A 112782-nucleotide genomic window follows, 5' to 3' on the forward strand; every position below is an offset into this window, starting at 1 on the left:
CCCGCACCGCACCTACGCCGCCGTCGGAACCCGCGACGACGGCCGTATCCGCGTCGCCTCCACGTTCACGCACGACGCGGTCGAGGTCTCCCTCGATGAGCTCCAGACGCTGTTCCCGACCCCGACCGGCAGCGAGCTGGCCGTCGAGGAGTGGGCCGCCTACCCGCTCGGCGTCGCCTGGGCGCTGCAGCTCGCCGGCGCGACGGGCACCGGTGTCGACATCGCGATCGCCTCCGATGTTCCCGTCGGGGCCGGGCTCAGCTCCTCCGCCGCGATCGAGGGCGCCACGGCATCCGCCCTGAACGATCTGTGGAACGCGGGCCTCGATCGCACCGCACTCGCCCGCATCGGACGCCGCTCCGAGAACGAGGCCGTCGGCGCCCCCACCGGCATCATGGATCAGATGGCGTCGATGCTCGGCGAGGCCGACTCGGCGATCTTCCTCGACTGCCGCTCGCTCGACGCGAACCTGGTCTCGGTCGGAGTCGCCGAGGCGGGCCTGGCGATCCTCGTCATGGACACGCGTGTGAAGCACGCCCACTCCACCGGCGGGTACGGCGAGCGCCGTGCGGCCTGTGAGCGGGGCGCGGCGATCATGGGCGTTCCCTCGCTGCGCGATGTGTCGGTCGACGACCTCGCCCGCGCCGAAGGCCTCATGGACGACGTCACCTTCCGCCGTGTGCGCCACGTCGTCACCGAGAATCAGCGGGTCCTCGACACCGTGCAGACTCTGCGCGAGAACGGCGCCCGGTCGATCGGCGATCTGCTCGTCGCATCCCATGCCTCGATGCGCGACGACTTCGAGATCTCGGTCCCCGAGCTCGACACCGCGGTCGAGACCGCGCTCGCGAACGGCGCCATCGGCGCACGCATGACCGGCGGCGGATTCGGCGGCGCGGCGATCGCCCTGATCGAGCAGTCCGCGGTGCAGGATGTGACGGATGCGGTCACCGCCGCCTTCGCGGAGAAGGGCTTCGCCGCCCCGAACATCTTCACGGTCACCCCCGCCGACGGCGCACGCCGCGACAGCTGACAGAATCGATCGAAACGAACTGAGGAGACCCATGTCCTGGATCGTCACCGGCGGAGCCGGCTACATCGGAGCCCATGTCGTGCGCGCACTCGCGGACGCGGGGCTGTCCCCCGTCGTTCTCGATGACCTCTCGAGCGGCGTCGGCTCGTTCGTTCCGGAGGGCGTGCCCTTCGTCTCGGGCAGCATCCTCGATCGCGAGCTGGTCGAGAAGGCGCTGCGCGAGCACGACGTCGAGGGCGTGATCCACGTCGCGGGCTTCAAGTACGCCGGAGTCTCGGTGAACCGTCCGCTGCACACCTACGCGCAGAACGTCGAGGGCACCCGGGTGATCCTCGAGGCGATGCAGGCCGTCGGCGTCTCGAACATCGTGTTCTCCTCGTCGGCGGCGGTCTTCGGCACCCCCGATGTGCCGTTGGTCGTCGAGGACACCGCCAAGAAGCCGGCGAGCCCCTACGGCGAGTCGAAGCTCATCGGCGAGTGGATGCTGCGCGATCAGGCCATCGCCACGGCCGACTCCGACGCGCCGCTGCGCCACACGTCGCTGCGCTACTTCAACGTGGTCGGCTCCGCCGACCCGTCGGTTTACGACGTCAGCCCGCACAATCTGTTCCCGATCGTCTTCGAGAAGCTGATCGCGGGCGAGACCCCGGCGATCTTCGGCGACGACTACGACACCGAGGACGGCACCAACGTGCGCGACTACGTGCACGTCGGCGACATCGCCGCAGCGCACGTCGAGGCGGCGAAGCGCCTGGCATCGGGCCAGTCGATCGAGGCCGCCTACAACCTCGGTTCGGGCGATGGTCTGAGCGTGAAGCAGATCATGGACGCCATGGTGCGCGTCACCGGCATCGACTTCACCCCCGAGATCGGCCCGCGCCGCGCCGGCGACCCCGACCGCATCGTCGCCACCGGTGAACTCGCCGCCCGCGACCTCGACTGGAAGATGCGCTACAGCGTCGACGAGATGGTGCGCACCGGCTGGGAGGCCCGCCGCAACGCGTCCTGACCCCGGCGGCGCTCTCCCTGCTCCCGTCGCACTTCCTGTCGGAGTGTCGCGCTGCGCGACGACAGAAAGTGCGACGGGAACGCCGACGGGGCGAGCCGGAGTCAGGCGCGTAGGCGCTCGATGATCTCCGACACGAGCATCGCGGGAGTACGGTCGACGGTCACGGCGACGCCGAGCTCGTCGTCGCCGAGCGGCTCGAGCGTGTCGAGCTGCGAGTCCAGCAACGACGACGGCATGAAGTGATCCGTGCGGGCAGTGGCGCGCTCGAGAAGCAGCTCGCGCGGGCCTCCGAGGTGCACGAAGACGACCCCGGGCGCAGCAGCGCGGATACGGTCACGGTAGACGCGTTTCAGCGCGCTGCACGCCATCACCAGCCCCGATGCCCCCGCCTGGGCGTACTCGGCGCCGACGGCATCCAGCCAGGGCCAGCGGTCGTCATCCGTAAGAGGTGTTCCCGCGGCCATCTTGGTGCGGTTCGATTCCAGATGCAGCGAGTCGGCGTCGACGAACGGCACGGCCAGCGTCTCGGCGAGGGCGATGCCGACGGTGGACTTGCCCGCCGCCGACACCCCCATGACGCAGATCTGCGGGACGTGGGCGCTCACCAGTCGTGCACCGTTCCGTCAGCGAGCCGGTTGTAGGGCAGGTACGCCTGCTCGTACGGGTACTTGCCCGCCTCATCGACGTCGAGCTCGACGCCGATGCCCGGCTTCTCGCCCGGGTGGAGGAGTCCGTTCCGCCAGGTGAAGGACTGCTGGAAGACCTGGTCGCTCTTCGCCCCGTGCTGCATGTACTCCTGGATGCCGAAGTTGTGGATCGCCAGGCCCAGGTGCATCTGCGCGGCCATGCCGACCGGCGAGATGTCGGTCGGGCCGTGGAAGCCGGACTTGATCTGGTAGATCGCCGCGTAGTCCATCGTCTTCTTCAGCGGGGTGATGCCGCCCATGTGGGTGACCGCGCCGCGCACGTAGTCGATGAGCTGATCGCGCACGAGGTCCTTGAAGTCCCAGACGGTGTTGAAGATCTCACCGATCGCGAGCGGTGTGGTGGTGTGCTGGCGCACGAGCTTGAGCGCCTCCTGGTTCTCGGCCGGGGTGCAGTCCTCGAGCCAGAACAGGTCGTACGGCTCGAGCGACTTGCCGAGCTTGGCGGCCTGCAGCGGCGTCATGCGGTGGTGCCCGTCGTGCAGCAGCGGGATGTCGGGGCCGAACTCGTTGCGCACGGCCTCGAAGACGCCGGGGAGGTGGTTGAGGTAGGCGCGGGTGTCCCAGTCCTCCTGCACGGGCTTGGCGCCGCGGCGGGCGGGCTCGTGGTCGTAGCGGGCCTCGCCGCCGCCGGTGTCGACCGACTGCGATGCGATGCCGTAGATGGCCTTGAGCCCGGGGACGCCGGTCTGCACGCGGATCGCGCGGTAGCCCTGCTCCTGGTGCGAGCGGATCGAGTCGAACAGCTCGGGCAGCTCCTTGCCGGATGCGTGGCCGTAGGCGAGCAGCCCCTCGCGGGATGCTCCGCCCAGCAGCTGGTAGAGCGGCATGCCGGCGGCCTTCGCCTTGATGTCCCACAGCGCCATGTCGACGGCGGCGATCGCGGCCATCGTGACCGGGCCACGGCGCCAGTACGACGAGCGGTACAGGAACTGCCAGGTGTCCTCGATGCGCGCGGCATCGGCGCCGATCAGCAGCGGGACGACGTGCTCCTGCAGGTAGGCGACGACCGCCAGTTCGCGGCCGTTCAGCGTCGCGTCGCCGAGGCCGGTGAGGCCCTCGGCGGTCGTCAGTTTGAGCGTGACGAAGTTGCGGTCAGGGCTGGTGACGATGACCTCTGCCTTGTCGATGATCATGATTCCTCCAGTGGTATCGATCAGTGCGTGGGTCGCGGCTGTCCTCCGGGTCCTGGAACCAGGCGAGCTCCACGCTGCCCGTCTCCCTCGGACAGGTCTACCTCGTGCTCCCCATCGCCGGAGTCATCATCCTCTTCTACTCCGTGGCGCACATCATCGGCATCCTCGCCGGCTCCGTCGCCCCGATTGCCGAGATCGACGAGAACGCGGAGGCCGTCTGACATGGACACTCTGACGATCATCGCCAGCATCGTGCTCATCGGCGGCATCGCCGTGGGAATCGCCATCGGATTGCCGGTCGCCATCGCGATGGGGCTGCCCTCCATGCTCGCCGTGGGCATCCTCCTCGGCGATTGGAACGGCGCCGCCATGACTTCGGCGCAGCGCATCTTCGCCGGCAGCAACTCGTTCGCCCTGCTCGCGATACCCTTCTTCGTGCTCGCCGGCGGTTTGATGAACACCGGGGGCATAGCGGCGCGACTCATCGACCTCGCGCTCGTCATCGCCGGACGCCTCCCGGCCTCCCTGGCGCAGACCACCGTCGTCGCGAACACCATGTTCGGTGCCGTCTCCGGAGCGTCCGTCGCCTCGGCCGCAGCCGTCGGCACCGTGCTCACACCTCGCATGCGACGCGAGAAGTACGACCCCTACTTCTCCGCAGCGGTCAACGCCGCGGCGTCACCCGCCGGAATGCTGCTGCCGCCGAGCAACACCTTCATCATCTACTCGCTCGTCTCGAGCACGTCGATCGCAGCCCTGTTCATGGCCGGCGTCGGCCCCGGACTCATCTGGGCCCTCGTCTGCGTCACGGTCGTCGCACTGTACGCCAAGAAGCACCCCGAGCTGCGGGCCGTCAACGCCGAGCGGCCGACGCTCGGTCAGGCCGCGATCGTCTTCCTCAAGGCCGTCCCGGCGCTGCTCATGATCGTCGTCGTCATCGGCGGCATCCTGCTGGGCTTCTTCACCGCGACGGAGTCCGCCGTCATCGCCGTGCTGTATTCGCTGGTGCTCGGCTTCGCGCAGCGCTCGCTCAAGGTCTCGGCGCTCCCGCGCATCGTGCTCGAAGCCTCGAAGGTCACCGACATCATCATGCTGCTGATCGGCGTCTCCGGCATCCTCGGCTGGGTGCTCGCCTTCGCCCGCCTGCCCCAGATGATCACCAGCGGCCTGCTCGGGTTCACCGACAACGTGTTCGTCGTCCTGCTCATCATCATGGTCATCCTGCTCCTCGCCGGAACCGTCATGGACCCGACACCGGCGATCCTCATCTTCACGCCGATCTTCCTGCCGGTGGTCACCTCACTCGGCGTCGACCCGATCCACTTCGGCGCGATGATGGTCTTCAACATGTGCCTGGGCAACATCTCCCCACCGATCGGCAACAACCTCTTCGTCGCCGCACGAGTCGGCGGCGTTCGGATCGAGGGCGTCATCCGACGGCTGTGGCCCTTCTTCTGGGCCCTGTGCGTCGGCCTGCTGATCGTCACGTTCGTGCCCGCCATCTCGACCTGGCTGCCCACTGTGCTCGGTCTCATGTGACATCGACTCCGATGCAGCGAAGAGGAGCACTGCCCGGAACGGGTGGTGCTCCTCTTCGTCGTACTACCTCAGAGCACCGTCACCAGCGCATGCGGGATCCGCTGCTGCATCACCCGGATCGCCTCGGGGTTGTCGTCGACGAGCACCGCATCACGCCCGAAGGCCGAGGCGACCGCCCCGGTCGTGCCGCTGCCGGCGAACAGGTCGAGCACCCGGTCCCCCGGTCGGCTGGACGCCTGCACGATGCGGCGCAGGATCCCCTCGGGCTTCTGCGTCGGATAACCGGTCTTCTCACGTCCCGTCGTCGGCACGATCGTGTGCCACCAGACGTCGGTGGGGAGCTTGCCACGAGCGGCCTTCTCCGCAGTGACGAGCCCCGGCGCCATATACGGCTCGCGGTCGATGTCATCGGCGTTGAACACGTGCCCGCCGGGGGTCTTCACGTAGACGAGGATCGTGTCGTGCTTGGTGGGCCAGCGGCTGCGCGACTTCGCGCCGTAGTCGTACGCCCAGATCAGTTCGTTGAGGAAGCAGTCCCGACCGAAGACGGCGTCGAGCATGACCTTCGCGTAGTGCGCCTCACGGTAGTCGAGGTGCAGGTACAGGGTGCCGTCGTCGGCGAGGAGGCGCCAGGCCTCTTCGAGCCGCGGCATGAGGAAGTCGCCGTAGTCGTCGAAGCGGTCGTCGTAGGTGCGCAGGATTCCGCGCACCCGCTCGTACTGGTGGCCGTGAAAACCGTGGCGGATCTCCTTCGGGGCGGGCGCAGGTTCCTCGCCACCCTCTGCAGAACTCCGGAGATCTTCGCCGGAACCACGGGATTCGGCCGCCGAGACGGCGGTTTCCGCCTGTTTCTCCTGAGTTGTGCGAGAAGGATCAGCCGAAGCCGCAGGATCGACCGGGCGCGTGCGGCGGGCCGTGACGACCTGCCGCTCCCGCGTCCGCCCCGTGTTGAAGGGCGGGTCGAGGTAGACGAGCGTGAAGGAGGCATCGGGTAGCGCACGCGCAGCGGCGAGGTTGTCGCCGTGGATGACGGTGACGGCGCCCGGGGTGGGCTCAGCGGCTGCGGCCGCCTCAGTGGAGATGTCGGTCACGGAACGCGACGCAACCACGCGTCGGTGGAGAACTTCGAGGAGACGAGCGCTTCGGCATCGGCGTACTCGTCCGCGGTGATCGCGCTGTCCTCGGCGTCGGTGAGAGCCCGGAACGTCTTCTTGAAGCTCTCGATGATCTCGGCGCGGCTGAGTCCGGTCTGGGTGCGCAGCGGGTCGACGCGCTTCGCGGCGGAGGTCGTCCCCTTGTCGCTGAGCTTCTCGCGCCCGATGCGCAGCACCTCGGTCATCATCTCGCCGTCGATGTCGTACGAGATGGTCGCGTGGTGCAGCACTCCGCCGTTGGCGAGGCGCTTCTGCGCGGCGCCGCCGATCTTGCCGGTGGGGCTGGCGATGTCGTTGAGCGGCTGGTAGGTCGCGTCGATCCCGACCTCGCGCAGGGCGTGGAGCACCCAGTCGTCGAGGAAGGCGTAGGAGTCGGCGAACGTCATCCCCTGCACGAGGGATGCCGGGACGTAGAGCGAGTACGTGATGATCTGCCCGGCGGCCATGAGCATCGCGCCCCCGCCGGAGATGCGGCGGACGACGTCGAAGCCGTGCTTGGCGGCGCCTTCGGGGTCGACCTCGTTGCGGTACGACTGGAAGGATCCGATGACGACCGCGGATTCCTCCCATTCCCAGATGCGCAGGGTCGGGCGGCGGCGGCCTTCGCCGACACGGGCGGTGAGCACCTCGTCGAGGGCGAGGTTCATGCGCGGCGAGACGGCCTTCTCATGCACGATCTCCCAGTCGAAGTCGCGCCATCCGGGGGCGGTGACGAGTGCGCGGCGCACGGCGGTGCCGACCGACTCGGGTGTGAATCCGAGCAGTTGCGCCCCCTCGGGGAGCGCGGCCCGCACGGTCTTCGCGATCGTCGTGGCGTCTGTTTCGGCGGGCAGTCCGTTGACCGCGGCGTTGATGTCCTCGAGGGCGGAATCGGGCTCGAGGAAGAAGTCTCCGGCGAGGCGGAAGTCGCTGAGGCGTCCGTCCGTCACCTCGACGTCGACGACCACGAGCTTTCCACCGGGGACCTTGTACTCACCGTGCATGCCTCCAGCTTAACGCGGCCGGGCGCGGACGGCCGGGGTCAGTCGCGCCGGGCGATGTGCTTGTCGAGCCAGGCGAGGAGGTCGGCTCGCACCTGCTGCTGCTGCATCTCGTTGAAGATCTCGTGGCGGGCGTCGGGGTAGACGAGCGTCGTGACATCGGTGTATCCGGAGCGCTGCCGGTAGTCGTCGGCCAGCTTGTGCACGCTGTGGGCTCCGCCGACAGGGTCGTCGCGGCCGACCATGAGCAGCAGGGGCACGTCGCGCTGCGCGGCGAGGTCCTTCTTCGGCCTCCCGTAGAGCTTGAGCGCCTGGATCGGGCCGAACAGCTTCAGCAGCGGGACGTTGGTCGTGAGCGGGTCGTCGTCGAACGCCGCCCAGACGGAGGGGTCGCGGCTGAGCCATTCGTACCCGGTGGCTTCGGAGCCCTCCCACCGGGCGTTCAGCGGCGCGGCGTTGAGGTCGCGCGGCGTGCGTCGGGCAGACCCGGTGAGGACCACGGCATCCCAGGCGTCGGGGTGGTCGTTGACGAGCATCTGCGCGAGGAAGGATCCCCAGGAGTGTCCGAGCAGCACGAGGGGCAGATCAGGGTGCTCGGTGCGGATGATGCCGGTCAGCTGCCAGACGGCTTCCTTCGCTGCGCGCAGTCCGCCGGTGCCGAGTCGGCCGAGCTTATCGGGGCCGCCGTGCTGGCGGATGCCGGTGCGGCCATGCCCGCGGTGGTCGTCGGCATAGACGATGAATCCGTCGCGGGTGAGGGCGTCGATGACGGCGCCGTAGCGTCCGGCGTGCTCGCCGACGCCATGGAGGAGTTGCACGATGCCGCGCGGCTCGCCGTCTGCGGCGTGGACGTCGTAGACGATCGTGACGCCGTGCGCGTCGGTGAACTCTGAAGTGGTGGGCATGCTTGCGAGTCTACAAACGTGCTGGTCCGACCGTCACAGTCCCAGGGCGGTGCGCATCGCGAAGGCGGCGTCGCGGTCGGTGACCTCGTATCCGCCGACGCCGTCGGATGCGGATCCCATGCGCACGCCGCTGTCGCCGGCGGTGACGGTGCGCTTGGCGGAGAAGTGCAGCGCGTCGACGCCGGTTGCGGCGATGGCTGCGGCACCTGCGGCGTTCACGCCGGATCCGGCCATGATCTCGATGCGTCCGTCGGCGACCTCGACCATGCGGCGGAGGGTCTCGACTCCGTCGATGGCGGCGGATGCTCCTCCGGAGGTGAGGACGCGACCGAGGCCGAGTCCGATCACGGCGTCGAGGGTGGCTACGGGATCGGCGGTGACGTCGATGGCGCGGTGCAGGGTGACGGATGCTTCGCCTGCGGCATCGCGGAGGCGGGCGACGGCGTCGAGGTCGAGGTTGCCGGCGGCGTCGAGGGCTCCGACGACGACGCCGTGGGCACCGGCCTGCACGGCGAGTTCGACGTCGCGCACGGAGAGGGCGATCTCGTCGGCGTCGTAGTGGAATCCTCCGGCACGGGGTCGGATGAGCACGTGGATCTCGGGGCCGCTCTCCCCCGCTGCGGCGAGCGCGAGCTCGAGGGCGGCGGCGGAGGGAGTGAGTCCTCCGAGGGCGAGGGCCTGGGTGAGTTCGACGCGGGCGGCGCCGACCTCCCGGGCGATGCGCACTCCGGCGGGGTCCTGGACGGCGAGTTCGAGGGCGATGTTCACGGCATCCATTCTGCCCCCTCCATCGGAAAACTTAGTTAGACTACCTAAGTAATGACTGAATCGGATGATCTGCTCCACTCGACCGCGACCGATCTGCGCCTGTCGACGTTCCGCCTCGCCCGCCGCCTGCGCCGCGAACGCGCCGCCGATGGCCTGAGCGATGCGCAGTTCGCCGTGCTCGCCAATCTCCGCCTGCACGGCCGCCTGTCCATCGGCGAGCTCGCTCAGCGCGAGCGGGTGAGCGCCCCCACCATGTCGAACTCCGTCGATGCGCTCGCCGAAGCCGGTCTCCTCCTTCGCGTCCCCGATGAGAACGACCGGCGCCGCGTCAACATCGAGATCACGGCATCCGGCCTCGACATCGTCGCCGCCACCGTCGACAAACGCGATTCGGCTCTCGCCGACGCCCTGCAGGAGTGCGATTTCACCGACGACGAATTGCGCACCCTGCAGACCGCATCCGCCCTGATGAGGAAGGTGGCCGAGCGATGAGCGGCATGTTCCGATCTTTCCGCAGCTTCAACTACCGCACCTGGTTCATCGGCGGTCTGATCTCGAACGTCGGCGGATGGATGCAGGCGACCGCCCAGGACTGGGTCGTGCTCACCCAGCTCACCGACAACGACGCGACCGCCATGGGCTTCACCATGGCGCTGCAGTTCGGCCCTCCCCTCGTGCTCGTCAGCCTGACCGGCTGGGTCGCCGACCGCTTCGACCGGCGCAAGATCCTGCTCGTGACGCAGTCCGTGCTGATGCTGCTCGCCCTCGGCATCGCGGCTCTTCTGCTCACCGATGTGATGACGCTGCCGTTGATGTACTGCTTCGCACTCGCCTTCGGGATGACAAACGCGTTCGATGCCCCCGCACGTCAGGCTTTCGTCTCCGACACCGTGTCGCTGGCGGATGCTTCGAACGCGGTCGCCCTGGGATCGGCATCGTTCAACATGGCCCGACTCATCGGACCTGCGGTCGGCGGCGTACTCATCATCGCGGTCGGAACCGGCTGGGTGTTCGTCCTCAACGCGGCGACCTTCCTCGCAATGCTCATCGCCCTCCTGATGATGCGCACCGCAGAGCTCAACCCCCGGGTGAAGAGTGCGGGGCGCAGCGGCCTCGCCGAAGGCTTCCGCTACGTGTGGGGGCGCAGCGACCTGAAGGTCGTGTTCGTCATGGTGTTCCTGATCGGCGCCTTCGGCATGAACTTCCCCATCTTCGCCTCGACCATGGCGCTGGAGTTCGGCCGGGACGCCGACGGGTATGGCCTCCTCAGCTCGGTGCTCGCGATCGGCTCCCTCGCGGGCGCGCTGCTCGCCGCGCGGCGCGATCGCGCCCGGGTGCGCGTGCTCATCATCGCCGCGGGCGGCTTCGGCGTCGCATCCATCGTCTCCTCGTGGATGCCGAGCTACGCCACCTACGCGACTCTGCTCGTCTTCGTGGGATTCACGACCGTCACCACGCTCACGACGGCGAACGGCTATGTGCAGACGACGACCGATCCGGCGCTGCGCGGACGCGTCCTCGCGCTCTACATGGCCGTCGTGATGGGGTCCACCCCGATCGGAGCGCCGATCGCCGGCTGGATCACCGACGCCGCGAGCCCGCGCGTCGCGATCCTCGTGGGCGGCATCGCCGGCATCGCGGCGATGGCCGTGGGCCTCAGCTGGATCATGTTCTCCGGGCGCCTCCGGCGGCGAGAGGACTCCCGCTTCCGACTCACGCTGGATGAGACGATGCCCCTCTCGGTGGTGCGCCCCGACCCGGTGGAGTTCAGCGACGAGGTCGCCGCATCGACGTCGCCGATCCGTCTTCCGAAGGACCGCTGAGCGGTCGTCGCGCCGCGCACCGAGATCGGTGCTGACACCGGGGGCTGCTTATCGCTACGGTTGTGGCATGACCGACGCGGGGGAAGTCACGAATCGGGATGCCGCGGCATCCGCCACTTCGACCGGACGGCGGTCTCTGCCACCGGTGCAGCGCTGGGTGTTCTGGCCGGCAGCCGCGATCATCATCGCGTTCGTCGCGTTCACGCTCATCGCACCGGGCATCGCCGAGAGCCTGTTCCTCACGATCCAGACGACGATCGTCAACGCCTTCAGCTGGTACTACGTGCTCATCGCCGTGGTGTTCGTCGCAATCAGCCTGTATCTCGGCTTCAGCCGCTTCGGCGACATCAAGCTCGGCAAGGATGACGACGAGCCCGAGTTCTCGATGCTCAGCTGGTTCTCGCTGCTGTTCGCCGCGGGCATGGGCATCGGGCTCGTCTTCTACGGCGTCAGCGAACCGCTCAGCCACTTCGTCAACCCGCGCCCCGGTGTCACCGGCACCCCCGAGCAGCTCGCCCAGGCCGCGCTCGGACAGACCTACCTGCACTGGGGCGTGCACGCCTGGTCGATCTACGTCGTGATCGGGCTGGCCCTCGCCTACGCGATCCACCGCCGGCGCCGGCCGATCTCGATCCGCTGGACGCTCGAGCCTCTGCTCGGCAAGCGCGTCGAGGGCGGCTGGGGACACACGATCGATGTGATCGCGCTCGTCGGCACGCTGTTCGGCGTCGCGACCTCGCTCGGCATCGGCGTGCTGCAGATCAGCGCGGGCCTCGACGTCGCGGGCCTCGCCCAGCCGACAGAGGGCACGCAGGTCGTGATCATCCTCATCATCTCCGTGTTCGTGCTCGCCTCCGTCCTCTCCGGCGTCACCAAGGGCATGAAGTGGCTGTCGAACATCAACCTCGTCATGGCCGGGATGCTGGTGGTCTACCTCCTCGTCATGGGCCCGAGCCAGTTCCTGCTGCGCGATTTCGTCCAGTCGATCGGCTACTACATCCAGAACTTCGTGGGCCTCTCGTTCAACGTCAGCGCTTTCCAGGGCGTCGCCGGCGAGGAGTGGCAGGCCGGGTGGACATCGTTCTACTGGGGCTGGTGGATCTCCTGGGCGCCCTTCGTCGGCATCTTCATCGCCCGCATCTCGAAGGGTCGCACGGTGCGCGAGTTCGTCGCCGGAGTCATCCTCGTTCCGACCCTCATCGGCATCCTGTGGTTCTCGGTGCTCGGCGGATCGGCCCTCGCCCTGGAACTCGCCAACCCGGGCACCTTGACGACGCCGGAGGGCGGCGTCGATCTGCAGGGCGCGCTGTTCCAGCTACTGCAGCACGTGCCGGGAACGGCCGTGATCAGCCTCGGCGCCGTGCTGCTGATCGCGATCTTCTTCATCACCTCGGCCGACTCAGGCGCCCTCGTGATGGGTATGATCGCCACGGGCGGTCAGCAGAACCCGAAGCGCTGGATCCGCACCTTCTTCGTCGCGGTGACCGCGGCGCTCGCGATCGCCCTGCTCCTGGCCGGCGGCCTCACCGCCCTGCAGACCGCGGCGATCACGATAGCCCTGCCGTTCAGCGTCGTCATGCTGCTGATCTGCTGGTCGACGATTGTCGCGTTCACCCGCGAACGCCGCGCCTACGCCCGAGCAGAACGGGCGCAGCTCATCGACAAGATCGGCGACTACTACGGTCTCGAGGTCGAGTCCCGCGACGCTGCGGGCGTGCTCGGCGCGCAGCCGCGCTGGATGCGCAACCTGCAGAAGCGCCTCGGCCTCCCGGTGGCTCCGACCACGCCGATCCGCATCCCCACCGAACTGCTCACGGCCGAGAGCCGGGCGGACGCCGGGCCCGCGATGCTCGACGTCGACGAGCTCGTGTCGTCGGATGAGCTCTCCGCGCACGATGATCCGGACATCCCCGAGCACGGTGAGGACGACACCCCCGCCGTGCGTTGAGCGGCGCAGTCGCGCCCGCGTCTGCGGAACCGGTCAGTCGGCGAGCACGACGCGCAGCTGCTCGAGCGCCCAGTCGATCTCGGTCGCGCGGATCACCAGCGGCGGGGCGATGCGAATCGTCTGCCCGTGGGTGTCCTTGACGAGCACGCCGCGCTTCATCAGCCGTTCGCTCACCTCGCGGCCCGTGCCGATCGCCGGATCGATGTCGACTCCGGCCCACAGGCCCGCGACCCGCACGGCGGTGACGCCCTGTCCCACGAGCTTCTGCAGTCCGGCCGCGAGGTGCTCGCCCAGCATCCGGGCCCGTTCCTGGAACGTCCCCGTCTCGAGCATCTCGACGACCTTGAGGCCGACGGCCGCCGCGAGCGGGTTGCCGCCGAAAGTGGAGCCGTGCTCCCCCGGGCGGATGACGCCGAGCACATCGCGGTCGCCGACGACAGCCGACACCGGCAGGATGCCGCCGCCGAGGGCCTTGCCCAGCAGATACAGATCGGGCACGACGCCCTCGCGGTCGCAGGCGAAGGTCTCCCCGACGCGTCCGAGGCCGGCCTGGATCTCGTCGGCGATGAACAGGACGTTGCGCTCATCGCAGATATCGCGGATGCGGCGCAGATACCCTTCGGGCGGGATGATGACGCCCGCCTCGCCCTGAATGGGTTCGACGAGCACGGCCGCAGTGTCGTCCGTGATGGCGGCGGCGAGGGCATCCGCATCTCCGAAGGGAACCCGATCGAACCCCGGGGCGAAGGGCCCGAAGCCCACCCGCGCCGCGTCGTCGTCGCTGAAGCTGACGATGGTCGTCGTGCGCCCGTGGAAGTTTCCGGCGGCGACGACGATGCGCGCGGCGTCCGGCGCGATCCCCTTGAGGCGGTACCCCCAGGCGCGGGCGACCTTGATGCCGGTCTCGACGGCTTCCGCACCGGTGTTCATGGGCAGCACGAGTTCCTTGCCGCACAGGCGCGCGAGGGCCTCGGCGAACGACTCGAGGCGGTCGTTGTCGAAGGCTCGGCTGGTGAGCGTGATGCGCCCGAGCTGCTCGGTCGTGGTGGCGATGAGATCGGGATGCCGGTGCCCGAAGTTCACTGCGGAGTAAGCGGCGAGCAGGTCGAGGTAGCGCTTGCCGGCGGTATCGGTGACCCAGGCGCCCTCGCCGGAGGCGATCGTCACGGGCAACGGGTGGTAGTTCTCGGCGACGTGGCTCATGCCTGCTCCGTCCCGCGCAGTTCCAGCGTGCAGCACTTGATGCCGCCGCCGCCGAGCAGCAGCTCGGACAGATCGATCATGATCGGGTTGTATCCGCGTTCGCGCAGCTGCGCCTCGAAGCCGGTGGCGCGCGGCGAGATGATGACGTTGTATCCGTCGCTGGCGGAGTTCAGCCCGAACACCGCACCGTCGGCGTCGGCGACGCGGATGGCGTCCGGGAAGCGCTCCTCGAGGATCGCGCGCCCGGCCGCATCGAAGGCTCCGGGCAGGTAGGCGATGCCGGGGGTCTTCCCGGGTGCGACGACGGGATCGAGCACGGTGAGCGCGGTGTCGAGGTGGTAGAAGCGCGGGTCGACGAGCTTCAGCGAGACCACCTCGCGGCCGAAGACCTCACCGACCTCGCGGTGGCTGTGATCCGTGGATCGGAAGCCGCTGCCGGCGAGGATCGTATCGCCGGCGAGGAGGAAGTCCCCCTCCCCCTCGTTGACCTCGTGTGGTTCGACGGTGTCGAATCCGGCGGCGCGGAACCACTCGGCGAACGCGGGAGCCTCACCGGCGCGCTCGACGAAACGGAACTTCGGCACGTAGGCGCGGCCGTCGATGACGAATCCGCCGTTGGCGGTGTACACCATGTCGGGATATCCGGCGAGCGGTTCGATGAGCTCGACCTCGTGGCCGAGCTCGCGGTACAGGTCGTAGAGCGTCTGCCACTGGGCGAGTGCCCGGGCTGTGTCGGTCGGCCTCGCGGGTTCCATCCACGGGTTGATCGTGTAGCTGACCGTGAAGTGCTCAGGCCGGCACATCAGGTAGCGGCGGCGGTGCGCCGTGCGCTGTGCTGCGGGCCGGTCAGTGGTCATCTCGGGCGTCGACATCGTGCTCCTCAGAAGAGTTGCGGCGGACGCTGTCCAGGGGCCCGGCGGAAGTTCGACCCGTCGCTCACGAGGCGAGCGGGGAAGATGCGACACGGACACGCCACCCATATTCTGACATCCGCAGACCCTCGAGGGCCAGCACGGCGCGGGTCAGATGACTCCGGCGCTCCAGTCGTCCGGGGTGCCGAAACGGTGCGCGGTGATCGAGATCGCCTGCTCCTGAACGAACGGCAGCAGCTCGATCCGGCCGGCCGAGGTGACCTCGCCGTCGTACACGGCGAGTCCCGGGTCACCGTCCAGTGCGGTCGCGACGGCGCGTCGGGCGGATGCCACGGCCGCCCGTGAGCCGACGAGGCGCACCCGTCCGGGACGGGAGCCGTCCGACACATCCCGCGCGGTGACCATGCGGGCGATCCACTCGTCGTCGCTCTCGACGGCGACGAGGGTGCCGAGCTCGGAGAGCACATGCCGCACCTCGGCGGGAAGACCGACCGGTGTGGAGAGGAAGTACCCGGATCCGGCGCGGATAGCGGCGATCACGACGCGCAGCAGCTCGTGCCAGCCGGCGTCGCCGCTCGCACGGATCATCACCGGCACCGGACGGTAGCGGAAGAGGTTGCGCTCGATGCCCAGCTGCGAAACGTCGCGCACCTGTCCGAACTCGCGGTCCCAGGCCACGGCATCCGCCAGGGCCGACCGTCGCAGCCATTCGAAGCTCTCGAAGTCGAGCGATGGCTGGGCCGCCTCGATGAGATCCGTGATGCGGGTGTCGAGACCGCGCAGGTGCAGCGTGCTCGAGGCGTGCCCGCCGCTGCGCGAGCGCCACGTGCCGAGTCCGATGAGATAGTTCGGGCCACCGGCCTTGGCACCGGCGCCGACCGACGACTTCTTCCAGCCGCCGAAGGGCTGGCGCTGCACGATCGCTCCCGTGATCCCACGGTTGACGTAGAGGTTCCCCGCCTGCACGGCGCTGAGCCACTGCGCGAGATCATCCGGGTCCTGCGTGTGCAGTCCGGCGGTGAGGCCGTACTCGACGGCGTTCTGCATCTCGATCGCGTGGCTGAGGGAGGGTGCGTGCATGACGCCGAGCACCGGGCCGAAGAACTCCTCCCGGTGGAAGCGCGTTCCGGGCTGCACGCCCACCCGCACACCCGGGTGCCAGAGCCGGCCGGTCTCATCGCCGGCGACGGGTTCCGGCGCGATCAGCCACCGCTCATCGCCCTCCAGTTCGCGCAGGGCCCAGGCGAGCTTGCCCCGCGGGCGTTCGATGACGGGGCCGACGTCCGCGCGAGGGTCTTCGGGCCATCCGACGCGCAGCGAGCGCACGGCATCCACCAGCTGACGGGCGAAGCGCGATGACCTCCCCACCGGACCGACGAGGATCGCGAGCGATGCCGCCGAGCACTTCTGCCCGGCGTGCCCGAAGGCGCTCTGCACGAGATCGGCGACCGCCAGGTCGAGATCGGCCGACGGCGTGATGATCATGGCGTTCTTGCCGCTCGTCTCGGCGAGGAGCGGCAGGTCGGGGCGCCAGGAGCGGAAAAGCTCGGCCGTCTCCCACGACCCGGTGAGGATGACGCGATCGATGCTGTCATGCTCGACGAGAGCGCGTCCGTGCTCATCCTCGTCGACGTCGAGGAGCTGGAGCACATCGCGAGGAACGCCCGCCTCCCACAGCGCCTCCGCGACGACGGCCGCACAGCGCCGTGCCTGCGGCGCGGGTTTGAGCAGCACGGTCGACCCCGCGGCGAGCGCCGCGAGCACGCCTCCGGCGGGGATCGCGAGGGGGAAGTTCCACGGCGGCGCCACGAGCGTGACACGGGCCGGCTCGAAGGCGGCCCCGGGGATGCTGTCGAGCTCACGGGCCTTCGCGGCGTAATAGCGGGCGAAGTCGACGGCTTCGCTGACCTCGATGTCGGCCTCGCGGAGCACCTTGCCGGTCTCGGATGCTGCGACCTCGATGAGTTCCCCGCGCCGCGATTCGAGGGCGGCGGCGGCGCGCAGGAGGGCCTCGGCGCGCTCCGCCGCGGGATGCGACCCCCAGACGGCGGATGCCGTGCGAGCGCGTGCGACGGCCGCGTCCAGAGCATCGGCGTCCTCGATGCGCGCCGCGCGCAGCGTGGACGCGCCGATCCGCGAATCGGCGATGCGCGCGTGGATGCCGCGCGCCCATTCGCGGTTCGCGGGGAGTGCGGGATCGCTGTCGGCCGCGTTCATGAAGCCCGGGGCGCCGCCCACGGTCGTATCGCCCTCGCGGCGCGCGTAGACGGCCGTCTCGACATACATGCCGGAGGCCTGCGAACCGCGCGCGATCCCCAGCACGGTGCGGGTGAGGTCTCCGTCGTCCGCCGTGGTGACCGGTGCCGGCCGGAGGGACTCGTGCACGGGGGCGGAGCGGTCCTGGATGCGCTGAGGAGCCGTCCTCAGCGTCGCATCCGTCGAGCGTTCGACCGCTCGTCGATACCGGTCGCGCTCCCGGTCGAAAAGGCGCCCGTCCTCATGCAGGTGGAAGGCCGCAGACAGGAAGTTCTCGGACTGGGCGTTCTCCTCGAGCCGGCGCACGAGGTAGCTGATCGCGACGTCGAACTCCTCGGGCTTCACGACCGGGACATACAGCAGAACCGGTCCGACCTCGCGGGAAACCGCCTGAACCTGCCCCTGAGCCATGCCGAGCAGCATCTCGAAATCGACGCCGTCGCGCACACCCCGCTCCCCCGCGAGCAGCCAGGCGTGCGCGATGCCGAACAGGTTGTGACCGGCGACACCGATGCGCACCGCGGCGATGTTCTCCGGCGTCAGCGCGGCATCCAGCATCCGCAGGTAGTTCGCATCCGTGTCGAGTTTGGTCTCGTAGGTGGCCTGCGGCCACCCGTGCATCACGGCATCCACCCGCTCCATGGCGAGGTTCGCTCCCTTGACGAGGCGCACCTTGATCGGTGCGCCTCCGCGCTGGATGCGATCGCGCGCCCAGGCGGTGAGCTCGCGGAGCGCACTGAGCGAATCCGTGAGATACGCCTGCAGAACGATGCCAGCCTCGAGCGTCAGAAGGCGCGGATCCTCGAGGATTCGGGTGAAAACGGCGATCGTCAGATCGAGATCGCGGTACTCCTCCATGTCGAGATTGATGAACGTGCCGGTCTTCGCGGCTGTGACGTAAAGGGGTGTGAGCCTGTCGACCACGGCGTCCACGACGTCGTCGAACGCCCACATCGAGATGCGGCTGATGATCGCCGAGACCTTGACGGAGACGTAGTCGACGTCATCGCGGCGGATCAGATCATGGATGCCGTCGAGGCGGCGCTGCGCCTCGCTCTCCCCGAGCACGGCTTCGCCGAGGAGGTTCAGGTTGAGCCGGGCCCCGTCCGCACGCAGCCTCTCGATCGCCGCGCCGAGCTTGGCCGGGCGGGCATCGACGACGAGGTGGCCCACCATCTCGCGCAGCACCCGACGGGCGATCGGAACAGTCGGCGCGGGCAGCACGGGCGCGATGCCGCCGCCGACGCGCACGGCTCCGCGCAGGTACCAGGGCAGGAACTCCGGCACGATCGGCGCGATCCGCTGCAGTTGCGCCGCGGCAGCCCCCAGAGACTCGGGGCGCATCACGCCATCGACGAATCCGAGGGTGAAGGACAGGCCGTTCGGATCCTGCAGAACATCGGCCAGACGCGCAGCCGCCGGGTCGGTCTCCGCATCGGCCGCCTCGGCGATCCAGCGCCGGGCGAGATCGATCGAGGAATCGATGAGGGAGACGGACTCTGACATGTGCTCAGCCTACGAGCGCGGCCGCCGCTCGCCGGGGTGACACACTCCACCTTCTTCAGGCGGAATCCCGCGGGTCAGCTCCAGATGCTGGGAGCCTGGGCGCGGGTCGAGGGCAGAGCGGATGCCGCCGCCCACTCGTGCACCCAGGCCTCGACGTCCGGCAGCCCCTCGGGGCGGCCCACCGCGGCGAAGAGCTCATCGTGCGTGACCGTGCCGCCCGTGCGCTTGAGCATGCGGGCGCGCACGAGGACTCGTGTGTAGATCTCTCCGTCCACGACGGCCCGATGCTCGAGATAGATCGCGGTGTCGTCGTGGCCGAGCAGGCGCGATTCGATGTCGAAGCGCTGCCAGAGCTGCAGAGATTTGCGGAACGTGATCGTCTCGGACGACACCACGGCGTACCAGCCCTCGCGCTTCATGACATCGGCCATGCCCGTGCGGATCAACAGGTCCCATCGGCCCAGGTCGAACAGCGACAGGTAGCGGCCGTTGTTCATGTGGCGCAGCAGGTCGATGTCGGTGAGCAATGTGCGTGCGCTCACCCGCCCGATCGCCGTCGGTTCGATGCGCCCCTCACGGCGCAGTCGTCGCTGCGCCTTCCACATCACGAGCAGGGTTCGCCAGATCACGTTCACGAAGGACGATCGTAGTCATCGGCCACAGTCCTCCGAACTCCGTTGTGGGATTCGCACAGCACCCTCCCCCGATTTCGTCTTCGCGGGGGCCGCGCGTAGAGTCGCCGCATGAGCGATGATGCCCAGCCTGAAATCATTGTCCGTCCGGTCCGTGATGTCGATGCCGAAGCCCTCGGCCGCGTGCACGCCGCGTGCTGGCACGAGACCTACGATCATCTGATCAGCACCGCGGCCCTCGAGAAGGTGTCGCCCCGGCGCATGGCCGAGCTGTGGACGAACTGGGCCGCGCAGGGCCCCGACTTCAAGATGCACGCCGCCCTCGCCGATGGCGAGATCGTCGGGTTCGTCGGTTCCGGTCCCGCCCGCGACAAGGACGCCCCGGCGTTCCGCGAGCTGTACTTCATCTACCTGCTCGAGGCCTACCAGGGCACCGGCCTCGGCAAGCGGCTCTTCGATGCCGCCGTCGAGCAGGACGAGCCCCTCTACCTGTGGGTTGCAGAAGACAACCCGCGCGCCCACCGCTTCTACGATCGCAACGGCTTCCACCTCGATGGCGCGAAGCACACCGAGCCCTTCCTCGGAGAGACGCTCACCGAGGTGCGGTTCGTCCGCCCCTGACCAACACGAATGCGCTGGTGCGCCGCCCTCGGGCGGCGCACCAGCGCAATTTCTATGTCTCAGCGGCTGCTGACCGTTCCGAACAGCTTCGCGATCGGCGCGAGGACCATCGGCCGGGCGGCGACCCACGCCGCGGCGATCACGACGAGGGATGCGACGAAGAACCAGAATCCGGTCCAGTTATCGGCGTAGGCCGTCGGGTCGACCGACCCCTGGGCGGCGAACATGTGGTTGAGGTTGCGCAGCGCACCCGTCGCGAATACGAGGAACACGTGGATCGCGATGAACACGACGAAGTACAGCATGACCGGGAAGTGCACGGCACGCGCCCACTCGATCGGGTACGCCTTGCTGAGCTTCTCGGCCTTCTTCGGCCACATCCCGCTCATCCGGAATCCGGTCACAGCCGCCAGCGGCGCCGCGATGAAGATCGTCGTGAAGTAGGCGATCTGCTGCACGGAGTTGTAGTTCGCCCACCCGTTCTCGGTCGGCCAGTCCAACGAGATGTACTGCAGGATCGCCGAGAGCGCGTTCGGGAAGACCTCCCAGCTGGTGGGGATCACCCGCATCCACTGCCCGGTGGCGAACAGCAGCACGATGAACACGACGCCGTTGACGAGCCAGAGGATGTCGAGCGACTGGTGGAACCAGATCGTCAGGCTGACCTTGCCCGAGGATTTTCCGCGCGGAGTCCAGAACGCCGTCGGACGCTTCTCAGTACGAATCCTCAGTCCCGACCGGATGATCAGGACCATGAGGAACACGTTGAAGAAGTGCTGCCATCCGAGCCAGCCGGGGAAGCCGACCGGCGCACCCTCGGGCAGGTGGTACTCGCCCGGGTAGGTCGTCAGGAAGTCCTGCAGCGGCGTGGTGCTCAGCAGCCAGCGGACGAAGAACACCGCCATCGCGGCCGCTCCCAGCAGCGCGATGCCGCCGATGACGACGACGCCCGCCCACTGCCCCTTCGTGAAGGGGCCGTGCCGCACCGGCTCGGGAGCCGGAGCACCATGACGCGGCGCATCCCCCTGCCAGACCGTGCGCTGGAAGGGCAGCGGAACACTGATATCGGTGCCCGGAGTCGACGGCGCCTCGGATGCCGCGACCACTGCCTCCGAGGAAGCAGAGGCAGGTTCGGTCGCGGCGACGGGCACGACCGCAACAGTCGCAACCGCATCGGCCGGAGGCCACGGCTCTCCGCCCGGCGTGCGCGGAAGGCCGCGGCGCAGAGCGATGCCGGACGGCACAGCGACCTCGACGCGTTCCACCCGCTCAGCCACCAGCGGCTCTGCGGCGGGCGCGGCCTCCGGGTCGTTGACCGACGAAGCCGCCGAGATCGGCTGGACTGCGACGGGATCGACGACGGCCCGAGCACCCGCATCGGCCGGAGGCCACGGCTCGCCGCCGGGCGTGCGCGGCAGTCCCCGACGGAGCGCGACGGTCGGTGAAGCGACGGTTTCGGCTCGCTCGGCTCGCGACACGACCGGAGCGGCGACAGCCGCGGCGGCCTGGACCGCCGGAGCCTCAGCCGCGACCTCAGGAGCCGGGGCCTGCACGGGCTGATCGTCGAAGGAGTCGAAACCCTCTGCCGCCACAACATCCGCGGGAGGCCAAGGATCGCCGCCCGGGACGCGAGGGAGTCCGCGTCTCAGCATCCGTCTACTTCTTCCGTGCGTCGAGAGCGTTCACGATCTGCGGCAGCACCGTGAACAGGTCTCCGACGATGCCGAAGTCGGCGATGTCGAAGATCGGAGCGTCGGGGTCCTTGTTGATCGCGACGATCGTCTTCGCCGTCTGCATGCCGGCCCGGTGCTGAATGGCGCCGGAGATGCCGACCGCGACATAGAGCTGCGGCGAGACCGAGACACCGGTCTGACCGACCTGGTGCGCATAGGGGATGTATCCGGCGTCGACCGCCGCACGCGAGGCGCCGATCGCCGCGCCGAGTGAATCGGCGAGCTGCTCGACGAGCACGAACTGCTCCTTCGACCCGAGACCACGACCGCCCGCGACGACCTTCGCCGCACCGCGCAGGTCGGGACGCGAGGATTCGACCTCGACGACCTCGACGGTACCGGCCGTCGCCGCCCGAGCACCCGACGGCGTCACCTCGATCGCCTCGACCGCCGGCGAGGCCACAGCCTCGGCACGGGCATCCACTGCCCCCTGACGCACCGTGATCACCGGAGCACCGAACGTCGGCGCCGAATCCACCAGGTACGCCCCACCGTAAACGGAGTGGTGCGCGACGATGCCCTCATCATCGCGGGAGACGCCGATCGCGTCGACCGAGACCGCCAGCTTCTCGCGCACCGCGAAACGACCGGCGACATCGCGGCCCGTGATCGAGTTCGACATGAGAACCGCATTCGGGCGAACCCGCTGGAACGCCGCCTGCAGGGCGTCGACGATCGAAACCGTCAGGGCGGCGGCATCCGCCTCGGCGGTCAGGACGACGGAAGCTCCGGCAGCAGCCGCAGCATCCACCGCGCTCTGCGCGCCACCGGGCACCAGGACGACCGGCGTGCCGATCAACGACGCCGCGCCGATCAGCGCCGCGGTCGACGTCGCCGCGTCACCGGCGGGCGTCACATCGACGAGAACGAGGATCGCGTCTTCGGGGTAGCTCATCATCACACCAGCCTGTTCTGCACGAGGAAGTCCACCAGCTGCGCGCCGGCGTTTCCGTCATCGGTGACCTTCACGCCCGCCGCGCGCGGAGGCTTCTCCGACACCGTCGTCATGATCGTCTGCGGGGCGGCGCCCGGGTCTGCCGAGACACCGAGATCCGCGAGCGACAGCACCTCGAGCGGCTTCTTCTTCGCCGCCATGATGCCCTTGAAGTTCGGGAAACGCGCATCCGGCAGGGCTTCGGTGATCGAGATCACCGCGGGCAGCGACGTCGAGACCTGCTGGGCGCCGTCATCCGCCGCGCGCGTGCCCGAGACGGCATCCGCTGCGATCTCGACCGCGCTCAGCGCAGTCGCACTCGCGAAGCCGAGGTGCTCGGCGAGCATCGCCGGCAACATGCCTCCCGAGCCGTCCGTCGACAGGTTGCCCGTGATCACCAGATCCGGTTCCGCCCGACGGATCGCCGCAGCGAGCACCTCGGCGGTGAGACCGAGGTCTGCGCCGACGAGCTTCTCATCGGCGACATGCACCGCCGAGCCCGCACCGATCGCGAGCGAACGGCGGATCGACGCCGTCGACGTCTCGGGGGCCATGGACAGCGCCACGACCTCGGTGCCGGCGTTCTTGTCGGCATACGACAGGGCGACCTCGAGCGCACGCTCCGTGATCTCATCGAGAACCACGTCACCGGCGGCACGATCGGCCAGCCCGGTCTCGAGATTCAACTTGCGATCGCCATACGTGTCCGGCACTTCCTTGACCAGGACGAAGATCTTCATCGACTACTCCTCACGACTGTCGCCGAGTCTACTGCGCCGGGCCCGAATGTAGGCAATCCGGCCGCTCTGCTCCGACCCGCACCCGCTCCGGCGCCCATAATGTATACAGAGCGCCGGAACAGGGTCGGACGGAACGATGGATGCCGCATGCACGCGACCTATTCGTGCGTGGCGAAGCTGTGCGCGAGAACCCAGGAGGGGAAGTCGGCGATCTTCGCGTCGATGAGGAAGGGACGATCCCGCGGACCATCGAGCCAGGCCTGCAGCGGCGCCAGGTCCTCGAGCCGGCGAACCGTGATGGCCTCGCATCCGAACCCGCGGCCGATCGCCGCGATATCCGTCTCCGGGAACACGACCGTCTCCAGTCGCTCCGTCTCCTCTTCGAAGTGGTGCACCTCGGCACCATAGGCGTGGTCGTTGTAGACCAGGACGATCAGGGGCAGCTTCATGCGCACGGCCGTATCGACCTCGGCCAGCGACATCATGAACCCGCCGTCGCCGACGCCTGCGATCGTGACGCGATCGGGCTGCGCGATGCTCGTTCCGATCGCGCTCGCCAACGCGAGTCCGATCGATTGGAAGGCCAGCGGGATGACGTATCCGTCATTGTCGGGGACGCGCAGCAGCATGGCCGGGTAGGCGTTGAAGTTGCCGCCATCCGGGACCACGACCCGCTCCATCGGCACCATGGCGTCGATCGCGTTCGTCAGAGCGCGGGGATCGATCCTGCCACTGTCCGGGTCGTTCGCGTCGACCGGTTCGCTGCGATCCTCGAACGGTTGGTCGCTCCAGTGCCGGGATTCCGACACCCGGACCGCGGTCTCCTCGCTGCGGTAGCCGGCGCGCGGCCCCTCGGATTCGAGCAGATCCGCTACCGCCGCAGCGGTGAGGGCGCTGTCGCCGAGCACTTCGAGGTCGACGGGGAAGTGGAAGCCGAAGGCCGCTGCCGTGTCATCCACCTGGATCACGTACGGGTTGCGGATGAAGGATCCATCCCGCGTCGTCCAGCGGTTCAGCGCCGCGCCGAACGCGACGATGACATCGGCGTCCCCGATCAGCTCGGCGGCGCCGTCTGTGGAGAAGCCGCCCATGACGTCCAGATGCCACGGGTCCTCGGCGAAGAGGCCACGCCCCACCGCGGTCGTCGTGAGCAGAGCGCCCGCCAGATCCGCGAGACGACGGATCTGGGGGGCGGCATCCGCCGCACCGCGACCGCCCACGAACACCGGACGCTTCGCGGTGCGCAGACGCTCCGCGATCTGAGCGACGGATACCGGCGCCGCGACAGGAGCCGGAGGAGCAGCAGGAGGAGCAAGACGCTCGAGCTCAGCGATCTGCTCGGGTGTGGCATCCGCCCTCTGGAAGTCCAGCGGCATCGAGAACACGACCGTCCGACGCCCGGCGACCGCGGTCGTCACAGCACGGACGATGTCGCGCAGCGCAGAAGCCGGCGAGTGGATGCGCTCGGGGACGGCCCCCATCCCGGCGACCACATTGTCCTGGTCGATCCAGAAGTTGCTCTCATACTCCCCGCCCGGCGTATCGCCGGCGAGGACGAGCACGGGGGTGCGCGACTTGGCGGCTTCACCGATGCCCGTCAACGCGTTGGAGAGCCCGCAGCCCTGGTGCACCGTGACGACGGAGAGGCGCCCGGTCGTCTGCGCGAAGGCATCCGCCATGCACGCGGCTCCCATCTCATGACGCGAGCCGGTGAACGGGACCCCGGCGTCCAACGCCGCATTCGTCGCGCGGAAGTTTCCGCTGCCCACGACGCCGAACATGTGCGCGCCGCCGAGACGCGCAACCGCGCGTCCGATCAGTTCATCGATCTTCATCAGGTCCACTCCTATCGATGCCCGCTCCTCAGAGAGCCGGCATCCCCTTCTGGTTCACATACGCCGCGTCGAGCTCGAGCTCCTGCTGGCCCCACTCGGCGAAGATGGCGTCGTACACGCCGTCATCCATGAGCGCCTGAACAGTGTCCTGCAGGAGCGCGACCTTGTCGTCCTGCCCCTTCTCCACACCGAAGGCGATCGGCGCGACCATCTCGAGATCTCCGACGAGTCGGAACTGATCGGGCTGGGTGTCGGCCATATAGAGCATGTACGAGACGCTGTCGTACGCCACGTCGATGCGTCCTGCCTCGAGCGGCACGGTGATCAAGGTGTTCGAGAACCCTGTCACCGTCGTGCCGGGGATCCCCGCGGCGTCGCACTCCTCGACCTTCTCCTCAGCACGCAATTCCTGATCCGTGCCCTTGATCACTCCGATGTGGCGACCGCAGATGTCTTCCTTGGTCTCGATATCCGAATCGGCTGCCGTGAGATAGGCGACGCCCGCCGCCAGATAGTCGACCAGCGTGAGCACCTCACGTCGCTGCGGGTGGTCGCCCGTCGAAGCGGTGAACGCGTACTTGCCGGCCAGGACACCGGGCACATGGCCGTCGAATGCCACGGCCTCCATGGTCGCGTCGACGCCCCACTTGGCGGCCATCGCCTCGACAAGATCGGGCTGGAGGCCCACGACCTCGCCCGTCTCATCCACATAGGCGTTCGGCTGCAGCACCTTGACGGGAACCGTGATCCCGCCCTTCCACTCGGCGGGCACTCGATCGGCGAGCTCCTGGTCCGCGACGATCGTGTGTCCATACATCTCGAGGTTTTCATTCCCCGCGCCGTCGGCGCTCTGCGTCGATGAACAGGCGGGCAGTGCAACGGCTGTCGCCATGAGCGCGGCGAGCACCGCGCCCTTGCTGAATCGGGATGAAGCGCGCATACCTATCGGGTCCAATCATTCTCGGCGTTGAGGATGCTCCCATCATGGATAGTCGGATGCTCCCACTCCTCGCACTCTCTCGCCCAGCAGAATTTGCCGCTGCTCCGGCCTCTCCGCTGAGGCCTCGGGCGATAGCATCCCCCTGATGTTCTCCCGCAATCCCCCAGCACCTGGGCCCGGCGAACGACCCGATCCGCTGTGGACGATGCGCTTCGCGCTGGCGATGCTCGTGCAGTTCGGAGCATCCATCGTCTTCGTCACGCTCATGACGTACATGGCCGTCTACGCCATAACGATGTTCCACGTGCAGGATTCAGCCGCCGGATTAGCGGCGAGCTCATTCATCCTCGGCTCCGCGATCTCGCGGATCTTCATCGGGAAGTATCTGGATTTCATCGGGCGCAGAAGACTCATCATCATCGCGCTGATCGTCTTCACGCTGTGCTCAGCGCTCTACCCGCTGAGCTGGTCCTTCACGTCCCTGATCGCGACGCGCCTGCTGCACGGCGCCGCGTTCGGTGCGATCTCCACCGGGATCACCTCCGCCGCCGTCACCCTCATCCCCGCGACCCGCCGTGGCGAAGGGATGGGTTTGTTCCTGTCGGCATCGACGATCGCCATGGGGATCGGGCCCGTGCTGGCAGTCTCGCTCTCCGACGCCGTCGGAGCGAATGGCGTCTTCCTGATGACGGCGCTGTCGGGCGCCGTATCTCTCGTGGCAGCCGTCGTCGTACGACTGCCCGAGCGGCGGCCGACCGCAGACGAACACTCCCGACGCTTCCGACTTCGCCCCTCGGACGTGTTCGAGGTCCGGGCGCTGCCCATCTCCTTCTCACTGCTCCTGTGCGCCTTCGGGTATTCCTGCATCGTCACGTTCCTTGCGCCGTACACGATCGCCCAGGGAATGCCTGCCGCAGCATCCGCCTACTTCATCGCATTCGCCGCGGCGATGTTCGTCGTACGCCTGTTCACCGGCAGACGCCAGGATCTCAAAGGAGACAACGCCGTCGTCATCCCGCTCATGCTGCTCTTCGCCGTCGCCCTCGCCACGCTCGTCTTCGCGACGCAGCCCTGGATCCTCATCCTGGCGGGTGTGCTCGGAGGCGTGAGCTACGGCGGGCTCCTTCCGAGCCTGCAGGTCGTCGCCGTCACACGGGCATCCTCGGAACGCCTCAGCATCGCCCTCACGACGCACTACCTGATGCTCGACTCCGGCGTCGCGCTGGGGCCGGTCATCTTCGGATTCGTCATCGCGATCGCCGGGTATCCTGGCCTCTACGCCGCTCTCTCAGCCACGGTGCTGCTGGCCATGGGCATCTACTGGTTCGTTCATGGCCGCCATCACCGCCATCGAAGGAACTGAACCGTGTCCGATCCCGAAGCCCCGGAAGGCCCCGACGCACGTCGGTCCGTGCTCGGGCGCGCCTTTCTGGTCCTGGACTGCTTCGCGGGCGGCGTCGAGATGAGCGTCTCACGCATCGGACAGCGCACCGGGCTGCCGCCCGCGACCGTGCACCGCATCCTGGCCTCGCTCGTCGAATGGGGCGGGGTCGAGCACGTCTCGCACGGCCGCTACCGCCTCGGCTCGAGAATCTGGCGTCTCGGTGTCGGCGCCCCACAGGTGCGGGTTCTGCGCGAGCTGGCGCAGCCCTACCTCGTCGACCTGCACATCCACACAGCCGGAACCGTCTACCTCGCCGTGCGCGACGGAAGCGACACGGTGTTCTCCGACCGCATCACGCGCGTCCGCCGCTCAACCGACACACGCTGGGTCGCGCGCCGCGCCCCGCTCAGCCAATCCGGAGCCGGCCGCGTCCTCCTCGCCTACTCCGATGAGGCCTGGGAGCTGCAGAAAGCCCTCGCGCAGACGAGCGACGAAGCAGCAGCCGAACTCGAGTGGCTGGAGCAGGAGCGCACCCGCATCCGTGATCGCGGCATCGCGATCAGCAGCGACGACGGTTTGAAGGGCCGCTACTCGGTCGCCTGCCCGGTGTTCGGCTTCGACGGAATGGTCGTGGCATCCATAGCCGTCGCCTTCCCCGACACCCGGATCCCGGATCCGACGACCGTCGCCCCCTGGGCGAAGGCGACGGCCCGCTCCATCAGCAACGACCTCGTCGAGCTCGGATACTGATCGGGCGAACCGTCGCAGCGGGGCTCAGCGGTTGCTCCAGACCGGGTCGCGCTTCTCGAGGAACGCCCGCACACCCTCGACCCTGTCCTCCGACAGGTACGGGTTCGGGCCGACGTTCAGACGCAGTGCCGTATTCACCGGCAGGCCCCACGACTTCGTCGCCATCTCCTTGTACCGGCGCTGCGTCACCGGCGAGTTGCGGATGATGCGCTGCACCATCTCCTCGACGCCGGCCTCGAAGTCTTCCTCGTCGTAGACGTGGTTGATCAGGCCCATCTCCTGGGCTTTCTCGACCGGAATCGTGTCGGCCGTGTAGAGCAGCTCGAACGCGAGCCCGCGGGGGATGAGCCGCGGCAGCAGGATGTTGCCGAGGTTCGCCCCCATCCCCCGACGGGCCTCGGTCAGACCGAACTGCGAGCCCGCCTTCGCGATGCGGATATCGCTCGACAGCGCCAGCTCGCAACCGCCCGCGATCGCATGGCCGTTGAGAGCTGCGACCACCGGCTTGTACGTCTCGAGCATGACCTCGAAGAGATTGCGCAGCTGCCCCATCATCGGCACCGGGATCTGACGGCCCGACTGCGCGGTCTCGTCCATCTCCTTCAGATCACCGCCGGCGCAGAACGCTTTATCGCCCGTGCCGGTCAGAACGATGCACCACACGTCCGGATCGGCGCCCGCCTCGACGAAAGCCTCCACGAGGGCGCTCGTCGTGCGGGTATCCATCGCATTCCTGCGCTCGGGACGATTGATCGTGATCCGCGCAACGTTGTCCTGAACGCTGTAGAGAACACGGCCGTCTTCCAGCTCGATCACTGACATGCGCCTATCCCTCTTCCTTCTCTGCACGGCCGGCGGCATCGCCGACCACTCCGCTGTCGACGAGAGCGTCGATGCGCTCATCACTGATTCCGATTCGTCCCAGGACCGCGCGGCTATCCGCTCCGAGGGCGGGCGGCGGCGTCGCCTGCGCCAACGGATACTCGCCGTCGAAGGTCATCGGCAGATTCACGATGCGATAGTCGTCGATCTCCGGATGCTGCATCGGCACGATCTGTCCGAGGGCATTCACCTGCTCGTCGGCGAGCACAGCGGGAATGTCGTTCACGGGCGAGTGCGGCACGCCGGCGGCGCGCAACCGCCGCTCCATCTCCGCAACCGTGAATCCTCGGGTGATCTCCGATACCAGCGCGTTCACCGCGTCACGCGCGTTCACCCGATCCGCGTTGTCGACGTACCCGCGCACGGCGTGGTCCGCCGGAACGTCAAGAGCCTCGAGCAGACGCAGCCATGTGTCGTTGTTGCCGGCCGACATGAAGATGTACCCCTCTTGCGCCGCGGGGAAGGCTCCATAGGGAACGACCCCGCCGAAGCCCGATCCGAGCCGACGCGGCTTCGGATTGCCGGCTTGGACGGCCAGCAGCTGAGGGGACATCCACATCAGCGCCGTCTGCAGCAAGGACATCTCGATGTGACTGCCCTCACCCGTCATGTCTCGGCGTCGCAGCGCTTCGAAGACCGACAGCGCCACCCACATTCCCGTGCCCATGTCGAGCACCGAGACCGGAACGCGTGCCGGATCGCCGCCGTCGGCACCGGTCACGGAGACGATCCCGCCGTAGGCCTGAACGAGAGGGTCGTATGCCGGACGATCGGCCATCGGGCCCGTGGATCCGAACCCGGTCATCTCGACATAGATGAGCGCCGCATTCTCCTGCTTGATCTTCTCCGCGGAGAACCCGGCCTTCGCGAGCGCCCCGGGGCGCAGGTTCTGCACCAGCACATCGGCATTGCGGATCAGCTCCCAGAGCAGCTGAGCACCCTCGGGCTTCTTGTAGTCGAGCACCATCGAGTGCTTGCCGCGGTTGAGCGCGAGGAACGTCACCGACAGGCCGTCCCAGCTCGGCGGCGCCCAGGAACGACTGTCATCCCCCGTGCCGAAGCGCTCGACCTTGATCACGGTCGCACCGAGATCGGCCAGGATCTGCGTCCCGAACGGTGCCGCCACGCTCGTGCCGATCTCGATGACGGTGATCCCGTTCAGCGAACCCGCTCGCTGGTCATTCGTCTGCATGATTCCCTTTCCACCTCAGATGGAGTTGTCGTAATCGTCTCGCTGTGCCGACGCGATCGGCCGCGCCCATGGCGACGGAGCGCCCGCATAGGCCGCGGGCCCCAACCGGAAGTGCTGCGCCTGCTCGAACGTCTCGATGAACGGCATGTCCATCGCGTAGACCTCGCTCCCCTGCGGTCGCGGCCCGGCCTTCGAAACGCGTCCCCACAGATCGTGCCCGGTCATCCGGGTGGCGAGCACCGCCGCCTCGATCAGGATCGACAGATCGATCCCCGTCTCGATGCCTTCGGATTCGAGAAGGTGCACGAAATCCTCGGTCGGGATCATCCCCGTCAAACGGCCGTTGCCGCAGTAGGGGCATCCGCCCATTCCGCCCAGTCCCGTATCGATGACGAGCTCGTCATCACCGTCGAGCTGCAGCATCGCCTCATAGGCGGACACCATTGCCGTGCCTCGAGCGTCGTGCAGGTGCAACTGGAACCGGCGGATCTGCGGCCAGGTGCGGGTGATCAGAGCAATCTGCTCGCGCACGGCCTTCGGCGTGTTCCAGCTCATCGGATCGCCCAGCTGCACACGCGTGACCGGGATCCCCGCGGACTCCCACGCGTCGATCTGGCGGCTCAGGGCGTCCATCCGCTGCTCTTGCGTGAAGGCACCGACCCAGTTGGAGCCCCAGGCGGCATTCACGCACACCTCGGCTTCGACGACGCCGCGAGCCGCAGCATCCGCGATCACCTGGGGCAGAGCATCCCACTCGTCCTGCACCGTACGGTTCGTGTTGCGCTGCACGAAGACATCGCACAGGTGCACCCGCGAGACGCCGATCGTCGGATCACCATCGCTGAACTTGTGCGCATACTGCGCGATGCGCTCGCGCCCCTTCGCGTTGAGCGCGAGGGCCGTGTAGGTGACACCGGGAGCGGGCTCGAATCGCTCGGCGAGCTCATCGATCTGCGCCATCTGCGGCACCCACTTGGGGCTGACGAACGAGCCGACCACGATGTTCTGCAGCCCCGATCGGGAGAGCAGGTCGAGAAGCTCGATCTTCTGATCAACAGGGATATCCGCGCTCTCGATCTGCATCCCCTCGCGCAGCGCCTCCTCGACGAGAGTCACCGTCGGCAAGGAGAATGACGTCGAACCACCCATCAGGAATCCCTCCATTCGATACCCATCGGAAGCGACCGGACATCCGCATCAGCAGCAAGAGAGCCGACGGCGTCGAGCAGGCGTCCGGCACCGGGGCCGTCGATACCCGCATAGGAGAAGCAGGACGCGATCTTCGTGCGCAGTTCGTCATCGCTCAGAGGATTGCTGCTGTCGCCCCGAGCCGCATACACCGTCGCATCCGGACGCCGGCCGCCGGCCGTCAGCATGGACACCGTGGCGAACTCGCGCCCGGCTTCTCCCTCGCGCAGCGACACCCTGCGGGCCATGTCCCGCACGTCCTGTCTGCTCTCGAAGCTCTGCGGCGTGAAGTCCGCCAAGGTTACGGCACCATTCAGCAGGGCCAGGGCCACGCAGTACTCGAGGCTGAACTTCGCCTCATTGGCCGTTCGGGGCTCGCCCGATTGCAAGGGTGCGGTGCCGTTCTCATGCACCACGACATCGATCGCCTCGACATCCAGCGTCGTATCGTCACCCAAGTCGAGTCGCATGTCGAGAACGGCGTCGATGGCGAGATGCGTCCCGTAGCAGGAGGGGAATCTCTTCAGCCCCCAGTCGAACGCCCAATCGTTGACCCACTGCGCGAACCGGTCCTCCACGTCGACCGTGAGGTCGACGAGCGCTTGATGTCCCGCCTCTCCGAAGCGGGCGAAATATCCGGACGGCGCTTCCAGCTCCTGCAGCGAGGCGGTGATGCCGGCCTCCGCCCAGTCCACGGCGCGCAGAGCATCCTGCACCGACATGCCCACATGCATCGGCTTCGCCATCGTCCCGAAATTCGCCCGCGATCCCGCAGCCATCGTCGAGGCCAGAGCGAGCGCCCGCTGCGTCGTCGGAACATCGAGGTTCTTCAGCCGAGCGAGCGCCGCGACGGCCGCCAGGCGCCCCACCGTCGACGTCGAATGCCAGCCGCGACCGTAATGGAGCGCACTCGGCAGCGCCTGAGTGATCGTGCGGAAAGCCGCCTGCCCGACGATGAACGCCTCGGCGAACCGCTCGAACGAAAGAGGGCCGTCATCCGCGGCGAGCAGCGTGGGAACGAGCACCGCACTCGGATGCAACGGCATGGTCGGCGACACATCATCGAAATCGAAGAAGTGCGCCGCCGTGCCGTTGATGAAACCGGCGGTCGCGCCCTCTCCGGGCACCCACGCCGCAGCCGAGGCGTCCGCGTCCAACGCCGTCACCGATCGCAGTCGACGGATTCCGTCCTCACCCGATGCCGCAACCGACACCGAGAGCGTGTCGATGAGGGCATGACGGACTTCCCGCTCCTGCAGCGACGCCGGGACCTCGGTGGTCAGCACGGCAACCGCCAGCCGTTCGGTGAGCGCGCTCTCGCGCAGATCGACGGCCATGGTCAGAAGGACTTGGGCAGACCGAGCGTGCCATGCGCGATGCCCGCGAGCACCACGTTGTTGCTGACCGGCGCGATCGAGGGGAGCTTCGCCTCACGGAAGTGCCGCTCGATGCCGTACTCCTCAGCCACGGCGTAGCCGCCGAAGGTGTCGAACGCCGCGTTCGCCGCCTTCCACAGGGCCTGGCTGGCCAGCAGCTTCGCGCCGTTGACCTCGAAACGCGGGTTGTCCCCCGCCGCGTACATGTCGGCTGCGCGCCAACGCATCAGCGATGCCGCCTCCAACTCGGCATAGGCCTGCGCGATCGGGAACTGGATCCCCTGGTTCATGCCGATCGGACGGCCGAAGACCTCACGCTCATTCGCGTACTGCGCAGCGCGCCCGAGAAGGTGCATTCCCTGGCCGATGTACTCCGAGGTAGCGAGGATCCGCTCCGCGTTCATGCCGGAGAGGATGACCTTGAACCCCTCGCCCTCTTCGCCGATGCGGTTCTCGACCGGCACCTCGAGGTTGGCGATCGTCAGTTCGTTGGTCTCGTGGTTGACCATCGTGCGGATCGGGTTCGCCACGATCCAGCCCTTCTCCTGAGCCTCGTTGAGATCCACCAGGAACGTGGTCATGCCCGCCGACGGCTTCGCGGCGTCCTCGCGGTTCGTGGTTCGCGTCAGCAGCAGGATCATGTCGGAGTGCTGCACGCGGGAGGTGAAGATCTTGCTGCCGTTGACGATGTACTTGTCGCCCTCGCGCACGGCGAATGTGCGGATGCGCGTGGTGTCCGAACCGGCATCCGGCTCGGTCACGCCGAAGGACTGCAGACGCAGGCTTCCATCGGCGATCTGCGGCAGGAAGCGATTCTTCTGCTCTTCGCTGCCGTGACGCAGAATGCTGCCCATCGTGTACATGCCGGCGCGAACGGCACCTGCGTGGCATCCGTTGCGCTCAAGCTGCTCGAGCACGACCGCCGCATCCGAGATGCTGGCGCCGCCTCCCCCGTATTCGCTCGGGATGAGCATGCTCATCCAGCCCTCTTCGTACAGCGCGTCGACCATCTCGGTCGGGTAGGAGCGCTCGCGGTCGCCCTTGCGCCAGTATTCGTCGTCGAAAGGCTTGCAGAGCTGGTCGATCGCGTCGCGGATCGACAGCTGCTCCTCGGTCAATCCGTACGCGGACGAAGCGATCTTGTGTGCCATGTCGTCACCTCTCTGTGTCTGTCTGAGCCCAGTTAATTCGGGGGCGGCTCCCCGGGGAGCCACCCGTCGCATCCAGCGGAATTCAGTCGATCGATTCCGTCCGGATGCGCATGATCAATTCAAGATGTCGGGGCCGCCGTTGATGGCGACGTCGTCGAGCGTCAGGTCCTGCAGCTGCCACTGGTCGAAGATCGCCGTGTAGACGCCCTCGTCCATGAGCTCCTTGATCGTGTCGCGCAGCAGCTCCGCCTTCTCGTCCTCGCCCGCGACCACACCGAAAGCGATCGGCGCATCGTGGATCGGATCGCCGACCATCATGAACTTGTCGGACTCGTTTGCCGCGAAGTAGACGACAGACGAGATCGAGTCATAGGTGACGTCGATGCGGTCCGCCTCGAGCGGGACCGTCATGAGCGTGTTCGAGAAGCCGATGATCTCGGTGCCCGGGATGCCCTTGCTGTCGCACTCCTCGACGATCTCCTCCGCACGCACCTCCTGGTTCGTTCCCTTGGCGACGCCGATCGTGAGCCCGCAGATGTCATCGACGCTGGAGATGTCCGAATCGGCCTTCGCGAGCCAGCCGAGCCCGGCGATCGTGTAGTCGACCATCGTGAGCACTTCCTGCCGCGCAGGGAAGTCGCCCGTCGCGGTCGTGAAGGCGTACTGACCGGATTGAACACCCGGAACCTGCGCATCGAAGGGCGCGACCTCCATGTCGACGGAGACCCCGAGCTTCGTGGCGATCGCGTTGACGAGGTCCGGCTGCATACCGACGTTCTTACCCGCCTCGTCGACGAACATGTTCGGCCGGAGAACCTGAAGAGGAACGGTGATCCCGTTCTTCCATTCCGCCGGCACCCGGTCGGCCAGCTCCTGGTTGAACTCCACGGTGTGGCCGTAGAAGTCCATCGACTCGGCGACGGGTTCGTTGCTGGAACAGGCCGCCAGGGTTCCGGTCATGAGCGCGACGGCCGCGCCGACTCCGAGGATTCGCGTGAAGGTTTTCGTGTGCACGATGACTTCCTTGTCAGGTGTGAGGGCGCAGGAGGTCCGTCCACCCGCGCCGGTGGTTGGTGAGGAGTGGATCAGCGGGACTGGAAGCCGCGCCCGAAGCGCTTCTCCAGTCGGGACTGCCCGATCATCGCGAGGATGGTCAGCAACAGGTACCAGATGCACGCGACGGTCAGCAGAGGCAGCGTCTCGTAGGTGCGTCCGTAGATGTTCTGAACGACGGTCAACAGCTCCGCATATCCGATCACCGAGACGAGGGAGGTGTTCTTGAACAGGGTGATCAGCTCTGTTGCGAACGGCGGGATCGTCACACGCACCGCCTGCGGGAGCACGATTCGTGCGAATGCCTGGGATCGGGGGATCGACAGGGCCCGCGCCGCTTCGGTCTGCCCCTTCGAGACCGACATGATGCCGCCGCGGATGATCTCCGCGGTGTGACCGGCGACGATCATCGCCAGGCCCAGCATGGCTGCGCCGAACTGGCTCAGGATGCTGTTCGTCGGGATCTGCACGATCGGCGGCAGGAACGGGATCCCGAAGTCGATGGTCGGGAAGAGCGCCGAGATGAAGTAGAGGACGAGGATCAGCACCAGCGCGGGGATCGCGCGGATGAACCCGATGTACGACAACGCCAGCACCCGCAGCGAGTTCGACTGCGACATGTTCATCAGACCGATGATCAGTCCGCCGACGAGTCCGACTACACCGGCCACGACCGTCAGCAGGATCGTCCGCCCCAGGCCCTGCAGGACCAGGGGGTCGAACAGGTACGTGAAGACGATGTTCCATTTCCATCGCTCATTGGTGACGACGTTGATGGCGATCGAAAGCGCGATCAGGACGAGGACGACCCAGGCCCCGACGTTGACCCAGTTGGTGGGCTTGATGGCCGCGGCGACGTTGTAGTCGGGCAGCGCGGCGGTATCCGAAGCAACGGATTTCTTCACAGACGTGTTACTCATCTTCTTCTCCTCGTGCTCCGGTTGCTCAACGCTCAACGTGCTGCAGGAAGTTGCGGAGGCGGTCGCTCTGCGGGTTGTCGAGCACCTCGTTCGGCGCACCCGCCTCGACGATGTGACCGCCCTCCATGAATGCGATGCGATCGCAGACGCTGCGCGCGAATTCCATCTCGTGGGTCACGACGACCATGGTCATGCCGAACTCGGCGAGGTCCTGCATGACACCGAGAACCTCCCCGACCAGCTCAGGATCGAGAGCCGAGGTCGGCTCATCGAAGAGCATGATCTTCGGATTCATCGCGAGAGCTCGCGCGATCGCGACACGCTGCTGCTGTCCCCCGGACAGGCTCTGCGGATAAGCATCCTTGAACACGCTCATCCCGACGCGGTCGAGCAGGTGGAGGGCGCGATCCTTGATCTCGTCCTTAGTCTGGCTCTTCGCGATTCGCGGGGACAGCGTGATGTTCTCGTAGACCGACAGATGCGGGAACAGGTTGAACTGCTGGAAGACCATGCCGGTGGGAAGCCGCTGCTTCGCGACCTCCTTCTCGCGCAGCTGATGGAGCTTGCCGCCCCGCTCCTCGAAGCCGAGCCTCTTGCCGAAGAGGTGGATCGCTCCGCCGTTGATCTCCTCCAGCTGGTTCATGCATCGCAGCAGCGTGGACTTTCCGGACCCCGAGGGGCCGATCAACGACAGCACTTCTCCCTCGGAGATCGTCAGGTTGATGTCCTTCAAGACCTCTTTATCGCCATAGGACTTCGCCACGTGGCGAACCGAGATGGCGGCTTCGAGATCAGGGGCCGTGTACGTCATCGTCGACATGGTGGCTTCTTTCAGTTCCGCTCAGGCGACGGCGCCAGTTCGATGGCGACCGCCTTGGTGTGCGTGTAGTTGAGGAGGGCCTCGAAGCCCTTCTCTCGTCCGTATCCGCTCAGCTTGTGCCCGCCGAAGGGCAGTTCGATGGTCGGACCGAGGTAGGTGTTGATGTAGACCTGCCCGGATTCGATCTCTCGGGCCACACGGTGCGCACGGTCGAGATCCTGGGTCCAGAGGGCGCCGGCGAGACCGTAGTCCGAGTCGTTGGCGATCTCGATCGCCTCCTCCTCCGTCTCGAACGGGATGACGACGCCGACCGGGCCGAAGACCTCTTCCTGGGCGATCATCATCGAGTTGTCGACTCCGGTGAAGACCGTCGGCGAGATGAACAGGCCCGCAGCATCCTTGCCGGTCAGCGGAACCTCGTTCTTCGCCGCGCCCTCCGCCTCGGCGGCGGTGAGCATCTCGCCCACCTTGGCGAACTGGGCGCGGGTCGTGACGGGCCCCATGTCGACGCTGTCGGCGAAGGCCTTCACCGCGGCCATCAGGCGAGGCACGAACTCGTCGTGGATGGAGCACTGGACGAGGATTCGCGTGCCCGCGCTGCAGGCCATGCCGGAGTTGCCGAGGAACCCCCGCGCGGCGACCTGCGCGGCGCGGTCGAGATCGGCGTCCTCGAAGACGATGTTCGCCGACTTTCCGCCCAGTTCCAGGCTGAGCGGCAGGATTCGGGTCGCCGCAAGCGCACTGATCGCCTGCCCCGTGCGCACCGATCCAGTGAACGCGACCTTCGATACGCGCCGGTGCTCCACGATCGCGGAGCCGACATCGGGCCCCGTGCCGTTCACGACGTTGATGACACCGGCCGGCAGACCGGCCGCAGCCGCGATCTCGCCGAGGAGGAACGTCGTCGTCGGTGTGAACTCCGAGGGCTTGATGACGACGGTGTTGCCGGCCGCGATCGCGGGGGCTGCCGCTCGAGCCGCCTGGTTCAGGGGAGCGTTCCACGGCGTGATGATGCCGACGACGCCATAGGCCTCGCGACGGGTGTACGCCTGGTAGTGCTCCCCCATGTCGATGGTCTCGCCCGCCATCGCCGGGATCATTCCGCCGTAGTAGGAGAAGTACTGCGCTGCCGCCCGGATCTCGCCGAGCGCGGCGGTGCGGGGGTGGCCGGTCTCCTCGGCCTCCCAGTCGGCGAGCTCTTCGGCGCGTTCGAGGATGGTTCCGGCGAGCGCGAGGAGCTTCTCCGAGCGCTGAAGCGCCGAGAGCCGTGCCCACTTCTTCTGCGCCGTGTGAGCGGCGATGACAGCGGCGTCGACGTGCTGCGCCGTGCCGGAGAGAGCGCGTCCGATCGCCCCGTTCGTACGGGGGTTGATGATCTCCGGGGTCTCGGCACTTCCCTCGGCGACCGCAGCGCCGTCGATCCAGTGCGGGATCGTGCGTGCTCCCGCGCCGGCTGCGACGATCGTCGTCACGAGATGCTCCGTCCGCCATCGACGTCGATGATCGAGCCGGTCAGGAAGGATGCCATATCGCTCGCGAGGAACACGATGGAGTTGGCGACGTCGGTGATGTCGGCGGGGCGCCCCATCGGGATGCCGGAGACCATGGAGGCCTTCGTCTCATCCGGGATCGTGTCGGTGCCCATGGCGTTCTTCACGAAGCCGGTCTCGGCGATCACCGGGCTGACGGCGTTGACGCGGATGTCGGGGGCGAGTTCGACGGCAAGCGCACGGGTGAAGGCTTCGACGCCGGCCTTGAGCGAGCAGTAGATCGCGGAGCCGGGACGCGGGCGCTTCGCGGAGACGGAGGCCACGTTGACGATGTTGCCGATCGGCGACTTGCGCAGGTGCTCGAGCGCGTACTGCGATGCCAGAGCCGTGGAGCGGTAGTTGATCTGGTAGAGCCAGTCCATGTCCTTGCTCGTGGTGTTCTCATATGGACCGGCGAGGTTCGGAGCCCCGGCGTTGTTGACCAGCACGTCGAGTCCGTCGAACGTGTCGACCGTCGACTGGATGCCGGCCTTGATGGACTCCTCGTCCGTCACATCCATCTTGATCGCGACCGCTGAGGCGAGCTCGTCGGCGACGGCCTGCGCCTTCTCGAGGTTGAGGTCGGCGACGACGACGTTCGCGCCGCGGGCGGCGAACTCGCGGCAGGTCTGCGAGCCGAATCCACCGGCTCCGCCCGTGACGAGCACCGTCTTGTTTTCGAAGTTCAGATCAGACATTGACCGGTTTCCTCCTGTGTTCTTCGTTGAACTGCGAACCCCCACGGCGAATCCGTCTGGTCCGGGTACCTATAACCGTAGAAGCAATAGTGCGGGTGCTTTTCCCCCGGGGAACCCCGCTCTCTCACCCCGCGGAATATGGAGCGTCGGCAGTCGTATGCGCCGGGCGCTACCGTAGGAGCGTGGCCGCTCCCCGTCCCCTGCCGATCGATCCGCTCGCCGAGGCGAAGCGTCAGTGGGTCGCGCATGGGTGGGCGGATGCTGCCGAGGGGATGACGACGGTGATCTCGGTCATGCGGGCGCAGCAGTTGCTGCTCGCGCGCGTGGATGCGACGCTCAAGCCGTTCTCGCTGAGCTTCGCGCGCTACGAGGTGCTGCGTCTGCTGGGGTTCAGCCGTGAGGGGCGTCTTCCCCTGTCGAGCGTCGTGTCACGTCTGCAGGTGCATGCGACGACCGTCACGAGCACGGCGGATCGCCTGGTGCGCGATGGCCTGATCCTGCGCGAGCCGCATCCGCACGATGGACGCGCGGCGATGCTGGTGCTGACCGAGAGCGGTCGTGCTCTCGTCGAGACGACGACGGCGGCCCTGAACGCGGAGGTGTTCCGCGATCCGGGCCTGAGTCCGCAGGATGCTGCGGACCTCGTCGCGATCGTCGCGCGCCTGCGCAAGGGTGCGGGCGATTTCGCCGACCCGCGGCCGCAGCCGGAGCCCCTGTAGGCGTCCGGCTCAGCGGTGGGTGAAGTCGGGCGCGCGCTTCTCGCGGAACGCCGACATCCCCTCTTTCTGGTCCGCCGTGTCGAACAGCGCCGCGAAGGCCTGCTTCTCGTGGGCGAGACCGGCGGAGAGTCCGCCTTCCAAGGCCGCGGCGAGCGCCGCTTTCGCCGCGTGCAGCGAGGGGAGCCCCTTGGCCGCGATCGTGTCGGCGAGCTTCTCGGCCTCGGTGAGCAGATCGGATGCCGACACGACCCGGGAGACCAGGCCCGCACGCTCTGCTTCTTCGGCGCCCATCATGCGCCCGGAGAGCACGAGTTCGGCGGCCTTGTAGGGTCCGACGGCGCGGATGAGCCGCTGCGTGCCGCCCATGCCGGGGATCACGCCGAGGTTGATCTCGGGTTGGCCGAACTTCGCGGTGTCGGCGGCGAGGATGATGTCGCACATCATCGCGAGTTCGCAGCCGCCGCCGAGGGCGAAGCCGCTGACCGCGGCGATGACCGGGGTGCGAACGGCGGCGAAGGCATCCCAGGCTCCGAAGTGGTCGGTGGCGAGCATCTCGGATGCCGTCAGCGACTCCATCTCCTTGATGTCGGCGCCCGCGGCGAAGGCCTTCTCCGAACCGGTGACGACGATCGCCCCCACCCCGTCGTCGCCGTCGAACGCCTGGGCTGCGGCGGCGACCTCGCGCGACAGCTGCGCGTTCAGCGCGTTCAGGGCCTGCGGACGGTTTAGGGTGATCCATCCCACGCGTCCGCGCTGGCTGACCAGGATCGTCTCGTACTCGGTCATCGTCGACTCCTCACGTTTTGGTTCCAGTCTGCCTGGCTTCGACTTGCTCGTCGACCGGACGAGGCGTCACGGATCTCGGTGATGATCCCCGAGAAGTCACGGCGCGCGCCGTCGCCGGCGGCGAACAGGGCGTAGATCTCCTGCGCGAGGCGTCCCATCCGGGCATCCGTCGCCGTCTGCTCGATGGCCTGCAGCGCGAGGCCGAGATCCTTGGCCATGAGGGATCCGGCGAAACCGGGCTGATAATCGCGATTCGCGGGGCTCGTCGGCACGGGTCCCGGCACGGGGCAGTTCGTCGTCACCGACCAGCACTGGCCGGATGCCTCGGACACCACGTCGAAGAGCGCCTGGTGCTCGAGGCCCAGCCGCTCGCCCAGCACGAACGCCTCGGCGACCGCGATCTGCGACACCGCGAGGATCATGTTGTTGCAGACCTTCGCGGCCTGTCCGAGCCCCGGTCCGCCGCAGTGCACGATCCTCGCACCCATGATCTCCAGCGCCGGCAGTGCTGCGGCGAAGTCCTCCGCGGACCCGCCGACCATGAACGCGAGCGTGCCGTTCTCGGCTCCGACGACGCCGCCCGAGACCGGAGCATCCACACTGCGATGCCCGGCCCGGACCGCGAGCTCATGCGCGGCCTGAGCCTCGTCGACGGCGATCGTCGACGACTCGATGAACAGGGTTCCCGGGGGTGCAGCGGCGAGCAGTCCGCCCTCATAGGCGTCGATGACGTGGCGTCCGGCGGGGAACATCGTGATGACGACGTCGGCTGTGGATGCGGCATCCGTCCCGCTGTCGGCGATCGTGATGCCCTCCTGCCGTGCCGCTTCGAGCGCGGCGGGGACGAGATCGAAGCCGCGCACGTCATGGCCGGCGCGCATGAGGTTCACGGCCATCGGCAGCCCCATGTGTCCGAGCCCCAGGAACGCGATGCGGGTCATGAGGCCCGCCTCATGGTCTCGGAACCGGCGGGTCTCAGCATCTCGCGGCCGACGATGAGGCGCATGATCTCGTTCGTCCCCTCGAGGATCTGGTGCACGCGCAGGTCTCGCACCACCTTCTCGATGCCGTAGTCCTGCAGGTATCCGTACCCGCCGTGCAGCTGCAGAGCCCGGTTGGCGATGTCGAAGCCGGCATCCGTGGCGAATCTCTTGGCCATGGCGCAGCGCATCGTCGCATCCGGGGCGTGCTCGTCGACCGCCTGAGCGCCGTCTCGCACCATGAGTCGCGCCGCCTGCAGCTCGGTTCGCATATCGGCGATCGTGAAGAGGATCGACTGCTTCTCGGCGAGCGGCTCGTCGAACGCGACACGGTCCTGCACGTAGTCGACGGCGCGGTCCAGGGCCCAGCGCGCGCCGCCGAGCGAGCAGGCGGCGATGTTGAGCCGCCCGCCGTTGAGGGCGGACATCGCGATGGCGAACCCGCGCCCCTCATCGCCGAGCATGGCGGATGCCGGCACCCGCACGCCGTCGAGCACCACCTGCCGGGTCGGCTGCGCCCGCCAGCCCATCTTCTTCTCGACGGCCCCGAAGCTGAGCCCGTCGGCGCCTGCAGGGACCAGGAACGCGCTGATGCCGTGCGCTCCGCCTCCCACGCCGGAGCCGTCGTCGCCGGTGCGCGCCATGACGACGTAGACGCCCGCTTCTCCGGCACCGGAGATGAACTGCTTCACGCCGGTGAGGACGAAGTCGTCGCCGTCGCGGACGGCCCGGGTCGTGAGGGATGCCGCGTCGGATCCCGCGCCGGGTTCGGTCAGGCAGTAGCTGCCGAATTCGGTCATGGCGGTCAGCCGCGGCAGCCACTCGTCGTGCTGGGCGTCGTCACCGTAGGTGTCGATCATCCAGGCGACCATGTTGTGGATCGAGATGTAGGCCGCGATCGTCGGATCTCCGGTGGCGAGCTCCTCGAAGATCGCCACGGTATCGGTGCGGCTGAGCCCGGTGCCGCCGTGCTCTTCGCGCACGGAGATGCCGCCGAGGCCGAGATCGCCCGCCCGGCCCAGGGCATCGCGGGGGAAGAGATGCGCCTCGTCGCGCTCGATCGCGAACGGGGCGAGCTCGGTCATCGCATAGTCCCGGACGGCCGCGAGAATCGCGTCGCGCTCCTCGGCGCTGGTCAGACTGATGATGGTCATGGGGTCCTCCGCTCAATCCATGGTGGGGATGACGAAACTGGCGCCGGTGGCGCCGGCGGGCCACCGGCTCGTCACGGTCTTGGTCTTCGTGTAGAAGCGGAAGGCGTCGGCGCCGTGCTGGTTGAGGTCGCCGAAGCCCGATCTCTTCCAGCCGCCGAAGGTGAAATAGGCGATGGGCACCGGGATCGGCACGTTCACACCGACCATGCCGACGTTCACACGTGCGGTGAAGTCTCGGGCCGTTCCTCCGTCGCGGGTGAAGATCGCCACGCCGTTGCCGAGTTCGTGATCGGATGCCATCGCCAGGGCCTCTTCGTAGTCGGATGCTCGTGCGATGACGAGCACGGGTCCGAAGATCTCTTCGCGGTAGAGGGCCATGTCGGTGGAGACGTGGTCGAACAGGGTGGGCCCGAGGTAGAAGCCCTCCTCGTACCCGGGGATGCGCAGTCCGCGGCCGTCGACGAGCAGCGTCGCGCCGTCGTCGACGCCCTGCTGGATCGCCTGTTCGACGCGCTCGACCGCCTGCGCTGTGATGAGGGGGCCGTAGTCGTAGCCCGGGACGGATGAGGGGCCGACGGTGAGCGCCCGGACGCGCTCGGCGAGCTTCGCGGCGAGCGCTTCTGCGGTGCGCTCTCCGACGGGGACGGCGACGGAGATCGCCATGCAGCGCTCCCCCGCCGATCCGTACCCGGCTCCGATGAGCGCGTCGGCGACCTGGTCGAGGTCGGCGTCGGGCATGACGATCAGGTGGTTCTTGGCGCCGCCGAAGCACTGGGCGCGTTTGCCGTGGGCCGCCGCGGTCGCGTAGATGTGCTCGGCGATCGGTGTGGATCCGACGAAGCCGATGGCGCGGATGCGCGCATCCGTCAGGATCGCGTCGACCGCCTCGCTGTCGCCGTGCACGACGGAGAAGACGCCGGCGGGGAGGCCTGCCTCGGCGAAGAGCTCGGCCAGGCGGACGGGGACCGAGGGGTCGCGTTCGCTGGGTTTGAGGATGAAGGCGTTCCCGGCGGCGAGCGCGGGCCCGGCTTTCCACAGCGGGATCATGGCGGGGAAGTTGAACGGGGTGATCCCCGCGACGACGCCCAGCGGCTGGCGCATCGAGTACACGTCGATGCCCTCTCCGGCTCCGGTCGAGTACTCGCCCTTGAGCAGGTGCGGTGCACCGAGGGCGAACTCGATCACTTCGAGCCCGCGCTGGATGTCGCCGCGCGCGTCGTCGAGGGTCTTGCCGTGCTCGCTCGACAGCAGTCGCGCCAGGTCGTCCTTCTCTCGGGTGACGAGTTCGAGGAAGCGCATGAGCACGCGGGCGCGCTTCTGCGGGTTCGTCGCCGCCCAGGCGGGCTGGGCCTGCTCAGCTGCGTCGATCGCGCGTCGAACTTCTGCCGGCGTGGCGAGGGGAACGCGCGCCTGGATGCGTCCGCTGCTCGGATCGTAGACGTCACTGAAACGGCCGGACTCCGGGGTGTGGAGCGATCCGCTGATGAAGTGGGCAATGGTACGGGTCATTGTGCGACTTCCCTTCGCGTCGTCATTGGCGCAATGCCCACGGTAATCGGACAACCCGGTAATTACTAGGGCTTCCTAGTACTTGTCGCATCGGGTGGCGCCCTGTGGCCGGGGTTTCCCGTCTTCTCATCCGGCTGCGGACGCTGCCCGCGCAGCGGCCAGCAGGTCGGGCACCCCCTGCTCCAGCGCGGGCCCGAACTCGTCACCGGGGCGCTCGCCGTCCAGCCACCGGGTGTGAATCGCCTCGCAGAACACGGCAGCCTTCCACAGCGCGAGCGTCTCGTACCAGGCGAGCGCCGAGACGTCGGCCCCGGTGCGCGCCACGTACCGGTCGACGAGATCCGCCCGGCTCGCATACCCGACGCCGCGCGTCACCGTCGTCAGATCCAGCGGGGTGGGCGCGGCATCCCGATCAGCATACGTCGCCACAAGATAGCCGAGGTCGGCGAGCGGGTCGCCGAGGGTAGCCATCTCCCAGTCGAGGATCGCCTGCACCCGCGCCGGACCCGAACGGGCGAACATCAGGTTGCCGATGCGGAAGTCGCCGTGCACGACGGATGCCCGCGGCGAGCGCGGCAGGTTCTCCCCCAGCCACACCGCCAGCGCATCGACCTCGGGCAGTGCGGCGAGCGCGTCGACCGCCGCATACGGCATCGCCTGGCGCCCCTCCTCGTCGTCGAGGTGCGCGGGCATCCGGTCGGTGATGACGTCGCCGTCGAGGTGCTCCATCACGTAGAACGGCACGCCGAGCACGCTCTCGTCGTCGCAGACGTGCAGGATCTCCGGCACCGCGACGCCCTCGGCGGCGAGCAGCCTCTGCACGCGCGCCTCGCGGCGCATGTCGTGCGTGGACGGCGGATGCGGCGGCCGCGGCCCGCGGCGCAGCACGAGCCTCCGACCGCCCCACTCCAGCAGAAAGGTCACATTCGAAAGGCCCTCGCCGATGCGCGTCGCCCGGCTTCCAACACCGCCGCCGGTCGCATCGCCCAGGCCCGCCGCGGTCAGTCGCTCCACCAGGGCGTCGAGCACGAGCAGCGGCGGACGCTCCTGCCGCGCGGCCTCCGCCGCGGTACGGACGACCTCGGGGTCGGTGCTCACGACGCGCCTCCCACCAGATCGAGACGGGCTGCTCCGGCATCCGTCTCCCGCAGCCTGGCGCGCGCCGCCCGCCCCGCGATCGCCCACCGGTGCGTCTCGCTCGAACCGTCGTAGATGCGGAACGGCCGCGCCTCGTTGAGGTACTGGATCAGCGGCAACCCCGAGCTCACCCCGTCTCCTCCGCACAGCTGCACGGCCCGGTCGATGACCCGGAACACCGCCTCCGAGCAGTGCACCTTCGCGATCGACGACAGGGCGGCGCCGGCGCGCGGGTCGTCCTCGAGCACGCGCGCGGCCCGGTCGATGACCGCCGCGGAGGTCTCGATGTCGATCGCACTGTCGGCGATCATCGCCTGCGCGACGCCGAGGTCGGCGAGGCGCGAGCCGAAAAGCTCGCGCCCGTTCGCCCGGTCCAGGCACGTGTCGAACGCGCGGCGCGCGAGCCCCAGCCAGCGCATGCAGTGCGTGAGACGGGCGGGCCCGAGCCGCACCTGCGCGTAGCGGAACCCCTCTCCCGGGGCACCAAGCACGTCGGCATCCGGCACGAAGACGCCGTCGAAGACGACGTGCGGATGCCCGCCGGCGATCGCCGATTCGATCGTGCGGATGCCGGGACCGATCCGCACCCCGTCGGCGTCGAGCGGGGTGAGCAGCATCGTGGCTCCGGAGGGGTGATCACCGTCGGCATCCGTGCGCGCCATGACGATCGCGAACGCCGCACCCTCGGCGCCCGATATGAACCTCTTCTCGCCGTGGATCAACCACCCGCCGTCGACCCGCTCGGCGCGGGTCGCGAGGGCGTCCGGGTCGGAGCCCACCCCGGATGCGGCTCGGTCATCGCGAACGACGAGCGGATGCCGCCTGCCACCAGCGGCCGCAGATACCGCTCCTTCTGATCGTCGGTGGCGACGAGCTCGAGCAGGCGCATGTTGCCCTCGTCCGGGGCCATGCAGTTGAGCGCCGCAGGACCGATCAACGAGTAGCCGGCCTCCTGGAACACCGCCGACCACTCCGGCAGCGCGAGCCCCTGACCGCCGTACTCGCGCGGGGCGTGCGGGGCGTGGACGCGGGCATCCTTCGCCTGAGCGCGCAGGCCCTGCAGCGCGGCATCCGTCAGCGTCTCGCCCCACCCGGGCTCCGCCGGGATCGCGACCTCGCGGATGAAGGCGCGCGTGCGCGCGACGAGATCGCTCATGCTGTGCCTCCCGCGTTCAGCAGCCCGCCGTCGAGGGTGAGCACCTGGCCGGTGACCCACCCCGATCCGTCGTCGCACAGGTAGGCGACGGCATCGGCCACGTCGTCCGGGGTTCCGAGCCGACCCACCGGGTACGCGGCGGCGACCTCGACCTCCCGCCCCTCGTAGAGGGCCTCGGCGAACCGCGTCTTCACGACCGCCGGCGCGACCGCGTTGACCCGGATGCGGGGCGCGAGCTCGACCGACAGCGCGCGGGTGAGGTGGCTGACGGCCGCCTTGCTCACGCCGTACCAGCCGATGCCGGGCGAGGGGACGTCGCCGGCGACGGAGGAGAGATTGACGATCGCGCCGCCGGATGCCTGCTCGCCGAGGCCCGCGCGCACCGCCTGCTGCGTCCAGGCGAGGGTGCCGATGACGTTCACCTCGAGCACCTTGCGCGCGGCGTCGAGGTCGAGGTCAGCGAGCGGGCCGTAGACGGGGTTGATGCCCGCGTTGTTGACGAGGATGTCGAGGCGCCCGAACTCCGAGGCGATGCGCGCGAACACCTCCTCTCGGTGCGCAGGGTCGTCAGCGGCACCCGCCACGCCGATCGCTCGCGCCCCCAGATCCGCGACCGCGTCGGCGAGCGCCTCCGCACCCCGGGCGGTCACGCAGACGGATGCCCCCTCGGCGATGAATCGGCGGGCGATGGCCAGGCCGATGCCGCGGCTCGCACCGGTCACCAGCGCCGCGCGGCCGGAGAGCGGCCCGTCGGGGTGCGTCATGATGATCTCCTTCGATCCCGTGATTTCTCTAATCTTCATTAAACTTCTGCGCTCGCGCAAGGCATCCGACCAACCGGAATAAGGTGTTGACTCTTAAAATTTTGAATGCATAATAAAAACTGTGACCCGCGATGAGGCGGAGGAAGAGAGGCCCGCGATGGCGCTGACCCGAGACCTGTACGACGACGATCACGAGGAGTTCCGCAAGATCGTGCGGGAGTTCGTCGAGCGTCACGCCAAGCCGCACGCCGAGAGGTGGGATGCCTCCGGCGTCGTCGACCGCGAGCTGTTCACCGCGGCGGCCGAGGCCGGCATCCTCGGATACTCGATCGCCGAGGAGTACGGCGGCGGCGGATCCGACGACTTCCGCTTCAACGCGATCATGGCCGAGGAGCTCGCGGGCAACCCCGTCTCCAGCGGCATGGCCGGCATCGCCCTGTCGAACGACATCACCATCCCCTACTTCACCGATCTCACGGACGACGAGCAGAAGCGGCGCTGGCTGCCCGGCATCGCATCCGGCGAGCTCATCACCGCGATCGCGATGACCGAGCCCGGCACCGGCAGCGATCTGTCCGGCATACGCACCTCCGCAGTGCGCGACGGCGACGACTACATCGTCAACGGGTCGAAGATCTTCATCTCCAACGGCCAGAACGCCGACCTCGTCGCCACCGCCGTGCGCACTTCCCACGACCCGCACCGCGGACTCAGCCTGCTCGTCATCGAGCGCGGCATGCCCGGCTTCAGCCGCGGCAAGAACCTCGACAAGGTCGGCCTGCACGCGCAGGACACCAGCGAGCTCATCTTCGAGGATGTGCGGGTACCGGCATCCAACCTGCTCGGTGAGGAGGGCGCGGGCTTCGCCGGCCTCATGCGCAACCTCCCGCAGGAGCGGCTCTCGATCGCGGCGGGCGCCGTGGCATCCAGTGAGGGAGTGCTCGCGCGCACCCTCGGCTACGTCAAGGACCGCACCGCCTTCGGCAAGCCCATCGGGTCGTTCCAGAACACCCGCTTCGAGCTCGCAGACATGGTGACCGCGACGCAGGCGAGCAGGGCGTTCGTCGACCGGGCGATCCGCCAGCACTGCGCGGGCGAGCTGTCGGCGGCGGATGCCTCGGCGGCGAAGTTCCACACCACCGAGCACTACGTCGACATCGTGAACCGCTGCCTGCACCTGCACGGCGGATACGGCTACATGCAGGAGTACCGCATCGCCCAGGACTACCTGGATGCGCGGATCACCACCATCTACGGGGGAACGACCGAGATCATGAAAGAGATCGTCGGCCGGGACCTCGGGCTCTGAGACAAGGATGTGAAAGAGATGACTGACGCGTACATCTACGACGCCGTGCGCACCCCGCGCGGCAAGAACAAGGGCGGGGCGCTGCACGCCACCAAGCCGGTCGACCTCGTCGTGGCCCTGATCGACGCGATCCGAGACCGCAACCCGGGGCTCGACGCGAACGAGATCGACGACATCGTGCTGGGCGTCGTCTCGCCCGTCGGCGAGCAGGGCGGCGACATCGCCCGCACCGCCGCCCTCGTGGCGGAGCTGCCCGAGTCCGTCGCCGGCGTGCAGATCAACCGGTTCTGCGCCTCGGGCCTGGAGGCCGTGAACCTCGCCGCGCAGAAGGTGGCATCCGGCTTCGAGGACCTCGTGCTCGCCGGCGGCGTCGAGTCGATGTCGCGCGTGCCGATCGGCTCGGACGGCGGCGCCTACGCACAGGACCCGACGACCGCCTACGACAACTACTTCGTGCCGCAGGGCATCGGCGCCGACCTCATCGCCACGATCGAGGGCTTCACCCGCGAGGACGTCGACGCGTTCGCGGCGCGCTCGCAGGAGCGCGCGGAGACGGCTTGGCAGGAAGGACGATTCGCGAAGTCGATCGTCCCAGTGCGCGACATGAACGGCGTCACCCTGCTCGAGACCGACGAGCACCGCCGCCCGGAGTCGACCGTCGAGTCGCTCGGACAGCTGCCGGCGAGCTTCGCGACGGTCGGCGCGCAGGCTGGGTTCGACGCCGTGGCCCTGCAGAAGTATCACGCGGTCGAACGCATCGAGCATGTGCATGGTCCGGGCAACTCGTCGGGCATCGTCGACGGCGCCGCCCTCATGCTCATCGGATCCCGCGCGGCCGGCGAGACCGCGGGCCTGACGCCCCGCGCCCGCATCATCGCCACCGCCGTCACCGGCTCCGAGCCGACGATCATGCTCACCGGTCCCACGCCGGCGACGCAGAAGGCCCTCGACCGGGCCGGCCTCACCGTCGACGACATCGACCTGTTCGAGCTGAACGAGGCCTTCGCGGCCGTGGTCATGAAGTGGCAGAAGGATCTCGGCATCCCGGACGAGCGGGTCAACGTCAACGGCGGAGCCATCGCCATGGGGCATCCGCTGGGCGCCACCGGCGCCATGATCCTGGGCACGCTGCTCGACGAGCTCGAGCGCCAGGGCCTGAAGCGGGGCCTGGCGACGCTGTGCGTCGGCGCCGGGATGGGCATCGCCACCATCATCGAGCGGGTCTGAGCCCGAGGGTTCGAGGAGGAACCATGAGCATCGCAGAGAACGTCGAGACGTACACCGGATACGCCTGGGAGCGGGATGCCGACGGCATCGTCACCGTGACCATGGACGACCCTGATGCGTCCGTCAACACCATGAACCCGCACTTCACCGCCGCCCTCGAGGCGACCGTCGACCGGCTCGAGGCCGAGCGCGAGAGCATCGCCGGTGTCATCCTCGCCTCGGCGAAGAAGAGCTGGTTCGCCGGCGGCGACCTGAACCTGCTGCGCGCGGCGGACCCGGCGAAGGCCGCCGAGGAGACCGCGCACATCGACCACGTCAAGGCGCTGCTGCGCGGTCTCGAACAGCTCGGCCGTCCTGTCGTGGCCGCCCTCAACGGCACCGCGCTCGGCGGCGGGCTCGAGGTCGCCCTCGCCTGCCACCACCGGATCGCGGCATCCGACGCCCGCGGCGCGCAGTTCGGCCTGCCCGAGGTCTCACTCGGCCTGCTCCCCGGCGGCGGCGGGATCACTCGCACGGTGCGGATGCTGGGACTGCAGAAGGCGCTGCAGGAGGTCATCCTGCCGGCGACGAAGTTCCGCACCGAGGATGCGGTCGCCGTCGGCATCGTCGACGAGACGGCGCCGCTCGCCGAGCTCCACGATCGGGCGCGCGCCTGGATCACCGCGAATCCGGCCCCGGTGGTGCCGTGGGATGAGAAGGGCTTCCGGCTGCCGGGCGGCGCGGTCTCGTCGCCGTCGGTCGCCGGCATGCTGCCGGCGCTGCCCGCCCTGCTGCGCAAACAGCTCAAGGGCGCGCCCATGCCGGCGCCGCGCGCGGCGCTCGCCGCCGCCGTCGAGGGCGCGTACGTCGACTTCGACACGGCGTCGCGCATCGAGACCCGCTACCTCGTCAGCCTCACGCACGACCAGGTCGCGAAGAACATGATCAAGGCGTTCTTCTTCGACCTGCAGGAGATCAACGCCGGCGGCAGCCGGCCGCTGGCATCCGACGGCTCCCCGTTCCCGAAGTTCACCGCCACGAAGGTCGGCGTGATCGGGGCCGGCATGATGGGCGCCGGCATCGCCTACGTCTCGGCGAGGGCCGGCATCGACGTGGTACTGAAGGACGTCTCCGTCGAGGCGGCGGAGAAGGGCAAGGACTACTCCCGAATGCTGGAGCAGAAGGCTCTCGCTCGGGGGAAGACGACCCCGGAGAAGTCCGAGGCGCTGCTCGCCCGCATCCACCCGACCGCCGACGCCGCCGACTTCGACGGTGTGGACTTCGTCATCGAGGCCGTCTTCGAATCGGTGCCGGTCAAGCAGGGCGTCTTCCAGGAGATCGAGGACATCGTGCGCCCGGATGCCGTTCTCGGCTCGAACACGTCGACACTGCCGATCACCCAGCTGTCGGAGGGGGTGAAGCGTCGGGACGACTTCATCGGCATCCACTTCTTCTCCCCCGTCGACAAGATGCCGCTCGTGGAGATCGTGCGCGGCGAGAACACCGGCGACGAAGTGCTGGCGAAGACGTTCGACTACGTGCAGCAGATCCGCAAGACCCCGATCGTCGTCAACGACTCCCGGGGGTTCTTCACCTCGCGCGTGATCGGCACGTTCATCGCCGAGGCGGTCGCCGCGGTCGGCGAGGGCGTGGAACCGGCATCCGTCGAGCAGGCGGCCCTCCAGGCCGGCTACCCGGCAGGAGCGCTCCAGCTGCTGGACGAGCTGACCATCTCGCTGTCGCAGAAGATCCGGATCGAGACGCGCACCGCCGTCGAGGCCGACGGGGGCGTGTGGACGGAGCATCCGTCCGAGGCCGTCATGGACTGGATCGTCGATGAGGCGAAGCGGCCCGGCCGCAAGGCCGGCGGCGGATTCTACGACTACTCCCCCGAAGGCCGGCGGGTCGGCATCTGGCCCGGACTGCGCGAGAAGTACGGATCCGGACGCACGGTGCTGCCGCTGATCGACCTGCAAGAGCGGATGCTGTTCGCCGAGGCGCTGGATGCCATCGACTGCCTCGACAAGGGCGTGCTGACGTCCGTCGCCGACGCGAACATCGGCTCGATCTACGGCATCGGGTTCCCCGCCTGGACCGGCGGCGTGCTGCAGTACGTCAACCAGTACGACGGCGGCCTGGACGGGTTCATCGCCCGGGCCCGCGAGCTCGCCGATACCTACGGCGAGCGCTTCGCCCCGCCCGCATCGCTGACCGCCCGCGCCGAGCGGGGTGAGACCTATGAATGAGCAGCCGCGGTTGCGCACCCCCTTCACCGAGGCGCTCGGCATCGAGCATCCGGTCGTGCAGGGCGGGATGATGTGGGTCGGACGCGCCGAACTCGCCGCAGCCGTCTCGGAAGCGGGTGGTCTCGGCATGATCACCGCGCTCACCCAGCCGACGCCGGCGGATCTGACGAAGGAGATCGCTCGGGCGCGCGCCCTCACCGACAAGCCGTTCGGGGTGAACCTGACGATCCTGCCGTCGATCAACCCGCCGCCCTACGACGAGTACCGGCGGGCGATCATCGATGCGGGCATCACGATCGTCGAGACGGCGGGGTCGAGCCCCGAGCCGCACATGGACCAGTTCCGCGATGCCGGGGTGAAGGTCATCCACAAGTGCACCTCGGTGCGGCATGCGCTCAAGGCGCAGGCCGTCGGAGTCACGGCGGTGTCGATCGATGGATTCGAGTGCGCGGGCCATCCGGGCGAGGACGACGTGCCCGGGCTCGTGCTGATCCCGGCGGCGGCGGATGCTCTGGACATCCCGTTCATCGCCTCCGGCGGCTTCGCCGACGGGCGGGGGCTGGCGGCGGCACTCTCACTCGGCGCCCACGGCGTGAACATGGGGTCGCGGTTCATGTCGACCGTGGAGTCGCCGATCGCGCAGAGCGTGAAGGACCGGATCGTCGAGGCGAGCGAGCTCGACACGAACCTCATCTTCCGGTCGCTGCGCAACACCGCGCGGGTGGCGAAGAACGCCGTATCGGACGAGGTCGTGAGGATCCTCGCCGAGGGCGGGCAGTTCCCCGACGTGCAGCCGCTCGTCGCCGGAGCCCGGGGGCGCAAGGTGTTCGAGGACGGCGACCTGGATGCGGGGATCTGGACGGTCGGTCAGGTGCAGGGCCTCATCCGCGACATCCCGACCGCGGGCGAGGTCGTCCACCGCACGGTCACGCAGGCGCATCGGGTGCTGCAGGAGCGACTGGCGATGTTCGGCTGACCTCTCCGTCACTCCCACCGTTGCCCCGCCGACTCAGGGCCGGCCCTCGCACAGCGCGCAGCGCGCACCACCGCTGCATAACTCCGGAGAAACGCCGGTCCCGCCGGTTTCGCGGCTGCGAAATCACGGAAGCACAGAAAATCTCCGGAGTTATGCAGGGCGGAGGCGTGTCAGGGGCGGGCGAAGGTGCCGAAGCGCACCATGTCCTGCGCGCCGTGGACGAGGTCGTCGAGCGAGCGGGTGCGGGGGTTCCACCACTCCACCGCCCAGTTCATCGACCCGAGCAGCAGCAGACGGAACACGTTGATGTCGACGCCCTCGCGCAGCTCACCGGCATCCTGCGCGGTGAGGAAGAGCTCGCGCCACAGGCTGCTGTATGCGCCCTCTTCCGCGGCGGGCCGCACGCGCAGGTGCTCGGGCACCTGGCCGGCGTTGCGCACCGATGCGGTCGTGTAGTCCGAGATCTGCAGCTCGTAACGCAGGTGGGCATCGACGGCGACCAGGATGCGATCGGAGGGCGTTGCGGCATCATCCAGCTCCGCGAGCACCTCCTCGACATGCACGCGCACCCGATGCGCGCCCGCCCACATGACCTCTTCGACGAGCTCATCGCGCGACGCGAAGTAGTAGTAGATCGCCGGCGCCTGCACGCCCGCGGCCTCGGCGACGTCGGTCAGCCGTGTACCCGCATAGCCCTTGCGGCTGAGCACCTGTGCCGCGGCATCCAGGATCCGTTGGCGCGTGCGCGCCGACTTCGATGTCTGCTCCGTCGTCATTCCAGCATTCTAACGATGGTTCGAAAAATCTCACCGCCTCTTGCCCCGGGAAAACAACGGGGCTAACGTGAATTGTCATTAACTTTTTCTCAATGAAGAGCAAGAGGAACCCGCCATGACCATCACCCGTGCAGAAGAATCCGCCCGTCTCGTCGCGCATGATCCGCGCGACGGCAGCGTGATCGCCGAATACGCCCTCGAAGACGACGCCCGCGTCGCCGAGCGCGTTCAGACCGCCCGCGATGCCGCCACCTGGTGGGCCGCGCAGGGGTTCGACGGCCGCAAGCGCATCGTCCTCGCTTGGAAGGGGGCGATCGCGCGCGGCGCGGCAGATCTTGCGGCGATCATCTCGCGCGAGACCGGCAAGCCGGAGGGGGACGCTCTGCTGGAGGTCATGCTCACGCTCGGCCACCTCGACTGGGCGGCCAAGAACGCCCACCGCGTTCTGAAGCCCCGTCGCGTCAAAGCCGGCATCATCAACTACAACCAGAAAGCGACGCTGCGCTATGAACCGCACGGGGTCGTCGGCGTGATCGGCCCCTGGAACTATCCGCTGTACACGCCGATGGGCTCGATCTCGTACGCCCTGTCGGCGGGCAACGCCATCGTCTTCAAGCCCAGTGAGCTCACCCCCGGGACGGCCCGCTGGATCGAAGCGCGCTGGAGCGAGGTCTGCGACCGCCCCGTCCTGCAGGTCACCACGGGCGACCGCACCACCGGCGCCGCGCTCGTGCGCGCCGGCGTCGACAAGATCGCCTTCACCGGTTCGACGGCCAGCGCCAAGCGGGTCATGGCCGCGTGCGCCGAGACGCTGACCCCGCTGGTCGCGGAATGCGGAGGGAAGGACGCCCTGATCATCGCCGAGGATGCCGACCTCGATGCCGCAGCGGACTTCATCACCTTCGGCGGCTTCGGCAATGCCGGGCAGACGTGCGTGGGCGTCGAGCGCGTGTATGCGGTGCGTTCGGTGCGCGACGCGCTGGTCGAGAAGGTCCTGGAGCGCGCGCGCCGGCTCTCGCTCGACGGCGATGCCCCGGCGTACGGACCGCTCACGCTCGCGTCACAGTCCGAGATCATCGCGGACCACATCGCGGATGCCGTCGCGCGGGGCGGCCGCGCGGTACTCGAGGGCCCGGAGTCGGTGACCGGCCGGCGCGTCGCCCCGGTCATCCTCGTCGATGTTCCGGAGGAGTCGGATGCTGTGCGAGCCGAGACCTTCGGCCCGACGGTCGTCATCAACGCTGTCTCCGACCTCGATGAGGCAGTGGCTCACGCGAACGCGACCGACTTCGGCCTGGGCGCGGCTGTCTTCACCCGCAGTGCGAAGACGGGCGAGGCTGTGGCCGCTCGTCTCCGCGCCGGGGTGGTGACGATCAACTCCGTGCTGGGTTTCGCCGCGATCCCCGCCCTGCCGTTCGGCGGGGTGAAGGGCTCGGGGTTCGGGCGCATCCACGGCGCCGATGGGCTGCGCGAGTTCAGTGTTCCGAAGTCGGTGGCCCGCCAAACACGGGATGCCGCGATGAAACTGCTCACGATGGATCGCAGCGACCGCGATATGCATCTCGTCGCGAAGCTCATCCCGATGCTGCACGGCAAGGGAAAGTAGCCCCGGGAACCCGCCTCTTCTCCGGGAAGGGCGGGCTCAGATGCCGAGCACGGCCTCGACGAAACCGGCGAGCCGAGCCGCGGCGGCGTCATCGCGTTCGGCGAGCAGCGGCATCTGGTCCGTGATGACGCTGAAACCGGCGTGCACGAGCACCGCCGCCTCGCGGCCGCCGAGTTCGGGACGCACGGCCTGCAGCAGCGCGGTCCAGTCGGCGACGTGGGCGCGCTGCATCGCGCGCAGGCGACGCTGGTCCTCGGGGGCGAGGTTGCCCAGCTCGGAGAAGTAGATCCGCATCAGCGCCAGGTTGCGGAACGAGTGGTCGACATAGGCGCGGCAGAGTCGGCGCAGAGCCTCATCGGAGGTGAGCGACGACTCGCGGACGTGCAGCATGGCCCGTTCGAGCGAGACCGCCGCGCGATCGCAGGCCGCGAGCAGCACCGCCGGCTTGCCGTCGAAATGCCGGTATACGCCGGAGGGCGTCAGATCGACCTCGACGGCGAGGTCCTCGATCGTGACCTCGTTGTACCCGCGTTCGGCGAACAGCCGGATCGCGGTGTCGACGAGCTGCTCGCGCCTCCCGGAAGCGGTATCCCTCTGTTCGAGGAGATCGCCCGCGGCGGGTACCGAAGATGCGACCGTCGGGTCGATGTCGAGCATCCGCCAGGCGGCTTCCTTCAACAGCGCCCGCAAGCTTCGCATCGCGACCACCGTGCGGTGCGCGGTGACGCTCGCGACGACGCTGAGCGCGGCGAGCACGATGAGCCGCCGCTCGTGCTCGTCGATGTCCGACCGATAGAGCCGGTGCGGCTCCTCGAACCTCTCACGCAGCATCCGGAACTCCGCCGTGAGGCGCTCGCGGTCATCACGCTCGAGGTAACGGCCCTCCCAGCGATAGATGCCGCCGATGGTGCGCAGGTCGATCGTCGTCGCGATGACGTCGTCGAGCAGCTCGTCGAGAGCGGCGCGGGCATCCGTCGCCGTCTCGATGGGCTGCTCGGCGGCATCCGCCGTAGCGTCGATCAACTGGCGGACGAGGGCGAAGGCCGTGGTGACGAACAGCGCGTACTTGTTCGGGAAGTGCCGGTACAGCGCCGGCGCGGAGATGCCGACGGCGTCTGCGATGTCCTGCATGCCGACGGCGTGATACCCGCTGCGGGCGAATGCGGCGGCGGCAGCCTCCTGGATGCGGCGCTTGCGATCGCGCGGACGCGTCCGGTTCACGGGCAGGCCGGCGGAGGATGACATAGCCGACAGCCTACCGGCCGCTGTCCGCACGTGATTATCTATTAACTTCCGGATGCCTCAGCGATGTGAATTCTCGTTAACAAAGTGCGTGACAACCGGAACACGCGGTGGCATACTCATGACAAGCCCCGCCGCGACGACGCGGTGACGACGCATCGATGAAGATGAAGGGACCCTCCCGATGTCCGAGCAGTCCGTTTCTGCGATCCCTGCGGCCGTGCGCCGCAACCACTGGATGAACCAGACAGCGACGCACGCCGAGATCACACCCGACGGCACCGCATTCAAATTCCTCGGCGAGGTGACGACCTGGCGCCAGGCCGCCGACCGCATGGACGCGTTCGCCGCCGCCCTCGCCCGCCGAGGCGTCGGAGTCGGCGACCGCGTGCTGCTGCTGACCCTGAACCGTCCCGAGGTCGTGCTGTCGGTCTTCGGCATCAACCGGCTCGGCGCGATCGCCGTGCCGATCAACATCCGCCTCACCCCGCCCGAGATCGCCTACATCGTCGACGACGCCGATGCCGACGTGCTCATCGTCGAGGCACCGCTCGCCCCGCTCGCCCCGCTCGCCCCGCTCGTCGGCGCCGTCGCGCAGGTGACCGACCGCATCAAGAAGGTCATCGTGATCGGCGAGCCCGTCGCCGAGGGGCAGGAGTCCTGGGCGGATCTCATCGCCGAGGACCCCGCCGACTTCGAGGCTCCCGACGTGCCTGAAGACACGACGTGCCTCATCATGTACACCTCCGGCACGACCGGCCGCCCCAAGGGCGCCATGCTCGACCATGTCAACCTGTTCGCGCAGGCACTGACGCTGCTTCGCGTGAACAAGGTGTTCGGCGAGGACGACATCTCGTTCATGACCGCCCCGCTGTTCCATATCGCCGGCCTCGGCTCCATCGCGCCGAACTTCGTCATCGGCATCCCGACCGTCATCCACCCGCTCGGCGCGTTCAACCCGACCGAGCTGCTCGATGCCTGGGAGCGCGAGCGCGCGACCATCGTGTTCAACGTGCCGCAGCAATGGCAGGTGATCTGCGCCGATCCGAGCATTCCCGAGCGCGATCTGCATCTGCGCATCATCAGCTGGGGCGCGGCCCCCGCGTCCGACACCCTGCTGCAGCAGATGAGCGACTGCTTCCCGAAGGCGACGAACGTCGCCGTGTTCGGACAGACGGAGATGACGCCGATCACCTGTGCTCTCAGCGGCGAGGACTCGCTGCGCAAGCTCGGGTCGGTGGGCCGCCCCATCCCGACCCTCCAGTACCGTGTCGTTGACGACGAGATGAACGACGTCGCGCGCGCGGCAAGGTCGGCGAGATCCTCTACCGCGGCCCGAACATGATGAAGGGGTACTGGCGCAAGCCTGCCGAGACGGCCGAGGCGTTCGAGGGTGGCTGGTTCCACTCCGGCGACCTGGTCCGCCAGGACGCGGAGGGCTTCGTCTGGGTCGTCGACCGCAAGAAGGACATGATCATCTCCGGCGGCGAGAACATCTACTGCGCCGAGGTCGAGAACGTCCTCGGCGCGCATCCGAAGATCCTCGAGGCGGCGGTCTACGGCCGCGCCGATGAACGGTGGGGCGAGATCGCCGTCGCTGCTGCGGCTCTGCGCGAGGGCGAAGACCTCTCCCTCGACGAGCTGCAGGCCTGGCTCGGCGACAAGCTCGCCCGCTTCAAGCAGCCCAAGGCCCTGGTCGTCGTGGCGGCTCTCCCGCGAAACGCCGCGGGCAAGGTCAACAAGGTCGCGATGCGCGCCGCCGACCGCGAAGAGGCAGTGGTCTAGACGATGAATGCTGCTGTGGCTGCGCTCGTCCGGGAGCGCGGCGGATCCGTCGCGCTTTCGGAAGTCTCCGTGCGCGAGCCCGGCGCGGGCGAGATCCTCGTGCGCATCCATGCGTCCGGCGTGTGCCCCACCGATTTGTTCGGGATGTCCGGCGGAGCGGGCGACCGCTTCCCCGCGGTGTTCGGCCACGAAGGAGCGGGCATCGTCGAGCGGATCGGTACCGACGTCGGCACCGTGCAGGCCGGCGATCGTGTGGTGCTCAGCTTCGACGCCTGTGGTGCGTGCACGCGATGCGATGACGGGCATCCGGCCTACTGCGAGCGCTTCGCGGAAAGGAACTATGACCCGCGGTCGGATGCCACGAACGTCGAGGAGTCCGTGACGACGGGGTGGATGGCGCAGTCGTCGTGGTCGACCCTCGCAATCGCCCGGGCGTCGAATGCTGTGCGCATTCCGGATGATGTGCCTTGGGAGGTGGCGGCCCCGCTGGGATGCGGCATCCTCACGGGTGCGGGAACCGTGCTCAACGTGCTGCGACCGGGGCCCGGCGACGCGTTGCTCGTGATCGGCGCCGGCACGACGGGTCTCGCCGCGATCGCGGCAGCTGCCCATCGTGGTATCGCGCGCATCGTCGCCAGCGATCCCTCCCCCGAACGGCGAAGGCTCGCCCGCGACTTCGGCGCCACCGAGGCGGTCGCACCGGATGCCCTCGATGCTCGCACCCTCGCCGCCACCCACGCGCTCGACACGGTCGGCAACCAGGAGACCATCGACACCGGACTCGCCGCCCTGCGCCCGCAGGGCGTGTGCGCGACCGTGGCGCTGCATGCAGGGGCGAATCGGATCAGCCTCTCGCAGTCGCAGCTGCTCTGGGGGCGCAGCCTGACCGGCGTCATCGAGGGAGACGCGCAGATCCACCGCGATATCGCGCTGCTCATCGCACTGTGGCGAATCGGCCGCCTGCCGATCGAGAAGCTCGTCCGCCGCTACCGCTTCGATGAGATCGGCGCCGCGATCGACGCTTCCCGCTCCGGACACGCGATCAAACCGGTGTTGATGATGGAACCCGACTTCGCGGATGCACCGGATGCCGCCTCCCTCCTCGATGTGGCGGCAGCGCTGCGCGCCGGCGGAGTTGCCGTCGATGCCCTTCCGCTGCTGTGGCGGTCGCTGCCGCCGGTCTCGCCGAACGAGCTGCGCGGACTCTGGAAGGGCACGGGGTTGAGCATCGGGCATCCGACCCATCGGATGCTGGGACGCACCGGCTGGTTCGGAAAGCTCTTCCGCTCGGACGACGACGTCGTCCCGCTCGTCTGCGAAGCATTCGACGGCACCCTCACGGCGAACACCGCACTCGCCCGCGGCGGCGCGATGCTGCGCACCGCTGTGCACGACGGCATCCCCACCGCCGCGATGTCGTATGACGGGATGCCGGTCATCGACCTGTTCACCCGCATCGGGCCCGACGCCGTGCTCGGTGTCATGACCGGCCGCGACGCCGCCGCGCCTGACGGCTCGCTGTACTTCTTCCTCCTGGAGAAGGTCCCCGACCGCGAGGTCGGATCGCCCCGCTCTCAGACGTAGTCATCGGCGTGCAGCGGACGCACCCCGCGCGAATGGACGATGAACTGCGCGCGCAGAGGAACATCCAGCAGGGCCGCCGCATCGGCCATCGCCCGCGCCCAAGCTGCGTCGGCGGCCTTCGCAGCGTCACCGCCTCGGCGCTCCCAGGCGAGCACCACGTGCGCGTTGCCGCTGATCTCGCGCATCATGCCGATCCGGTGCATCAACAGGTGGGCCTGGGTCACCGCTCCCGAATGCTCATCGTCGACGGCGCCGTGCGGATCCCCGGGATAGTCCGCGATCGGCAGGAGCGGGTCGCCGAGGCATCCGCGCTCATCGAGGAAGAGCACCCACACCTGGCGGCGGGCCGCCTTCTGCAGAAGGAGATCGAGCATGTCGCGCAGATCATCGTCGGAGTGCAGGACGCGGTCTCGCAGGGAGTTCTGTGCTTCGGTCATGCGCTCGATCCTGAAGCATCCGATGCTCGCGGATCAGCGCTCTCGCGCGTCCTGTGCACACGAATCCTGCGACGGCGACCCGTGCAGAACATGACGAAGCGGCCGGGGGCACACGCCCCCGGCCGCTTCGTTCGCATCGGTCACTCCCAGGTGACGACGGGCGTCTCCTCGGAGAAGTCGACCGAGGGCGATCCCATGCGCCCGCCGAACCAGACCTCGAACTGCGCAGTCTCGCCGTCCTTCTCGCCCTCGAGCGTCGTGTCGATGTCGACGGAATCATAGGTCGAGACCATCGTCGGGTAGGAGTAGCTCGTCTGCGGCTTCAGGCTGTCGAGATCCTTCTGCCCCTCGGCGGTGATCGTGCGGGTCACGCTGCCGTCGACCGGTTCGTAGCCCTGGATGTCGATGCCCGTGAGATCCATGCCGCACGGCGTCGCCAGAGTCTTCAGCGCGATGCACTCCTCCAGCGATGCGCGCACGAGCGAGCGGAACGTCGCCGCGCCCTCGTCGGAGAGCTTCGGGTACAGGTCGTAGAAGACCTCCGAGTGCTCCTCATCCGCCAGCGTGAACGTGTCGCTCTCGGCGTCGATCACGAACTCCTCGTAGGCGAGCGCGAGCTGGTAGGTGCCGGGGAACAGCTCCGTGTATTCCTCCTGCGGTTCGAAGCCGTTGATCGTCAGCCCCAGACCTTCGAACGCCGACAGCGATGCGCTCACGAGGCCATCACTGATGCGCCAATCGCCATCGCCGTAGTTCCAGACGGTGAAGTCGCGCTCGATCGTCTCATCGCCGACCATGAATCTCGCCGAGACCTCGGATTCGTAAACATCGCGGGAGCTCTCGGTCTCCTCGACCACGATGTCCGTGATGGGTGCGATCGCGAGGGACGCCGCGAGCATCTCATCCGTGAGCAGGCTGTCATCGCCGTACACATCGATGAATTCGAGAGCGGCCTCCGCGTCGCCGGCGGCGAGCGCGGTGAGGTACTCCTCGACGATGCCGGATGCCGTCTGGGCGGGGCCGCGCAGCAGAACGGGCACGATGATCGCCGCGGCGATCAGCAGAACGAGAGCCGCACCGCCGCCGATCAGGCCGAAGAGCAGGCCCTTCGACATCGGCTTCTTCGCCGCCGGCGGCTGGGCCGGGTAGCCGGCGACGGGGTATCCGCCCGGAACAGGGACGCCCGTGCTCGGGTCGTACGCCGGCGCGGCACCGGCATACGCGGCGGCGTTCGGGTCGTAGGCGGGTGCGGCACCGGGGTACGCGGCGGTCGCGTTCGGGTCATAGGCCGGGGCAGCACCGGGGTACGCAGGAGCGACGCCCGGCTGAGCGGGCGTCTCGCTCGAGGCCGGGGGCATGGGCGCTCCGGGCGCGACGAGCGGCGGCGCGGCGGCCGGTTCGGGCGCGACGACAGGCTCCGGCTCAGCGATGGGCTCGGGCGCGACGACGGGCTCGGATGCTGCAACCGGCTCCGGGATCTCGACTGCGGTTTCCGCCGGCGCCGGAATGCTCTCAGCCGGAGCCTCAGGTGCAGTGGGCGCTGCGTCAGCGACGTTCTCCGGGACGGGCGCTTCAGCAGCAGCCGTCTGATCAGCGGGCGTCTCGGATGACAGCAGCCCCCCGATGTCGTGGGCGCCTGCCGCTGCGGCGTCGGAATCGGCCGCGGGAATCGGCGGGATGTTCTGGGGATTCTCCGGTGTCTCGTTCGTCACGGATCCCATCGTAGATCCAAAGGTCCCGCATAGAACGAGCTGATCGCCCCTGCCCGACGGAACGTGATCAGATCGAGGCGAATCAGCGGCTTTCCCTCCCCCCGAGGCGGCCTCCGCCGCCTCGGGGAGGGATGCTTCAGCCCGCTGCTTCTTCTTCGCGCTCCAGCGCCTCGACGGTCGCAGCATCCGCCACATAACCGTCGATGTGACGTTCGTCGACCCCGCTGTACGCCGACAACGGGCGAATCAGCGCATTCGACGCCTGCTGCTCGAGGATGTGCGCCGTCCACCCCGTGATGCGCGCCGCGATGAACAGCGGCGTGAAGGTGAGCGTGTCGTACCCGATGAGGTTGTACGCCGGTCCCGACGGGTAGTCGAGGTTCGGATAGATGCCCTTGCGGGAGACGAACTCGCTCTCGAGGGTGTCGTAGAGCTCCGCGACATCCGGCCGATCGTAGTGCGCGACCAGGGTGTCCAGAGCCGCCTTCATCGTCGGAACGCGCGAGTCGCCGCGCTTGTACACGCGGTGCCCGAAGCCCATGATCTTCCGCTTCTCGGCGAGCGCGGCATCCAGCCACCCCACCACCTGATCCGCCGACCCGATCTCATCGAAGATGTGCATGACGGCCTCGTTCGCCCCGCCGTGCAGCGGCCCCTTCAGCGCACCGATCGCACCGACGACCGCCGAGTACAGATCGCTGAGCGTCGAGGTGATCACACGCGCGGTGAACGTGGAGGCGTTGAACGAGTGCTCCGCATAGAGGATCATCGAGCGGTTGAACGCATCGACGACGACCGGAGCGGCCTCCTCGCCGAACGTCAGCCAGAGGAAGTTCGCCGCGTAGTCGAGGTCGTCGCGCGATTCGACGGCTTCCAGCCCGCGGCGACGGCGCTGCCCGTACGACACGATCGCCGGAAGCGCCGCGAACAGCTTCAGGCTGCGCTCGAGGTTCTGCTCGGGAGTGCCGACAGCATCCAGAACATTGCCCGAACCGGCCGTCTCGATCGCACCGATCACGCTGACCGCGGTGCGCACCTCGTCCATCGGGTGAGCGTCCAGGGGCAGAGCGTCGATGGCTTCCTTCACCGCCGGAGTCAGCGCGCGATGAGCGCGCTCCGTCGCGCGGAACGCCGCGAGCTCCGTTTCCGTCGGCAGCTCACCGTTCCACAGGAGATAGGCCACAGCCTCGAAGGACTGCGTCGCCGCGAGCTCCTGCACCGGATAGCCCCGGTACAGGAGACTGTTCGTCTCGGGATTGACCTTGCTGATCGCCGTCTCATCGGCGACGACGCCGGCGAGGCCCTTCTTGATGTCGCTCATGCTCACTCCTTCGTGATGGTGAAGTTGAAGACGCCCGAGTCGAAATGGTTGTACGACTCGTAGTCGATCAGATCGTAGAGATCGGCGCGGTGCTGCATCTCGCCGAGCTTCGAGGTCAGATGCCCCTCGTCGACGAGGGTATCGAGAGCACGGCCCGTCGCCCCCATCGCGATGCGCAGCATCGACACCGGCCAGATGACGATGTTCACACCGACATCGCGCAGCTGGTCGACGCTGAACAGATCGGACTTCCCGAACTCCGTCATGTTCGCCAGGATCGGCACGTCGACGGCATCCCGCATCGCGGCGAACTCCTCGAGCGAGCGCATCGCCTCGGGGAAGATCGCATCGGCCCCTGCATCCACCAGCGCCTTCGCGCGATCCTTCGCCGCCTCGAGCCCGTCGACCGCGGCGATGTCGGTGCGCGCCATGATGAGGAAGTTCTCATCGCGGCGCGCATCGACCGCGGCACGGATGCGCTTGAGCGCGGTCTGCTCATCCACCACGGCCTTGCCGTCGAGGTGCCCGCAGCGCTTGGGGTTGATCTGGTCCTCGATGTGGGCGCCGGCGAGCCCCGCGTCCTCGAGTTCCTGGATCGTGCGCGCGACGTTCATCGGCTCGCCGAAGCCCGTGTCGGCATCGATGATCGCGGGCAGGTCGGTCATGCGCGCGATCTGCTTGCCGCGGCCTGCGACCTCGGTGAGGGTCGTGAGCCCGATGTCGGGCAGCCCGAGATCGGCGGAGAGCACGGCGCCGGAGATGTATACGCCCTCGAACCCCTTCTCCTGGATGAGACGGGCCGACAGCGGGTTGAACGCGCCGGGGAAGCGCAGCAGCTCCCCCGTCGTCAGGCATTCGCGGAACAGGCGCCGCTTCTCGGCGGGGGTCGTGTTCGAATACAGCATCAGAACAGCCCCGTCGTGGTGGGCTCGGCCGCCACGACACCCGGCTTCGCGATGATCGACAGCTCGGCGACCTCCGCGGCGGTCAGCTCGGGCAGACGCTGCACGAGCTCGAGGAAGCGCTCGATCTCCGCGGCCTCGAGCACGGGCTCGGCCAGCAGACGGAACTTGTTGATGTAGTTCTCGCGGGCGAAGGGCCGGGCGCCGAGCGGGTGGGCGTCGGCGACGGCGATCTCGTCGACGAGGGTCGACCCGTCGGTGAAGGTGATCTCCACGCGTCCGCCGAAGGCCTTCTCGGAGATGTCGTTCGAGTGGTAGCGGCGCGTCCACTCGGCGTCCTCGCGGGTGGTGACCCTGTTCCACAGTTCGACGGTGTCGGCGCGGCCCGCGCGCTCCGGGGTGTAGGAGTCGACGTGGTGCCACGCGCCGTCCTGCAGGGCGACCGCGAAGATGTACGGGATCGAGTGGTCGAGCGTTTCGCGCGAGGCCGTGGGGTCGTACTTCTGCGGGTCGTTCGCGCCGGAGCCGATCACGTAGTGGGTGTGGTGGCTGGTGTGCAGCACGACGGATTCGATGGCCGCGGTGTCGACGCCGTCGTTGTGGAGCTTGCGGGCGAGGTCGATCCAGGCCTGCGCCTGGTACTCGGCCGAGTGCTCCTTGGTGTAGCTGTCGAGGATGGCGCGCTTGGCCTCGCCGGCGGCGGGAAGCGGGACGTCGTAGGCGGCATCGGGGCCGTCGAGCATCCAGGCGATCACGCCGTCCTCGCCTTCGTAGATCGGCGAGGGCGAGGTCTGTCCGCGCATGGCGCGGTCGACGGCTTCGACGGCCATCTTTCCCGCGAAGGCGGGGGCGTGCGCCTTCCAGGTGGAGATCTCGCCCTTACGGCTCTGACGGGTGGCGGTCGTGGTGTGCAGTGCCTGCGACACGGCCTGGTAGATGGTCTCGGCGTCGAGGCCGAGGAGGGTGCCGATGCCGGCGGCGGCCGAGGGGCCGAGGTGGGCGACGTGGTCGATCTTGTGCTTGTGCAGGCAGATGGCCTTCACGAGGTCTACCTGGATCTCGTACCCGGTGGCGAGGCCGCGCACGAGGGCGCGCCCATCGCTGCCGACGTGCTGGGCGACGGCGAGGATCGGCGGGATGTTGTCGCCGGGGTGCGAGTAGTCGGCGGCGAGGAAGGTGTCGTGGTAGTCGAGCTCGCGCACGGCGACGCCGTTCGCCCACGCCGCCCATTCGGGGCTGGTGCGGTGGTCGAGGGCTGCGCCGAAGACGGTCGCGCCGGCGCCGCCGGTGGAGACTCCGTGGCTGAAGGCCTGGTCGCGGGCTGCGATGATCGGCGCGCGGGTGAGGGATGCCGCGGCCACCGATGCGTTGTCGATGATGCGGTTGATGATCATGTCGACGACGGCGGGCTCGACCTCGACGGCGTCGGTGGCGACCTCGGCGATCTTCCAGGCCAGCTGCTCCTCGCGGGGCAGGTTCTCTTCGCTCTTGTAGACGCGGATGTGGTGGTTGACGGTCATGACGATCCTTAGCTGTCGGCGGGGAGGGATTCGAGGATGCTGGTGAGCGCCTTGCGCAGATGCACGTGCGTGGCGTGCGCGGCGAGGTCGCCGTCGCGGTCGGCGATGGCTCGAGCGATGAGCCCGTGCTCGGCGACGGATTCGGCCAGGCGCACGGGGTTGTCGCGGGAGAGTCGGCGCACGCGGACGAGGTGGGTGCGCACGGTGCGCAGCGCCGAGGAGATGTAGTCGTTGGCGACGGCGTCGTCGACCGCGCGGTCGAAGCGGGCGATGAGCGTCTCGTAGTCTTCGCGGCCGTCGGCGGCGTCGAGGGATGCTCCGGCCCGGGCGAATTCGTCGGCGAGCCCGGTGAACAGTGCGGCGTCTCCGCGCACGGCGGCGAGGCGTGCGGCGGTCTCCTCGAGGGCGCGACGAATCTCGAAGAGCGCGCGGATGTCGTCGGCGTCGATGTCGGTGACGACGGTGACGCGGGGCGACTGCTGCTCGACGAGTCCGTCGGCGCTGAGCTGCTGGAGGGCTTCGCGCAGGGGCGTGCGGCTGACGCCGAGACGTGCGGCCTGTTCGACCTCGGCGAGCACGGTGCCCGGGGCGAGCACTCCGGACTGGATCTCATCGAGCAGGGTCGCGTAGGCGCGATCACTTGCCCGGGTTCGCTCGACTGCGGTGCTCACCCCGTCAGTGTATACACAAATCCCCCAATGGGGAACGGAGCCCGCATCCCGGCCGCAATAACGTATACAGAAGCGCTTGACTCAGTCCGCGTCGAACGCCCGGTACCCGGTGTGGTCCGGGTTCGGGCGCAGCATCCACCCCTCACCGTCGGCGACGACGAGGTTCTTCATCCCGCCGGCATCGGCGATCACGGCGTAGTCCTGACCGGCGTCGGCGGCGTAGCAGAACAGCGTGGTGAAGGGCTCGTCGCCGACGTTGACGCTGCGGTGCAGCCAGTGGCCGGGAACATTGACGGCCTGGCCGGGGGTGAGCTCGATCGCACTGCTCTGTCCGTCGAGGGTCTCGAGCAGCATGACGCCGCGACCGCTGAGGCAGTAGTACAGCTCGGCGCGGTCGGCGATGGCGTGCAGGTGCCCGCGTGTCATGGCGAACTCGTCGCCATAGCGGCCGGGGAGGAGCGTGCTGGTTCCGGTGATCAGCGCCCCGGAGCCCTCCTGGTAGCGGTGGTCGTCGACCCAGTAGACGAGGTGGTCGGCACCATGCTCACCGACGGCGCTCTCCCATGCCGCGTTGTCGCGGTAGACGCCCTCCATGTCGCCGATGTACTTCTCATACCGGCGTGACCGCCCGTCGATGCCGCCCTGGGGCGAGATCTGCAGAAGAGTGGGGATGTCGACGACGGGATAGGTGCTCACGCTGATCTCCTCAACTTGTAACTACAAGACTTGTAATTACAGGTATACTCCAAAACAGCACGATCCGGAACCGCAACCAACGAAGCAGGCACGAACTGTGATCATCGCCCACGACCTCGGCACCACCGGCAACAAGGCCTCGCTGCACCACGACGACGGCCGCCTGATCACCGCGACCACGGTCGGGTACCCGGCTCATTTCGCCGCCGGGGGCATCGCCGAGCAGGACCCTCAGGACTGGTGGGATGCCGTCGTCTCCGCGACCCGCGAACTCCTCGCCCGCACATCCGTCGATCCCGCCGAGGTGCACGGGCTCGTCGTCAGCGGTCAGATGATGGGGGCCGTGCTGCTCGACGGCACGGGCTCCCCCGTGCGTCCCGCGATCATCTGGGCAGACACCCGCTCCGGCACTCAGCAGCGCGAGCTCGAGAAGGCGCTCGGCGCCGACCACGCCTACCGGCTGCTCGGCCACCGCCTCAACCCGACGTACTCGGTCGAGAAGGTCATGTGGGTGCGTGACAACGAGCCCGACGTGTGGTCCCGGGTGCGACGTGTCTGCGTCGCGAAGGACTTCATCGTGCTCGGACTCACCGGGCGCCTCGCGACCGATCGCTCCGACGCCTCCGGCACCAACGCCTACGACCAGCGCGCGGGCGACTGGTCCGACGAGGTGCGCGCCGCGGCGCGCCTCGACCGGTCGCTGTTCCCCGAGATCCTCGAGGCGACGGACATCGCCGGGGCATTGACGGCGGATGCCGCATCCGCTCTCGGTCTGCACACGGGCGTGCGCGTGGTGATGGGCGGCGGCGATGGACCGATGGCGGCCGTCGGCAGCGGCATCGTCGCCCCCGAGGACGGCGCTTACGTGTGCCTGGGCACCTCGTCGTGGATCTCGTTCGCCGCCGATGCGCCGCTGATCGATCCGGGCCTGCGCACCTTCACCTTCGACAACGTCGTTCCCGGCTCGTTCGTGCCGACCGCGACGATGCAGGCGGGCGGCGCGTCCATCCAGTGGATCGCCGAGGCGCTCTCCCCCGATCCCGCGCACCCCGAGACCGCGCGTCTGACCGGCGAGGCCGGTGGCGATCTCGACGTCGAGGACCTCTACTTCCTCCCCTATCTCCTCGGTGAGCGCTCGCCCCTCTGGGACCCCGATGCCCGTGGCGCCTTCATCGGCATCGGCCGCCATCACACGCGGCAGCACCTCGTGCGCGCCGTCCTGGAGAGCATCGGGTACAACCTCCTCTCCAGCATCCGGGCCTTCCGGGAGTCCGGCGCGACGATCGACCGGATCGATGCCGTCGGCGGCGGCGCGCAGAGCGATGCGCTGCTGCAGATCCTCGCGGATGTCTGGGGTGTGCCGGTGCGCCGTCGCACGATCGTCGAGGAGGCCAACAGCCTCGGTGCAGCGGTCACGGGTGCTGTCGGTCTCGGGCTCGCCGACTTCTCGGCGGCCCGCGCGCTGAGCGAGGTGACCGCCGAGTTCACGCCGGATGCCGGCCGCCACAGCGTCTACGCCGCACGCCATACCCGATTCACCGCCGCGTATGAGGCGCTCGCCCCGTGGTTCGCCGCGGCACCGAAGGGCGCGCGCTGATGGCCACGATCCTCGCCACGAGCCGGTCATTCTCCGACGGCGACGTCGATCTCATCGCCCGTGCCGCCGACGCAGGCCACAAGGTCGTGCGCGGTCCGGCCCACCACGATCTCGCCGAGCTCGGCCCGCTGCTCGCGGGGGCGGATGCGTGGATCGCCGGCACCGGACCGGTCACCGCCGACCACCTCGACGCCGCTCCGGGCCTGCGCATCGTCGCCCGGTACGGCGTGGGCACCGAGGCCGTCGACCTCGAGGCGGCCGCGGCCCGCGGCATCCCCGTCACGAACACCCCCGGCGCCAATGCGGATGCCGTCGCCGATCACGCCGTCGGGCTCATGCTCGCGGCTCTGCGCACGATCCCCGATGGCGACCGCCGGGTGCGTGCGGGCGATTGGAGCGTGCGCCGCGGCCGCGAGTTGGGCGCAGCCACGGTCGGCATCGTCGGCTTCGGGCGCATCGGACAGGGCGTCGCGAAGCGGCTGAGCGGGTTCGGGCCGCGCATCCTCGCCGCCGACCCCTACTTCCCCGCCGACGGAATCCGGGAGCGCGGCGCTGAGCCCGTCGACCTCGACGACCTGTTCCGAACCGCCGATCTCATCACGCTGCACGCACCCGGCGGACAGCGCCTGATCGACGCCGCCCGGCTCGACGGCATCCACCCCGGCACCATCATCGTCAACACCGCCCGCCCCGACCTGATCGATGAGCCGGCCGTCGCCCGCGCCCTCGTCGAGGGCCGTCTCGCCGCCTACGCCGCCGACACACTCGACGGCGACACCGCCGCATCAGCGAGCCCCCTCCTCGACCCCGCCCTCGCCGGCCGGGTCATCGTCACCCCGCACCTGGGCGCACAGACGTCCCAGGCCGTCGATAACATGGGCGCCATGTCGCTCAATGATGTGCTCGCAGTGCTCGACGGCCGCGCCCCTCGCCACCTCGTCACTCGTTGAAAGGCCCGCCATGACCACCGCCCCCGATGCCGATTACATGGGCTTCGTCGGAGTGACCACCGGGTCCTCCTCGATCATGAAGGTCTTCCCCCTGTGGGCCGACATCCTCGAGCTGCCCACGCGCACGCTGATCGGCCACGACCTGCCGATGGACGCCTCCCCCGCGCAGTACCGGGCGCTCGTCGAGCAGATCCGCGACGATCCCCACCACCGCGGCGCGCTCGTGACGACGCACAAGATGAACGTGCACGCCGCGGCATCCGACCTCTTCGACGAGCTCGACCCGTTCGCCGTCTCCTGCTCCGAGATCTCGAGCATCGCCAAGCGCGGCGACCGGCTGTCGGGGCGCGCGAAGGATCCCATCACGGTCGACCTGGCGCTGCGCGACTTCCTGCCGATCGACTACTTCACGACGACGCAGTCCGAGGTCGTGATCTTCGGTGCGGGCGGTTCGGGCACGGCGCTGAGCTGGGCGCTCGCCGAGCGCGCCGATGCCCCGCGCCGCATCACGGTGACGGCGCGCGATGATGCGAAGCTCGAGCATCTGCGCGAGGTGCACCGTCAGCACGGCACCCGCGAGGGCCTGATCAATTATCTGCGCACCGATACGCCGGAGGAGGCGGCAGAGCTGCTCGCCTCGACGGCGCGCGGTTCGCTGATCGTGAATGCGACCGGTCTCGGCAAGGACCGTCCCGGCTCTCCCCTGCCCGATGATGCGGTGTTCCCCGCCGGGTCGTACGTGTGGGAGTTCAACTACCGCGGCTCCCTCGAGTTCCTGCACCAGGCCCGGGCGCAGGAGAAGGCGCAGGAGCTGCGCATCGTCGACGGCTGGCGGTACTTCATCCACGGGTGGTCGCAGGTCGTCGCCGATGTCTTCGAGATCGATTTGACCGATGAGATCGTCGACCGACTCGCGGAGGCGGCGGAGTCGGTCCGATGATCCGCACTGTCCTCGGAGACGTCGAGCCCGCGAGTCTGGGCACGACGAACTATCACGAGCACCTCTTCCAGGTCTCCCCGCTCCTTCCCGGCGATGAACTCGACGATGAGGCGGCCTCGGGCGCCGAGGCGTCACTCCTCACGGCGAGCGGCTTCACCGCGATGGTGGATGCCACGCCCTTCGGGCTCGGACGAAACCCCGAGGCCCTCTCCCGCATCAGCACCGGAACCGGCCTGCGGATCATCGCGACGACGGGGCTGCACCGAGAGGCGCACTACGGCGACGAGCACCCCCTGCAGGTGTGGACTCATGAGCAGCTCGCCGAACTGTTCCTGCGCGATCTCACCCGCGGCATGCCCGCGGACGATGCCGAGACCTTCGAGAGTCCCGATGTCGTGCTCGCCCGCACCGGTTCCGGCGAGCACATCCGCGCAGGCCTCCTCAAGGGAGGCGTCGACTACTGGCGCATCAGCGACTTCGAGCGCACGACCCTGACGGCGATCGGCACGGCGCACCGCGCCACGAACGCCCCGGTCATGATTCATCTGGAGTTCTGCACGGCGGCACACGAGGTGCTCGACGTTCTCGAGTCCGAGGGCGTGGCATCCGACAGAGTCGTCCTCGCGCATGCCGACCGCGACCCCGATGCGGGCCTGCACGCGTCGCTGGCCGAGCGCGGCGCCTACCTCGGCTACGACGGGTTCGCACGCCCCCGAAGCCGCTCGGATGCCGAGTTGCTGACGCTGACGGCGGCGGTGGTCGAGCAGGGCGCCGGAGAGCGCATCCTCCTCGGCGGCGATGTGGCACGGCGCAGCCGCTACATCTCCTATGGGGGCATGCCGGGCCTCGGTTACCTCGGCGACCGGTATCTGCCGCGACTGCGCGCACTCATCGGCGCGGATGCCGTCACGCAGATGCTGACCCAGAACCCCGTGCGCCTGCTCGATCTCGGCTGAATCCGCAGCATCCGAAAGACGAGCGCGGCCCTTCACCCGAAGGTGAGGGGCCGCGCTCGTCGAAGCCGCGGGTCACTCGTAGATGACGGCCGCGATCTTCTCGTCTTCGATGTTGTTGGCGTCGTACCAGTACGAGCCGGTGTCGTAGAACTCCTCGACCGTCTCGCCCATGGCGGCGTCGTAGGCGGCCTGCACGACCTGTGCACCGATGCCGATCGGGTCCTGCGTGATGGCGCCGGCCATCGTTCCGTCCTTGATCGCGTTGATCTGCGCGGCGCCGGAGTCGAAGCCGATGATCTGGATCTTGCCCTTCGCCAGGCCGAGCTCATTCGCGGCGTTCACGACGCCGATGGCCGAGCCCTCGTTCGTGCCGTAGATGCCCTTGAGGTTCGGGTGGGCGGCAATCATGGCCTTGGCGATGTCAGCGGACTTCAGGTGGTCGCCGTCTCCGTACTGGATGTCGACGATCTCGATGTCGGGGTAGTCCGACTCGATCTTCTCGACGAATCCATCACGGCGCTCGACACCGGTGGAGTTGATCTGCGAGTGGCCGACGATTGCGACCTCGCCCTTTCCTCCGATGAGCTCCGCCATGTTCTCGGCGGCGAGGGCACCCGCGACCTTGCTGTCGGTGGCCGACAGGCTCAGGCCCACGTCGCCGTTGCAGGTGGCGTCGAAGTACACCACGGGGATGTCCTTGGCCGCGGCTTGCTCGAGCGGTGCGACGCACGCCTCGGGGTCGAGTGCCGCGTAGGCGATGGCATCCGGGTTCTTGTCGATCGCCGAGGTCAGCATCTCGAGCTGCTGAGCGATCTCGGTCTCGGCAGCCGGGCCCTCGAACGTGATGCGAACGCCGAGCTCGGCGGCGCGGTCCTCGGCGCCCTTCTTCACGGCCTGCCAGAACTGGTGCTGGAAGCCCTTGGAGACGAGGGCGATGTACATCTCGTCGCTGTCGCCGCCCGAGCCGCCCTCTTCAATGACATCTCCGCCCCCGGCGCAGCCCGTCATGACGAGTGCGGAGGCTGCGACGAGTGCCGCGAATGCGGTCTTCTTACCGAATTTCATGAAAACTCCATTGTTCTGTGATTGGTACCGGCTGAAGCCGGCACGGTGGAAGGCATAGATGGTCAGGTCCGCTGGCGGTTGCGCAGCGAGTCGAAGAACACGGCGAGGAGAACGACGACGCCCACCACGATGTTCTGCCACTCGGTCTGGATCGACAGGATGCGCAGGCCGTTGACGAGCACGCTCATGATCAGAGCGCCGACGACGGTACCGAGGATCGAGCCGCGCCCGCCCAGGAGCGAAGTGCCGCCGATGATAACCGCTGCGATCGCCTGCAGCTCGTAGCCGGTGCCGATCTGCGGCTGCGCCGAGTCCAGGCGCGAGGCGATGATGACGCCCGCGATGCCGGTGAAGGCGCCCGCGAACATGTAGATGAAGATGGTCCAGCGCTTCGTGTTCACACCCGACAGGCGCGTGGCCTCCTCGTTCGAGCCGATCGCGAAGGTGTAACGGCCCAGCAGCGTCTTCGATAGCACGAGGAACGCGATGATCGCGAGAACGGCGGTGATGAGGACGGCGTTGGGGACGCCGGGGATCAGCGCGCCCAGGGCGATCTTCTTGAAGTCCGGGGCGGAGCTCGAGAAGTAGATGGGGGCGACGCCCGAGATGACCAGGGCGAGGCCGCCGGCGATCATCATCATCGCCAGCGTCGCGATGAACGGCGGCAGGTTCAGGAACGTGACGTTCACGCCGTTGATGAGGCCCATCAGGACGCCCGTGGCGATGCCGCCGAGAACGCCGAGCCAGATCGGCAGTCCCATGTTCGTGATGAAGACACCCGTCATGACGGCGCACAGCGCCATACCGGTTCCCAGCGACAGGTCGATGCCTCCGGTGATGATCACGAAGGTCGTGCCGAGGGCGAGGATGCCGATCACCGCGGTTGACAGCAGCACGGACGCGATGTTGCTGGCGGTGAAGAAGTTCGGACTCGCGATCGAGAAGATGATCACCAGCACCACGAGGGTGCCGAAGGCGAGCGACTGCTGGAGCTGGCGCTTGAGGAAACCGACGACGTCGCGCTTATCGGTGTTCTCGTTGACGGCCTGCTGGATCACCGTGGTGGTGTTTCCGGACTGCTGCGGGGTGCTCATCAGTCTTCCTCCCCGTGTGCTGCGAGTTGCATGATCTTCTCCTGGCTTGCTTCCTCATTGCGGAGGGTCCCGGTGATCTGACCGTTCGCGAACACGGCGATGCGGTTCGCGACGCGGAGGATCTCGGGGAGCTCCGACGAGATGACGATGATGGACTTTCCGGCGTCCGCGAGCTGCTGCATGAGCCGGTAGATCTCCTCCTTGGCTCCGATGTCGATGCCGCGGGTGGGCTCGTCGAAGATGAGGATGTCGCAGTCGCGCATCAGCCAACGGGCGATGACGACCTTCTGCTGGTTGCCGCCCGAGAGCAGCTTCACGATCTGGTTGACCGACGGGGTCTTCACGCGCAACTGCTGCACGTAGCCCTTGGTCTGGTTCTTGGCCTTGCTGTCACCCATCCATCCGAGGGCGTTGGCGTAGTTGCCGAGCGAGGCGAGAACCGTGTTGAAGGTGACGTCCTGCTCGAGCATCAGGCCCAGCTGCTTGCGGTCCTCGGAGAGGTAGCCGACGCCGCGTTTGACGGCGTCCTCGGGCTGACGGATCTTCGCGTCTCGTCCGTTGATGCGGATCGTGCCGGCACTGCGCGGGTCGGCGCCGATCAGTGCACGCGCCGTCTCGGTGCGACCGGCGCCCATGAGGCCGGCGAATCCGAGGATCTCGCCACGGTGCAGCTCGAAGGAGACGTCCTTCAGCAGACTCTTGGTCGACAGGCCCGCGACATCGAGAACGACCGGTGCATCGTCGAAAGCGCGGCTCTCGGGACGGATGTTCTCCTCGATGACGCGGCCCACCATCATCTCGATGATCTTCGGGATGCTGATCTCGCTCTTCTCGAGTGATCCGATGTATTGGCCGTCGCGGAGCACCGAAACACGGTCGGCGAGGCGTCGGAGCTCGTCCATGCGGTGCGAGATGTAGACGATTCCCGTGCCGGCGGCGCGCAGCTGCTCGATGAGCACGAAGAGCGTCTCGACCTCGCTGTCGGTCAGCGCGGAGGTCGGCTCATCCATGATGAGGACCTTCGCGTTGAAGGACAGCGCCTTGGCGATCTCGACCATCTGCTGCTCGGCGACGGTGAGCTCGCCGACCGGCTTGCGCGGGTCGAGGGCGATGTTCAGCCGCTGGAGAAGTTCGGCGGTCTGGCGGTTGAGGCGGCGCTCCGAGACGAGCGGCCCCATCATCGGCTCGCGGCCGATGAAGATGTTCTGCGCGACCGTCAGGTCGGGCATCATGTTGAGTTCCTGGTGGATGATCGTGATGCCCAGCTGCTGCGCCTGCAGCGGCCCGGTCAGCTCGATCGGCTGGCCCTCGAACGTGATCGTGCCCTCGTCGCGCGTGTAGATCCCGGAGAGGATCTTCATCAGCGTCGATTTGCCGGCACCGTTCTCACCCACCAGCACAAGCACCTCACCGGCGCGCACTTCGAGGTGCACATCCTTCAGCGCCTGCACTCCGGGAAAGCCCTTACTGATGCCTTCCACCCGGAGGATGGGATCGCTCATGTGCTCACCTGCTCCCTTGAAGGTCGTGTTATCTGACAAGATGCCGGAGTCGGGTGTGGACCACCATCAAACATCGGATCAATTCTGTACCAGCATCTTCTGCGATGCAAGTTGTATCCGAATGTACCTAAACCGATCCCTCACATGCTAGACCTGTAATAACAGGTTCATCACGAAGATGTCGCAACAAGCAGAGAGAAGGAGCCGCATGCTCATCGGCGCGCACGGACTGGTCTTCACCGGAACATTCGACGAGAAGGGCCTGCGACGATCGATCGAGGGCGCCAAGAAGGCCGGTTTCGATCTGATCGAGATCCCCCTCATGGATGCTGCGGGCTTCGACTCCGCCCTCGCCGGACGGATGCTGCGCGACAACGACCTCGCCGTCACGGCATCCCTCGGCCTCACCGCCGACACCGACCTCACCAGCGACGACCCCGCCGTCGTCGCCGCCGGCGTCTCGATGCTCGAGCGCTGCATCGACCACGTCGCCACCATGGGCGGCGATGTGCTGTGCGGCGTCATCTACTCCGCCATGGGCAAGTACATGACGCCGACCACCGAATCGGGAGTAGCGGGCAGCCAGGCCGCGATCAGCCGCCTCGGCGCGCAGGCCGCCGACCGCGGCATCCGCCTATCGCTCGAAGTCGTCAACCGCTACGAGACCAACGTGTTCAACACCGGACGCGGCGCCCTCGCCTTCCTCGATGGCGTCGAGGGCGACGTCAGCGCGCACCTGGACACCTACCACATGAACATCGAGGAGTCGGACTTCTTCCAGCCCGTGCACGACGTCGCCCGCGCCGGCAAGCTCGGCTACGTGCACATCGGCGACAGCCACCGCGGCTACCTCGGCACCGGCACGGTCGACTTCGCCACCTTCTTCCGCGCCCTGCACGACGTCGACTACGACGGCCCGGTCGTCTTCGAGTCGTTCTCCTCCGCCGTCGTCAGCGCCGAGCTCAGCAATACCCTCGGCATCTGGCGCAACCTCTGGCAGGACTCGGACGACCTCGCCGCCCACGCCAACCGCTACATCCGCGACGCGCTGCACGCCGTCAGCACGATCGACCGGCACTGATCCCGGGTGCCGCCGGCACAGACCGGCGGCACCCGCTCAGGCGGATGCGTGCCCGACGACCCCCTTGCGCAGCAGCGCGTTGCCGTACTTGCGGGTCTCGCCCGTGCGCACCATGAGGTAGGCGGGCTTCGCGACGTCGTAATAGGCGAAGCGCTCGACGAAGCGGGTCGTCCCGACCGTCGTCCCGGCGGCCGTCATCAGCTCGTGCTGCACGTCGAGCACGGTCCCGTCGGCGGATTCCATGAGGTCGAGCCCCGGAGCGTCGTCCAGCGGGATGACCGTGCGGATCGCGGCGAGCACCTCGGGCGTCGTCGTTCCCGGCAGATCGATGACGCGCTCCCCCAGCGCCCAGGCGGGGAAGTGCGCATCGGTGATCACCACGGCATCCGAATGCCCCATCCGGTCGAGGTGCATCAGCAGCTCTCCCGTGAGCAGCGGGTTGATTCCCTCGAGCATCAGATCAATCCTTCGTCGGTGAGTTCGGCCCAGAATTCCGGGACGATATCGAGGGCCGCGAGCGCCGCGTTCTCCCGCACCTGCGCAGGCCGGGAGCTGCCGACGACGACGGAGCGGGTCGATTCGTCTCGCAGCGGGAACTGGATCGCGGCGGCCGGGAGCGGCACATCGTGCGCACGGCATACGGTGACGATGCGCTGCAGCCGCTCCCAGATGTGGTCGGGGATCCCGCCGTACTCGTAGCGGCTATCGCGCGTCGGTTCGGCTTTCGCGAGCAGCCCGGAGTTGAAGACGGATGCCGCGACGACACCGGTCCCCGTCTCCCGGCAGGCCGGCAGCACCTCGGCCGCGGCGGGCTGTTCGAGCAGCGTGTAGCGGCCCGCGATCATGATGATGTCGAGATCCGCCTCGCGCACGCTGCGGGTGAGCGCGTCGCTGACCATCGACCCGACGCCGATCGCACCGACCGCGCCGTCGAGGCGCAGTCGCTCGAGCGCCGGGAACGCCGAGGCGATCGCGAGGTCGAGGTCATGGCGTTCAGGATCGTGCAGGTACACGAGGTCGATCCGGTCGAGACCGAGCCTCTCTCGGGATTCGTCGATCGAGGAGCGGATCCCGGCATCCGAGAAGTCCCACTCACGACGCAGGTCATCCGCGACGAAGAAGTCGTTGTCGGTGTCCAGGCCGCCGGCGAAATCGGGGTTCGGCCGCAGGAGCCGACCCGCCTTCGTCGACACGAAGAACTCCTCGCGCGGCTTGGTCTGCAGGAAGGCGCCGAGGCGGCGCTCCGAGAGCCCGAGGCCGTAGTGCGGGGCCGTGTCGAAATAGCGGATGCCGGAGTCCCATGCGGCGTCGAGAACGGCCCAGGCCTCCTCATCCGTCAGCTCGCGGAAGAGGTTTCCGACGTTCGCGGCGCCGTAGCCCAGCGCCGGGATGGTCGTTTCAGTCTGCGACATGCTCACCCGTCCAGGCGTACTTCTCGATGCTCTCCGCCTTCATCTCCATGCTCGCACCCGGCGCGACCGGCGGCATGTAGGAGCCGCCCTGGATATCGGTCGGCACGACGAAGTGCTCGTGCAGGTGGTCGACGAACTCGATCAGGCGCCCCTCGCGGCTCGTGCTGACCGCGACGTAGTCGAACATCGACAGGTGCTGCACGGCCTCGCACAGTCCGACACCGCCGGCGTGCGGGCAGACGGGGACGCCGAACTTCGCGGCCAGCAGAAGGTTTGCGATGTTCTCGTTGACGCCCGCCACGCGCACGGCGTCGATCTGCATGACCTCGATGGCCTTCGCCTGCAGCAGCTGCTTGAAGATCATGCGGTTCTGGGCGTGCTCGCCCGTGGCGACGCGGATCGGGGCGACCCCGCGGGCGATCTCGGCGTGACCGAGGATGTCGTCGGGGCTCGTGGGCTCCTCGATCCAGGCGGGGTCGAACTCGGCGAGCGCCTGCACCCATTCGATGGCCTCGGCGACCTCCCAGCGCTGGTTGGCGTCGATCGCGATGGGGAAGTCGGGGCCGACGACTTCGCGCGCCTTGCGGAAGCGGCGGATGTCGTCGTCGAGGTCGGCACCGACCTTGAGCTTGATCTGGGTGAAGCCGTCGGCCATGGCCTCGCGGGCGAGTCGCTCGAGCTTCTCGTCGGAGTAGCCGAGCCAGCCGGGGCTGGTCGTGTACGCCGGGTATCCGGTGGCGAGGAGCTCGGCCTCGCGCTGCTCGCGGCCCGCCACGCCGGCGCGCAGGATCTCGAGCGCCTCCTCGCGGGTGAGCGCATTGGTCAGGTAGCGGAAGTCGACGAGGTCGACGATCTCCTCCGGCGTCATGCGTCCCAGCAGCTGCCAGAGTGGGAGCCCGGCGCGCTTGGCCTTGATGTCCCACAGCGCGTTGATGACGGCGCCGATCGCCATATGCATGACGCCCTTCTCGGGGCCGAGCCAGCGCAGCTGCGAGTCGCCGATGATGTCGCGGAACGTTCCGCCCATGTCGTCCAGCAGAGGCTCGACCTCACGGCCGACGAGGTGACCGGCGAGCGCATCGATCGCCGCGACCTGCACGTCGTTGCCGCGGCCGATCGTGAAGACGAAGGAGTGCCCGGCGATGTCGTCGTCCGCATCGGTGCGGATGACCACGTATGCGGCGGAGTAGTCGGGGTCGGGGTTCATCGCGTCGGAGCCGTCGAGGCTCAGCGATGTGGGGAAGCGGATGTCGGTGGTGTCGAGTGCGACGATGCGGCTCACGGGGTTCCTCTCCTGGCACAGCACGATTTTTCTGCGCGGATACCTTGGAGTGTAAACATCCGATGTCTATACTGTCAATCAGACGTGCCGCCTCGGTGCGGCTCCCCAAAGAGGTAGGAGAACCATGAAGTTCGCGCGGCTTGGCGCCCCTGGATCCGAGATCCCCGTCCTGGTTGACGGTGACCGTCACCTCGACCTGCGCCCCATTACATCCGATGTCAACGGCGACTTCCTCTCGGGCGACTTCCGCGCCCGTGTCTCGGAGGCCCTCGCCGCCGGCACGCTGACCGAGCTCGAGGGCGCCGCGGACCTCCGCATCGGCGCACCGATCGCACGCCCCAGCGCCGTCATCTGCATCGGCCAGAACTACGCCGCACACGCCCGCGAGTCCGGCGCCGAGCCGCCCACGGTTCCGATCATGTTCCTGAAGACGCCGAACACCGTCGTCGGGCCGAACGACACCGTCACGATCCCCCGCGGCAGCGAGAAGACCGACTGGGAGGTCGAGCTCGGCATCGTGATCGGCGCCCGCGCCGCCTACCTCGACTCGGTCGACGAGGCCGACGCCCACATCGCCGGCTACGTCGTCGCCGACGACGTCTCCGAGCGCGCCTTCCAGATGGAGGTCTCCGGCGGGCAGTGGTCCAAGGGCAAGATCGCCGCGGGCTTCAACCCGACGGGCCCCTGGCTCGTCACGCCCGACGAGGTCGACGTCGACGACCTCGGCCTGCGCAGCTTCGTCAACGGCGAACCGCGCCAGGACTCCAACACCAGCGACATGATCTTCGACGTGCGCACGATCGTGCACCACCTCTCGCAGTACGTCACGCTCGAGCCGGGCGACCTCATCCTCACCGGCACCCCGCAGGGAGTCGCCTTCGGCGGCAAGTTCCCCTACCTCGCGGCGGGCGACATCGTCGAGATCGAGATCGACGGCCTCGGACGCCAGCGTCACGAGTTCGTCGCTTGGGAGGCCGCGAAGTGAGCGCCGTCGAGCACACGGGCCCGCTCGCCGGCCTCGTCGCGATCGTCACCGGCGGCGCCTCGGGCATCGGCGCGTCCATCGCGACCCGCCTGCATGCCGATGGTGCGCGGATCGCCGTCCTCGACCGCGACCCCTCGGGCGCCGATGAGCGCTTCGCCGCGTTCACCGCGGACGTCTCGGACCGCGCCAGCGTGGATGCCGCAGTCGCGGCCGTCGGCGAGGAGCTCGGCCGCATCGACATCGTCGTGAACAACGCCGGCGTCGGCGCGGTCGGCGACATCGCCGCCAATGACGACGCCGAGTGGGCGCGCGTGCTGTCCATCAACGTCACCGGCATCGCGCGGGTCACCGCCGCTGCGCTTCCGTGGCTGCGCCAGTCGCCCTCCGCGGCCGTCTGCAACACGGCATCCATCGCCTCGACGACGGGCCTGCCCCAGCGCGCGCTGTACACGGCATCCAAGGGTGCCGTATCGGCTCTGACCCGCGCCATGGCCGCCGATCACCTGCGCGAGGGAATCCGCGTCAACGCCGTGAATCCCGGAACCGCCGACACCCCCTGGGTGGGGCGCCTGCTCGACCAGGCCGATGACCCGGCCGCCGAGAGGGCCGCTCTCGAGGCCCGCCAGCCGCACGGTCGCCTCGTCTCCCCCGATGAGGTCGCCGCGGCCGTCGCCTACCTCGTGAGCCCGGCCGCCGGATCCACCACCGGCACCGCGATCGAGGTCGACGGCGGCATGGCGCAGCTGCGCCTGCGCTCGGAGTAGACCCCGCAGCATCCGCCCGCTCCGCGCGACAGATGTCAGTGCGACAGACGAATGTCGGCCCGAATCACCCGATTCGCGCCGACATTCGTCGTTTCCATCGGCACGTGTCCGGGGCGATCAGTCGGCGGGCAATCCGTAGAAGCGGGCCGCGTTGCCCCACATGATGCCGTCGACATCGGCCCCCCGCTCGCGCGCCCAGTCCGCGATGGTGTGGCACCAGTCATCGCGGTTGCCGGGGAAGTACAGGGGATCGCCCTCGGAGTCGACGGATGACACGGGCCAGTCGCTTCCCCACATGAGCCGATCCGCACCGAAGGCCTCGAGCGCGGCATCCAGGAACGGCACCATCTGGTCCTCATCGATATGTCCCGAGGATTCGGCGGGGAGCCCGGAGAGCTTCAGCATCACCTGCGGGCGCTCGGCCAGCGTGCACAGATCGCGCACCCATTCGACGCTCGGCGGCAGCGGGTCCTCGGACGTGCCGATGGCGGGCTTTCCGAGGTGGTCGAGCACGATGCGCAGATCCGGGACCGCATCGGCCAGTGCCGTGACATCCGGGATCTGGTGAGCGCGCACGCAGGCGTCGAAGGTCAGCCCGCGCGCCGCGATCTCGCCGGCCCCCTCGATGAACGCGCGCCGGAGGGCGAACCCATCCCGCTCCCCCTGCAGCAGATGGCGCACCCCGACGACCCGCTCGTACTCGCTCAGCGCATCGAGGTGGGCTCGCAGCGCGCACTTCTTGTGGAGACGCGCACCCGCAACGATCCCGATCACTCCGGTCTCCTCGGCGATCGAGTCGACCCAGCGCACCTCGTCGAGGGCCTGTGAGGTGCGCGGGTCCGCCTGCACGAACACGGCGGCCTCCCTCTGGACGTCCTCGATCCGATCCTCAGCCAGCTCCGCCGCAGCGAACGGGGCGTTCAGATCTCCTTCGAGCCAGTCGTAGGCGAGGACCGTCGGGTCCCACAGGTGCAGGTGCGAGTCGAGAATGCGCATGTTCCCATCCTGCCGGAAACATCCGATCACTGGCTAGAATGGGGCCATGGCCGTCACCGATGAAGCGATCGAGAAGATCAAGGCGATGATCGTCTCCGGCGAGCTCGCCCCCGGCGATCGCCTCCCTCCCGAGAAGGAGCTCTCCGAGCGCCTCGGCCTCTCCCGCAACTCGATGCGCGAGGCCGTCAAGGCGCTCGAGGTCATCCGCGTGCTCGATGTGCGCCGCGGCGACGGCACCTATGTGACCAGCCTCGAGCCGCACCTGCTCCTCGAGGCGATCTCCTTCGTCGTCGACATGCACGACGACGATTCGATGCTCGAGATCTTCGCGGTGCGCCGCATGCTCGAGTCCCAGGCGACGGGCCTGGCTGCGACGCTCGGCTCCGATGAGGCGATCACTGCACTGCAGGACGAGGTCGAGGCCCTCGACGCGGCCGTGTCGATCGACGACCTCGTCGAGCACGACATCCGCTTCCACCGTGAGATCGTGCAGATGACCGGCAACGCCTATCTCGCGAGCCTCATCGAGAGCCTCAGCAGCCAGACGGTGCGCGCACGCGTCTGGCGCGGCCTCACCGAGCAGAACGCCGTGGAGCGCACCCTGTCGGAGCATCGCGCGATCGCCGATGCGATCGCGCAGCACGACCCGAACCTGGCGACCTCGCTGGCCACCGCGCACATCGCGGGTGTCGAGCGGTGGTTGCGCCAAGCTGCGGCGGCGGGTGCGACGCCGCCGGAGGATGCTTCGGCCTGAGCCGCCGCGTCAGGCCCCGATCCGCGCCATGGCGGCGTCGAACTCGGCAGCCGAGCTGTCGCTGACGGGGTCGTGGAGGAGCGCGTCGAGCACGTCCGGTGCGGCGGTGAAGAACGGGATGCCGGCGAGGCGCAGGGCGACGATGTCTTCGGGGGCGCGCAGGCTGGCGGCGAGCACGTCGGTGGCGCTGTCGGCGCACACCGCCTGCATACGCGTGATGAGCGTTTCGCCGTCGACGCCGGCATCGCGCAGACGCCCGAGGTAGGGCGCGATGTAGCGCGCGCCGATGCCGGCTGCGGCGAGCGCCTGCCCGACGGAGTAGACCGCGGTGATCAGCACGCTGGCGCCGTCGGCGACGAGGGCGGATGCCGCGGCGAACCCGGCGCTCGTGGCGGGGACCTTCACGGCCACCCGGTCGCCGAGCGCACGGATGCCCTCGGCGTTGCGCAGCAGTTCGTCGCTTGTCGTGCCCCAGGTCTGGAAGAAGATCTCGCGGGCGCCCTCGGATTCCCAGCGCGCGTAGAGCTCGGGGATTTCGGCGGCGGTTCGTCCGCCGCGCTCGAGGATCGTGGGGTTGGTCGTGACGCCGTGCACGACGCCGGCGCCGAGGAGGCGGCCGACGCGGTCGAGATCGGCGCTGTCGACGTAGAGGCGCGGCGCATGGGGTTCAGACATGGGATGGCTCCTGGGGACAACCTGTCGTTACAGGTACGGATTCGGCTAATGTAATGACAGGACTCGGCCAAGTCAAAGGAGCCCCATGACCGATTCGCCCGCTGCCGCCCGCACCGGCGTCGTCATCGTCGGAAGCGTGACGGCCGATGTGACCACTTTCTCCCAGCGCCTTCCCGCACGCGGCGAGACGATCCTCGGCGATCAGTTCACGCTGTTCCTCGGCGGCAAGGGCGCCAACCAGGCGGTCGCCGCCGGCCGCGCCGGAGCCCGCACGAGCTTCGTCGGATGCGTCGGCGACGATCTCTTCCACGACCTCATCGTCAACGGCCTGACCGAGGCGGGCGTCGACATCGCGCACCTGCGCACGGTCCCCGGCCCCACCGGAATCGCGCACATCCGCGTCGACGCATCGGCGCAGAACGACATCGTCATGGTGCCACTGGCAAACGCCCATCTGAACACCGAGCAGATCGACGCGGCACTGGCCGAGCTCGCCCCGACCACCTCGGTGCTGCTGACACAGCTCGAGACCCCCTCGGCGCTCACCGCGCACATCACGGCGCGTGGGCGCGAGCACGGCATGACCGTGATCCTCGATCCGGCGCCCGCCGCTCCCCTGCCCGCCCAGGTGTGGCAGACGATCGACATCGTCACCCCGAACGAGACCGAGGCGTCCGTCCTCAGCGGCATCACCGTCACGGATGCGGCGAGTGCCGAGCAGGCCGGCCGCTGGTTCCTCGAGCAGGGGGTGACTGCCGCGGTCATCACCCTCGCGGAGCAGGGGTCGTGCGTCGTCACGGCCGAGGGCACCGAGATCATCCTTCCGCTTCGCGTCGAGGCCGTCGACACCACGGCCGCCGGCGACGCCTATGCCGGTTATCTCGGTTCGGCGCTCGCGAACGGCGCCTCGCTGGGAGATGCCGTGCGACTGGCCACGGCCGCCGGCGCCCTCACCGTCACGAAGCAGGGCGCGTCGCCCAGCCTGCCGCTGCGCGCCGACGTCGATGCTTTCCGCGCCTCCCGCGCGGCCGTCTGATCCGGAGGAACACGATGCGCAAGACATCCACCACGATCAATCCGGCCCTCTCCCGCGTGATCAGCGAGACCGGGCACACCGACCTCATCGTCGTCACGGATGCCGGGCTGCCGATCCCGCCCGGCTCGGAACGCATCGATCTCGCCTACCGGCCGGGAGCCCCGGCGTTCTTCGATGTGCTCGACACGGTGCTCGCCGAGATGGTCGTCGAGGGCGCGACGGTGTCGGCCGAGGTCGCCGAGCACAGCCCCGAGGTCCTCGAGGCGCTGCGCGAACGGCTGCCCGGCATCACGATCGAGCTGGTCCCGCACGTCGATTTCAAGAATCGCACCCATGCGGCGCGCGCTTTCGTGCGTTCGGGCGAATTCACGCCCTACGCGAATGTCATCCTGCACGCGGGGGTGGCCTACTAAATGTCCGATGCATCCCCGGCGGGCGGCATCGATCGGCGCTCGGCTGCGCCGATGTACGACCAGCTGCGCCAGCTGATCGTCGACAGCATCGAGCGCGACGGCCTGCAACCCGGAGATCCGCTGCCGAGCGAGCACAGCCTGTGCGAGCGCTACGGCATCTCGCGCACGGTCGTGCGTCAGGCTCTCGCCCAGCTCGAGCACGAGGGACTCGTCGAGCGCGTCAAGGGCAAGGGCACGTTCGTCTCACGGCCGCGCACGGCCGAGTCCCTCGTGCACACGCTCATCGGCCTGTACGACGACGTCGAGCGCCGCGGCGGTCATGTGCACAGCGACATCCTGCGCCACGAGCGCGAGAAGGCGACGTCCGACGTCGCCGAGGCGCTCGAGATCCCGGTGGGTTCCCCGGTGATCGCGCTCGAGCGCCTGCGCCACGTCGAGGGCGAGCCGTGGTCGTATTCGACGACGTGGATGCCGGAGGCAGTGGGCGAGGTCACGCTCGGCGTCGACCTGTCGGAGTCATCGCTGTACCGGCTGCTCGCCGAGCACGGCATCACCGCCACGGATGGTGTGCGCTCGGCCGAGGCGACGGTCGCCACGCACGAGCAGGCGCGGCAGCTGGGCGTGAGCACCGGTTCTGCGCTTCTTCGGCTGCGCAGCACGAGCCGTGATGCCCACGGCATCCCGATCGAGTACTTCATCGCTCTGCACCGCGGGGACCGCTCCCGATTCGAGTTCCAGCTGCGGCAGGAGCAGTCCCAAGCGTCGTTGCTGCATGTCGACGGGAGCGGCATGACCTCTCGGACCGGTACAGTTTCTGTCTGAGGCCGACCCGCTCGCACGAGAACGGGTCATTCGGGAGGGACGCTGATGACGGACGAACGCGCGCCGGACACTCCCCCGATCGAATTGGCGCCGCCTCTGGTCTCCGCTGCTCCTCCGAGCGCGCCGGCGGCTCCCCACGTTCCCCCGGCAGCAGGCCCCGGCCCGGCGCTGCCGCCCTATGCGACGGCATCCGCTCCTCCTCCCGGATACGGCGGTTATCCGGTGTCGCCGTACTCTGCTCCGCCGACTCCGCCCTCGGGCGGGAACAGGCGTGCACTGGTCATCATCCTGATCAGCGTGCTCTCGGTGGTCGTGATCGCGATCGCGCTCGTCGCCGCGATGGTCGCCTCCGTGCTGACGGCGTCGCCCGAGCCGGTACCCGCACCGGTGTTCCCGTCGACTGCCGAGCCGCTTCCCAGCACAGCCCCGTCCGCGGGTGGGAATCCGATCTCCGACGGTGAGGACGATGCTCTCGCCGGTGCGGAGATCGCCGACAGGCTCGAGACCACGATCGAGGACTACAAGCGGGCCCGCAGCGACGGCTCCCTCTGGGACAGCATCCCCCAGACCGAGCGCAACGAGACCGCCGTCACGGCGTTCCTCTACCTCCTCACAGATATGAAGGTCGCGACGATCTGGGGCGTGGATGCGGCGACGGCGGCCCGATACGAGACCGAGATGATGCGCCTCGAGGAGGCTCTGCTCGCCGGGCAGCCGCTCGGGAGCAGCCTGAAGATCGTGCTGTCCGACCGCACGTTCGAATACGATGGCGAGACGGGAGAAGGCGGGTACACGGATGAATGATGAGCAGCACCAGAGCGTCCCTCCGCTGACCGACTTCTCCGATCGCGAGGGCCCGGTCCCCGGACCGCTCACCCGGCCGGCACCCGTGATCCGCCCGCAGAAGAAGAGGCGCCGCTGGGCCCTGGCGGTGGTCATCGTCGCGATCGTGGGCGCGATCGCCGTCGCCGCGGTCGCGGTGGAGAACGCGTACGGCGCCGAGGCTGCCGCACGCTCGATCACGGCAGACGCGCCTCTCGAGGCCTGATCCGATTCAACCGGTGCGCTTGCGCCCGGCCCCGGCTACGCTGACCGCATGACCACTCTGATCCTCACCGTCGCCGGATCCGATCGCCCCGGCCTCGTCGCCGCCGTCGCCGATGTCGTCGATGCGCACGGCGGCAACTGGGAGAACAGTCAGCTCGCCGAGATCGCCGGGGTGTTCGCCGGTGTCATCCAGGTCTCGATCGCTCCTCAGCAGGAGACGGCTCTCATCGGCGCACTGCGCACGCTCGATGGGCTGCTCACGATCGCTGTGCACACGGGTGCGGATGCTGCGACTATCGCCGAGCGTCCGATCACGCTTCAGGTGCTCGGCAATGACCGTCCCGGCATCGTGCGCGAGGTCTCGGCGGTGCTGCGCGGGCACGATCTCAGCATCCAGGACATGCTGACCGAGACGCGGGACGCGGCAATGGCCGGTGGCCGCCTGTTCGAGGCGACGGTCTCGGCCATGGTTCCGGACTCCACGGATCTCTCGGCGCTGCGCGCCGACCTCGAGCGGTTGACCTCCGAGCTGCAGGTCGACATCACGCTCGACTGAGCGTTCAGGCGGCTGCTGTCGCTCCGGCGATGCCCTGAGCCTCTCGCCGTGCGCGCAGGACGGCGACCGCGCCGATCACGAGGGCCACGACCCCGGCGAGAGCGCTGACTCCCGCGAGGTACGCCCCGCCCGGCGAATGATCGCCGCCCGAGATCCAGAACGCGTCGGCGAGCGCCATGCCCGGTCCGAACGAGGCGACGAAATAACCCGGTGCTCCGAACATCACGAGCACGAGCATCGCGGATGCCGTCACGAGCGGCGGTGTGGCCAGGACGACGCACACGACGGCCGTGACGACGGCCAGCACGACACCGATCGACAGGAAGAACACGACCGGGCCGGTGCTGAATGTCTCATTCGCCGCCGCCATGCGCCCACGGATATCAGTGAGCGTTGCGCCCGGGACCGCCGCGAGCGGATTCAGCACCAGGATCTGCACCGCGGCGGCCACCGCATAGGCGCAGACCGCCACGACTCCGAGAACGGCGATCAACAGGGTGGTGCGACGAACCGGTGCAGTCATGCCGGGCATGCTACCCCGCCCAGCGGGGAATGCGCCTCAGACCCCTGTTCCGTTGACGATCGCCGCGCGCTCGCGGAAGCCCTCGGCGGTCACACGGTCGAGGGCGACCTCCTTGCGCACCTGCGCGGCGCGCTCGTAGAGCGTCTTCTCTCCGTAGCTGGTGAGCACCTTCACGAGCACGGGCAGCAGCTCGATCATGAAGAACAGTGCGGCGATCAGCCAGTGCGCCCAGAGGATCGTCGGCTCGCGCTCGGAAAGAGCATTCAGCGCGGTGATCTGGCTGAGCAGGCCGGTCGCGCCGGCGTTGCCCTGGGCCACGGAATCGGCCCGGGCGTTGTAGGCCGCGAGCGCGGCTTCATGGGTCTCGCGGGCGGCGGGCAGCTGCTGCTCGGCGAGCTCCCGGTTCTGCTGTTCGGAGGACGCCGCGACGTCCTTCGCGGAGGCGCTGGCCGACTCGAGGCCCTCGTTCGCGGTGCGCAGCTGCCCGGCGAGCGCGTCGTAGGACTGCTGGGCCTGAGCGAGCTGGGCCTTCGCAGCATCGGAGCTCGCCCCCTCGCCCGACAGCCCGGTGCAGCCCGGGACCTCGCCGACGCCTTCACCGGTCAGCTCGCACTGGTAGAGCGCGCGGGCCTGGTCGATGACGAGCTGCTGATCCGCCAGCTTCTGCGTCAGACCGTCGACGGTCGACTGCGCAGCCGCCTGACCGGCGGACATCGGGTCGGTGCCGGTGACGATACCGGTCGCCGCCTGGTTCTCGAGCGCATTCAGTCGTTCGGTCGCAGCATCCAGCGCACTCTTCTCGGGGCCGGAGTCGAGGGCCTCCTGGTCTTCGAGCGACTGGGAGATGTTCGAGGTGGCGACTTCCTGGGCGATGTCGTTGTTGAAGATCTGCAGCACGAGCGGCTCGGCGACGACGAAGCCGATGATCACGGCCATCACGATTCGCGGGATCGCGAGGCCGATGAGCTTGAGCACCTTCGTGGTCGAGCCCATGGTCGAGGTGAGGAAGCGGTCGAGGTTGAAGATGATGAACAGCCACACGACGGCCAGAGGTGCGGCGATCCACAGGGACGCACCGGCGCCGGTCGACAGGGCGAAGAGCATCGAGATCGCCGAGACCAGTGCGGTGCCGGCGAGCACGAAGAACATCTGCACGTAGCGGGTCGTCTCCAGCGGCACGGCGTCGATCACTTCGCCGTCGGCACCGCCGAGGATCGCGAGCGTCCGCAGGCGACCGCGGAGGCCGCCCGGGCGCGACGGGGCGTAGTCCTCGTCATCGTCGTAGCGCGGCGCGGCGACGGGGCCACCGGTGAGCGGCGAGATGCGCTGGGGCTGAGCGGGTGCGGCAGGCGCTGCAGGCGCGGAGAGGCGAGGCGAGGCCGGTGCGGATGCTGCAGCAGCCGGCTGCGCCTCGGGCATGGGCTGCGACGGGGCCGGGGACACCGGCAACGCCATGGTGGAGGTCATGTTCGCGGGCGGCGCGGCGGGCGCGAGAGCGTCGACCGTCCCCGCGACGGTGAAGTCGACGAACGGCATCGGGGCGAGCAGCTGCGAAGCGCCCGCGGGAACAGCGGGTTCGGGATCCGCTTCCTCCGACCCGGCGGGACGGTATTCACGGATGAACTCGAGCTCCTCCTCCGGTCCGTCCGGGGATCCGTCGAGCAACATGTTGCCCTGCGAGTCGAAACGTCCCGGGCGGTGAGCGGAATACGGCATCCTTCTAACTTACGAAATTCTGCCTGTATGAAACGTGGAAGCGCCCGAGGGCGCCGCCGTCACAGCGCTGCCGCGGCGACTTCGTCCTCGGTCGTGGCGACCAGCTGGCCGCAGGCGCCGTCGATCTCCTTGCCGCGGGTATCGCGGAGAGTCGTCGGGACGCCGGCGTCGTTCAGACGACGCACGAACTCGTTCGTGACCTCGCGGGTCGACGCCGTCCACACCGATTCGGGTGTCGGGTTCAGCGGGATCGGGTTCACGTGCACCCAGCCGCGTCCGCGCTGGTTGAGCTTCTCGGCCAGCAGGTCCGCACGCCAGGCGTGGTCGTTCATGTCCTTGATGAGCGCGTACTCGATCGAGACGCGACGGCCCGTCTTGGCGTAGTAGTCATAAGCCGCATCCAGCGCCTCATCGACCTTCCAGCGCGAGTTCACCGGGATGAGCTCGTCGCGCAGCGTGTCGTCAGGCGCATGAAGCGACAGGGCGAAGGTCACCGGGATGTTCTCATCGGCGAGCTTCTTGATGGCGGGCACGAGCCCGACCGTCGACACCGTGATGCCGCGAGCGCTCATCCCGAGACCCTCGGGCTGCGGGGCGACCATGATGCGCACAGCATCCATGACGCGCTTGTAGTTGGCCAGCGGCTCGCCCATGCCCATGAAGACGATGTTCGACACGCGCTCCATGGAGTGGTCGTCGGATTTCTTGCCGCCGAGTCCGCCCTCGGCGATGAGCCGGTTGGCTCGCACGATCTGCTCGATGATCTCGGCGGTCGACATGTTGCGGGTGAGGCCCGCCTGTCCGGTGGCGCAGAACGGGCAGTTCATGCCGCAACCGGCCTGGCTCGACACGCACAGCGTGATGCGGCCCGGGTAGCGCATGAGCACGGATTCGACGAGCGCGCCGTCGTGCAGGCGCCACAGGAACTTGATCGTGTCGCCCTTGTCGGTCTCAACGCGACGCACCTCGGTGAGCAGCGTCGGCAGCATGCCGGCGACGAGCTCGTCGCGCTGCGCGGCGGGCAGGTCGGTCATCTCGGCCGGGTCGGACGTGTAGTGCGTGAAGTAGTGAGTCGCGAGCTGCTTGGCGCGGAAGCCGGGAAGCCCCAGCTCCTTCACCTTCTCGACGCGCTCAGCGGGCGTCAGGTCGGCGAGGTGCACGGGCGGCTTGCCGCGCTTCGGGCTCGCGAACTGCAGCAGCGGACGACCGGACTCGTCCTTCTTCTGGGTCCACCCCTCCGTGCGCGGTCGCACCTGGGTGGTGGCGGGCCCCGTGGAACGGATGCGGGTCGACTCAGTCATACCTTCCAGGGTACGCGGTGACGGGTGAGAGGATGCTGGGGCCGCCGACTACGCTGGCGGGATGGAAACGCTCATTCTGCTCGCCGTCATCGTGCTCGTGATCGCTCTGCTGCTGCTGGTCATCGCCGCGGTCCTCGCCTCGGCGGCGCGTCGACGCATCCCGCGGTTGAAGTCCGCCGCGACGCAGGCGGTGGCCACGCTGTCGGCCGATACCGAGGCGCGTGTGCGGCAGCTGCTGGCGGAGGGCAAGCAGATCGAGGCGGTGAAGCTCGTCCGCGAGCAGACCGGCGCCGGGATGCTGGATGCCAAGCAGGCCGTCGATCGCCAGGCATCCGGTCTTCCCGCCGCCCCGATGACGCTGCCGAGCACCGTTCCCTCCCCCGAGGCATCCGCGGAGATCGACCGGCTGCTCGATGCGGGACGGCACATCGAGGCGATCAAGGTTCTGCGCGAGAACACCGGACTCGGGCTCAAGCAGGCCAAGGACCGTATCGACGCCTGGCGCCCAAGCTTGTAATTACAGGCTGGCCTCGCCAGAATGGGACCGCACCCCGATGAAGGAGTCCCATGACCGACCGTCTCGCCCGCGTCCGCAAAACCGGCGTCCTCGCCGTCCTGCGCGCACCTTCTCCTGAGATCGCCCTCGACACGGCCGAAGCGATCATCCGCGGGGGCATCCCCGGCATCGAGGTCACCTACTCCACCCCCGACGCCCCCGCCGTGATCCGCGAACTGATCGCCCGCCACGGCGATGCCGCCGTGATCGGCGCCGGCACCGTCACCACGATCGAACAGGCCGAGGCCGCAGCCGACGCCGGCGCGGAGTTCCTCGTCAGCCCGGGAACCCTGCCCGATCTCACCCGCGCCATGATCGACACCGGCCGCACCGTGATGACCGGCGCCATGACCCCGACCGAGGTGATGACCGCGCTCACGCTCGGCGTCGACGTCGTCAAGATCTTCCCCGCATCCTTGGGCGGCCCCGGTTACCTGGGCGCGCTGCGCGGCCCCTTCCCGGATGCCCCGCTGATGCCGACCGGTGGCGTGAGCCCCGAGAACCTCGCCGACTGGTTCGCCGCGGGAGCCGTGGCCGTCGGCGCGGGGGGCGACCTGGCGAACACGGCATCCATCCGGGCATCCGACTGGGATGACATCACCCGCCGCGCCGCCCGCTTCGCCGACGCCCTCACCGCCGCGCGCGTCTGAGCCGGGCGCTCCGCCCGGCTCGACCCGCCCGACTCAGTCCAGGAAGATGTCCGGGAACAACCGGTCGTCGGGCGTTCCCGGAACCGCGGCGTAGCCGGAGAAGTCCGTCACGCCCGCGGCCTCGAGCACGTCCTCCACGATCAGCGTCTGCCCGGTCCGCGCGGATGCGGGCGCCGTGATCACGGCATAGGCGGCATCCGCGTAGATCTCCGGTGTGCGGCTGGCGGCCATCACCCGGTCGCCGCCGAGCAGGTTCTGCACCGCGGCGGTCGCGATCGTCGTGCGCGGCCACAGGGTGTTCGCCGCGACCCCGGCATCGGCGAACTCGGCGGCGAGGCCCAGCGTCGCCATCGTCATGCCGTACTTCGCCATCGTGTAGCCCGTGTGCGCGCCGAGCCAGCGCGGGCTGAGGTTCAGAGGCGGCGACAGCGACAGGATGTGCGGGTTCTCGGACTCGCGCAGCTGCGGGATCGCGGCACGCGAGAGCATGAACGTGCCCCGAACATTCACGTCCTGCATGAGGTCGTACTTCTTCGCGGCGAGATCGAGCGAGGTCGACAGGTCGATGACGCTGGCGTTGTTGATGACGATGTCGATGCCGCCGAACTCGCCCTGCGCCGTCATGACGGCCTCGGTGATGTCGCTGTCGTCGCGCACATCGCCGACGATCGGCAGCGCCTGCCCTCCGGCTTCCCGGATCTGCTCAGCAGCCGTGTGGATCGTGCCCTCGAGCTTCGGGTGCGGGGCGTCGGTCTTGGCGAGCATGGCGATGTTCGCGCCATCGCGGGCGGCGCGCAGCGCGATCGCGAGCCCGATGCCGCGACTGCCGCCCGACATCAGGATGGTCTTGCCGGCGAGTGTGGTCATGAGGTTCTCCTCGGTCGTTGTCGGGATCATTTCGGCGCCATGCGGATGGCGCCGTCGAGACGGATGGTCTCGCCGTTGAGGTAGTCGTTCGCGATGATGCTCTCGACGAGCGCCGCGTATTCGGCGGGGCGCCCGAGACGCGCGGGGTACGGCACCTGCTGGCCGAGCGATTCCTGCGCGGCCTCCGGAAGGCCGGCGAGCATCGGCGTCTCCATGATTCCCGGGGCGATCGTGCAGACGCGGATGCCGTGGCGCGCGAGCTCGCGGGCGATCGGCAACGTCATGGCATGAACGCCGCCCTTGGAGGCGGAGTAGGCGGGCTGGCCGATCTGACCGTCGAAGGCGGCGACGGATGCCGTGTTGATGATGACGCCGCGGTCAGGACCCTCACCGCGCGCCATGACGGCGGCGGCCTGCGAGACGACGTTGAAGGTGCCGATGAGGTTGATGCGCACGATGCGTTCGAAGGCGGCGAGGTCGGCGGGATTGCCGTCACGGTCGAGCACCTTCGCGGGCGGGGCGATTCCCGCGCAGTTGACGACGATGCGCAGCGGTGCCGTCTGGTTCGCCGCTGTGGCGGCGGCCGCGGCATCCTCGGCGTTCGTGACATCGCCCGCGATGAACGTGCCGCCGATCTCCGCCGCGATGTCGGCGCCGGGCGATGAGGGCAGGTCGAGGATCGCGACCTGCGCCCCGGATGCGGCGAGCGCGCGGGCCGTGGCGAGGCCGAGGCCGGAGGCTCCGCCGGTGACGAGTGCGGAGGTTCCCTGGATCTGCATACGTTCTCCCTTGAACAAGTGTGCGACGCAGTCCCAGCATACGCAGGTCTGCGTCTCAGCCCTCTGGCGGGATGCTCCGTCGGGGTGTTGGCTGAGGGCATGGATCTGCGTCGCAAGCGAGCCTATGACACGCCCTCCGATGGCGATGGTTTCCGGGTGCTCGTCGACCGCCTGTGGCCGCGCGGGGTGTCGAAGGAGCGCGCGCACATCGATCTGTGGGCGAAGGAGACCGCGCCGAGCCCGGAGCTGCGCAGAGCCTGGCACGCGGCATCCGATGACGCCTGGGGCGAATTCGCCGATCAATATCGTGCGGAACTCGCCCACGAGACGGCGGATGCCGTGGCCGCTCTCGCCGCGGAGATCCGCGGCCACTCCGTGGTCACGCTCATCTACGGGGCCCGAGATCCCGAGCACAACCATGCCGTCGTGCTGGAGGAGGCGCTGCGCGCACTGCTGTGAGCGGGCCCGGTCAGACGCTCGGTCCGAAGATCGGATTCCACGCCCCGGTGACGACGGCAGCGGTGATCGCGATCGCCGAGATCCCGGCGCCGATGAGCAGCAGCATCCATTCGCGGAAGCCGAACGTCGACGGCCGCGCCCAGGTCCGACGCCCTGGGGCGCCGAATCCCCGGGCCTCCATCGCGGTCGCGAGCTTCGCACCGCGACGGATCGACAGCACGAGCAGCGCGAACACCATCCCGAGCAGGCGCCGGATGCGTCCTCGATCGGCGACTCCACGCGCCCGGCGGGCGAGTTCGAGGGCCCGCCAGTCGTCGAGGAACAGTCCGACCATGCGCAGCCCGGCGAGCGCGCCGAGCACGAAGCGGGCCGGCAGCCGCACGATCTGAGCCAGGCCATCCGCGAGGTCGGTCGGGTCGACGGTGAGGAACAGCACGACCGAGGGCAGGGCGATCGCCAGCACCCGGAACATCGTCGCGAGGGCCAGCTCGAGCGAGCCCTCGCTGATGCGCACGACGAACCATTCGAAGAACACGTGCCCCGATGTTTCGCCGTAGAGGGCGATCGTCACACCGGTCAGGGGTGCGGCCAGCCACACGGGCCATGTGCGCACCCAGAACTCGCGCCAGCCGATGCCAGCGAAGAGGAAGAGCACGCACTCGAGCAGGAGGGCGACCGCCGCCGAGACGATGTCGAGCGTGAGTATCAGCGGGATCGCGATCAGCGCGCTGACGCCGAGCTTCGCGACGGGATTGATGCCCGCGACGATCCCCGTGCGCGCACGGGAGGAGAGGATCATCACCGGATGCCGCCGAGTTCGACGCGTTCGGCGTGCAGCGCCGCGACGACATCCGGGTCGTGCGTGACCGTGATCACGGCCGCGCCCTCATCGCGCAGGCGCGCGAGCATCGCGACGAGCTCCGCCCAGGTGCGGGCGTCCTGCCCGAAGGTGGGTTCGTCGAGAACGAGGATGCGGGGTCGCGTCGCGAGAGCGGCCGCGACGGTCAACCGCCGCTTCTCACCGCCCGAGAGCGTGTAGGGGTTCGCCTCGGCGAGGCGCTCCAGTCGCAGCCGGCCCAGGAGCTCGTCGATGCGCGCGGTGATCTCCGCCTCGTCGAGCCCCAGGGCTCGCGGGCCGACCGCCAGCTCTTCCCGCACGGTCTTCGCCAGCAGTTGGTGCTCGGGCTCCTGGAAGACCATCCCGATGCGGGTGAGGAGCTGGCGCGACGCCCAGCGGATCGGTCGCGGACCGGCGCCGGCGGCGAGTTCGACGGATGCCTCGACCTTCCCCGCCGCGGGCGGCAGGAGCCCCGCCAACGTGAGGCCGAGAGTTGATTTTCCCGCGCCGTTGGGGCCGGTGATCGCGAGGGCATGACCCGCACGGATATCGAGGTCGATGCCGGATGCGACCGGCCTCCCCGGCACCCGCGACACCGCGAGATCCCGGGCTCTGAGAAGCACATCCCCGGGGCTCTGCGGCGGAGGAGGGGGAAACGCGGGCGGATTCCCCGGCACCCACACCCCGTCGGCGGCGAGATCCGCACCGCGAGATCCGAGAACCTCCTCGGTCGTGCCATCGGCGAGCACTCCCCCCTCTCCCACGACGATCACGCGCGTGATGAGCGGCAGCCAGACATCGAGTCGGTGCTCGACGACGATCAGCGTCGCGGGGTGCCGCTCCAGCATCCGTTCGACGGCATCGCGCACCTCGACGACGCCCGCCGGGTCGAGGTTCGCCGTCGGCTCGTCCAGCAGGACGAGCCCCGGCCGCATAGCGAGGATTCCGGCGAGAGCCAGGCGCTGCTTCTGCCCGCCCGACAGCGCCGCCGTCGGATGATCCAGCGGGACGTCGAGCCCGACAGCATCCAGAGCCGATCGCACCCGCGACCAGATCTCCTCGCGCGGAACGCCGAGGTTCTCGCATCCGAAGGCGACGTCGTCGCCGACGCGGGCGAGGATCACCTGCGAATCCGGATCCTGCAGAACCAGCCCCGAGCGTCCGCGCGCGGCTGCCGCCGGTTCGCCGTCGATCAGGAGGCTCCCGACGCTCTCCCCCTCGTCATCACCGCCGAGAACACCGGCGAGCCCGTGCAACAGGGTCGATTTTCCCGCCCCTGACGCACCCAGCACGAGCACCCGCTCACCGGGATCGATCCGCACCGAGACGTCGTCGAGCACCCATGCGAGGCGGCTCGCATGACGCCAGCCCCACCCGCGCGCGTCGACCGCCGCCGGCCGCATCTCACCCGCCGGCACGTCAGACGCGTTTCCGGGCCTCACGGCCGGACCCGAAACGATCGAGCGCGCCCGTCGCGGCAAGACCGCGCACGAGCGTCCAGCCGAGAGCGCCCGCCAGCAGAGCACCGGAGACGACCGCGCTGATGAGATAGATGACCGTGAACGTCGCACCGGAGCCGGCGAACCACAGGATCATGTTGTTGATCCCGCCGAGCAGTCCCGCCATCGCCCCGGCAAGCATCGCCACCGGCAGAGACCAGTACCGGTAGGCCAACAGGAGGAAGACGATCTCAGCGCCCAGCCCCTGCACCAGGCCCGCCTCGATCGTGAGGAACCCGCCCCACTGCGCCCCCGCGAGCGCGGAGACGACCGCAGCGATGACCTCGACGTAGATCGCAGCGCCGACCTTGCGGATCACGAGCCCGCCGATCACACCGGCGATCAGCCAGGGCCCGTCGAGCAGGCCCTGGAGCCCCGGAAGGAGCGGTTCGAGCAGAGCCTTCGGCCCGAGATAGCCGACGTTCCACGCCAGGAAAAGGAAACCGCAGGCGACGCCGAGGACACTGGCGACGACGATGTCGACGACGCGCCAGCGCCAGATCTCATGCCGACGGGTCGCCGTCCGGGTGGATTCGGACGTGCGTGTAGACGTACTCATCATGAGCTCCTCCCTGCGCCGGCATTATCCGGATCAGGTTCGACGGTCGAAGCGCGGTTCGCTCCCTCTCAGCCCGACACTCCGGGCTCCCGTGGTTGTGCTGACGATCATACCCACGTCACGAACACCCTGCTGACAGGCGATATGCCGTCGGATTAGGTAGCGTTATGAGGTGACCCTTGACGATGCCACGCCGGAATCCGGCACTCTCTCGCGCCGGGCGCGTCGCTCGCTCCTGCGAGAGACGGGTGCCGACAGCACCCCGGCGTTGCCGTTCCGCGATTCGGCGGATTCCGATTCCGAGGTCGTCGCACCCCGGTACGCCCGTTCTCCCCAGCCGGATGCGACCGAGCCCGCAGCGGATGCCCCGGAGCCCCGACGCGTCGGCCCGGACGTCATCACCTCTGCCCTCTCCCTCGCCTCGGCCGTGCGCCGCTCCACGCCGGAGGTCGACTTCGACGACCTCGATCTCTCCTCCCCCGGCGCTCTTCCGCCCGAGGGCGGATCGACCGGCGAACCCTTCGATCTGGGCGACCAGGTCGACGGCACGGCGGACTTCTTCTCGATGGTCGACGATCTGAACTCAGCCCCCGATACCGGGGCGGTCACCATGCCCGCCCCCGTTGTTCCGGAGGCCCCGCTCTGGCCGGATGCCGACGTCCCGGCTTTCTTCGCCGCCGAAGCGGCCGCTCCCCCGGTCACCGACATCTTCGCCCCCGTCGTCGACGACGACCCCGTGGACGAGTTCCTCGAGGAAGCGGTGGCCCCCGAGCCCCCGGTCGCACGATGGGCGGATGCCGATCGTCCGGCCACGGCGCTGACCTGGCTCGAGACGGACGACGTCGCCGCGACCACCCGTGCGGCCGATATCGATGCCGACGTCGAGGACGGCGGACCGGACATCCTCGCCGACGCCCACTTCGCCCCCGCTTGGCTCCGGCCGCGCTGGCTGGCGCCGATCGGTACGCTCGCCGCACTCGCGATCGGCTATTCCGCGACGACCCTGCTGTGGCCCCTGCACGAGGTGCCCCCGGTCATCCAAGCCGTCGAGGTGCAGACGATCGCCGCAGCGGCCGCCGCACCGACCTGGCCGTCCACCGGCAGCGCCGGTGTCGGGATCGCCGGGGTCTCCTCGTCGGCGTCCACGGGCGATGTCACCTCGATCGCGAGCATCACGAAGGTCGTCAGCAGCCTCATGGTGCTCGACCGACTGCCTCTGGCCCTCGGCGAGCAGGGGCCGGAGTTCTCGTTCGGATACCGCGACAGCGCCGAGTACTGGGATTATCGCCGCTCCGACCAGTCGTCGCTGGACGTTCCCGTCGGTGGGGTTCTCACCGAGTACCAGATGCTCCAGGGCGTGCTGCTCGGCTCGGCCAACAACTACATCGACCGTCTGGCCCGTGAGCTGTGGGGGTCGGACGAGCAGTTCGCCGATGCCGCGAAGGAGTGGCTCGCCGATCGCGGCCTCAGCGAGATCACCATCGTCACGCCCTCCGGCTTCGATGAGGGAAACGTCGCCACGCCCGCAGCGCTGCTGCGCCTGGGCGAGATCGCGATGAAGAACCCCGTTTTCGCGGAGATCGTCGGCACGGCCTCGGCTGATATCCCGGGCGCCGGCCGGGTGGAGAACACCAACGGGATGCTCGCCGACGCGGGCGTCGTCGGCATCAAGACGGGAACACTCGTCGGGTGGAGCCTGCTCACCGCCAAGGATGTCGCGGTCGGCGACACGACCGTGCGCCTGTTCGCCTCCGCGCTCAACCAGAACGACAACGCAGCCCGCCTCGCGGTGACCCGCACCCTGTTCGCCGAGGTCGAGGCGGCGCTGGCCGCGCTCGAGCCCGCGGTGGCCGAGGGAACCGTGGTCGGCGAGGTGACGACTCCGTGGGGTGCCGCCGCCGATATCCGTGTGGATGCCGATGCCACGGTGGTGCTGTGGAACGCCGCGACCGCGACCGCGGATGTGGCCTTCGATTTCGGCGACGAGCGCACCGCGGGCGACCGCATCGGAACGTTGACCGTGACCGGCCCCGTCGACTCCGTCGATGTCGCCGTCTCACTGGCCGACGACATCGCCGATCCCAGCCCGTGGTGGCGTCTCACCCATCCGCTGGACCTGTTCGGCCTCACATCGAACGGCTGATCCCCCTTAGGGACGGTCGGTGGCCGCCTGCTCGAACTGCGACTGGTAGAGCCGCCAGTAGGCGCCACGGGCGGCGATGAGCTCGTCGTGCGCACCCTTCTCGACGATGTCGCCGTGCTCCATCACGAGGATGAGATCGGCATCGCGGATCGTGGAGAGCCGGTGCGCGATGACGAATGAGGTGCGCCCCTCCCGCAGTGCCGCCATCGCGTTCTGCAGCAGCAGCTCGGTGCGGGTGTCGACGGCGCTCGTCGCCTCGTCGAGGATCAGGATCGACGGCTGGGAGACGAAGGCACGGGCGATCGTGATGAGCTGACGTTCACCGGCGGACACGTTCGCGGCGTCTTCTTCGAGGATCGTCTCGTACCCGTCGGGGAGAGCATGCACGAATCGGTCGACATAGGTGGCCTTCGCCGCCGCCAGGACCTCGTCATCGCTCGCACTCGCGCGGCCGTACCGGATGTTCTCGAGGATGGACCCGGCGAACAGCCACGGGTCCTGCAGCACCATTCCGGTTCTCGAGCGCAGATCGTCGCGCGTCGTTTCGGAGATGTCCTGCCCGTCGAGCAGGATCCGTCCGCCATCGAGCTCGTAGAAGCGCATGATGAGGTTCACCAGCGTGGTCTTGCCGGCACCGGTGGGGCCCACGATCGCCACGGTCTGCCCCGGCTCGACGCGGAAGGACAGGTCGGTGATCAGCGGATGATCCGGGTTGTACGAGAATGACACGTTCTCGAACTCGATGACGCCGTCGCCCTCCGGCACAGCCGGCGCATCCTCGGCATCCGGCTCCTGCTCATCCGCATCGAGGAAGTCGAAGACCCGCTCGGCCGAGGCCGTTCCGGACTGCACCACCGCGGCCATGCCGCCGAGCTCCGACAGCGGCTGCGTGAACTGCTGCGAGTACTGGATGAACGCCTGCACATCGCCGAGCCGCAGCTGACCGCTGGCGACCATGAGACCGCCGAGCACGGCGATGCCCACGTAGGTGAGGCTCCCGACGAACGTCATGGCGGGCATGATGATGCCGGCCATGAACTGCGCCCGGAAGCTCGACTGGAACAACTCCTCGTTCTCGATCTGGAACTTCTCCAGCGCGTCCTTCTCGCGGCCGTAGACCTTGACGAGGGCGTGCCCCGAGAAGGCCTCTTCGACCCGGGCGTTGAGGCGTCCGACCTTGCGCCACTGCATGCCGAAGGCCTTCTGCGAGCGCGGTCCGATGATCCCGAAGATGACGGCCATGAGCGGCAGCGCGACGAGCGCGACGAGCGCCAGCTGCCAGGAGATCGAGAACATCATCACGAGCACGCCGATCACCGTCAGCACCGAGGTCAGCGCGCCCGAGAGCGATTGCTGCATCGTCTGAGTGATGTTGTCGATGTCGTTGGTGACGCGGGATATCAGCTCGCCGCGCTGCACCTTGTCGAAGTACGACAACGGCAGCCGGTTGATCTTCGCCTCGACGTCCTCGCGCAGGCGCCACATCGTGCGCACCATGATGACGTTGATGACGTAGCCCTGGATCCAGGTCAGCAGCGCGGCGCCGATGTAGATCGACAGCACCGCGATGATGATCCAGCGCAGCCGCTCGAAGTCGACACCCGCACCCACCTGGAAGTCGCTGAAGGCCGCGACCATGTTCGCGAAGTCATCCTGCCCCTGCGCGCGCAGCAGGTCGACGACCTGCCCCTGCGACAGCCCGGACGGAACGCCGCTGTCGGCGAGGCTCTTCGAGATGAACCCCTCGTAGATGATGTTGGTCGCCTCGCCGAGGATCTTGGGGGCGGCGACAGTCAGCACGACGCCGAGCGCTCCGAGGATCGAGACGAAGACGAACCACAGCGCCGACGGCTTGAGGAGCCCGATCATGCGGGCGAAGCTCTTGCCGAAGTTGTCAGCCTTGCCGGGGGCGACCGCATCGAAATCTCCGGAGGTCAGCCGCGCCTGCTCGGCGAGCTCCGCCTCGTACTGCTCCTCGGCCGTCAGCTCGAGCGGTGAACCGGTCGTCACCGTCGTGGGAGCCTGTTCGTCGGCGCTCATGCGTCTACCCCCAGCTGCGATTCGACGATCTCGCGGTAGGTCTCGTTGGTCGTGAGCAGCTCGCCGTGGCGCCCCATCCCCACCATGGTTCCGCCGTCGAGCACGACGATGCGGTCGGCGTCGATGATCGTCGAGACCCGCTGCGCGACGACGATCTTGGTCACGTCGGGCAGTTCGCGCCACAGGGCCTGTCTCAGACGCGCGTCGGTGGTCAGGTCGAGGGCGGAGAAGGAGTCGTCGAAGATGAGGATCCGCGGGCGGTGGACGATGGCCCGCGCGATCGCCAGGCGCTGCCGCTGACCGCCGGAGACGTTCGTTCCCCCCTGTGCGATGCGCGAGTCGAGCCCCTCGGGCATCGCCTCGACGAAGTCGCGCCCCTGCGCGATCTCGAGTGCGTGCCAGAGCTCGGCGTCCGTGGCCTCCTCGCGCCCGTAACGCAGGTTGGATGCGACGGTTCCGGTGAACAGGAAGGGCCGTTGCGGCACGAGCCCGATGCTCTGCCACAAAGCATCGACATCGGCATCGCCGACCGCGGTGCCGCCCACGGTCACCGTGCCATCGGTCGCGTCGAACAGTCGAGGGATGAGGGAGATGAGCGTGGTCTTGCCGGCACCGGTCGAGCCGACGATCGCGACGGTCTCACCGGGTTCGGCCCGGAACGACACATCGGAGAGCACGGGCGCCTCCGCCCCGGGGTACGTGAAGCCGACCGACTCGAGGGCGATCGCACCGGGGACGGAGAAATCGACGATGCCGTCGACCGGACGTCGCATCGAGGATTCGGCCTCGAGCACCTCGCCGACGCGCTCCGCAGAGACGGCGGCGCGCGGGATCATCATCGCCATGAAGCTCGACATGATCACGCCCATCATGATCTGACCGATGTACTGCATGAAGGCGAACAGCGTGCCCACCTCGACGGTGCCCGCGTTGATCTCGATGCCGCCGAACCAGATGACCCCGACAACCGTCACGTTGAGGATGAGCATGAACAGCGGGAACAGCAGCACGAACAGTGAGCCGATCTTGCGGCCGAGCACCATGAGGACGGTGTTCGCCTCGCGGAAGCGGTTCTCCTCGATGCGCTCGCGCACGAAGGCGCGCACGACCCGCACGCCGGTGAGCTGCTCGCGCATGATGCGGTTGATGGCGTCGAGCTGGGCCTGATTCCGTCGGAACAGGGGAACCATCCGGCTGATGATGATGACCGCGACGATGAGGAGGACGGGCACCGAGACGGCGATCAGCCAACTGAGCCCGACGTCCTGCTGCACCGCCATGATGATGCCGCCGATGGCGAGCAACGGCGCCGTGACGAACATCGTGGCGCCCATCATCGCGAGCATCTGCACCTGCTGCACGTCGTTCGTGTTGCGGGTGATGAGCGATCCCGCGCCGAACTGCGAGACCTCCCGCTCGGAGAACCCGCTGACGCGCGAGAAGACATCGGCGCGGATGTCGCGCCCGGCGGCCATGGCCGCCCGCGCCGCGAAGTAGGTCGCCACGATCGAGCAGATGATCTGTCCGAGGGAGACGACGAGCATGAACGACCCGGTGCGCCAGATGTAGCCCGTGTCGGCCTGCGCGACGCCCTTGTCGATGATGTCGGCGTTCAGACGCGGCAGGTAGAGCGTCGCCAGGGCACTGGCGAACTGGAAGACGATGACGCCGAGCAGGAGCCAGCGGTACTTCGACAGATACCGGACGAGGATCTTTCCGAGCATGAGGGCGTCCTTGTGGGAATGGGCCGCACCGACCACAAGACAGCGTGCCACGTGCCGCCGACATTGAGAACGGTGATCCGCTCAGGGCGAAACGATCCGCAGGTGAGCGGCCCTTTCAGTCGAAGAGCGCGACGGCCGGCCGGAAGGCCCGGGCCCCAGCCGCGGCATCCGCCGCCAGCCCCGCGATCGCCGCCGGCTGCCAGCGCGGCGACCGATCCTTGTCGACCAGCTGAGCACGGATGCCCTCGACGAGATCGGGGTGGTTCTCGACGAACCACATGACCCGCCGATACTCCCCGATCAGCGCATCGCGCAGATCTCCGGTGCGCGCTTCGCGCACCGCCTCGAGGGTGACGGCGAGTCCCGTCGGCGACAGCTCGGCGAGGGTCGCCGCAGCGGCGGATGCCGCGGCCTCGGGCCGCGAGGACAGACGACGCATGATGCTCTGCACGTCATCCGCGGAGAACACCTCGTCGATCCAGCGCCGGTCCTCGACGAGCCCGGACTGCTCCGGTGTCTCGTCGAACAGCAGAACGAGCTCGGAGGGGCTCGTCGGGTCGGCGCGCTTGCCGAGGGCCTCGCGCAGTTCATCGAGGTGGCGCGAGGGAACGAAGTGATCCGCGAAGCCGGCGTAGACGGCATCCGCCCCGCTCATGACCCCGCCCGTCAGGCCCAGGTACTCGCCGAGCCGACCCGGCGCACGGCCCAGCAGATACGTGCCGCCGACGTCGGGGGTGAAGCCGATGCGCGTCTCGGGCATCGCCAGACGACTCCGCTCGGTCACGATGCGGATCGCCGCATGCCCGGCGAGGCCGATCCCCCCGCCCATCGTCACGCCGTCGGCGATCGCGACGACGGGCTTCGGGTACTCGGCGATCGCCAGGTTCAGCGCGTACTCGGCACGGAAGAACTCGGTGGTGCGCTCCGGGTGCCCGGACCGGATCTGATCGTGAAGAGCACGGACATCGCCGCCGGCGCAGAGGCCTCGGTCACCGGCCCCATCGATGAGCACGATGTCGATGTCGGCGTCGTCGCGCCAGGCGTCCAGCGCCGCGGACAGGCCGCGGATCATGCCGATGTCGAGGGCGTTGATCGCCTGCGGCCGGTTGAGGGTGAGACGTCCGAGGGAGCCCTCGGTGCGAACCAGAATGGTGGATGCCGCGTCGATGTCAGTCACGTCTGCCACGTTACCGCGGCACGAAGTGCTTGCCCCGCGCTCGTCAAAGGCGCGATTCTGCGGAATCTCCGGCAGGATAGAGAGCACCCACACGCAGGAAGGCCCCGGATGCCCCACGGACAGCTGATCGAGTTCGCCCACGTGACCAAGCGCTTTGGCGCGGTTGCGGCCGTCTCGGACTTCTCCGCCCGTGTCAACCCCGGCGTCGTGACCGGGTTCCTCGGTCCGAACGGTGCGGGCAAGACGACGACGCTTCGCATGCTCCTGGGACTGGAGCGTCCGACGAGCGGCACCGCTTCGATCGGCGGCACCCGCGTATCGGATCTGCGCAACCCCGGTCGTGTGATCGGCGCCATGCTCGAAGACCCGGGCTTCCGTCCGCGCCGCACCGTCGAGCGCCACCTCACTGCGGCGGCCAAGGCGAACGGTGTTCCGGTCCGCCGCGTCTCCGAGCTCATCTCGTTCGTGGGTCTCGGCTCCGATGCCGACACCCGCATCGCAGCCCTGTCGCTGGGCATGCGCCAGCGTCTGAGCGCGGCGACCGCGCTTCTGGGCGACCCGGGCGTCCTCGTTCTCGACGAGCCGGCGAACGGCCTCGATCCCGAGGGCATCCGCTGGATGCGCACCCTGATCCGCGGCCTCGCCGACGAGGGGCGCACGGTGCTCGTTTCCTCGCACGTGCTGTCCGAGGTCGAGCAGATCGCCGATGAGATCCTCGTGATCGCGCAGGGGCGGCTGAAGTTCGCCGGTTCGATGGAGGACCTCGCCGACCCGCGCACAGGTCCGGTCGTCGTCGATGCCAACGATCGCCGGGGGCTCTCGCGCATCCTGCGCGGCGCCGGGTACCAGCTCGAAGTCCTCCGCTCCGGACTGACGGTGCGCGGAGGCGATGCGGAGTCCATCGGCAACCTCGCCGCCCACGCCGGCATCGCCCTGTCGACCCTGCAGCAGCGCGGACCGACGCTGGAGGACGTCTTCCTCGACCTCGTCCACGACCGCTACGTGCGTCCGACGGCGGCGCCTGCGACCGCAGCCGTGCCGATCATCGCCGAACACGACGACCCCGTCGCGCTCTCCGAGCAGAACGTCGCGGCCCCACGGCCCGCTTTCCCGGTTCAGGATGCTCCGACGCCTGGCCCCGTTGAGGAAGAGGCCACCGTTCTCGCTCCCGTCGAGGACATCGTCGAAGAACGCGTCGCTCCCGCCGTCGAGGAACCCGTCGCTCCCGTCGTCGATAAGCCCGTGGCGCCCGTCGCCACGGAGACGACTGCTCCGGTCCCGGCCACGGCCGAAGAGACCGTCGAAGAGGCGTCGCCCGCCGACCAGGAGCCGACCGAGCGTGACGCGACGGAGGCATCCGCGGCCGCTGAGCTCTTCGCATCGACGCCCATCGCCGCGGCCCTCGTCGAGGAGCGCCCGCTTCCGGGCCTGGCCGGCCTCGCCGCCATGGCCAGCGTCTTCAACGCCACGCCGGTCGCAGAGAACGCCGAGCTCCCCGTCGCGGATGCGGAGTCCGAGACGGAGCCTGCTCCTACCGCTGAGGAGAGCACGCAGCCCGTGGAGGCTGAGACCACGTCCACCGTCGAAGAGGCCGCCGGTGACACGGCTGTTTCCGACGAGTCGTCCGCCGAGGCGGAGCCGGCCGCTGCTGAGCCCACCGCCGCGGATGAGGGCGTCCCCGCAGAGGACACCGTCGTAGCGGATGCCCCCGCGGTCTCCGCAGTCGAGGCCCCCGCCCCCGACGCTTCGGTCACGGAGCCGTCGGCGGACGAGACCTCCGCTCCCGCCCCGGTGGAGCAGGACGCACCCGCCGAGGCGACCGTGCCCGGCACGGAGAGCAACGAGGTTCCGGCGGGAGCCGAAGCCGCTGCCGAAGAAGCGCCCGCAGGCGCCGATGCGGCACCCGTGGCAGCGCCCGCCGGTCCGCTGATCGACGCCCCGGTCCTCGGTGAGTTCCCCTCGTTCGCACCGGTGCCCACATTCGACGAGCAGTTCCGCACCGCCGAGACGCCCGCCGAGGCGACGCCTCCGGCCGAGGCATCCCCTGCACTCTCCGCAGACGACGAGCCGCTCGACGTGGCCGATCTCTTCAGCGTGGTCCCCGATATCGTGACCGCGCCGATCCCCGCGGCAGACCCTGCTTCTGAGACAACGGAGCCCACCGCCGAGAACGCGCCCGAAAGCCTCACCGACGCCGAGCCGTCAGCCGTCGACGCGTTCTTCAACGCGTTCGCAGCGGATGCCGACGAGAACGCCGACGGCACGTCTTCCTCGGACGACGAGCAGCGCTGAGGTCAGGCCGGCCGCGGCCGGATGACGGGCCGCTGACGCCCGCGAACAACCGGGATCGGCGCCGTCTGCGCGATCTCGGCGACATCGACGAGCTCTTCCGAGACGTCCAGGCGCAGGGCCTGGGTCAGGGCGAGCCCGTTCCGCGTCGTGAAGAGCAGCCGCTGGAACTCCACATCACCCTCGAGATCGATGACGACACTCGGGCGGCGTCGGCGGAGCAGGACGAAATCAGTCGTCGCCGCGCCCTTCCAGGTGCCGGCCGCGAGCAGGCCGGGCAGGTGGGTTCCGGGCCCGGGCACACCCCGCAACCACGTCCACGGGTCATCGGTGAGCTGAACCTTGACGATCGTCTCGCGGACGATGCGCAGGTTCTCGCGACGGAAGCTCGCAGCCCGCTCGACCGGGGAGAGCACAACCTCGAGCTGTGTCTGATCCAGGAGCAGCGTCACCATGCTTCCAGTCTGCCAGTCCGCTCCTGCGAACGGACTGCAAGATCCTCACAGGAGGGCAACGATCGGCTGTCGGACGCGCACAGCGCCCGACAGCCGAGCAGGACGGTTCAGTCGCGCGTTGCCGCAGCTGCCGCGCGGGCGGCCGCGGGCAGAGCCGCCTCGATCGCGGCCAACGCCTCGTCGTCGTGCGCCGCAGTGAGGAACCAGGCCTCGTAGACGCTCGGAGGCAGCACGACGCCCTGCTCGCGCATCGCGTGGAAGAACGGGGCGTAGCGGAACGCCTCCTGCTCCAACGCCTCGGCGTAGGTGCGCGGCGCTTCGGCGGCGAACACGACGCCGAACAGGCTGCCGGCACGCGGGACGGCGTGCACGACGCCCGCTTCGGTCAGCGAGGCGTCCAGGGCGTCGGCGATACGGGCTGCCGCAGCATCCACACGGGCGTAGACGGCGGGAGTGGCCAGACGCAGGGTCGCGAGGCCGGCCGCGACCGACAGCGGGTTTCCCGAGAGGGTGCCTGCCTGGTAAACCGGTCCGATGGGAGCGAGGTGGTCCATGATCTCGGCGCGCCCGCCGAGGGCGGCCAGCGGCATGCCCCCGCCGACGACCTTGCCGAAGGTGATGATGTCGGGCAGGTACTCCTCGCCGAGCGAGGCCTGCAAACCCCAGAATCCCGCCGGGTGCACCCGGAAGCCCGTGAGCACCTCGTCGAGGATCATGAGCGCCCCGTGCGCGTGCGCGGTGTCGGCGATGAAGCGGTTGAAGCCGGCATCCGGCGCCACGACGCCCATGTTCGCGGCTGCCGCCTCGACGATGACGGCGGCGATGTTCTCACCGTGCTCGGCGAAGACCGCTTCGAGCGCGGCCCGGTCGTTGTAGGGGATCACGAGAGTCTGAGCGGCGATCGGCGCGGGGACTCCCGCCGAGCCCGGCAGGGCGAGCGTGGCGACGCCGGAGCCCGCCTCGGCCAGCAGCCCGTCGGAGTGTCCGTGGTAGTGGCCGGCGAACTTCACGAGCAGATCGCGTCCCGTCGCACCGCGGGCCAGACGGATCGCCGTCATGGTCGCCTCGGTTCCCGTCGACACCAGACGCACCTTCTCGACCGGCGCGAGGTCTCCCACACGCACGCGCTCGGCGATCGTGCGGGCGAGCTCGACCTCGCCCTCGGTCGGGGCGCCGAAGGAGAGGCCGCGCGTCGCTGCCTCCTGAACGGCCTCGACGACCTCGGGATGCGTGTGCCCGAGAAGCGCGGGGCCCCACGACGCCACGAGATCGATGTACTCGTTCGCCGAGGCATCCGTCACGCGCGCACCCTGCGCGGACGCCAGGAACCGCGGCGTGCCGCCGACGGACCCATAGGCGCGCACCGGCGAGTTCACCCCTCCCGGGGTCACCTCGCGCGCGGTCTCGAACAGGTCGTCATTGCGGTCGATCATGGATGCCTCCCGGACGTGGATGCTGGAGTGGAACTCGTGCGGCTGGATCAGCGCGCGTCGAGCCACTGGGCGGCCTCGGTCGCCCAGTAGGTGAGGATCGCGTCAGCGCCCGCGCGGCGGATGGAGAGGAGCGACTCGAGGACAGCCGCCCGACGATCGATCCAGCCGTTCGCGGCGGCGGCCTCGATCATCGCGTACTCGCCGGAGATCTGGTAGGCCCAGACGGGGATCTGCACGTTGTCACGGACCTCGCGCAGCACGTCGAGGAAGCCCATGGCCGGTTTGACCATGACGATGTCGGCGCCCTCGGCCTCATCGATCAGCGCCTCGAGCAGGCCCTCGCGGCGGTTGCCGGGGTCGAGCTGGTAGGTGCGCCGGTCGCCGGTGAGCTGCGAGTCGACGGCCTCGCGGAAGGGGCCGTAGAACGCGCTCGCGTACTTCGCGGCATAGCCCAACAGCATCGTGTCGGTGAAGCCCTCGGCGTCCAGACCCTGACGGATGACGGCCACCTGGCCGTCCATCATGCCCGACAGCCCCAACAGCTGGGAGCCGGCGCGCGCCTGGGAGAGCGCCATCGACACATAGCGGTCGAGGGTCGCGTCGTTGTCGACGGAGCCGTCCGCGGCGAGCACACCGCAGTGGCCGTGATCGGTGAACTCGTCCAGGCACAGGTCGGTCTGCACCACGAGCGCATCGCCGACCTCCTCGACCAGTGCGGTCGTGGCGAGGTTCAGGATGCCGTTCGGGTCATCCGCTCCGGAACCCTGCGCATCGCGCACTGCGGGAACGCCGAACAGCATGACGCCGCCGACCCCGGCCTCGGCGGCCTCGGCCGCCGCGCGGCGCAGCGAGTCCATGCTGTGCTGCACGACACCGGGCATCGAGCCGATGGGCTGCGCCTCGGCGAGCCCTTCGCGCACGAACATCGGCAGCACGAGTTGACGGGCCTCGACCGACGTCTCGCGCATGAGGTTGCGCACCGCCGGGCTCTGGCGCAGACGGCGCGGACGGATCTCGGGGAAGGAGCTCACGGCGCGAACTCGTCTGCCGCGTGCGGGAGGGTGAAGTGCGAGACCGCGTCGATCAGCGCGTCGACGGTCTGCTTGTCGGCGACGACCGTGATCGGCAGGCCGGCCTTGCGCGCATCGCTCGCGGTGCGCGGGCCGATCGCCGCGAGAAGCGTGTCATCGGGGATCTCCGGGAACTGCTCGCGCACCTGCTTGGCGACGGAGCCGCTCGTGATGAGGATCGCGTTGATCCGGCCGCTGTCGACATCGCGACGAATCCGGTCCGTGACCGGAACGCCGACCGTGCGGTAGGCGACGATGCTGGACACATCGTGCCCCGCTGCGATGAGCGACTCTGTCAGCACCGGCTTCGCGATCTCGCTGCGCAGCGTCAGGATGCGACGGGGCTCGGGTTCGAGGGCCATCATCTGCTGGGCCATGCCGGCCGCGGAGTTGTCCTTCTCGGGGACCAGCGCGACCTCGTAGCCGACGGCCTGCAGAGCGGCCGCGGTGGTCTCGCCGACCGCGGCGATCTTCGTGGTCTTCGGCACGACGGCGCGGTGCGCGAACAGAACATCCACCGTCGTGGCGCTCGTCACCGTGAGCCAGTCGAAGGCGCCGGCGGCCAGCTTCTCGAGCGCGTCGTCAAGCGCGGCCTGATCATTGGTCGGGCCGAAGTTGATCAGCGGTGCGACGACAGGGACCGCGCCCTGCGCCCGCAGGCTTGCGGCGACGCCGTCGCCCCACGGGCCTCCTCGCGGGACGAGGACGCGCCAGCCGGTCAACGGCTTCTCATGGTTCGTTTCGGGTGTAGTGGTCATCAGAGTGCTCTCAGGAGACGTAGTCGGCCGCCCCTTGTTCGAGCAGCCGACGGGCGACAGAAAGACCGAACTGGCGAGCTGCGTCATTCGGGTCCGCACCATCGGCAGCATCCGCATCGTTGCCACTGCCGTTCAGACGAATATACCCCTCGTCCAGGCCTTCGGTGACGTCGAGGCCGATCCGGCCGGTGCCCGCGGGCTCATAGACGATGGTTCGCAGGCGGACCGAGTCGCCGGTGACGACGGCATGCGCCGCCATGGGCGCCTGACAGCCCGCATCGAGGCCCTCGAGCACCCCGCGCTCGACCGTGATGGCGAGCCGGGTGGCCGCATCATCGATCTGCGCCAGCGCGTCACGCAGCTCCTGCGGAGCATCCGCCGTCGTCTCGACCGCGAGGGATCCCTGACCGGGGGCGGTTGGCCACTCGCTGAAGCCCAGGTCTTCACGCGCGAGCGTCAGCTCCGCTCCGAGACGGGACAGACCCGCGGCAGCGAGGATGACGGCATCCAGCTCACCGGTCTCGACACGCTCCAAGCGCGAATCGACGTTGCCGCGAATATCGACGACCTCGACCTGCGGGGCGCGACGGCGCACCTGGGCGATGCGGCGGGGCGAACCCGTGCCCACCTTCGCACCTGCCGGGAGCAGGTGAAGCGGGGTGCCGTCGCGGGTGATCACGACGTCGCGGGCGTCTTCGCGCACCGGCGTCGCACCGATCACGAGGCCTTCGGGCATCGCGGTCGGCAGGTCCTTGAGGGAGTGCACGAGGATGTCGCACTCGCCCGCGAGCAGGGCCTCGCGCAGACGGGTGGCGAAGACGCCGACGCCGCCGATCTCTGAGAGGGATGCCCGATTCGTGTCGCCTTCGGAGACGATCGGGACGAGTTCGACACGGCGGCCGGTGACCTCTTCGAGGGCGGCGGCGACGTGTCCGGACTGGGCTTGGGCCAGCGCGCTGCGGCGCGTGCCGAGACGGATCGGGGCGCTCATTTACTGCAGCACATCCGCGATCTCGTCGAAGCGCAGGCGGCGCCCGGTGTAGAAGGGCACCTCCTCCTTCACGTAGCGGCGGGCCTCCGTGTAACGCAGATCGCGCATGAGGTCGACGAGCTCGGTGGGGTCGTCCGCTTCGAGCGGCAGCAGCCACTCGTAGTCGCCGAGCGCGAAGGCCGCGACCGTGTTGGCCACGACGCCGCGGAACGCCGCCCCCTTGCGGCCGTGATCGGCGAGCATCGTGCGGCGCTCGCTCTCATCGATCAGGTACCACTCCGGGGTGCGCACGAAGGGGTACAGGCACAGCCAGCCCTTCGCCTCGACGCCGCGGAGGAAGCCGGGCACATGAGCGCGGTTGAACTCGGCATCGCGGTGCACGCCCATGACGTTCCACACGGGCAGGAGCGTGCGCAGCATCTCGGTGCGGCGCAGGCGACGCAGCGCCTGCTGGAGCTCTTCGGCTGTATCGCCGTGCAGCCAGACCATGAGGTCGGCGTCGGCCTTGAGGCCGGAGACGTCGTAGAAACCGCGGATCGTCACGCCGGAATCTTCAATGTGGCCGGCGATGTTCTCCAGCTCGGTCGCATCCGCCTCGATGACGGGTGCGTCGGGGTTACGGCGCCACACCGCCCAAAGGGTGAAACCGGACGGGTTCTCTTCGCTCACTTCGGACATGCATCCAGTCTGCCCCTTTCTTCCGAAAGGGGCCAATGCACGTGCTGGTCAGCGTGCGATGGCGCGGGCGACGGCCCAGACGAGGCCGCCGATGCCGGCCGCGAGGGCGACCGCTCCGGCGATCGCGCCGGCCGGGTTGCGTTCGGCGAACGCACGGGCGCGGGCGGCGCCGCGCACCGACGCCTTCTCGATGCGTCGCGGAACGTTGCCCTTGATCTCGATCGCGGCGAGCGCCGCCTTCAGCTCGGCGCGAGCGGATGCCACGGGATCGGTGATCCCCGCCGGCACCGCCGTGCGGGGCAGATTCTGATCAGAAGTCGTCATCGCCCGCCTCCTTCACAAGTCGAATATCGGCTGCAACGGCCTGTCCGGGGTTCTCCCGACGCAGCGCCTTGCGGAATTTCAGCAGGCCGAGGATCACGCAGACGGCGAGGCAGACGATCAGCAGTCCGATCACCGCCAGCACCGCGAGCCAGGCCGGCCACCAGGACGCGAGCCCCACGACGGCGAATGTCAGGAGCATCGGGACGAGCCAGAACAGGAAGAACAGCGCGATGAGGAACCAGACGCTGCCGATCCCCGCATCCTTCGCCGTGCGCGAGATCCAGGCCTTCGCCGCGTCGATCTCGGCCTTGACCAGGGTGGTGACGAGCTCGGGCAGATCGCCCAGCAGCGTCAGGAGACTGTCATCCGCGCGGTCGCGGTATCCGCGGGCCATGTCACTTGCCGTTCGTCGAGGTCTTCGCAGCCGCGGAGGACTTCTTCGCGGGAGTCTTCTTCGCCGCTGTGCTCTGCGCCTCGTCGACGGCGCTCTCGAGGTCGGCCGCGGCCTTCTTGCCCGTGGCGATCGCCGCGTCGAGCTTCGCGCCCGGAGTATCCGAGGAGCCCGCGGCCTTGGCGACCTTCACCACGCCGTTCCAGAGCGCGCCCGGAACAGCGGCG

The 112782-nt window shown here is 68.6% G+C and carries 108 protein-coding genes and 1 riboswitch (1 of these 109 cut by a window edge); of the genes, 38 read left to right on the plus strand and 70 right to left on the minus strand.

All coding sequences use genetic code 11. The features are described 5' to 3' along the window. Together galK and galE are read left to right on the plus strand one after the other, a co-directional pair. Positions 1 to 1033: galactokinase (galK, locus tag ACWAUG_RS01935; RefSeq protein ID WP_460800826.1), on the plus strand; the 1033-nt coding region annotated here is incomplete at its 5' end. A gap of 31 nt (positions 1034 to 1064) precedes the next feature. Then, a complete protein-coding gene (gene galE, locus ACWAUG_RS01940; protein ID WP_460800828.1) occupies positions 1065 to 2042 on the plus strand; it encodes a UDP-glucose 4-epimerase GalE in 978 nt (325 codons plus the stop codon). A gap of 101 nt (positions 2043 to 2143) precedes the next feature. Here the strand turns inward: galE and ACWAUG_RS01945 are convergent, their stop codons facing one another. Both ACWAUG_RS01945 and manD read right to left on the minus strand, forming a co-directional pair. Beyond that, positions 2144 to 2647: a gluconokinase gene (locus ACWAUG_RS01945; RefSeq protein ID WP_460800830.1), complete on the minus strand. Its 504-nt coding sequence runs from the start codon at positions 2645 to 2647 to the stop codon at positions 2144 to 2146. Continuing rightward, positions 2644 to 3882, minus strand: a complete 1239-nt coding sequence (gene manD, locus ACWAUG_RS01950) for a D-mannonate dehydratase ManD (RefSeq protein ID WP_460800831.1) — start codon at positions 3880 to 3882, stop codon at positions 2644 to 2646. Before manD ends, ACWAUG_RS01945 begins: the two co-directional genes overlap by 4 nt. Before the next feature lie 23 nt (positions 3883 to 3905). Between manD and ACWAUG_RS01955 the strand changes: the two genes are divergently transcribed. Continuing rightward, the gene (locus ACWAUG_RS01955) at positions 3906 to 4103 is read left to right on the plus strand and encodes a hypothetical protein (RefSeq protein WP_298039558.1); all 198 of its coding nucleotides are present in this window, start codon (positions 3906 to 3908) and stop codon (positions 4101 to 4103) included. Between the two features lies 1 nt (position 4104). After that, positions 4105 to 5421: a TRAP transporter large permease gene (locus tag ACWAUG_RS01960; protein ID WP_460800833.1), complete on the plus strand. Its 1317-nt coding sequence runs from the start codon at positions 4105 to 4107 to the stop codon at positions 5419 to 5421. A gap of 68 nt (positions 5422 to 5489) precedes the next feature. Here the strand turns inward: ACWAUG_RS01960 and ACWAUG_RS01965 are convergent, their stop codons facing one another. From ACWAUG_RS01965 to ACWAUG_RS01980, 4 genes are read right to left on the minus strand one after another with little or no spacing between them, the layout of a single operon-like run. Beyond that, entirely contained in the window at positions 5490 to 6512 is a 1023-nt protein-coding gene (locus ACWAUG_RS01965) for a DNA-methyltransferase (RefSeq protein ID WP_460800835.1), read from the minus strand. Continuing rightward, on the minus strand, positions 6509 to 7558 hold the full coding sequence (locus ACWAUG_RS01970) for a lipoate--protein ligase family protein (RefSeq protein ID WP_460800837.1): 1050 nt from the start codon (positions 7556 to 7558) through the stop codon (positions 6509 to 6511). The genes ACWAUG_RS01965 and ACWAUG_RS01970 overlap by 4 nt, the downstream gene beginning before the upstream one ends. 38 nt (positions 7559 to 7596) lie before the next feature. Beyond that, complete coding sequence (locus tag ACWAUG_RS01975) at positions 7597 to 8460, minus strand: alpha/beta fold hydrolase (protein ID WP_460800839.1); 864 nt, start codon at positions 8458 to 8460, stop codon at positions 7597 to 7599. A gap of 33 nt (positions 8461 to 8493) precedes the next feature. Further along, positions 8494 to 9237 (minus strand): copper homeostasis protein CutC, encoded by a 744-nt coding sequence (locus tag ACWAUG_RS01980; protein WP_460800840.1) that lies wholly within the window; start codon positions 9235 to 9237, stop codon positions 8494 to 8496. A 42-nt stretch (positions 9238 to 9279) separates the two neighbouring features. Between ACWAUG_RS01980 and ACWAUG_RS01985 the strand changes: the two genes are divergently transcribed. From ACWAUG_RS01985 to ACWAUG_RS01995, 3 genes are all read left to right on the plus strand, one after another. After that, positions 9280 to 9720, plus strand: a complete 441-nt coding sequence (locus ACWAUG_RS01985) for a MarR family winged helix-turn-helix transcriptional regulator (protein ID WP_460800842.1) — start codon at positions 9280 to 9282, stop codon at positions 9718 to 9720. A gap of 5 nt (positions 9721 to 9725) precedes the next feature. Continuing rightward, complete coding sequence (locus tag ACWAUG_RS01990) at positions 9726 to 11051, plus strand: MFS transporter (protein WP_460800844.1); 1326 nt, start codon at positions 9726 to 9728, stop codon at positions 11049 to 11051. Positions 11052 to 11118: 67 nt separating this feature from the next. Further along, positions 11119 to 12999 carry a BCCT family transporter gene (locus ACWAUG_RS01995; protein ID WP_460800846.1) on the plus strand — a complete coding sequence of 627 codons (1881 nt, stop codon included), beginning with the start codon at positions 11119 to 11121 and terminating at the stop codon, positions 12997 to 12999. Positions 13000 to 13032: 33 nt separating this feature from the next. Here ACWAUG_RS01995 and rocD read toward each other — a convergent pair whose 3' ends face one another. The 4 genes from rocD to ACWAUG_RS02015 form a co-directional block, all read right to left on the minus strand. Beyond that, positions 13033 to 14202, minus strand: a complete 1170-nt coding sequence (gene rocD / locus ACWAUG_RS02000; protein ID WP_460800847.1) for an ornithine--oxo-acid transaminase — start codon at positions 14200 to 14202, stop codon at positions 13033 to 13035. After that, positions 14199 to 15074: a dimethylargininase gene (gene ddaH / locus ACWAUG_RS02005; RefSeq protein WP_460800849.1), complete on the minus strand. Its 876-nt coding sequence runs from the start codon at positions 15072 to 15074 to the stop codon at positions 14199 to 14201. The genes rocD and ddaH overlap by 4 nt, the downstream gene beginning before the upstream one ends. Before the next feature lie 150 nt (positions 15075 to 15224). Beyond that, complete coding sequence (locus ACWAUG_RS02010; protein ID WP_460800851.1) at positions 15225 to 18836, minus strand: proline dehydrogenase family protein; 3612 nt, start codon at positions 18834 to 18836, stop codon at positions 15225 to 15227. Positions 18837 to 18910: 74 nt separating this feature from the next. Next, positions 18911 to 19471: a thioesterase family protein gene (locus ACWAUG_RS02015; protein WP_298039532.1), complete on the minus strand. Its 561-nt coding sequence runs from the start codon at positions 19469 to 19471 to the stop codon at positions 18911 to 18913. A 108-nt stretch (positions 19472 to 19579) separates the two neighbouring features. Between ACWAUG_RS02015 and ACWAUG_RS02020 the strand changes: the two genes are divergently transcribed. Beyond that, positions 19580 to 20089 (plus strand): GNAT family N-acetyltransferase, encoded by a 510-nt coding sequence (locus ACWAUG_RS02020; protein WP_298039530.1) that lies wholly within the window; start codon positions 19580 to 19582, stop codon positions 20087 to 20089. 59 nt (positions 20090 to 20148) lie between these two features. Here the strand turns inward: ACWAUG_RS02020 and ACWAUG_RS02025 are convergent, their stop codons facing one another. From ACWAUG_RS02025 to ACWAUG_RS02045, 5 genes are all read right to left on the minus strand, one after another. After that, positions 20149 to 21681, minus strand: coding sequence for a cytochrome b/b6 domain-containing protein (locus tag ACWAUG_RS02025; protein ID WP_460800854.1), 1533 nt, complete (start codon positions 21679 to 21681; stop codon positions 20149 to 20151). A 64-nt stretch (positions 21682 to 21745) separates the two neighbouring features. Further along, positions 21746 to 22720, minus strand: coding sequence for an electron transfer flavoprotein subunit alpha/FixB family protein (locus tag ACWAUG_RS02030; protein ID WP_460800856.1), 975 nt, complete (start codon positions 22718 to 22720; stop codon positions 21746 to 21748). Continuing rightward, a complete protein-coding gene (locus tag ACWAUG_RS02035; protein ID WP_460800858.1) occupies positions 22720 to 23496 on the minus strand; it encodes an electron transfer flavoprotein subunit beta/FixA family protein in 777 nt (258 codons plus the stop codon). Before ACWAUG_RS02035 ends, ACWAUG_RS02030 begins: the two co-directional genes overlap by 1 nt. Positions 23497 to 23654: 158 nt before the next feature. Further along, complete coding sequence (locus ACWAUG_RS02040; RefSeq protein WP_460800860.1) at positions 23655 to 25331, minus strand: thiamine pyrophosphate-binding protein; 1677 nt, start codon at positions 25329 to 25331, stop codon at positions 23655 to 23657. 28 nt (positions 25332 to 25359) lie between these two features. Further along, the gene (locus ACWAUG_RS02045; protein WP_460800862.1) at positions 25360 to 26271 is read right to left on the minus strand and encodes a transporter substrate-binding domain-containing protein; all 912 of its coding nucleotides are present in this window, start codon (positions 26269 to 26271) and stop codon (positions 25360 to 25362) included. 205 nt (positions 26272 to 26476) lie between these two features. On the opposite strand from ACWAUG_RS02045, the gene ACWAUG_RS02050 reads away from it, so the two are divergent. Together ACWAUG_RS02050 and ACWAUG_RS02055 are read left to right on the plus strand one after the other, a co-directional pair. Continuing rightward, a complete protein-coding gene (locus ACWAUG_RS02050) occupies positions 26477 to 27634 on the plus strand; it encodes an MFS transporter (RefSeq protein ID WP_460800864.1) in 1158 nt (385 codons plus the stop codon). Positions 27635 to 27637: 3 nt separating this feature from the next. Then, positions 27638 to 28405, plus strand: coding sequence for an IclR family transcriptional regulator (locus ACWAUG_RS02055; protein WP_460800865.1), 768 nt, complete (start codon positions 27638 to 27640; stop codon positions 28403 to 28405). A 24-nt stretch (positions 28406 to 28429) separates the two neighbouring features. Here ACWAUG_RS02055 and ACWAUG_RS02060 read toward each other — a convergent pair whose 3' ends face one another. From ACWAUG_RS02060 to ACWAUG_RS02105, 10 genes are all read right to left on the minus strand, one after another. Next, positions 28430 to 29227, minus strand: coding sequence for an enoyl-CoA hydratase/isomerase family protein (locus ACWAUG_RS02060; RefSeq protein WP_460800867.1), 798 nt, complete (start codon positions 29225 to 29227; stop codon positions 28430 to 28432). 4 nt (positions 29228 to 29231) lie between these two features. Then, positions 29232 to 30479: a CaiB/BaiF CoA transferase family protein gene (locus ACWAUG_RS02065; protein ID WP_460800869.1), complete on the minus strand. Its 1248-nt coding sequence runs from the start codon at positions 30477 to 30479 to the stop codon at positions 29232 to 29234. A 15-nt stretch (positions 30480 to 30494) separates the two neighbouring features. Then, on the minus strand, positions 30495 to 31628 hold the full coding sequence (locus tag ACWAUG_RS02070; RefSeq protein WP_460800871.1) for a beta/alpha barrel domain-containing protein: 1134 nt from the start codon (positions 31626 to 31628) through the stop codon (positions 30495 to 30497). After that, on the minus strand, positions 31628 to 33004 hold the full coding sequence (locus ACWAUG_RS02075; protein ID WP_460800873.1) for an MmgE/PrpD family protein: 1377 nt from the start codon (positions 33002 to 33004) through the stop codon (positions 31628 to 31630). Before ACWAUG_RS02075 ends, ACWAUG_RS02070 begins: the two co-directional genes overlap by 1 nt. Before the next feature lie 2 nt (positions 33005 to 33006). Continuing rightward, positions 33007 to 34194, minus strand: a complete 1188-nt coding sequence (locus ACWAUG_RS02080; protein ID WP_460800875.1) for an acyl-CoA dehydrogenase family protein — start codon at positions 34192 to 34194, stop codon at positions 33007 to 33009. A gap of 114 nt (positions 34195 to 34308) precedes the next feature. Then, on the minus strand, positions 34309 to 35208 hold the full coding sequence (locus tag ACWAUG_RS02085) for a transporter substrate-binding domain-containing protein (protein ID WP_460800877.1): 900 nt from the start codon (positions 35206 to 35208) through the stop codon (positions 34309 to 34311). 71 nt (positions 35209 to 35279) lie between these two features. After that, positions 35280 to 36167 (minus strand): amino acid ABC transporter permease, encoded by an 888-nt coding sequence (locus ACWAUG_RS02090; protein ID WP_460800879.1) that lies wholly within the window; start codon positions 36165 to 36167, stop codon positions 35280 to 35282. A 25-nt stretch (positions 36168 to 36192) separates the two neighbouring features. Continuing rightward, on the minus strand, positions 36193 to 36987 hold the full coding sequence (locus ACWAUG_RS02095; protein ID WP_460800881.1) for an amino acid ABC transporter ATP-binding protein: 795 nt from the start codon (positions 36985 to 36987) through the stop codon (positions 36193 to 36195). An 11-nt stretch (positions 36988 to 36998) separates the two neighbouring features. Then, the gene (locus tag ACWAUG_RS02100; RefSeq protein WP_460800883.1) at positions 36999 to 38459 is read right to left on the minus strand and encodes an aldehyde dehydrogenase family protein; all 1461 of its coding nucleotides are present in this window, start codon (positions 38457 to 38459) and stop codon (positions 36999 to 37001) included. Then, positions 38456 to 39214, minus strand: coding sequence for an SDR family NAD(P)-dependent oxidoreductase (locus tag ACWAUG_RS02105; RefSeq protein WP_460800885.1), 759 nt, complete (start codon positions 39212 to 39214; stop codon positions 38456 to 38458). The genes ACWAUG_RS02100 and ACWAUG_RS02105 overlap by 4 nt, the downstream gene beginning before the upstream one ends. Positions 39215 to 39396: 182 nt before the next feature. Between ACWAUG_RS02105 and ACWAUG_RS02110 the strand changes: the two genes are divergently transcribed. Continuing rightward, positions 39397 to 39933 carry a MarR family winged helix-turn-helix transcriptional regulator gene (locus tag ACWAUG_RS02110; RefSeq protein WP_460800887.1) on the plus strand — a complete coding sequence of 179 codons (537 nt, stop codon included), beginning with the start codon at positions 39397 to 39399 and terminating at the stop codon, positions 39931 to 39933. Between the two features lie 9 nt (positions 39934 to 39942). Here ACWAUG_RS02110 and ACWAUG_RS02115 read toward each other — a convergent pair whose 3' ends face one another. The 8 genes from ACWAUG_RS02115 to ACWAUG_RS02150 form a co-directional block, all read right to left on the minus strand. After that, complete coding sequence (locus tag ACWAUG_RS02115) at positions 39943 to 40719, minus strand: enoyl-CoA hydratase-related protein (RefSeq protein ID WP_460800889.1); 777 nt, start codon at positions 40717 to 40719, stop codon at positions 39943 to 39945. Next, positions 40716 to 41660 (minus strand): 3-hydroxyisobutyrate dehydrogenase, encoded by a 945-nt coding sequence (gene mmsB / locus ACWAUG_RS02120; protein WP_460800891.1) that lies wholly within the window; start codon positions 41658 to 41660, stop codon positions 40716 to 40718. The genes ACWAUG_RS02115 and mmsB overlap by 4 nt, the downstream gene beginning before the upstream one ends. Further along, complete coding sequence (locus ACWAUG_RS02125) at positions 41657 to 42853, minus strand: acyl-CoA dehydrogenase family protein (protein WP_460800892.1); 1197 nt, start codon at positions 42851 to 42853, stop codon at positions 41657 to 41659. Before ACWAUG_RS02125 ends, mmsB begins: the two co-directional genes overlap by 4 nt. Positions 42854 to 42865: 12 nt before the next feature. Beyond that, on the minus strand, positions 42866 to 44362 hold the full coding sequence (locus ACWAUG_RS02130; protein ID WP_460800894.1) for a CoA-acylating methylmalonate-semialdehyde dehydrogenase: 1497 nt from the start codon (positions 44360 to 44362) through the stop codon (positions 42866 to 42868). A gap of 126 nt (positions 44363 to 44488) precedes the next feature. After that, positions 44489 to 45460: a phosphotransferase family protein gene (locus ACWAUG_RS02135; protein ID WP_460800895.1), complete on the minus strand. Its 972-nt coding sequence runs from the start codon at positions 45458 to 45460 to the stop codon at positions 44489 to 44491. Beyond that, positions 45457 to 46278 carry an acyl-CoA dehydrogenase gene (locus tag ACWAUG_RS02140; protein WP_460800897.1) on the minus strand — a complete coding sequence of 274 codons (822 nt, stop codon included), beginning with the start codon at positions 46276 to 46278 and terminating at the stop codon, positions 45457 to 45459. Before ACWAUG_RS02140 ends, ACWAUG_RS02135 begins: the two co-directional genes overlap by 4 nt. Then, positions 46218 to 46655 (minus strand): acyl-CoA dehydrogenase family protein, encoded by a 438-nt coding sequence (locus ACWAUG_RS02145; RefSeq protein WP_460800899.1) that lies wholly within the window; start codon positions 46653 to 46655, stop codon positions 46218 to 46220. Before ACWAUG_RS02145 ends, ACWAUG_RS02140 begins: the two co-directional genes overlap by 61 nt. Beyond that, positions 46652 to 47419: an SDR family oxidoreductase gene (locus ACWAUG_RS02150; RefSeq protein ID WP_460800901.1), complete on the minus strand. Its 768-nt coding sequence runs from the start codon at positions 47417 to 47419 to the stop codon at positions 46652 to 46654. Before ACWAUG_RS02150 ends, ACWAUG_RS02145 begins: the two co-directional genes overlap by 4 nt. Before the next feature lie 121 nt (positions 47420 to 47540). On the opposite strand from ACWAUG_RS02150, the gene ACWAUG_RS02155 reads away from it, so the two are divergent. From ACWAUG_RS02155 to ACWAUG_RS02170, 4 genes are read left to right on the plus strand one after another with little or no spacing between them, the layout of a single operon-like run. Further along, positions 47541 to 48728 (plus strand): acyl-CoA dehydrogenase family protein, encoded by a 1188-nt coding sequence (locus tag ACWAUG_RS02155; protein WP_460800902.1) that lies wholly within the window; start codon positions 47541 to 47543, stop codon positions 48726 to 48728. Positions 48729 to 48746: 18 nt separating this feature from the next. Then, positions 48747 to 49955, plus strand: a complete 1209-nt coding sequence (locus ACWAUG_RS02160; protein WP_460800904.1) for an acetyl-CoA C-acetyltransferase — start codon at positions 48747 to 48749, stop codon at positions 49953 to 49955. A gap of 23 nt (positions 49956 to 49978) precedes the next feature. Further along, the gene (locus tag ACWAUG_RS02165) at positions 49979 to 52180 is read left to right on the plus strand and encodes a 3-hydroxyacyl-CoA dehydrogenase NAD-binding domain-containing protein (protein ID WP_460800906.1); all 2202 of its coding nucleotides are present in this window, start codon (positions 49979 to 49981) and stop codon (positions 52178 to 52180) included. Beyond that, entirely contained in the window at positions 52173 to 53156 is a 984-nt protein-coding gene (locus tag ACWAUG_RS02170) for an NAD(P)H-dependent flavin oxidoreductase (protein ID WP_460800908.1), read from the plus strand. Before ACWAUG_RS02165 ends, ACWAUG_RS02170 begins: the two co-directional genes overlap by 8 nt. Positions 53157 to 53326: 170 nt before the next feature. Here ACWAUG_RS02170 and ACWAUG_RS02175 read toward each other — a convergent pair whose 3' ends face one another. Then, complete coding sequence (locus ACWAUG_RS02175) at positions 53327 to 53932, minus strand: TetR/AcrR family transcriptional regulator (RefSeq protein WP_460800910.1); 606 nt, start codon at positions 53930 to 53932, stop codon at positions 53327 to 53329. Between the two features lie 115 nt (positions 53933 to 54047). Between ACWAUG_RS02175 and ACWAUG_RS02180 the strand changes: the two genes are divergently transcribed. Then, positions 54048 to 55538: an aldehyde dehydrogenase family protein gene (locus tag ACWAUG_RS02180; RefSeq protein WP_460800912.1), complete on the plus strand. Its 1491-nt coding sequence runs from the start codon at positions 54048 to 54050 to the stop codon at positions 55536 to 55538. A gap of 36 nt (positions 55539 to 55574) precedes the next feature. Here ACWAUG_RS02180 and ACWAUG_RS02185 read toward each other — a convergent pair whose 3' ends face one another. Beyond that, positions 55575 to 56783 (minus strand): TetR/AcrR family transcriptional regulator, encoded by a 1209-nt coding sequence (locus ACWAUG_RS02185; RefSeq protein ID WP_460800914.1) that lies wholly within the window; start codon positions 56781 to 56783, stop codon positions 55575 to 55577. 181 nt (positions 56784 to 56964) lie between these two features. Between ACWAUG_RS02185 and ACWAUG_RS02190 the strand changes: the two genes are divergently transcribed. Genes ACWAUG_RS02190 through ACWAUG_RS02200 form a run of 3 tightly spaced genes read left to right on the plus strand, consistent with a single transcriptional unit; the run spans position 56965 to position 60149 of the window. Then, positions 56965 to 58125, plus strand: a complete 1161-nt coding sequence (locus tag ACWAUG_RS02190) for an AMP-binding protein (RefSeq protein ID WP_460800915.1) — start codon at positions 56965 to 56967, stop codon at positions 58123 to 58125. After that, positions 58122 to 58565: an AMP-binding enzyme gene (locus tag ACWAUG_RS02195; protein ID WP_460800917.1), complete on the plus strand. Its 444-nt coding sequence runs from the start codon at positions 58122 to 58124 to the stop codon at positions 58563 to 58565. Before ACWAUG_RS02190 ends, ACWAUG_RS02195 begins: the two co-directional genes overlap by 4 nt. 15 nt (positions 58566 to 58580) lie before the next feature. After that, positions 58581 to 60149, plus strand: coding sequence for an alcohol dehydrogenase catalytic domain-containing protein (locus tag ACWAUG_RS02200; protein WP_460800918.1), 1569 nt, complete (start codon positions 58581 to 58583; stop codon positions 60147 to 60149). On the opposite strand, the gene ACWAUG_RS02205 is transcribed toward ACWAUG_RS02200, so the two are convergent. From ACWAUG_RS02205 to ACWAUG_RS02235, 7 genes are all read right to left on the minus strand, one after another. Beyond that, a complete protein-coding gene (locus ACWAUG_RS02205; protein WP_298039615.1) occupies positions 60140 to 60586 on the minus strand; it encodes a hypothetical protein in 447 nt (148 codons plus the stop codon). The genes ACWAUG_RS02200 and ACWAUG_RS02205 overlap by 10 nt on opposite strands. Before the next feature lie 140 nt (positions 60587 to 60726). Continuing rightward, positions 60727 to 62298: a hypothetical protein gene (locus tag ACWAUG_RS02210; protein WP_460800919.1), complete on the minus strand. Its 1572-nt coding sequence runs from the start codon at positions 62296 to 62298 to the stop codon at positions 60727 to 60729. Positions 62299 to 62434: 136 nt separating this feature from the next. After that, positions 62435 to 63625, minus strand: coding sequence for a bifunctional 2-methylcitrate synthase/citrate synthase (locus tag ACWAUG_RS02215; protein WP_460800921.1), 1191 nt, complete (start codon positions 63623 to 63625; stop codon positions 62435 to 62437). After that, on the minus strand, positions 63622 to 64524 hold the full coding sequence (gene prpB, locus ACWAUG_RS02220; RefSeq protein ID WP_460800922.1) for a methylisocitrate lyase: 903 nt from the start codon (positions 64522 to 64524) through the stop codon (positions 63622 to 63624). The genes ACWAUG_RS02215 and prpB overlap by 4 nt, the downstream gene beginning before the upstream one ends. Then, positions 64524 to 66041, minus strand: coding sequence for an MmgE/PrpD family protein (locus ACWAUG_RS02225; RefSeq protein ID WP_460800924.1), 1518 nt, complete (start codon positions 66039 to 66041; stop codon positions 64524 to 64526). Before ACWAUG_RS02225 ends, prpB begins: the two co-directional genes overlap by 1 nt. A gap of 8 nt (positions 66042 to 66049) precedes the next feature. Then, positions 66050 to 66712 carry a GntR family transcriptional regulator gene (locus ACWAUG_RS02230; RefSeq protein ID WP_460800925.1) on the minus strand — a complete coding sequence of 221 codons (663 nt, stop codon included), beginning with the start codon at positions 66710 to 66712 and terminating at the stop codon, positions 66050 to 66052. A gap of 81 nt (positions 66713 to 66793) precedes the next feature. Next, positions 66794 to 67408, minus strand: a complete 615-nt coding sequence (locus ACWAUG_RS02235) for a glucose-6-phosphate isomerase family protein (protein WP_298039604.1) — start codon at positions 67406 to 67408, stop codon at positions 66794 to 66796. Positions 67409 to 67505: 97 nt separating this feature from the next. On the opposite strand from ACWAUG_RS02235, the gene xylB reads away from it, so the two are divergent. The 4 genes from xylB to ACWAUG_RS02255 are packed head-to-tail and all read left to right on the plus strand — an operon-like array spanning position 67506 to position 71851. Next, positions 67506 to 69005, plus strand: a complete 1500-nt coding sequence (xylB, locus tag ACWAUG_RS02240; RefSeq protein WP_460800926.1) for a xylulokinase — start codon at positions 67506 to 67508, stop codon at positions 69003 to 69005. Beyond that, entirely contained in the window at positions 69005 to 69955 is a 951-nt protein-coding gene (locus tag ACWAUG_RS02245) for an NAD(P)-dependent oxidoreductase (protein ID WP_460800928.1), read from the plus strand. The genes xylB and ACWAUG_RS02245 overlap by 1 nt, the downstream gene beginning before the upstream one ends. 10 nt (positions 69956 to 69965) lie before the next feature. Then, entirely contained in the window at positions 69966 to 70895 is a 930-nt protein-coding gene (locus ACWAUG_RS02250) for a shikimate dehydrogenase family protein (protein ID WP_298039597.1), read from the plus strand. Further along, positions 70892 to 71851 (plus strand): phosphotriesterase family protein, encoded by a 960-nt coding sequence (locus ACWAUG_RS02255; protein ID WP_298039594.1) that lies wholly within the window; start codon positions 70892 to 70894, stop codon positions 71849 to 71851. The genes ACWAUG_RS02250 and ACWAUG_RS02255 overlap by 4 nt, the downstream gene beginning before the upstream one ends. A gap of 72 nt (positions 71852 to 71923) precedes the next feature. Here the strand turns inward: ACWAUG_RS02255 and ACWAUG_RS02260 are convergent, their stop codons facing one another. The 3 genes from ACWAUG_RS02260 to ACWAUG_RS02270 all read right to left on the minus strand — a co-directional run bounded on the left by ACWAUG_RS02260 (position 71924) and on the right by ACWAUG_RS02270 (position 75512). Further along, a complete protein-coding gene (locus ACWAUG_RS02260; protein WP_298039592.1) occupies positions 71924 to 72916 on the minus strand; it encodes an ABC transporter substrate-binding protein in 993 nt (330 codons plus the stop codon). Positions 72917 to 72978: 62 nt separating this feature from the next. Beyond that, positions 72979 to 74010: an ABC transporter permease gene (locus ACWAUG_RS02265; RefSeq protein WP_298039590.1), complete on the minus strand. Its 1032-nt coding sequence runs from the start codon at positions 74008 to 74010 to the stop codon at positions 72979 to 72981. After that, the gene (locus tag ACWAUG_RS02270) at positions 74010 to 75512 is read right to left on the minus strand and encodes a sugar ABC transporter ATP-binding protein (protein ID WP_298039589.1); all 1503 of its coding nucleotides are present in this window, start codon (positions 75510 to 75512) and stop codon (positions 74010 to 74012) included. The genes ACWAUG_RS02265 and ACWAUG_RS02270 overlap by 1 nt, the downstream gene beginning before the upstream one ends. Positions 75513 to 75720: 208 nt before the next feature. Between ACWAUG_RS02270 and ACWAUG_RS02275 the strand changes: the two genes are divergently transcribed. Next, a complete protein-coding gene (locus ACWAUG_RS02275) occupies positions 75721 to 76593 on the plus strand; it encodes a sugar phosphate isomerase/epimerase family protein (RefSeq protein WP_460800930.1) in 873 nt (290 codons plus the stop codon). Between the two features lie 36 nt (positions 76594 to 76629). On the opposite strand, the gene ACWAUG_RS02280 is transcribed toward ACWAUG_RS02275, so the two are convergent. The 3 genes from ACWAUG_RS02280 to ACWAUG_RS02290 are packed head-to-tail and all read right to left on the minus strand — an operon-like array spanning position 76630 to position 79287. Next, positions 76630 to 77049, minus strand: a complete 420-nt coding sequence (locus tag ACWAUG_RS02280) for an RbsD/FucU family protein (RefSeq protein ID WP_460800932.1) — start codon at positions 77047 to 77049, stop codon at positions 76630 to 76632. Further along, positions 77049 to 78005, minus strand: coding sequence for an aldo/keto reductase (locus tag ACWAUG_RS02285; RefSeq protein ID WP_460800934.1), 957 nt, complete (start codon positions 78003 to 78005; stop codon positions 77049 to 77051). The genes ACWAUG_RS02280 and ACWAUG_RS02285 overlap by 1 nt, the downstream gene beginning before the upstream one ends. Beyond that, on the minus strand, positions 77992 to 79287 hold the full coding sequence (locus ACWAUG_RS02290; protein ID WP_460800936.1) for an L-fuconate dehydratase: 1296 nt from the start codon (positions 79285 to 79287) through the stop codon (positions 77992 to 77994). Before ACWAUG_RS02290 ends, ACWAUG_RS02285 begins: the two co-directional genes overlap by 14 nt. A 124-nt stretch (positions 79288 to 79411) precedes the next feature. Here ACWAUG_RS02290 and ACWAUG_RS02295 point away from each other — a divergent pair, with 124 nt between their 5' ends. Both ACWAUG_RS02295 and ACWAUG_RS02300 read left to right on the plus strand, forming a co-directional pair. After that, positions 79412 to 80272, plus strand: a complete 861-nt coding sequence (locus tag ACWAUG_RS02295; RefSeq protein ID WP_298039572.1) for a fumarylacetoacetate hydrolase family protein — start codon at positions 79412 to 79414, stop codon at positions 80270 to 80272. Next, on the plus strand, positions 80269 to 81036 hold the full coding sequence (locus tag ACWAUG_RS02300; protein WP_298039571.1) for an SDR family NAD(P)-dependent oxidoreductase: 768 nt from the start codon (positions 80269 to 80271) through the stop codon (positions 81034 to 81036). Before ACWAUG_RS02295 ends, ACWAUG_RS02300 begins: the two co-directional genes overlap by 4 nt. Positions 81037 to 81153: 117 nt before the next feature. Here the strand turns inward: ACWAUG_RS02300 and ACWAUG_RS02305 are convergent, their stop codons facing one another. Beyond that, positions 81154 to 82032: an amidohydrolase family protein gene (locus ACWAUG_RS02305; RefSeq protein ID WP_460800938.1), complete on the minus strand. Its 879-nt coding sequence runs from the start codon at positions 82030 to 82032 to the stop codon at positions 81154 to 81156. Between the two features lie 46 nt (positions 82033 to 82078). Between ACWAUG_RS02305 and ACWAUG_RS02310 the strand changes: the two genes are divergently transcribed. Next, positions 82079 to 82786 (plus strand): FadR/GntR family transcriptional regulator, encoded by a 708-nt coding sequence (locus ACWAUG_RS02310; RefSeq protein WP_460800940.1) that lies wholly within the window; start codon positions 82079 to 82081, stop codon positions 82784 to 82786. A gap of 9 nt (positions 82787 to 82795) precedes the next feature. On the opposite strand, the gene ACWAUG_RS02315 is transcribed toward ACWAUG_RS02310, so the two are convergent. Then, positions 82796 to 83461 carry a transaldolase family protein gene (locus ACWAUG_RS02315; RefSeq protein ID WP_460800941.1) on the minus strand — a complete coding sequence of 222 codons (666 nt, stop codon included), beginning with the start codon at positions 83459 to 83461 and terminating at the stop codon, positions 82796 to 82798. Positions 83462 to 83546: 85 nt separating this feature from the next. On the opposite strand from ACWAUG_RS02315, the gene ACWAUG_RS02320 reads away from it, so the two are divergent. Genes ACWAUG_RS02320 through ACWAUG_RS02345 form a run of 6 tightly spaced genes read left to right on the plus strand, consistent with a single transcriptional unit; the run spans position 83547 to position 87335 of the window. After that, positions 83547 to 84497 (plus strand): ribokinase, encoded by a 951-nt coding sequence (locus tag ACWAUG_RS02320; RefSeq protein ID WP_460800943.1) that lies wholly within the window; start codon positions 83547 to 83549, stop codon positions 84495 to 84497. A gap of 14 nt (positions 84498 to 84511) precedes the next feature. Continuing rightward, positions 84512 to 84910: a D-ribose pyranase gene (rbsD, locus tag ACWAUG_RS02325; protein WP_460800945.1), complete on the plus strand. Its 399-nt coding sequence runs from the start codon at positions 84512 to 84514 to the stop codon at positions 84908 to 84910. After that, positions 84911 to 85732: a GntR family transcriptional regulator gene (locus ACWAUG_RS02330; RefSeq protein ID WP_460800947.1), complete on the plus strand. Its 822-nt coding sequence runs from the start codon at positions 84911 to 84913 to the stop codon at positions 85730 to 85732. Positions 85733 to 85777: 45 nt separating this feature from the next. After that, positions 85778 to 86536 carry a hypothetical protein gene (locus ACWAUG_RS02335; protein ID WP_460800948.1) on the plus strand — a complete coding sequence of 253 codons (759 nt, stop codon included), beginning with the start codon at positions 85778 to 85780 and terminating at the stop codon, positions 86534 to 86536. Next, positions 86529 to 86780, plus strand: a complete 252-nt coding sequence (locus tag ACWAUG_RS02340) for a hypothetical protein (protein ID WP_460800950.1) — start codon at positions 86529 to 86531, stop codon at positions 86778 to 86780. Before ACWAUG_RS02335 ends, ACWAUG_RS02340 begins: the two co-directional genes overlap by 8 nt. A 48-nt stretch (positions 86781 to 86828) precedes the next feature. Then, positions 86829 to 87335: a glycine cleavage system transcriptional repressor gene (locus tag ACWAUG_RS02345; RefSeq protein ID WP_460800952.1), complete on the plus strand. Its 507-nt coding sequence runs from the start codon at positions 86829 to 86831 to the stop codon at positions 87333 to 87335. 4 nt (positions 87336 to 87339) lie between these two features. Here the strand turns inward: ACWAUG_RS02345 and ACWAUG_RS02350 are convergent, their stop codons facing one another. Genes ACWAUG_RS02350 through rlmN form a run of 3 tightly spaced genes read right to left on the minus strand, consistent with a single transcriptional unit; the run spans position 87340 to position 90875 of the window. Continuing rightward, positions 87340 to 87858, minus strand: a complete 519-nt coding sequence (locus ACWAUG_RS02350; protein WP_460800954.1) for a hypothetical protein — start codon at positions 87856 to 87858, stop codon at positions 87340 to 87342. A 36-nt stretch (positions 87859 to 87894) separates the two neighbouring features. Continuing rightward, positions 87895 to 89574, minus strand: coding sequence for a DUF4407 domain-containing protein (locus ACWAUG_RS02355; RefSeq protein WP_460800955.1), 1680 nt, complete (start codon positions 89572 to 89574; stop codon positions 87895 to 87897). Positions 89575 to 89633: 59 nt separating this feature from the next. Further along, the gene (rlmN, locus tag ACWAUG_RS02360; protein WP_460800957.1) at positions 89634 to 90875 is read right to left on the minus strand and encodes a dual-specificity RNA methyltransferase RlmN; all 1242 of its coding nucleotides are present in this window, start codon (positions 90873 to 90875) and stop codon (positions 89634 to 89636) included. Between the two features lie 61 nt (positions 90876 to 90936). Between rlmN and ACWAUG_RS02365 the strand changes: the two genes are divergently transcribed. Beyond that, complete coding sequence (locus ACWAUG_RS02365) at positions 90937 to 91392, plus strand: hypothetical protein (RefSeq protein WP_460800959.1); 456 nt, start codon at positions 90937 to 90939, stop codon at positions 91390 to 91392. A 50-nt stretch (positions 91393 to 91442) separates the two neighbouring features. After that, complete coding sequence (locus ACWAUG_RS02370; RefSeq protein ID WP_460800961.1) at positions 91443 to 92081, plus strand: bifunctional 4-hydroxy-2-oxoglutarate aldolase/2-dehydro-3-deoxy-phosphogluconate aldolase; 639 nt, start codon at positions 91443 to 91445, stop codon at positions 92079 to 92081. 33 nt (positions 92082 to 92114) lie between these two features. On the opposite strand, the gene ACWAUG_RS02375 is transcribed toward ACWAUG_RS02370, so the two are convergent. Next, a complete protein-coding gene (locus tag ACWAUG_RS02375) occupies positions 92115 to 92948 on the minus strand; it encodes an SDR family oxidoreductase (RefSeq protein WP_460800963.1) in 834 nt (277 codons plus the stop codon). Positions 92949 to 92974: 26 nt separating this feature from the next. Continuing rightward, entirely contained in the window at positions 92975 to 93727 is a 753-nt protein-coding gene (locus ACWAUG_RS02380) for an SDR family NAD(P)-dependent oxidoreductase (RefSeq protein ID WP_460800964.1), read from the minus strand. 99 nt (positions 93728 to 93826) lie between these two features. Between ACWAUG_RS02380 and ACWAUG_RS02385 the strand changes: the two genes are divergently transcribed. Beyond that, positions 93827 to 94186, plus strand: a complete 360-nt coding sequence (locus ACWAUG_RS02385) for a DUF488 domain-containing protein (RefSeq protein ID WP_460800966.1) — start codon at positions 93827 to 93829, stop codon at positions 94184 to 94186. A gap of 10 nt (positions 94187 to 94196) precedes the next feature. Here ACWAUG_RS02385 and ACWAUG_RS02390 read toward each other — a convergent pair whose 3' ends face one another. From ACWAUG_RS02390 to ACWAUG_RS02400, 3 genes are all read right to left on the minus strand, one after another. Beyond that, complete coding sequence (locus ACWAUG_RS02390; protein ID WP_460800967.1) at positions 94197 to 94985, minus strand: energy-coupling factor transporter transmembrane component T family protein; 789 nt, start codon at positions 94983 to 94985, stop codon at positions 94197 to 94199. Next, positions 94985 to 96427, minus strand: coding sequence for an ABC transporter ATP-binding protein (locus tag ACWAUG_RS02395; protein WP_460801142.1), 1443 nt, complete (start codon positions 96425 to 96427; stop codon positions 94985 to 94987). The genes ACWAUG_RS02390 and ACWAUG_RS02395 overlap by 1 nt, the downstream gene beginning before the upstream one ends. A 16-nt stretch (positions 96428 to 96443) precedes the next feature. Next, positions 96444 to 97082: an ECF transporter S component gene (locus tag ACWAUG_RS02400; RefSeq protein ID WP_460800969.1), complete on the minus strand. Its 639-nt coding sequence runs from the start codon at positions 97080 to 97082 to the stop codon at positions 96444 to 96446. Beyond that, positions 97076 to 97185: riboswitch (TPP riboswitch) on the minus strand. Its footprint overlaps the gene before it by 7 nt. A 69-nt stretch (positions 97186 to 97254) precedes the next feature. Between ACWAUG_RS02400 and ACWAUG_RS02405 the strand changes: the two genes are divergently transcribed. Continuing rightward, positions 97255 to 99225 (plus strand): D-alanyl-D-alanine carboxypeptidase family protein, encoded by a 1971-nt coding sequence (locus ACWAUG_RS02405; protein ID WP_460800971.1) that lies wholly within the window; start codon positions 97255 to 97257, stop codon positions 99223 to 99225. Positions 99226 to 99231: 6 nt separating this feature from the next. Here the strand turns inward: ACWAUG_RS02405 and ACWAUG_RS02410 are convergent, their stop codons facing one another. The 3 genes from ACWAUG_RS02410 to ACWAUG_RS02420 all read right to left on the minus strand — a co-directional run bounded on the left by ACWAUG_RS02410 (position 99232) and on the right by ACWAUG_RS02420 (position 104166). Continuing rightward, positions 99232 to 101265: an ABC transporter ATP-binding protein gene (locus ACWAUG_RS02410; RefSeq protein WP_460800973.1), complete on the minus strand. Its 2034-nt coding sequence runs from the start codon at positions 101263 to 101265 to the stop codon at positions 99232 to 99234. Beyond that, positions 101262 to 102989 (minus strand): ABC transporter ATP-binding protein, encoded by a 1728-nt coding sequence (locus ACWAUG_RS02415; RefSeq protein ID WP_460800975.1) that lies wholly within the window; start codon positions 102987 to 102989, stop codon positions 101262 to 101264. The genes ACWAUG_RS02410 and ACWAUG_RS02415 overlap by 4 nt, the downstream gene beginning before the upstream one ends. A 115-nt stretch (positions 102990 to 103104) precedes the next feature. Then, entirely contained in the window at positions 103105 to 104166 is a 1062-nt protein-coding gene (locus ACWAUG_RS02420) for an enoyl-CoA hydratase/isomerase family protein (protein ID WP_460800977.1), read from the minus strand. A gap of 108 nt (positions 104167 to 104274) precedes the next feature. On the opposite strand from ACWAUG_RS02420, the gene ACWAUG_RS02425 reads away from it, so the two are divergent. After that, positions 104275 to 106458, plus strand: coding sequence for an ABC transporter ATP-binding protein (locus tag ACWAUG_RS02425; protein WP_460800978.1), 2184 nt, complete (start codon positions 104275 to 104277; stop codon positions 106456 to 106458). 2 nt (positions 106459 to 106460) lie between these two features. On the opposite strand, the gene ACWAUG_RS02430 is transcribed toward ACWAUG_RS02425, so the two are convergent. The 9 genes from ACWAUG_RS02430 to ACWAUG_RS02470 all read right to left on the minus strand — a co-directional run. Then, the gene (locus ACWAUG_RS02430) at positions 106461 to 106910 is read right to left on the minus strand and encodes a hypothetical protein (RefSeq protein WP_460800980.1); all 450 of its coding nucleotides are present in this window, start codon (positions 106908 to 106910) and stop codon (positions 106461 to 106463) included. Positions 106911 to 107017: 107 nt separating this feature from the next. After that, entirely contained in the window at positions 107018 to 108343 is a 1326-nt protein-coding gene (gene hemL / locus ACWAUG_RS02435) for a glutamate-1-semialdehyde 2,1-aminomutase (RefSeq protein ID WP_460801143.1), read from the minus strand. Between the two features lie 47 nt (positions 108344 to 108390). After that, on the minus strand, positions 108391 to 109311 hold the full coding sequence (hemB, locus tag ACWAUG_RS02440; RefSeq protein WP_460801145.1) for a porphobilinogen synthase: 921 nt from the start codon (positions 109309 to 109311) through the stop codon (positions 108391 to 108393). 59 nt (positions 109312 to 109370) lie between these two features. Beyond that, positions 109371 to 110171, minus strand: coding sequence for a uroporphyrinogen-III synthase (locus ACWAUG_RS02445; RefSeq protein ID WP_298037539.1), 801 nt, complete (start codon positions 110169 to 110171; stop codon positions 109371 to 109373). A gap of 10 nt (positions 110172 to 110181) precedes the next feature. After that, positions 110182 to 111162: a hydroxymethylbilane synthase gene (hemC, locus tag ACWAUG_RS02450; protein WP_460800981.1), complete on the minus strand. Its 981-nt coding sequence runs from the start codon at positions 111160 to 111162 to the stop codon at positions 110182 to 110184. Continuing rightward, positions 111163 to 111840 (minus strand): hydrogen peroxide-dependent heme synthase, encoded by a 678-nt coding sequence (gene hemQ / locus ACWAUG_RS02455; protein WP_460800983.1) that lies wholly within the window; start codon positions 111838 to 111840, stop codon positions 111163 to 111165. Between the two features lie 48 nt (positions 111841 to 111888). Then, the gene (locus ACWAUG_RS02460) at positions 111889 to 112164 is read right to left on the minus strand and encodes a hypothetical protein (protein WP_460800984.1); all 276 of its coding nucleotides are present in this window, start codon (positions 112162 to 112164) and stop codon (positions 111889 to 111891) included. Then, positions 112151 to 112558 (minus strand): phage holin family protein, encoded by a 408-nt coding sequence (locus ACWAUG_RS02465; RefSeq protein ID WP_298037548.1) that lies wholly within the window; start codon positions 112556 to 112558, stop codon positions 112151 to 112153. Before ACWAUG_RS02465 ends, ACWAUG_RS02460 begins: the two co-directional genes overlap by 14 nt. A gap of 1 nt (position 112559) precedes the next feature. Beyond that, positions 112560 to 112782: the 3' portion of a hypothetical protein gene (locus ACWAUG_RS02470; RefSeq protein ID WP_460800986.1), read on the minus strand. The gene runs 170 nt beyond the window's last position; the window shows 223 of its 393 coding nt (coding positions 171-393); its start codon lies beyond the right edge, outside the window; it ends in the stop codon at positions 112560 to 112562.

This window comes from Microbacterium sp. GXF6406 (assembly GCF_054798215.1).

Bases quoted from the DNA above. Each gene is read 5' to 3' on its own strand.
- galE (WP_460800828.1), top strand. From the start codon at position 1,065: ATGTCCTGGATCGTCACCGGCGGAGCCGGCTACATCGGAGCCCATGTC.
- manD (WP_460800831.1), bottom strand. From the start codon at position 3,882: ATGATCATCGACAAGGCAGAGGTCATCGTCACCAGCCCTGACCGCAAC.
- ACWAUG_RS01960 (WP_460800833.1), top strand. From the start codon at position 4,105: ATGGACACTCTGACGATCATCGCCAGCATCGTGCTCATCGGCGGCATC.
- ACWAUG_RS01970 (WP_460800837.1), bottom strand. From the start codon at position 7,558: ATGCACGGTGAGTACAAGGTCCCCGGTGGAAAGCTCGTGGTCGTCGAC.
- ACWAUG_RS01975 (WP_460800839.1), bottom strand. From the start codon at position 8,460: ATGCCCACCACTTCAGAGTTCACCGACGCGCACGGCGTCACGATCGTC.
- ACWAUG_RS01980 (WP_460800840.1), bottom strand. From the start codon at position 9,237: ATGGATGCCGTGAACATCGCCCTCGAACTCGCCGTCCAGGACCCCGCC.
- ACWAUG_RS01985 (WP_460800842.1), top strand. From the start codon at position 9,280: ATGACTGAATCGGATGATCTGCTCCACTCGACCGCGACCGATCTGCGC.
- ACWAUG_RS01990 (WP_460800844.1), top strand. From the start codon at position 9,726: ATGTTCCGATCTTTCCGCAGCTTCAACTACCGCACCTGGTTCATCGGC.
- ACWAUG_RS01995 (WP_460800846.1), top strand. From the start codon at position 11,119: ATGACCGACGCGGGGGAAGTCACGAATCGGGATGCCGCGGCATCCGCC.
- rocD (WP_460800847.1), bottom strand. From the start codon at position 14,202: ATGAGCCACGTCGCCGAGAACTACCACCCGTTGCCCGTGACGATCGCC.
- ddaH (WP_460800849.1), bottom strand. From the start codon at position 15,074: ATGTCGACGCCCGAGATGACCACTGACCGGCCCGCAGCACAGCGCACG.
- ACWAUG_RS02010 (WP_460800851.1), bottom strand. From the start codon at position 18,836: ATGTCAGAGTCCGTCTCCCTCATCGATTCCTCGATCGATCTCGCCCGG.
- ACWAUG_RS02020 (WP_298039530.1), top strand. From the start codon at position 19,580: ATGAGCGATGATGCCCAGCCTGAAATCATTGTCCGTCCGGTCCGTGAT.
- ACWAUG_RS02030 (WP_460800856.1), bottom strand. From the start codon at position 22,720: ATGATGAGCTACCCCGAAGACGCGATCCTCGTTCTCGTCGATGTGACG.
- ACWAUG_RS02035 (WP_460800858.1), bottom strand. From the start codon at position 23,496: ATGAAGATCTTCGTCCTGGTCAAGGAAGTGCCGGACACGTATGGCGAT.
- ACWAUG_RS02040 (WP_460800860.1), bottom strand. From the start codon at position 25,331: ATGAAGATCGATGAACTGATCGGACGCGCGGTTGCGCGTCTCGGCGGC.
- ACWAUG_RS02045 (WP_460800862.1), bottom strand. From the start codon at position 26,271: ATGCGCGCTTCATCCCGATTCAGCAAGGGCGCGGTGCTCGCCGCGCTC.
- ACWAUG_RS02050 (WP_460800864.1), top strand. From the start codon at position 26,477: ATGCGCTTCGCGCTGGCGATGCTCGTGCAGTTCGGAGCATCCATCGTC.
- ACWAUG_RS02060 (WP_460800867.1), bottom strand. From the start codon at position 29,227: ATGTCAGTGATCGAGCTGGAAGACGGCCGTGTTCTCTACAGCGTTCAG.
- ACWAUG_RS02065 (WP_460800869.1), bottom strand. From the start codon at position 30,479: ATGCAGACGAATGACCAGCGAGCGGGTTCGCTGAACGGGATCACCGTC.
- ACWAUG_RS02070 (WP_460800871.1), bottom strand. From the start codon at position 31,628: ATGGGTGGTTCGACGTCATTCTCCTTGCCGACGGTGACTCTCGTCGAG.
- ACWAUG_RS02075 (WP_460800873.1), bottom strand. From the start codon at position 33,004: ATGGCCGTCGATCTGCGCGAGAGCGCGCTCACCGAACGGCTGGCGGTT.
- ACWAUG_RS02080 (WP_460800875.1), bottom strand. From the start codon at position 34,194: ATGGCACACAAGATCGCTTCGTCCGCGTACGGATTGACCGAGGAGCAG.
- ACWAUG_RS02090 (WP_460800879.1), bottom strand. From the start codon at position 36,167: ATGAGTAACACGTCTGTGAAGAAATCCGTTGCTTCGGATACCGCCGCG.
- ACWAUG_RS02095 (WP_460800881.1), bottom strand. From the start codon at position 36,987: ATGTCGACGATGACGTACACGGCCCCTGATCTCGAAGCCGCCATCTCG.
- ACWAUG_RS02105 (WP_460800885.1), bottom strand. From the start codon at position 39,214: ATGTCTGATCTGAACTTCGAAAACAAGACGGTGCTCGTCACGGGCGGA.
- ACWAUG_RS02115 (WP_460800889.1), bottom strand. From the start codon at position 40,719: ATGACCGAGTACGAGACGATCCTGGTCAGCCAGCGCGGACGCGTGGGA.
- mmsB (WP_460800891.1), bottom strand. From the start codon at position 41,660: ATGACCCGCATCGCGTTCCTGGGGCTCGGACACATGGGGCTGCCGATG.
- ACWAUG_RS02125 (WP_460800892.1), bottom strand. From the start codon at position 42,853: ATGACCATCATCAGTCTGACCAGCGCCGAGGAGCGCGACGCGATTCTC.
- ACWAUG_RS02130 (WP_460800894.1), bottom strand. From the start codon at position 44,362: ATGACCCGTACCATTGCCCACTTCATCAGCGGATCGCTCCACACCCCG.
- ACWAUG_RS02145 (WP_460800899.1), bottom strand. From the start codon at position 46,655: ATGAGCGATCTCGTCGCGCGCACGCGCGCCTTCATCCGCGAGGTCGCG.
- ACWAUG_RS02150 (WP_460800901.1), bottom strand. From the start codon at position 47,419: ATGACGCACCCCGACGGGCCGCTCTCCGGCCGCGCGGCGCTGGTGACC.
- ACWAUG_RS02160 (WP_460800904.1), top strand. From the start codon at position 48,747: ATGACTGACGCGTACATCTACGACGCCGTGCGCACCCCGCGCGGCAAG.
- ACWAUG_RS02165 (WP_460800906.1), top strand. From the start codon at position 49,979: ATGAGCATCGCAGAGAACGTCGAGACGTACACCGGATACGCCTGGGAG.
- ACWAUG_RS02170 (WP_460800908.1), top strand. From the start codon at position 52,173: ATGAATGAGCAGCCGCGGTTGCGCACCCCCTTCACCGAGGCGCTCGGC.
- ACWAUG_RS02175 (WP_460800910.1), bottom strand. From the start codon at position 53,932: ATGACGACGGAGCAGACATCGAAGTCGGCGCGCACGCGCCAACGGATC.
- ACWAUG_RS02180 (WP_460800912.1), top strand. From the start codon at position 54,048: ATGACCATCACCCGTGCAGAAGAATCCGCCCGTCTCGTCGCGCATGAT.
- ACWAUG_RS02185 (WP_460800914.1), bottom strand. From the start codon at position 56,783: ATGTCATCCTCCGCCGGCCTGCCCGTGAACCGGACGCGTCCGCGCGAT.
- ACWAUG_RS02190 (WP_460800915.1), top strand. From the start codon at position 56,965: ATGTCCGAGCAGTCCGTTTCTGCGATCCCTGCGGCCGTGCGCCGCAAC.
- ACWAUG_RS02195 (WP_460800917.1), top strand. From the start codon at position 58,122: ATGATGAAGGGGTACTGGCGCAAGCCTGCCGAGACGGCCGAGGCGTTC.
- ACWAUG_RS02205 (WP_298039615.1), bottom strand. From the start codon at position 60,586: ATGACCGAAGCACAGAACTCCCTGCGAGACCGCGTCCTGCACTCCGAC.
- prpB (WP_460800922.1), bottom strand. From the start codon at position 64,524: ATGCTGTATTCGAACACGACCCCCGCCGAGAAGCGGCGCCTGTTCCGC.
- ACWAUG_RS02225 (WP_460800924.1), bottom strand. From the start codon at position 66,041: ATGACCGTCAACCACCACATCCGCGTCTACAAGAGCGAAGAGAACCTG.
- ACWAUG_RS02245 (WP_460800928.1), top strand. From the start codon at position 69,005: ATGGCCACGATCCTCGCCACGAGCCGGTCATTCTCCGACGGCGACGTC.
- ACWAUG_RS02250 (WP_298039597.1), top strand. From the start codon at position 69,966: ATGACCACCGCCCCCGATGCCGATTACATGGGCTTCGTCGGAGTGACC.
- ACWAUG_RS02255 (WP_298039594.1), top strand. From the start codon at position 70,892: ATGATCCGCACTGTCCTCGGAGACGTCGAGCCCGCGAGTCTGGGCACG.
- ACWAUG_RS02260 (WP_298039592.1), bottom strand. From the start codon at position 72,916: ATGAAATTCGGTAAGAAGACCGCATTCGCGGCACTCGTCGCAGCCTCC.
- ACWAUG_RS02265 (WP_298039590.1), bottom strand. From the start codon at position 74,010: ATGAGCACCCCGCAGCAGTCCGGAAACACCACCACGGTGATCCAGCAG.
- ACWAUG_RS02270 (WP_298039589.1), bottom strand. From the start codon at position 75,512: ATGAGCGATCCCATCCTCCGGGTGGAAGGCATCAGTAAGGGCTTTCCC.
- ACWAUG_RS02275 (WP_460800930.1), top strand. From the start codon at position 75,721: ATGCTCATCGGCGCGCACGGACTGGTCTTCACCGGAACATTCGACGAG.
- ACWAUG_RS02280 (WP_460800932.1), bottom strand. From the start codon at position 77,049: ATGCTCGAGGGAATCAACCCGCTGCTCACGGGAGAGCTGCTGATGCAC.
- ACWAUG_RS02285 (WP_460800934.1), bottom strand. From the start codon at position 78,005: ATGTCGCAGACTGAAACGACCATCCCGGCGCTGGGCTACGGCGCCGCG.
- ACWAUG_RS02295 (WP_298039572.1), top strand. From the start codon at position 79,412: ATGAAGTTCGCGCGGCTTGGCGCCCCTGGATCCGAGATCCCCGTCCTG.
- ACWAUG_RS02305 (WP_460800938.1), bottom strand. From the start codon at position 82,032: ATGCGCATTCTCGACTCGCACCTGCACCTGTGGGACCCGACGGTCCTC.
- ACWAUG_RS02310 (WP_460800940.1), top strand. From the start codon at position 82,079: ATGGCCGTCACCGATGAAGCGATCGAGAAGATCAAGGCGATGATCGTC.
- ACWAUG_RS02315 (WP_460800941.1), bottom strand. From the start codon at position 83,461: ATGTCTGAACCCCATGCGCCGCGCCTCTACGTCGACAGCGCCGATCTC.
- ACWAUG_RS02320 (WP_460800943.1), top strand. From the start codon at position 83,547: ATGACCGATTCGCCCGCTGCCGCCCGCACCGGCGTCGTCATCGTCGGA.
- rbsD (WP_460800945.1), top strand. From the start codon at position 84,512: ATGCGCAAGACATCCACCACGATCAATCCGGCCCTCTCCCGCGTGATC.
- ACWAUG_RS02330 (WP_460800947.1), top strand. From the start codon at position 84,911: ATGTCCGATGCATCCCCGGCGGGCGGCATCGATCGGCGCTCGGCTGCG.
- ACWAUG_RS02335 (WP_460800948.1), top strand. From the start codon at position 85,778: ATGACGGACGAACGCGCGCCGGACACTCCCCCGATCGAATTGGCGCCG.
- ACWAUG_RS02340 (WP_460800950.1), top strand. From the start codon at position 86,529: ATGAATGATGAGCAGCACCAGAGCGTCCCTCCGCTGACCGACTTCTCC.
- ACWAUG_RS02345 (WP_460800952.1), top strand. From the start codon at position 86,829: ATGACCACTCTGATCCTCACCGTCGCCGGATCCGATCGCCCCGGCCTC.
- ACWAUG_RS02350 (WP_460800954.1), bottom strand. From the start codon at position 87,858: ATGACTGCACCGGTTCGTCGCACCACCCTGTTGATCGCCGTTCTCGGA.
- ACWAUG_RS02355 (WP_460800955.1), bottom strand. From the start codon at position 89,574: ATGCCGTATTCCGCTCACCGCCCGGGACGTTTCGACTCGCAGGGCAAC.
- rlmN (WP_460800957.1), bottom strand. From the start codon at position 90,875: ATGACTGAGTCGACCCGCATCCGTTCCACGGGGCCCGCCACCACCCAG.
- ACWAUG_RS02365 (WP_460800959.1), top strand. From the start codon at position 90,937: ATGGAAACGCTCATTCTGCTCGCCGTCATCGTGCTCGTGATCGCTCTG.
- ACWAUG_RS02370 (WP_460800961.1), top strand. From the start codon at position 91,443: ATGACCGACCGTCTCGCCCGCGTCCGCAAAACCGGCGTCCTCGCCGTC.
- ACWAUG_RS02375 (WP_460800963.1), bottom strand. From the start codon at position 92,948: ATGACCACACTCGCCGGCAAGACCATCCTGATGTCGGGCGGCAGTCGC.
- ACWAUG_RS02380 (WP_460800964.1), bottom strand. From the start codon at position 93,727: ATGCAGATCCAGGGAACCTCCGCACTCGTCACCGGCGGAGCCTCCGGC.
- ACWAUG_RS02385 (WP_460800966.1), top strand. From the start codon at position 93,827: ATGGATCTGCGTCGCAAGCGAGCCTATGACACGCCCTCCGATGGCGAT.
- ACWAUG_RS02390 (WP_460800967.1), bottom strand. From the start codon at position 94,985: ATGATCCTCTCCTCCCGTGCGCGCACGGGGATCGTCGCGGGCATCAAT.
- ACWAUG_RS02395 (WP_460801142.1), bottom strand. From the start codon at position 96,427: ATGCGGCCGGCGGCGGTCGACGCGCGCGGGTGGGGCTGGCGTCATGCG.
- ACWAUG_RS02400 (WP_460800969.1), bottom strand. From the start codon at position 97,082: ATGAGTACGTCTACACGCACGTCCGAATCCACCCGGACGGCGACCCGT.
- ACWAUG_RS02410 (WP_460800973.1), bottom strand. From the start codon at position 101,265: ATGAGCGCCGACGAACAGGCTCCCACGACGGTGACGACCGGTTCACCG.
- ACWAUG_RS02415 (WP_460800975.1), bottom strand. From the start codon at position 102,989: ATGCTCGGAAAGATCCTCGTCCGGTATCTGTCGAAGTACCGCTGGCTC.
- ACWAUG_RS02425 (WP_460800978.1), top strand. From the start codon at position 104,275: ATGCCCCACGGACAGCTGATCGAGTTCGCCCACGTGACCAAGCGCTTT.
- ACWAUG_RS02430 (WP_460800980.1), bottom strand. From the start codon at position 106,910: ATGGTGACGCTGCTCCTGGATCAGACACAGCTCGAGGTTGTGCTCTCC.
- hemL (WP_460801143.1), bottom strand. From the start codon at position 108,343: ATGATCGACCGCAATGACGACCTGTTCGAGACCGCGCGCGAGGTGACC.
- hemB (WP_460801145.1), bottom strand. From the start codon at position 109,311: ATGCGCGAGACGTCGGTCGAGGCCCGTCAACTCGTGCTGCCGATGTTC.
- ACWAUG_RS02445 (WP_298037539.1), bottom strand. From the start codon at position 110,171: ATGACCACTACACCCGAAACGAACCATGAGAAGCCGTTGACCGGCTGG.
- hemC (WP_460800981.1), bottom strand. From the start codon at position 111,162: ATGAGCGCCCCGATCCGTCTCGGCACGCGCCGCAGCGCGCTGGCCCAA.
- hemQ (WP_460800983.1), bottom strand. From the start codon at position 111,840: ATGTCCGAAGTGAGCGAAGAGAACCCGTCCGGTTTCACCCTTTGGGCG.
- ACWAUG_RS02460 (WP_460800984.1), bottom strand. From the start codon at position 112,164: ATGACGACTTCTGATCAGAATCTGCCCCGCACGGCGGTGCCGGCGGGG.
- ACWAUG_RS02465 (WP_298037548.1), bottom strand. From the start codon at position 112,558: ATGGCCCGCGGATACCGCGACCGCGCGGATGACAGTCTCCTGACGCTG.